This is a genomic window from Streptomyces sp. NPDC004647 (genome assembly GCF_040609575.1).
Classification (GTDB): Bacteria; Actinomycetota; Actinomycetes; order Streptomycetales; family Streptomycetaceae; genus Streptomyces.
The window spans coordinates 7,975-113,941 of sequence record NZ_JBEXKU010000015.1 but is presented as its reverse complement, the minus strand read 5'-3'; the positions used below and the strand labels follow the sequence as shown (position 1 = coordinate 113,941).

General features: G+C 70.6%; 98 protein-coding genes, 1 pseudogene and 1 riboswitch. Of the genes and pseudogenes, 55 read left to right on the top strand and 44 right to left on the bottom strand.

Annotation, left to right across the window (positions count from 1 at the left end):
• Nucleotides 1-75: 75 nt before the first annotated feature.
• A complete protein-coding gene (locus ABZW18_RS09560) occupies nucleotides 76-1,458 on the bottom strand; it encodes a hypothetical protein (RefSeq protein WP_356184467.1) in 1,383 nt (460 codons plus the stop codon).
• A gap of 146 nt (nucleotides 1,459-1,604) precedes the next feature.
• Between ABZW18_RS09560 and ABZW18_RS09555 the strand changes: the two genes are divergently transcribed.
• Nucleotides 1,605-3,113 (top strand): DUF6350 family protein, encoded by a 1,509-nt coding sequence (locus ABZW18_RS09555; protein ID WP_356184464.1) that lies wholly within the window; start codon nucleotides 1,605-1,607, stop codon nucleotides 3,111-3,113.
• 278 nt (nucleotides 3,114-3,391) lie between these two features.
• Here the strand turns inward: ABZW18_RS09555 and ABZW18_RS09550 are convergent, their stop codons facing one another.
• Entirely contained in the window at nucleotides 3,392-4,357 is a 966-nt protein-coding gene (locus tag ABZW18_RS09550) for a hypothetical protein (RefSeq protein ID WP_356184461.1), read from the bottom strand.
• Between the two features lie 284 nt (nucleotides 4,358-4,641).
• On the opposite strand from ABZW18_RS09550, the gene purN reads away from it, so the two are divergent.
• Both purN and purH read left to right on the top strand, forming a co-directional pair.
• Entirely contained in the window at nucleotides 4,642-5,286 is a 645-nt protein-coding gene (gene purN / locus ABZW18_RS09545) for a phosphoribosylglycinamide formyltransferase (RefSeq protein ID WP_356184494.1), read from the top strand.
• 10 nt (nucleotides 5,287-5,296) lie between these two features.
• Nucleotides 5,297-6,865 (top strand): bifunctional phosphoribosylaminoimidazolecarboxamide formyltransferase/IMP cyclohydrolase, encoded by a 1,569-nt coding sequence (purH, locus tag ABZW18_RS09540; RefSeq protein WP_356184458.1) that lies wholly within the window; start codon nucleotides 5,297-5,299, stop codon nucleotides 6,863-6,865.
• 213 nt (nucleotides 6,866-7,078) lie between these two features.
• Here purH and ABZW18_RS09535 read toward each other — a convergent pair whose 3' ends face one another.
• The 3 genes from ABZW18_RS09535 to ABZW18_RS09525 all read right to left on the bottom strand — a co-directional run bounded on the left by ABZW18_RS09535 (nucleotide 7,079) and on the right by ABZW18_RS09525 (nucleotide 10,383).
• Nucleotides 7,079-8,794 carry a protein kinase gene (locus ABZW18_RS09535; RefSeq protein ID WP_356184455.1) on the bottom strand — a complete coding sequence of 572 codons (1,716 nt, stop codon included), beginning with the start codon at nucleotides 8,792-8,794 and terminating at the stop codon, nucleotides 7,079-7,081.
• Nucleotides 8,791-9,531 carry an FHA domain-containing protein gene (locus tag ABZW18_RS09530; protein ID WP_356184452.1) on the bottom strand — a complete coding sequence of 247 codons (741 nt, stop codon included), beginning with the start codon at nucleotides 9,529-9,531 and terminating at the stop codon, nucleotides 8,791-8,793. Before ABZW18_RS09530 ends, ABZW18_RS09535 begins: the two co-directional genes overlap by 4 nt.
• 207 nt (nucleotides 9,532-9,738) lie before the next feature.
• Nucleotides 9,739-10,383: an RDD family protein gene (locus tag ABZW18_RS09525; protein WP_356184450.1), complete on the bottom strand. Its 645-nt coding sequence runs from the start codon at nucleotides 10,381-10,383 to the stop codon at nucleotides 9,739-9,741.
• Between the two features lie 217 nt (nucleotides 10,384-10,600).
• Between ABZW18_RS09525 and ABZW18_RS09520 the strand changes: the two genes are divergently transcribed.
• The 5 genes from ABZW18_RS09520 (at nucleotide 10,601) to ABZW18_RS09500 (ending at nucleotide 16,695) form a co-directional block, all read left to right on the top strand.
• Nucleotides 10,601-11,464, top strand: a complete 864-nt coding sequence (locus ABZW18_RS09520) for a bifunctional methylenetetrahydrofolate dehydrogenase/methenyltetrahydrofolate cyclohydrolase (protein WP_356184447.1) — start codon at nucleotides 10,601-10,603, stop codon at nucleotides 11,462-11,464.
• A 20-nt stretch (nucleotides 11,465-11,484) separates the two neighbouring features.
• Nucleotides 11,485-12,261 carry a DUF3017 domain-containing protein gene (locus tag ABZW18_RS09515; protein ID WP_356184444.1) on the top strand — a complete coding sequence of 259 codons (777 nt, stop codon included), beginning with the start codon at nucleotides 11,485-11,487 and terminating at the stop codon, nucleotides 12,259-12,261.
• A 120-nt stretch (nucleotides 12,262-12,381) separates the two neighbouring features.
• Entirely contained in the window at nucleotides 12,382-13,602 is a 1,221-nt protein-coding gene (locus ABZW18_RS09510) for an NADP-dependent isocitrate dehydrogenase (protein WP_356184442.1), read from the top strand.
• A 469-nt stretch (nucleotides 13,603-14,071) separates the two neighbouring features.
• Nucleotides 14,072-15,178, top strand: a complete 1,107-nt coding sequence (locus tag ABZW18_RS09505) for a DUF2690 domain-containing protein (RefSeq protein ID WP_356184439.1) — start codon at nucleotides 14,072-14,074, stop codon at nucleotides 15,176-15,178.
• A gap of 527 nt (nucleotides 15,179-15,705) precedes the next feature.
• Nucleotides 15,706-16,695 (top strand): malate dehydrogenase, encoded by a 990-nt coding sequence (locus tag ABZW18_RS09500; RefSeq protein ID WP_356184436.1) that lies wholly within the window; start codon nucleotides 15,706-15,708, stop codon nucleotides 16,693-16,695.
• 111 nt (nucleotides 16,696-16,806) lie between these two features.
• On the opposite strand, the gene ABZW18_RS09495 is transcribed toward ABZW18_RS09500, so the two are convergent.
• The 4 genes from ABZW18_RS09495 to ABZW18_RS09480 form a co-directional block, all read right to left on the bottom strand.
• Entirely contained in the window at nucleotides 16,807-17,094 is a 288-nt protein-coding gene (locus tag ABZW18_RS09495) for a hypothetical protein (protein WP_356184433.1), read from the bottom strand.
• Complete coding sequence (locus ABZW18_RS09490; protein ID WP_356184430.1) at nucleotides 17,091-17,381, bottom strand: hypothetical protein; 291 nt, start codon at nucleotides 17,379-17,381, stop codon at nucleotides 17,091-17,093. The genes ABZW18_RS09495 and ABZW18_RS09490 overlap by 4 nt, the downstream gene beginning before the upstream one ends.
• Before the next feature lie 76 nt (nucleotides 17,382-17,457).
• On the bottom strand, nucleotides 17,458-17,649 hold the full coding sequence (locus tag ABZW18_RS09485; protein WP_356184427.1) for a type II toxin-antitoxin system VapB family antitoxin: 192 nt from the start codon (nucleotides 17,647-17,649) through the stop codon (nucleotides 17,458-17,460).
• 66 nt (nucleotides 17,650-17,715) lie between these two features.
• On the bottom strand, nucleotides 17,716-18,081 hold the full coding sequence (locus ABZW18_RS09480) for a hypothetical protein (RefSeq protein ID WP_356184424.1): 366 nt from the start codon (nucleotides 18,079-18,081) through the stop codon (nucleotides 17,716-17,718).
• A gap of 352 nt (nucleotides 18,082-18,433) precedes the next feature.
• On the opposite strand from ABZW18_RS09480, the gene ABZW18_RS09475 reads away from it, so the two are divergent.
• Entirely contained in the window at nucleotides 18,434-18,724 is a 291-nt protein-coding gene (locus ABZW18_RS09475; protein ID WP_356184421.1) for a hypothetical protein, read from the top strand.
• 341 nt (nucleotides 18,725-19,065) lie between these two features.
• On the opposite strand, the gene ABZW18_RS09470 is transcribed toward ABZW18_RS09475, so the two are convergent.
• The gene (locus ABZW18_RS09470; RefSeq protein ID WP_356184418.1) at nucleotides 19,066-19,341 is read right to left on the bottom strand and encodes a DUF397 domain-containing protein; all 276 of its coding nucleotides are present in this window, start codon (nucleotides 19,339-19,341) and stop codon (nucleotides 19,066-19,068) included.
• A gap of 90 nt (nucleotides 19,342-19,431) precedes the next feature.
• Between ABZW18_RS09470 and ABZW18_RS09465 the strand changes: the two genes are divergently transcribed.
• From ABZW18_RS09465 to ABZW18_RS09425, 9 genes are all read left to right on the top strand, one after another.
• Nucleotides 19,432-19,605 carry a hypothetical protein gene (locus ABZW18_RS09465; RefSeq protein WP_356184416.1) on the top strand — a complete coding sequence of 58 codons (174 nt, stop codon included), beginning with the start codon at nucleotides 19,432-19,434 and terminating at the stop codon, nucleotides 19,603-19,605.
• Between the two features lie 243 nt (nucleotides 19,606-19,848).
• Nucleotides 19,849-21,507 (top strand): hypothetical protein, encoded by a 1,659-nt coding sequence (locus tag ABZW18_RS09460; RefSeq protein WP_356184413.1) that lies wholly within the window; start codon nucleotides 19,849-19,851, stop codon nucleotides 21,505-21,507.
• Nucleotides 21,494-21,859, top strand: coding sequence for a hypothetical protein (locus ABZW18_RS09455; RefSeq protein ID WP_356184410.1), 366 nt, complete (start codon nucleotides 21,494-21,496; stop codon nucleotides 21,857-21,859). Before ABZW18_RS09460 ends, ABZW18_RS09455 begins: the two co-directional genes overlap by 14 nt.
• A 1-nt stretch (nucleotide 21,860) precedes the next feature.
• Nucleotides 21,861-22,757: a hypothetical protein gene (locus ABZW18_RS09450; protein ID WP_356184408.1), complete on the top strand. Its 897-nt coding sequence runs from the start codon at nucleotides 21,861-21,863 to the stop codon at nucleotides 22,755-22,757.
• Nucleotides 22,758-22,984: 227 nt separating this feature from the next.
• Nucleotides 22,985-24,487 (top strand): aldehyde dehydrogenase family protein, encoded by a 1,503-nt coding sequence (locus tag ABZW18_RS09445; protein WP_356184405.1) that lies wholly within the window; start codon nucleotides 22,985-22,987, stop codon nucleotides 24,485-24,487.
• Between the two features lie 63 nt (nucleotides 24,488-24,550).
• Nucleotides 24,551-26,086 (top strand): GMC oxidoreductase, encoded by a 1,536-nt coding sequence (locus ABZW18_RS09440; protein ID WP_356184403.1) that lies wholly within the window; start codon nucleotides 24,551-24,553, stop codon nucleotides 26,084-26,086.
• The gene (locus ABZW18_RS09435) at nucleotides 26,083-27,192 is read left to right on the top strand and encodes a glycine betaine/L-proline ABC transporter ATP-binding protein (protein ID WP_356184400.1); all 1,110 of its coding nucleotides are present in this window, start codon (nucleotides 26,083-26,085) and stop codon (nucleotides 27,190-27,192) included. The genes ABZW18_RS09440 and ABZW18_RS09435 overlap by 4 nt, the downstream gene beginning before the upstream one ends.
• A gap of 73 nt (nucleotides 27,193-27,265) precedes the next feature.
• Entirely contained in the window at nucleotides 27,266-29,284 is a 2,019-nt protein-coding gene (locus ABZW18_RS09430) for an ABC transporter permease subunit (RefSeq protein WP_356184397.1), read from the top strand.
• Between the two features lie 54 nt (nucleotides 29,285-29,338).
• Nucleotides 29,339-30,307: an ABC transporter substrate-binding protein gene (locus ABZW18_RS09425; RefSeq protein WP_356184395.1), complete on the top strand. Its 969-nt coding sequence runs from the start codon at nucleotides 29,339-29,341 to the stop codon at nucleotides 30,305-30,307.
• A gap of 48 nt (nucleotides 30,308-30,355) precedes the next feature.
• Here the strand turns inward: ABZW18_RS09425 and ABZW18_RS09420 are convergent, their stop codons facing one another.
• Nucleotides 30,356-30,934, bottom strand: a complete 579-nt coding sequence (locus ABZW18_RS09420) for a Uma2 family endonuclease (protein ID WP_356184393.1) — start codon at nucleotides 30,932-30,934, stop codon at nucleotides 30,356-30,358.
• Nucleotides 30,935-31,217: 283 nt separating this feature from the next.
• Complete coding sequence (locus ABZW18_RS09415; protein ID WP_356184491.1) at nucleotides 31,218-31,718, bottom strand: carboxymuconolactone decarboxylase family protein; 501 nt, start codon at nucleotides 31,716-31,718, stop codon at nucleotides 31,218-31,220.
• A gap of 221 nt (nucleotides 31,719-31,939) precedes the next feature.
• Here ABZW18_RS09415 and ABZW18_RS09410 point away from each other — a divergent pair, with 221 nt between their 5' ends.
• The 6 genes from ABZW18_RS09410 to ABZW18_RS09385 all read left to right on the top strand — a co-directional run bounded on the left by ABZW18_RS09410 (nucleotide 31,940) and on the right by ABZW18_RS09385 (nucleotide 38,457).
• The gene (locus ABZW18_RS09410; protein WP_356184489.1) at nucleotides 31,940-33,463 is read left to right on the top strand and encodes a PLP-dependent aminotransferase family protein; all 1,524 of its coding nucleotides are present in this window, start codon (nucleotides 31,940-31,942) and stop codon (nucleotides 33,461-33,463) included.
• Between the two features lie 93 nt (nucleotides 33,464-33,556).
• Nucleotides 33,557-36,157 carry a DUF3376 domain-containing protein gene (locus tag ABZW18_RS09405; RefSeq protein ID WP_356184390.1) on the top strand — a complete coding sequence of 867 codons (2,601 nt, stop codon included), beginning with the start codon at nucleotides 33,557-33,559 and terminating at the stop codon, nucleotides 36,155-36,157.
• Nucleotides 36,158-36,304: 147 nt separating this feature from the next.
• Nucleotides 36,305-36,661, top strand: coding sequence for a hypothetical protein (locus tag ABZW18_RS09400; RefSeq protein WP_356184387.1), 357 nt, complete (start codon nucleotides 36,305-36,307; stop codon nucleotides 36,659-36,661).
• A 9-nt stretch (nucleotides 36,662-36,670) separates the two neighbouring features.
• On the top strand, nucleotides 36,671-37,855 hold the full coding sequence (locus ABZW18_RS09395) for a glutathionylspermidine synthase family protein (protein WP_356184385.1): 1,185 nt from the start codon (nucleotides 36,671-36,673) through the stop codon (nucleotides 37,853-37,855).
• A 61-nt stretch (nucleotides 37,856-37,916) separates the two neighbouring features.
• Nucleotides 37,917-38,105, top strand: a complete 189-nt coding sequence (locus tag ABZW18_RS09390; RefSeq protein ID WP_356184383.1) for a hypothetical protein — start codon at nucleotides 37,917-37,919, stop codon at nucleotides 38,103-38,105.
• A 13-nt stretch (nucleotides 38,106-38,118) separates the two neighbouring features.
• Nucleotides 38,119-38,457: a phytase gene (locus ABZW18_RS09385; RefSeq protein WP_356184380.1), complete on the top strand. Its 339-nt coding sequence runs from the start codon at nucleotides 38,119-38,121 to the stop codon at nucleotides 38,455-38,457.
• 167 nt (nucleotides 38,458-38,624) lie between these two features.
• Here the strand turns inward: ABZW18_RS09385 and rocD are convergent, their stop codons facing one another.
• Nucleotides 38,625-39,830 carry an ornithine--oxo-acid transaminase gene (rocD, locus tag ABZW18_RS09380; RefSeq protein ID WP_356184377.1) on the bottom strand — a complete coding sequence of 402 codons (1,206 nt, stop codon included), beginning with the start codon at nucleotides 39,828-39,830 and terminating at the stop codon, nucleotides 38,625-38,627.
• A gap of 113 nt (nucleotides 39,831-39,943) precedes the next feature.
• A riboswitch (ZMP/ZTP riboswitch) is annotated at nucleotides 39,944-40,078 on the top strand.
• A 39-nt stretch (nucleotides 40,079-40,117) separates the two neighbouring features.
• Between rocD and glyA the strand changes: the two genes are divergently transcribed.
• On the top strand, nucleotides 40,118-41,404 hold the full coding sequence (gene glyA, locus ABZW18_RS09375; protein WP_356184374.1) for a serine hydroxymethyltransferase: 1,287 nt from the start codon (nucleotides 40,118-40,120) through the stop codon (nucleotides 41,402-41,404).
• A gap of 315 nt (nucleotides 41,405-41,719) precedes the next feature.
• On the opposite strand, the gene ABZW18_RS09370 is transcribed toward glyA, so the two are convergent.
• Nucleotides 41,720-42,310 carry an RNA polymerase sigma factor gene (locus tag ABZW18_RS09370; RefSeq protein ID WP_356184371.1) on the bottom strand — a complete coding sequence of 197 codons (591 nt, stop codon included), beginning with the start codon at nucleotides 42,308-42,310 and terminating at the stop codon, nucleotides 41,720-41,722.
• 127 nt (nucleotides 42,311-42,437) lie between these two features.
• Here ABZW18_RS09370 and trpS point away from each other — a divergent pair, with 127 nt between their 5' ends.
• Nucleotides 42,438-43,451 carry a tryptophan--tRNA ligase gene (gene trpS, locus ABZW18_RS09365; protein WP_356184369.1) on the top strand — a complete coding sequence of 338 codons (1,014 nt, stop codon included), beginning with the start codon at nucleotides 42,438-42,440 and terminating at the stop codon, nucleotides 43,449-43,451.
• A 238-nt stretch (nucleotides 43,452-43,689) separates the two neighbouring features.
• The gene (locus ABZW18_RS09360; protein ID WP_356184366.1) at nucleotides 43,690-44,283 is read left to right on the top strand and encodes a 2'-5' RNA ligase family protein; all 594 of its coding nucleotides are present in this window, start codon (nucleotides 43,690-43,692) and stop codon (nucleotides 44,281-44,283) included.
• A gap of 104 nt (nucleotides 44,284-44,387) precedes the next feature.
• Here the strand turns inward: ABZW18_RS09360 and ABZW18_RS09355 are convergent, their stop codons facing one another.
• Nucleotides 44,388-45,587 carry an FAD-binding oxidoreductase gene (locus ABZW18_RS09355; RefSeq protein ID WP_356184364.1) on the bottom strand — a complete coding sequence of 400 codons (1,200 nt, stop codon included), beginning with the start codon at nucleotides 45,585-45,587 and terminating at the stop codon, nucleotides 44,388-44,390.
• A 141-nt stretch (nucleotides 45,588-45,728) separates the two neighbouring features.
• Between ABZW18_RS09355 and ABZW18_RS09350 the strand changes: the two genes are divergently transcribed.
• Nucleotides 45,729-46,718 carry a YihY/virulence factor BrkB family protein gene (locus ABZW18_RS09350; RefSeq protein ID WP_356184361.1) on the top strand — a complete coding sequence of 330 codons (990 nt, stop codon included), beginning with the start codon at nucleotides 45,729-45,731 and terminating at the stop codon, nucleotides 46,716-46,718.
• Here the strand turns inward: ABZW18_RS09350 and ABZW18_RS09345 are convergent.
• Complete coding sequence (locus tag ABZW18_RS09345; RefSeq protein WP_356184359.1) at nucleotides 46,621-48,072, bottom strand: D-alanyl-D-alanine carboxypeptidase; 1,452 nt, start codon at nucleotides 48,070-48,072, stop codon at nucleotides 46,621-46,623. The two genes, ABZW18_RS09350 and ABZW18_RS09345, sit on opposite strands and share 98 nt — an antisense overlap.
• On the opposite strand from ABZW18_RS09345, the gene ABZW18_RS09340 reads away from it, so the two are divergent.
• Both ABZW18_RS09340 and ABZW18_RS09335 read left to right on the top strand, forming a co-directional pair.
• Nucleotides 48,011-48,349 carry a hypothetical protein gene (locus tag ABZW18_RS09340; RefSeq protein ID WP_356184357.1) on the top strand — a complete coding sequence of 113 codons (339 nt, stop codon included), beginning with the start codon at nucleotides 48,011-48,013 and terminating at the stop codon, nucleotides 48,347-48,349. The genes ABZW18_RS09345 and ABZW18_RS09340 overlap by 62 nt on opposite strands.
• Nucleotides 48,350-48,356: 7 nt before the next feature.
• A complete protein-coding gene (locus ABZW18_RS09335; RefSeq protein ID WP_356184355.1) occupies nucleotides 48,357-49,829 on the top strand; it encodes a metallophosphoesterase in 1,473 nt (490 codons plus the stop codon).
• 64 nt (nucleotides 49,830-49,893) lie between these two features.
• On the opposite strand, the gene ABZW18_RS09330 is transcribed toward ABZW18_RS09335, so the two are convergent.
• From ABZW18_RS09330 to ABZW18_RS09275, 12 genes are all read right to left on the bottom strand, one after another.
• Nucleotides 49,894-50,415, bottom strand: coding sequence for an HD domain-containing protein (locus ABZW18_RS09330; protein ID WP_356184352.1), 522 nt, complete (start codon nucleotides 50,413-50,415; stop codon nucleotides 49,894-49,896).
• A gap of 168 nt (nucleotides 50,416-50,583) precedes the next feature.
• Nucleotides 50,584-51,309, bottom strand: a complete 726-nt coding sequence (locus ABZW18_RS09325) for a TetR family transcriptional regulator (RefSeq protein ID WP_356184349.1) — start codon at nucleotides 51,307-51,309, stop codon at nucleotides 50,584-50,586.
• Between the two features lie 10 nt (nucleotides 51,310-51,319).
• Nucleotides 51,320-51,913, bottom strand: coding sequence for a DCC1-like thiol-disulfide oxidoreductase family protein (locus tag ABZW18_RS09320; protein ID WP_356184347.1), 594 nt, complete (start codon nucleotides 51,911-51,913; stop codon nucleotides 51,320-51,322).
• Between the two features lie 4 nt (nucleotides 51,914-51,917).
• The gene (locus ABZW18_RS09315) at nucleotides 51,918-52,352 is read right to left on the bottom strand and encodes a hypothetical protein (RefSeq protein WP_356184345.1); all 435 of its coding nucleotides are present in this window, start codon (nucleotides 52,350-52,352) and stop codon (nucleotides 51,918-51,920) included.
• Between the two features lie 402 nt (nucleotides 52,353-52,754).
• Nucleotides 52,755-55,046: a xanthine dehydrogenase family protein molybdopterin-binding subunit gene (locus ABZW18_RS09310; protein ID WP_356184343.1), complete on the bottom strand. Its 2,292-nt coding sequence runs from the start codon at nucleotides 55,044-55,046 to the stop codon at nucleotides 52,755-52,757.
• Nucleotides 55,043-56,047 carry a xanthine dehydrogenase family protein subunit M gene (locus ABZW18_RS09305; protein ID WP_356184340.1) on the bottom strand — a complete coding sequence of 335 codons (1,005 nt, stop codon included), beginning with the start codon at nucleotides 56,045-56,047 and terminating at the stop codon, nucleotides 55,043-55,045. The genes ABZW18_RS09310 and ABZW18_RS09305 overlap by 4 nt, the downstream gene beginning before the upstream one ends.
• On the bottom strand, nucleotides 56,034-56,537 hold the full coding sequence (locus ABZW18_RS09300) for a (2Fe-2S)-binding protein (RefSeq protein WP_356184337.1): 504 nt from the start codon (nucleotides 56,535-56,537) through the stop codon (nucleotides 56,034-56,036). Before ABZW18_RS09300 ends, ABZW18_RS09305 begins: the two co-directional genes overlap by 14 nt.
• A 116-nt stretch (nucleotides 56,538-56,653) precedes the next feature.
• Nucleotides 56,654-57,427 (bottom strand): succinate dehydrogenase iron-sulfur subunit, encoded by a 774-nt coding sequence (locus tag ABZW18_RS09295; RefSeq protein ID WP_356184335.1) that lies wholly within the window; start codon nucleotides 57,425-57,427, stop codon nucleotides 56,654-56,656.
• Nucleotides 57,427-59,181 carry a succinate dehydrogenase flavoprotein subunit gene (gene sdhA, locus ABZW18_RS09290; protein ID WP_356184332.1) on the bottom strand — a complete coding sequence of 585 codons (1,755 nt, stop codon included), beginning with the start codon at nucleotides 59,179-59,181 and terminating at the stop codon, nucleotides 57,427-57,429. Before sdhA ends, ABZW18_RS09295 begins: the two co-directional genes overlap by 1 nt.
• Nucleotides 59,182-59,202: 21 nt before the next feature.
• A complete protein-coding gene (locus ABZW18_RS09285; RefSeq protein ID WP_356184331.1) occupies nucleotides 59,203-59,685 on the bottom strand; it encodes a succinate dehydrogenase hydrophobic membrane anchor subunit in 483 nt (160 codons plus the stop codon).
• Nucleotides 59,686-59,690: 5 nt separating this feature from the next.
• Nucleotides 59,691-60,071, bottom strand: a complete 381-nt coding sequence (gene sdhC, locus ABZW18_RS09280) for a succinate dehydrogenase, cytochrome b556 subunit (RefSeq protein WP_356184328.1) — start codon at nucleotides 60,069-60,071, stop codon at nucleotides 59,691-59,693.
• Between the two features lie 177 nt (nucleotides 60,072-60,248).
• Complete coding sequence (locus tag ABZW18_RS09275; RefSeq protein ID WP_356184325.1) at nucleotides 60,249-60,920, bottom strand: 2-oxo-4-hydroxy-4-carboxy-5-ureidoimidazoline decarboxylase; 672 nt, start codon at nucleotides 60,918-60,920, stop codon at nucleotides 60,249-60,251.
• 282 nt (nucleotides 60,921-61,202) lie between these two features.
• Between ABZW18_RS09275 and ABZW18_RS09270 the strand changes: the two genes are divergently transcribed.
• The 4 genes from ABZW18_RS09270 to ABZW18_RS09255 all read left to right on the top strand — a co-directional run bounded on the left by ABZW18_RS09270 (nucleotide 61,203) and on the right by ABZW18_RS09255 (nucleotide 65,811).
• A complete protein-coding gene (locus tag ABZW18_RS09270; RefSeq protein WP_356184486.1) occupies nucleotides 61,203-62,735 on the top strand; it encodes a glycoside hydrolase family 20 protein in 1,533 nt (510 codons plus the stop codon).
• A 202-nt stretch (nucleotides 62,736-62,937) separates the two neighbouring features.
• Complete coding sequence (locus ABZW18_RS09265; RefSeq protein ID WP_356184323.1) at nucleotides 62,938-63,444, top strand: hypothetical protein; 507 nt, start codon at nucleotides 62,938-62,940, stop codon at nucleotides 63,442-63,444.
• 514 nt (nucleotides 63,445-63,958) lie between these two features.
• Nucleotides 63,959-64,711 (top strand): RNA polymerase sigma factor, encoded by a 753-nt coding sequence (locus ABZW18_RS09260; protein ID WP_356184321.1) that lies wholly within the window; start codon nucleotides 63,959-63,961, stop codon nucleotides 64,709-64,711.
• Nucleotides 64,711-65,811, top strand: a complete 1,101-nt coding sequence (locus ABZW18_RS09255) for a hypothetical protein (RefSeq protein ID WP_356184318.1) — start codon at nucleotides 64,711-64,713, stop codon at nucleotides 65,809-65,811. The genes ABZW18_RS09260 and ABZW18_RS09255 overlap by 1 nt, the downstream gene beginning before the upstream one ends.
• Nucleotides 65,812-66,008: 197 nt before the next feature.
• Here ABZW18_RS09255 and ABZW18_RS09250 read toward each other — a convergent pair whose 3' ends face one another.
• Nucleotides 66,009-66,896, bottom strand: a complete 888-nt coding sequence (locus ABZW18_RS09250; protein ID WP_356184315.1) for a L,D-transpeptidase family protein — start codon at nucleotides 66,894-66,896, stop codon at nucleotides 66,009-66,011.
• A gap of 160 nt (nucleotides 66,897-67,056) precedes the next feature.
• Here ABZW18_RS09250 and ABZW18_RS09245 point away from each other — a divergent pair, with 160 nt between their 5' ends.
• Together ABZW18_RS09245 and leuE are read left to right on the top strand one after the other, a co-directional pair.
• The gene (locus ABZW18_RS09245) at nucleotides 67,057-68,637 is read left to right on the top strand and encodes a methylmalonyl-CoA mutase family protein (protein WP_356184483.1); all 1,581 of its coding nucleotides are present in this window, start codon (nucleotides 67,057-67,059) and stop codon (nucleotides 68,635-68,637) included.
• A gap of 50 nt (nucleotides 68,638-68,687) precedes the next feature.
• Nucleotides 68,688-69,356, top strand: a complete 669-nt coding sequence (gene leuE / locus ABZW18_RS09240; RefSeq protein ID WP_356184313.1) for a leucine efflux protein LeuE — start codon at nucleotides 68,688-68,690, stop codon at nucleotides 69,354-69,356.
• 298 nt (nucleotides 69,357-69,654) lie between these two features.
• On the opposite strand, the gene ABZW18_RS09235 is transcribed toward leuE, so the two are convergent.
• From ABZW18_RS09235 to ABZW18_RS09225, 3 genes are read right to left on the bottom strand one after another with little or no spacing between them, the layout of a single operon-like run.
• Nucleotides 69,655-70,821, bottom strand: coding sequence for an acyltransferase (locus tag ABZW18_RS09235; RefSeq protein WP_356184311.1), 1,167 nt, complete (start codon nucleotides 70,819-70,821; stop codon nucleotides 69,655-69,657).
• A complete protein-coding gene (locus ABZW18_RS09230; RefSeq protein ID WP_356184308.1) occupies nucleotides 70,818-72,230 on the bottom strand; it encodes an alpha-2,8-polysialyltransferase family protein in 1,413 nt (470 codons plus the stop codon). Before ABZW18_RS09230 ends, ABZW18_RS09235 begins: the two co-directional genes overlap by 4 nt.
• On the bottom strand, nucleotides 72,230-73,207 hold the full coding sequence (locus ABZW18_RS09225; RefSeq protein WP_356184305.1) for a glycosyltransferase family 2 protein: 978 nt from the start codon (nucleotides 73,205-73,207) through the stop codon (nucleotides 72,230-72,232). The genes ABZW18_RS09230 and ABZW18_RS09225 overlap by 1 nt, the downstream gene beginning before the upstream one ends.
• A gap of 187 nt (nucleotides 73,208-73,394) precedes the next feature.
• Here ABZW18_RS09225 and ABZW18_RS09220 point away from each other — a divergent pair, with 187 nt between their 5' ends.
• The 12 genes and pseudogenes from ABZW18_RS09220 (at nucleotide 73,395) to ABZW18_RS09165 (ending at nucleotide 87,362) form a co-directional block, all read left to right on the top strand.
• On the top strand, nucleotides 73,395-74,759 hold the full coding sequence (locus ABZW18_RS09220) for a DUF6716 putative glycosyltransferase (RefSeq protein ID WP_356184302.1): 1,365 nt from the start codon (nucleotides 73,395-73,397) through the stop codon (nucleotides 74,757-74,759).
• A gap of 176 nt (nucleotides 74,760-74,935) precedes the next feature.
• Nucleotides 74,936-76,138, top strand: coding sequence for an acylneuraminate cytidylyltransferase (locus tag ABZW18_RS09215; protein ID WP_356184299.1), 1,203 nt, complete (start codon nucleotides 74,936-74,938; stop codon nucleotides 76,136-76,138).
• Between the two features lie 16 nt (nucleotides 76,139-76,154).
• Nucleotides 76,155-77,081 carry an N-acetylneuraminate synthase family protein gene (locus ABZW18_RS09210; protein ID WP_356184297.1) on the top strand — a complete coding sequence of 309 codons (927 nt, stop codon included), beginning with the start codon at nucleotides 76,155-76,157 and terminating at the stop codon, nucleotides 77,079-77,081.
• A gap of 127 nt (nucleotides 77,082-77,208) precedes the next feature.
• Nucleotides 77,209-77,409 (top strand): annotated as a pseudogene (locus tag ABZW18_RS09205) (hypothetical protein); the annotation flags it as partial.
• Nucleotides 77,410-77,652: 243 nt separating this feature from the next.
• A complete protein-coding gene (locus ABZW18_RS09200) occupies nucleotides 77,653-78,843 on the top strand; it encodes a hypothetical protein (RefSeq protein WP_356184481.1) in 1,191 nt (396 codons plus the stop codon).
• Nucleotides 78,844-78,996: 153 nt separating this feature from the next.
• Nucleotides 78,997-80,250, top strand: coding sequence for an amidohydrolase (locus ABZW18_RS09195; RefSeq protein ID WP_356184480.1), 1,254 nt, complete (start codon nucleotides 78,997-78,999; stop codon nucleotides 80,248-80,250).
• 134 nt (nucleotides 80,251-80,384) lie between these two features.
• Entirely contained in the window at nucleotides 80,385-81,413 is a 1,029-nt protein-coding gene (locus ABZW18_RS09190) for a BMP family ABC transporter substrate-binding protein (protein WP_356184294.1), read from the top strand.
• Nucleotides 81,414-81,675: 262 nt separating this feature from the next.
• Entirely contained in the window at nucleotides 81,676-83,271 is a 1,596-nt protein-coding gene (locus ABZW18_RS09185) for an ABC transporter ATP-binding protein (protein WP_356184478.1), read from the top strand.
• Nucleotides 83,268-84,374 (top strand): ABC transporter permease, encoded by a 1,107-nt coding sequence (locus ABZW18_RS09180; RefSeq protein ID WP_356184292.1) that lies wholly within the window; start codon nucleotides 83,268-83,270, stop codon nucleotides 84,372-84,374. Before ABZW18_RS09185 ends, ABZW18_RS09180 begins: the two co-directional genes overlap by 4 nt.
• A complete protein-coding gene (locus tag ABZW18_RS09175) occupies nucleotides 84,371-85,654 on the top strand; it encodes an ABC transporter permease (RefSeq protein WP_356184290.1) in 1,284 nt (427 codons plus the stop codon). The genes ABZW18_RS09180 and ABZW18_RS09175 overlap by 4 nt, the downstream gene beginning before the upstream one ends.
• Nucleotides 85,651-86,085, top strand: coding sequence for a cytidine deaminase (locus ABZW18_RS09170; RefSeq protein ID WP_356184287.1), 435 nt, complete (start codon nucleotides 85,651-85,653; stop codon nucleotides 86,083-86,085). The genes ABZW18_RS09175 and ABZW18_RS09170 overlap by 4 nt, the downstream gene beginning before the upstream one ends.
• Nucleotides 86,085-87,362 (top strand): thymidine phosphorylase, encoded by a 1,278-nt coding sequence (locus tag ABZW18_RS09165; protein ID WP_356184285.1) that lies wholly within the window; start codon nucleotides 86,085-86,087, stop codon nucleotides 87,360-87,362. Before ABZW18_RS09170 ends, ABZW18_RS09165 begins: the two co-directional genes overlap by 1 nt.
• An 86-nt stretch (nucleotides 87,363-87,448) precedes the next feature.
• Here ABZW18_RS09165 and ABZW18_RS09160 read toward each other — a convergent pair whose 3' ends face one another.
• Complete coding sequence (locus tag ABZW18_RS09160) at nucleotides 87,449-88,669, bottom strand: helix-turn-helix domain-containing protein (protein WP_356184283.1); 1,221 nt, start codon at nucleotides 88,667-88,669, stop codon at nucleotides 87,449-87,451.
• 121 nt (nucleotides 88,670-88,790) lie between these two features.
• On the opposite strand from ABZW18_RS09160, the gene ABZW18_RS09155 reads away from it, so the two are divergent.
• Together ABZW18_RS09155 and ABZW18_RS09150 are read left to right on the top strand one after the other, a co-directional pair.
• Entirely contained in the window at nucleotides 88,791-88,994 is a 204-nt protein-coding gene (locus tag ABZW18_RS09155; RefSeq protein WP_356184280.1) for a hypothetical protein, read from the top strand.
• A gap of 326 nt (nucleotides 88,995-89,320) precedes the next feature.
• The gene (locus ABZW18_RS09150; protein WP_356184277.1) at nucleotides 89,321-89,530 is read left to right on the top strand and encodes a DUF397 domain-containing protein; all 210 of its coding nucleotides are present in this window, start codon (nucleotides 89,321-89,323) and stop codon (nucleotides 89,528-89,530) included.
• Between the two features lie 422 nt (nucleotides 89,531-89,952).
• On the opposite strand, the gene ABZW18_RS09145 is transcribed toward ABZW18_RS09150, so the two are convergent.
• Nucleotides 89,953-91,299, bottom strand: a complete 1,347-nt coding sequence (locus ABZW18_RS09145) for an MFS transporter (protein ID WP_356184274.1) — start codon at nucleotides 91,297-91,299, stop codon at nucleotides 89,953-89,955.
• 62 nt (nucleotides 91,300-91,361) lie between these two features.
• Between ABZW18_RS09145 and ABZW18_RS09140 the strand changes: the two genes are divergently transcribed.
• Complete coding sequence (locus tag ABZW18_RS09140; RefSeq protein WP_356184271.1) at nucleotides 91,362-92,363, top strand: LysR family transcriptional regulator; 1,002 nt, start codon at nucleotides 91,362-91,364, stop codon at nucleotides 92,361-92,363.
• Between the two features lie 49 nt (nucleotides 92,364-92,412).
• On the opposite strand, the gene ABZW18_RS09135 is transcribed toward ABZW18_RS09140, so the two are convergent.
• Nucleotides 92,413-93,177: an alpha/beta hydrolase gene (locus ABZW18_RS09135; RefSeq protein WP_356184268.1), complete on the bottom strand. Its 765-nt coding sequence runs from the start codon at nucleotides 93,175-93,177 to the stop codon at nucleotides 92,413-92,415.
• A 102-nt stretch (nucleotides 93,178-93,279) separates the two neighbouring features.
• On the opposite strand from ABZW18_RS09135, the gene ABZW18_RS09130 reads away from it, so the two are divergent.
• Nucleotides 93,280-94,446: an adenosine deaminase gene (locus tag ABZW18_RS09130; RefSeq protein ID WP_356184265.1), complete on the top strand. Its 1,167-nt coding sequence runs from the start codon at nucleotides 93,280-93,282 to the stop codon at nucleotides 94,444-94,446.
• Between the two features lie 173 nt (nucleotides 94,447-94,619).
• Complete coding sequence (locus tag ABZW18_RS09125) at nucleotides 94,620-94,961, top strand: ATP-binding protein (protein WP_356184263.1); 342 nt, start codon at nucleotides 94,620-94,622, stop codon at nucleotides 94,959-94,961.
• 91 nt (nucleotides 94,962-95,052) lie between these two features.
• On the opposite strand, the gene ABZW18_RS09120 is transcribed toward ABZW18_RS09125, so the two are convergent.
• From ABZW18_RS09120 to afsQ1, 5 genes are all read right to left on the bottom strand, one after another.
• Entirely contained in the window at nucleotides 95,053-95,253 is a 201-nt protein-coding gene (locus tag ABZW18_RS09120) for a PspC domain-containing protein (RefSeq protein ID WP_356184261.1), read from the bottom strand.
• A 110-nt stretch (nucleotides 95,254-95,363) separates the two neighbouring features.
• Nucleotides 95,364-95,912 carry a VanZ family protein gene (locus tag ABZW18_RS09115; protein WP_356184258.1) on the bottom strand — a complete coding sequence of 183 codons (549 nt, stop codon included), beginning with the start codon at nucleotides 95,910-95,912 and terminating at the stop codon, nucleotides 95,364-95,366.
• A gap of 136 nt (nucleotides 95,913-96,048) precedes the next feature.
• Nucleotides 96,049-96,654 (bottom strand): hypothetical protein, encoded by a 606-nt coding sequence (locus ABZW18_RS09110; RefSeq protein ID WP_356184255.1) that lies wholly within the window; start codon nucleotides 96,652-96,654, stop codon nucleotides 96,049-96,051.
• 101 nt (nucleotides 96,655-96,755) lie between these two features.
• Nucleotides 96,756-98,252 carry a HAMP domain-containing sensor histidine kinase gene (locus ABZW18_RS09105; protein WP_356184476.1) on the bottom strand — a complete coding sequence of 499 codons (1,497 nt, stop codon included), beginning with the start codon at nucleotides 98,250-98,252 and terminating at the stop codon, nucleotides 96,756-96,758.
• 44 nt (nucleotides 98,253-98,296) lie between these two features.
• Complete coding sequence (gene afsQ1 / locus ABZW18_RS09100) at nucleotides 98,297-98,974, bottom strand: two-component system response regulator AfsQ1 (protein ID WP_356184253.1); 678 nt, start codon at nucleotides 98,972-98,974, stop codon at nucleotides 98,297-98,299.
• A 206-nt stretch (nucleotides 98,975-99,180) separates the two neighbouring features.
• On the opposite strand from afsQ1, the gene ABZW18_RS09095 reads away from it, so the two are divergent.
• The gene (locus ABZW18_RS09095) at nucleotides 99,181-99,951 is read left to right on the top strand and encodes a SigE family RNA polymerase sigma factor (protein WP_356184250.1); all 771 of its coding nucleotides are present in this window, start codon (nucleotides 99,181-99,183) and stop codon (nucleotides 99,949-99,951) included.
• A gap of 299 nt (nucleotides 99,952-100,250) precedes the next feature.
• Here the strand turns inward: ABZW18_RS09095 and ABZW18_RS09090 are convergent, their stop codons facing one another.
• From ABZW18_RS09090 to deoC, 4 genes are all read right to left on the bottom strand, one after another.
• Nucleotides 100,251-100,895 (bottom strand): ATP-binding protein, encoded by a 645-nt coding sequence (locus tag ABZW18_RS09090; protein ID WP_356184248.1) that lies wholly within the window; start codon nucleotides 100,893-100,895, stop codon nucleotides 100,251-100,253.
• Nucleotides 100,896-101,220: 325 nt separating this feature from the next.
• Nucleotides 101,221-102,102, bottom strand: coding sequence for an aldehyde dehydrogenase family protein (locus ABZW18_RS09085; protein ID WP_356184246.1), 882 nt, complete (start codon nucleotides 102,100-102,102; stop codon nucleotides 101,221-101,223).
• Nucleotides 102,099-103,562 carry an aldehyde dehydrogenase family protein gene (locus tag ABZW18_RS09080; protein WP_356184243.1) on the bottom strand — a complete coding sequence of 488 codons (1,464 nt, stop codon included), beginning with the start codon at nucleotides 103,560-103,562 and terminating at the stop codon, nucleotides 102,099-102,101. Before ABZW18_RS09080 ends, ABZW18_RS09085 begins: the two co-directional genes overlap by 4 nt.
• 7 nt (nucleotides 103,563-103,569) lie before the next feature.
• The gene (gene deoC, locus ABZW18_RS09075) at nucleotides 103,570-104,574 is read right to left on the bottom strand and encodes a deoxyribose-phosphate aldolase (RefSeq protein WP_356184473.1); all 1,005 of its coding nucleotides are present in this window, start codon (nucleotides 104,572-104,574) and stop codon (nucleotides 103,570-103,572) included.
• A gap of 625 nt (nucleotides 104,575-105,199) precedes the next feature.
• Between deoC and ABZW18_RS09070 the strand changes: the two genes are divergently transcribed.
• Nucleotides 105,200-105,856, top strand: a complete 657-nt coding sequence (locus ABZW18_RS09070) for a PH domain-containing protein (protein WP_356184240.1) — start codon at nucleotides 105,200-105,202, stop codon at nucleotides 105,854-105,856.
• The last annotated feature ends 111 nt before the right edge of the window (nucleotides 105,857-105,967 follow it).

Below are 105,967 nucleotides of genomic sequence, written 5' to 3'. Positions count from 1 at the left end.
GGCCCGTACCGGAAGGTACGGGCCCACGCCCCTTTTCTGCTGCGCCCGCCCCTTTTCTGTTGCGCTCCCGGATCTTCAGGACCGCCGCTCGGCCGTCGGCGGGCCCTCCGCGTGCGAACCGGCCGCGGGTGACGCTGTCGCTCCGGGCTCGCCCGGCGCCTGTGGCGGATTCCGAGCGTCGGTGCCGCTGTGGACCGCGACGAACGCCGTCACCGCCGCGAGCAGCGCGGTGAGCCCCAGCACGCACCGCGTCCACAACCGCGTACGGCGCTCGCTCCCGGTCCTCACGGAAGCGGCGGGCGCGGTACGCACATGATGCGCGGCGGCCACCTCGCTGAGCATCCGGTGCAGAATCACGCCCCGCCGCGCGGGCGGGGCCGCGTCCAGCTCGGGCAGCATCTCGGCGAGGGCGGCCCGGCCGTGCGTGAGCCTGCCGGCCGTGGCCATCGTGCTCGCCTCGGACTCCGCGGCGGTCTCGGGAAGCCCGAGGCCGACACCGTCGTGGAGCAGCAGCGCACGCCGGTAGGAGTCGGGGAGCCTGAGCAGCGCGCCGACCAGCGCCCGCCCGGGCCCCGGCCCGGTGGACGACGGGCGCAGACGGACGCGGCGCAGCCGGCGCCAGGGCGAGAGCGCGTACTCGTACGCGGTCGCGCGCACCCACCCCGCCGGATCGCGGTCGACGGCCACCTCGGGCCAGTGCTGCCACGCCTGGTGGAAGGCGCGCTCGACGGCTCGCTCGGCGAGCCGTTGGTGTCCGGTGAGCAGATAGGTCTGCCGCACGAGGCCGACCGCGTATGCGGTGTAGAGGGCGTCGAAGGCTGCGGCGGGACCGCCCGCCGTGGCGACCGCTCCGCGCGAAGAGGTGCGGGGGCGGGGAGTTGCCGCCGCGGCGTCCGTGCCGACCCCGGTGCCGGGGCGATGGCCGTCCGCAGTGCGTGCAGACCTGCCTTTCGCCGGCTTCTTCCCCCTGGGCAAGCCTGCCGGGTCCAGAGTCGCGCGTACACCGTGGGGCGCGTCGGCCGGAGCGGTGCGGGTCCCGGCGCCCCTACGGTCGCGGGGTGGGAGTTGCGCCCGGGCGCGGTCCGGGTCGGCGGAGAAGACGGAGATCCCGGGAAGCCACTTTCTCGTAGTTGACGGCGCGTCACGCGGCGCTGGTGCCGCCTCGCTGCTGTCGGTACGGAGTGGGCTGCGCGTGCCGGTGCCCGTGCCGGTTCCCGGGCCACCGGTGATGTGCGAGTGCGAGTCCTGACGGCGCTGCGCGTGCTTCGGGCGGTCACGGCGCGGTGGTGTGGACCCAGCGGCCTCGGGGCCGCGCCCGGACGCGGGCTTCGGCCGGATCGGCAGAGGAGTGGAGGCCGGAGCGTTCTGAACGGCGTGACGGCGCGTCAATTCGTCCGCCCGCGACACACCCTCCGGTGCGCCTGCTGCCTCTGCATCGTTGCGCTTGCGCCACGTCATGCTGCCCACTCCACGCGCACGTCGGACGGGCGGCCGGAACTCGTGGTGCAGCGCAGAGCGAATAGGTGCATACCCATATATTGAGCGACACGACGGCCATTAGCTCGCTGCACGGACGAATGGTGTGTTGTTGGCAGCATGACCGCGTGACCCAATTGACCGATCACAGCGCGACGTTGTCCTCGCCCGGCCGGACACGTGCCCGGCGCGTCCCGGCCGCCACGCCGGTGGTGCTCGGCGGAGCGGTCGCGGCCGGGCTCGGGCTCGGTGCGGTGACCGTCGTGGTGCTGCTGCTCTGGATCAGCTCGCCGTATCCCGACAGCGGCCCCGGCGGAGCCCTGCATATCGCCGCTGACCTGTGGCTGCTCGCGCACGGCGCCGAACTCGTCCGTACGGAAACGCTGTCCGGGCACCCCGCCCCGGTCGGGCTGACGCCGCTGTTGCTGAGCGCGTTGCCGTTGTGGCTGCTGTACCGCGCGGGGCGGCACATGGTCGAAGCGAGGGAAGAGGACTGGGGGGACGGCGCGTGGCATGCGGACGAGCCGCCCTCCGCGTTTCCCACGATCGGGTGGTTGAGCGCCGGCTATCTCCTGGTCGGCGTGGCCGCGGTCGGCTACGCGTCCGGCGGACCGATCGACGTCGATCCGCTCAGCGCGCTGCTGCATGTGCCGATCGTCGTCGTGGGGGCGGCCTCGTACGGGGTCTGGACGGCGAGCGGACGGCCGCGCGAACCGCTGCCCGCGCTCGCGGAGCGGGCGCTGGACCGCGTTCCGGGGGGCGTGTGGGTGGTGCTCACGCGCCCCAGGCTCGTTACCGCACTCCGGGGCGCGGCCGCCGCTACGGCCGTACTGCTGGGCGGCGGCGCCCTGCTCGTCGCGGTGTCGCTGGCCTGGCACGGAGCCGCGGTGCAGCAGTCACTGGTGCAGCTCGCCCAGCCGTGGTCGGGGCGGTTCGCGGCCGGTCTGCTCGCGTTCGCGCTGGCGCCGAACGCCGCTGTCTGGGGCGCCGCGTACGGTCTCGGGCCCGGCTTCACGCTGGGAGCGGGCAGCGTGGTGGGGTCATGGGGTGCGTCGACGTACCCGGAGCTGCCGTACTTCCCGCTGCTCGCGGCGGTGCCGGGCCCGGGGTCCGGCGGGCCGCTGACCTGGACGGCGGTGCTGGTGCCGGTCGCGGCCGGTCTGACCGTGGGGTACGTCACGGCCCGAGCGGCCGTCGTATGGCGCGGCGCCGCGGCCTCGCTCCAGGGGTGGCGGGAGACCGCGCTGACGGCGGGCCTCGCGAGTCTCGGCTGCGCGGTGGCGATGGCGCTGCTCGCAGGTCTCGCGGGCGGTCCGCTCGGGGCGGAGGCGCTCGAGGACTTCGGCCCGGACCGGTGGCTGACGGCCGCGGCGGCACTCGGCTGGACGGCGCTGGTGGGGGTGCCTGGGGCGCTGGGGCTCCGGTGGTGGTGGACGCGCGGCACGGAGGAAGGACAGGGGGGAGCCGGGAGTACGACCGTGGTGCTGACGGCACAGCGGACCACCACGGAGACGGTTCGTGCGGTGACGGCTCCGCCCCGGCCACCTGGCGGCGCCGGCGCACCACCGGGGCTGCCCTCGTACGGACGCCTGCCCGACGCCCGGCGCGCCGCCCCGGACGAGGACCGCTCCCGCTAGGCGCTGTCTGCCACATCCCGCCTGACCGTGGCGCCCTGGCACGCACTCCCCCACCCGGCGGGACCTGCCCCCAGCTGCGCATTGTCGGAACGTCCGAGCCGCCCACTACACGGACGCTTCTTCCGCCGTGCAACTGCACGCAGCGGACACCACTGGCCCGGCCATGCGGCGGACGGCGCTATGTGTCGGACACGGCCCAGGGTGGCGCTCCCTGCACGGCGCCCGTCGTCCCGGCCGTCCCCGGCCCGGCTACCGGCCAGGGCGCCCGGCTTCCCGTATCAGTCCTGTGTGCTCAGCAGGGGGCGGAGCTGCTTGGGGAGGAGGTCCTCGCAGGACTGCTTGGAGGCCTGGGTGAGGGCGTCGTCGACGCACGTGTAGTAGTCGCGGTAGACGATCTGCAGGGAAAAGGTCGCCGCCACGATCGCCAGGGCGAGGCAGCCCGTGACCAGGCCGCTGACCGCCGCCGTCGTCTGCGGCTTGGCGTTCGCGCCGGGACCGGAGCCGGGGGCGGAACCGCTACCCGCTCCGGGGCTCGTGTCCGTGCCGGCTGTCGACCCCGTCCGGATGGCATCCGCGCCCGCGTCCGCCGAACCCGCGCTCATACGGACCGGCTTGCCGCGCAGCGAACTGATCCCCCAGTACACCGCCAGCGCACCCAGCAGCAGCGCGATCTCCGGCAGGCTGAACAGGGCGAAGAAGAAGCCCCACATGCCCGAGAGCAGCGCAAAGCGGGCCCGGCGCTGGAGGGGATCCGTCGGGTCCCAGCGCAGGCCGCCGGGACCGGGGCCGCCGCCCGGGCCGCCGTTCTTACCGTTGCCGCCGTTCTGCTGCTGCTCGGAACCGGAACCGGAACCCGAGCCGAAGCCGCCGCTCTGCCGGCCCGGCTGGCGACTGCTCCACTGGCTGCCCCAGTGCGGCTGCCGACTGCGGCCGTCGTCCCCCTGCTCGCGGTCGCCGTCCTCCCCGCTCCCGGACTCGCCGCCGCCTCCGGACTCGCCACCCTCCGGGCCACGCGGCCGCCAGGGCTGGTCCGGCTGTCCCTCCGGCGGTGGGGCGAAGGGGTTGTCCTCCCCTTCGGGGGAGGGCGAAGCCGACGGCGACCGGCGCTCGCGCAGCAGCGCCACGGGCGTCGCGAACGGCTCCGGCGGCATCAGCGCAAGCGTCCCCGGCAGCGCCGCAGGATCGCTGGACGGTGCCGTGGGCAGCATGAGGCAGAGAGCCGCGCGGCGGCGTCGGTCCGGCATCTGGAGTGAGTCTTCCCCTTGTGTCGTCGTCCTCCCCGTCGGGCCCGTGCCGCCTGGGCCGGGCACTGGGAGGGACGGTTCCGTGTCTCAGACGCTACCCCCCGCGCGTGCCCCCGTCCCGTGGGGGCCGCTCGGTGTGCCGGTATCGTTGCTGACGGTCTGCGCCTTCGTAGGGTCTTCCGGTTCCTGGGATTCCCCTCGCTCGTACGACTCTACGACCGGACCGATCACAGGGTCCGTGCGAAAAGCCCGTGAGAGAGAGCCCCGCTGTGTCCTCGTCCCGCCTGCATGCCCGTCCGCATGCCAGACCGGCGCGCCTGGTCGTGCTGGTCTCCGGCTCCGGTACGAACCTCCAGGCCCTGCTCGACGCGATCGCCGCCGACCCGGAGGGCTACGGCGCCGAGGTCGTGGCCGTCGGTGCCGACCGGGACGGCATCGCGGGTCTGGAGCGCGCCGAGCGCGCCGGAATCCCCACCTTCGTGTGCCGGGTGAAGGATCATCCGGCCCGCGAGGAGTGGGACCAGGCCCTGGCCGACGCCACAGCCGCGTACGAGCCGGACCTGGTCGTCTCGGCCGGCTTCATGAAGATCGTGGGGAAGGAATTCCTCGCCCGGTTCGGCGGCCGGTTCGTCAATACGCACCCCGCCCTGCTGCCCAGCTTCCCCGGCGCTCACGGCGTGCGCGATGCGCTCGCGTACGGCGTGAAGGTGACCGGGTGCACCGTCCACTTCGTCGACGACGGCGTCGACACCGGCCCGATCATCGCCCAGGGCGTGGTCGGCGTACGGGAAGAGGATTACGCAGACGGGGGAGCCGCTCTGCATGAGCGGATCAAGGAAGTCGAGCGCCGGCTGCTCGTCGACGTCGTCGGGCTGCTGGCCCGTAACGGCTACCGCATTGAGGGACGAAAGGTACAGATCGGTGAATGAAGAGGGGTTCGTGACCGCCGAAGGTACGAAGCGGCCCATCCGCCGCGCGTTGGTCAGCGTCTACGACAAGACGGGACTCGAGGGACTCGCCCGCGGGCTGCACGAGGCGGGCGTCGAACTGGTCTCCACCGGCTCGACCGCCGCGAGGATCGCCCAGGCCGGGGTGCCCGTCACCAGGGTCGAGGAGCTGACCGGCTTCCCCGAGTGCCTGGACGGCCGGGTCAAGACGCTCCACCCGCGCGTGCACGCGGGCATTCTGGCCGACCAGCGGCTGGAGGCCCACCGCGGGCAGCTGGAGGAACTGGGCATCGCCCCGTTCGAGTTGGTCGTGGTCAACCTCTACCCGTTCCGTGAGACGGTCGCCTCCGGCGCCTCGCCGGACGAGTGCGTCGAGCAGATCGACATCGGTGGTCCGTCGATGGTCCGCGCCGCCGCCAAGAATCACCCGTCCGTGGCCGTTGTCACCAGCCCCGAGCGGTACGCGGACGTGCTCGAGGCGGCCTGCGGGGGCGGTTTCGACCTGACCGCCCGCAAGCGGCTCGCCGCCGAGGCCTTCCAGCACACCGCGGCGTACGACGTCGCGGTGGCGTCCTGGTTCACAGGCGCCTACGCACCGGAACCTGAGTCGCCCGGTCTGCCCGAGTTCCTCGCCGGCGCCTGGGAGCGGAAGAGCGTCCTGCGCTACGGCGAGAACCCGCACCAGGCCGCCGCGCTCTACACCGACGGCACCCCCGCCGGCCTCGCCAACGCCGAGCAGCTGCACGGCAAGGAGATGTCCTTCAACAACTACATCGACACCGAGGCCGCCCGCCGCGCGGCCTTCGACCACGACGAGCCGTGTGTCGCGATCATCAAGCACGCCAACCCGTGCGGTATCGCCATCGCCGCCGATGTGGCCGAGGCGCATCGCAACGCCCACGCGTGTGACCCGCTCTCCGCCTACGGCGGTGTCATCGCCGTCAACCGCCCGGTGACGGTCGCGATGGCCGAGCAGGTCGCCGAGATCTTCACCGAGGTCATCGCCGCCCCGGCGTACGAGGACGGCGCCGTCGAGGTGCTGGCCCGCAAGAAGAACATCCGTGTGCTGCGCGTCGAGGGCACGCCCCTCCAGCCCGGCGAGCTCAAGCCGGTCTCCGGCGGCGTGCTGCTCCAGGAGACCGACGCCTTCCAGGCCGAGGGCGACGACCCGGCCAACTGGACCCTGGCGAGCGGTGAGCCGCTGGACGCGGCCGAGCTGCGCGAGCTGGCCTTCGCATGGCGCGCCTGCCGGGCCGTCAAGTCCAACGCCATCCTGCTCGCCAAGGACAGCGCCACCGTCGGCGTCGGCATGGGCCAGGTCAACCGGGTGGACTCGGCGAAGCTCGCGGTGCGGCGCGCGGGCGCCGAGCGGACCGCGGGTTCCTACGCCGCCTCCGACGCCTTCTTCCCCTTCCCCGACGGGCTCGAGGTGCTGCTCGAGGCGAGCGTCAAGGCCGTGGTCCAGCCCGGCGGTTCGGTCCGCGACGAGCAGGTGACCGAGGCCGCGCAGAAGGCGGGCGTGACGATGTACCTCACCGGCACGCGGCACTTCTTCCACTAGGCACAGCCCGGCACGTCACGGCGAAGGCCGCGCCCCGCACGCAGCGGGACGCGGCCTTCGCCGTACGCCGATGAGCCGTTCCACCGGGAAGGGACAGCGCCCCGGCCCCCACGTGCGATACGCGGGGGCCGGAGCTCCCCCGAGGTGTCCCGCCCCGTTGCCCTACATCCTCACGGCCGTCCCGCCCCGCCCGCCACCTCGCACCTCCGAGGGTCATTTCTTCCTCTCTGGCGTGTACTCCTTGAGATGGCGCGCCACCCGTTCCGCGTACGCGCGCCACTCGGCCGGTACCCCGTCCGACTCGTTGACCCGGCGGTACGAGGTCCGGTAGGCCGCCGCGATCAACACCCGGTCGTCTCCGGGCAGTTCGGAGCGCAGACGGGGCGCGATGACACACAGATAGCGGCCGACGGCCGGGATCGACACGTCCGGCGGGAACGGCGGTACCGGGTCGCCGGACTCCGGCACCTTCTCCGAAGGGAGGTAGGACTTGAGCACGCGGGGCGTCCAGCGGGCGATGCCGTACTCGTCCTTGGCGGGGTCGGAGAGGTCCGGGTCGAAGTTGCTCTCGGCCTTGAGGAGCGCGGCGACGAGCGCCGGGGTCACTTCCTCCTCGGTGCAGTTGTGAGCGGCGTCGACGATGAGCTTGCGGTACGCGACCGGCACGCCCGCGTCCGTACGCAGCTCGTCCCTGCCATAGGTGGCGGCCGTGACCTTCTCGCCCGCGCTGCCGTCGGCACCCCCCGGGGCGCCCTCGTCGCCGCCGAGCACCCCCAGGCTGTAACCGAGGGCCGCGACCGCGGCGGTGACAGCGGCCGCGGTGACGACGGCGGTCGTGACGAGGACCGGGCCGCGCGACCGCCGGGCAAGCCGCCGCGACACCCGGGACAGCCGCCGGGGCAGCCGTGGCGACCGTCCGACACCCGCCAGGCCCTCGACGCGCCGCAGCAGGGACAGGGCGCTGTGGGTCGCGCGCTCCTCGTGCGTACGGGCCAGGCAGTCGCGGACGACCTGCTGCCAGCCCTCCGGGAGGTCCGGGGAGAGCCGCAGTTCCTCGGCGCCGCGCGCGTAGCGCACGGTCGCTTCCCGCCGGGCGGCCACCGTGGCCCCGGGGATCGGAAGCGTCCCCGCCAGCACGAGATGGGCGACCACCCCGAACGCCCAGATGTCCGCGGTCGTACGGATCTGCTGGCCGCGCTCGCCGATGTCCGACCACAGCAGCTCGGGCGGGGTGTAGTCCGGGGTGGAGAAGGCGGGGGAGTACGCGTGGGTGCCCTCCAGCTCGGCCGCGAGGTTGAAATCGCCCAGCCGCACCGACCCTCCGCCGGAATCCGTCACGGTGGGGGCATCCCCGGCGGCGGCCGGTGGAGTGCCATCGGGCATCAGCAGCACATTGCCCGGTTTGAGGTCGCCGTGCACCCAGCCCGCCTGGTGGAGCTGGGCCAGCCCCTCGCAGACCTGGGCGAGCAGCGCCGGGCCGCCGGGCAGCGGACCGCCGCCGGACCGTGCCAGGAGCGCGTCCAGGGACTCCTCTGCCCGTTCGAGGACGAGCACGGTCGCCCCGTCGAGCTCCGGGCGCTGCGCGTCGTCGACGGTCAGCGCCTCGTACATCCGGATCAGCCGCGGACGGCGCAGCCTGCGGTGCAGGTCGAGCTCGCGGTGCGCCAGCTCCTCCAGGTGCCGCAGCCGGCGGGGCGTACGGGTGCCGGTGGGCAGGAACTTGAGCGCCGCGGACTCGGGCAGGTCGGGCGGGGCGTCGGGGGCCGGTCGGCCGCTGCGCCGGGCCGCGTAGACACTCCCGAAGGCGCCGGATGCCAGCGGTTCGCGTACCTCCCAGCAGCCGACGCGGTAGCCCTTGGGCACCCGTACGGCGAACGTTCCGCCGCTGTCCCCGCCTCCGGCCCCGTCGCCGGTTCTGCTCCCTCTCACCGCGGCTGTCTCTCCACCACGTGGAGTTCCTCCTCCCGTACGAGGTCGAAGCGGAGCGCGAGGGAGACCAGGGACTCCTTCTTGCCGTTCAACCGGGGCCCGGGGAGCGAGGATTCGGCGGGCGGCTTCAGGCGCAGTTTGACGGCGAGGTAGTCGATGTTCCACTGCACGGTGGTCCGGTTCACGGCCGGCCAGACCGGCTTGAGGCGCTCCACGACCTGCTCGACGGTCGGCAGCGGGGCATGCGGTTCGCCGCGCAGCCGGGGCTCGCACAGCGCGGCGAGCACCAGGAAGTAGCGCTTGGTGCGGTCCAGCGGGAAGGGCAGCGCGGTCGGTTCGCCGCCGGTGCTGCCGGTGTCCTCGAGATAGTCGTGGCGGGGTGCCCAGACCTCGAAGCCGACCAGGTCGTTCCCGGCGGGGAGCACCACCCGGGAGAACTCGAAGGGGACGGGGGCGTCGACCCGGCCCGGGCCGACCTTCATGTGCTCGCCGGCGCCCTCGGGGTTCTCCACGACGTACGTCTGGCGGCGGCTGCGGTTGGTCAGCGTCCAGAACGTGGCGCAAGCGGTGAGCTCCCCGGCCGACCGGGACACGCCCGCGTGCTCCATGACCAGATACGGGCCACTGCCGGCCGGCTGCGGGTCCGTACGTCCGAAGCGAAGAGTCTGTCCCGGCTCCAACCGGAGCTGGGTGTCCGGTCCTTGCGAGCCGTCGGGCACCACGATGACGCTGAACACGTACGTTCCTCCCCGTCGAGGATCGGCGGTGTTCAGGCTACTGAGGCCCGATTCGGGGCCGCAACGCGGCGCGATGGCGGCCACTCCACCGGGTGGCGCGGAAGCCGCCGTCGCGCCGTGCGACCGGTCCCTGCCGGAACGTGGAAAGGCCGCGCCCCCACAGGGTTCTGTGGGAACGCGGCCTTCGGCAGGTGAACGGCCTGCGCGTCACTGAGACTTGATGACCACCGAACCGATGACCTTGTCGGCAAAGGTCTGCTTCTTCGCGTCCCAGATCGGCCACAGCCAGCCCAGGTAGATCGCGATGCTGTCCAGGAAGTGGGCCAGCCGGCGGACGAAGGCCATGCCGACGCCGAGCGGTTGGCCGTCGATCTCGCGGAGCAGCCGGATGCCGAGCGCCTTCTTGCCGATGGTCTGGCCGGTGCGTCCCTCCTGGACGAGCTGCCAGATCGCCGCGCCGAGCAGCGCGGCAAAAGCGAGCAGCAGGAAAACCACGCTCCCGCCCGAGCTGTCGCTGTCGGCCATGGAGGCCCCGATGCCGCCGAGGATGGCGTACGGCACCAAGATGATGACGGCGTCGAGCAGAGTCGCGGCGACACGCGACCACCAGCCGGCGTATCCGGCCATCGGAGCGGGCGCGGGGTAGCCGCCTCCGTAGCCGGGCTGCTGCGGGTAGCCGCCGTACTGCGGCTGGGGCTGCTGCGGGTAGCCGTACTGCTGCGGGACCTGGGGCGGGGCCTGCGGCGGGGCCTGTTGCGGGTAGCCGTACTGCGGCTGGCCCGGGGCCGGCTGGCCGTACGGCTGGCCCGGGGCCGGCTGGCCGTACGGGTTGTTCGGGTCCGAATAGCTCACTCTGTGTTCCTCCGGGTCTTCGGGAAGACGTGTGGCGGACGGAGGTACGGAGCTGAGCGGCACCCCCCCCTGCTGGCCGCAACACATTCCGGCCATCGTCGTGGGATTGGCGTGCTCCTGTCCAGCCGAGACTCATAAACGTGGCGAATCGGAAACCTGGGCCCGGCCTCACGCCCTGATTGGAATCGACCTCGCCCCATCCGGGAGGATGGGGTTCATGACCGCCCAGATTCTCGATGGCAAGGCCACCGCGTCCGCGATCAAGTCCGAGCTCACCGCCCGAGTGGAGGCGCTCAAGGCCCGGGGCGTCACGCCCGGCCTCGGGACCCTGCTGGTCGGCGACGACCCGGGCAGCAGGTGGTACGTCGCGGGCAAGCACCGCGACTGCGCGCAGGTGGGGATCGCCTCCATCCAGCGTGAACTGCCCGACACCGCCACTCAGGGGGAGATCGAGGCGGTCGTACGGGAGCTCAACGAGGACCCGGCCTGCACGGGCTACATCGTCCAACTGCCGCTTCCCAAGGGCATCGACACCAACCGGGTGCTGGAGCTCATCGACCCGGACAAGGACGCCGACGGCCTGCACCCGATGAGCCTCGGCCGGCTCGTCCTCAACGAGACCGGGCCGCTGCCCTGCACCCCGAACGGCATCCTCCAGCTGCTGCGGCGCCATGGAGTGGAGATCAACGGCGCGCATGTCGTCGTCGTCGGCCGCGGCGTCACCGTGGGCCGCTCGATCGGCCTGCTGCTGACCCGTAAGTCCGAGAACGCGACCGTGACCCTGTGTCACACCGGCACCCGTGACCTGGGCGCGCAGCTGCGGCAGGCGGACATCGTCGTCGCGGCCGCCGGCTCGCCGCACATCGTGAAGCCGGAGGATGTGAAGCCCGGCGCGGCCGTGCTGGACGTGGGCGTGAGCCGGGACGAACACGGCAAGATCGTGGGCGATGTGCACCCGGGTGTGGCCGAGGTCGCATCCTGGATCTCCCCGAACCCCGGCGGCGTCGGCCCGATGACCAGGGCGCTGCTGCTGCAGAACGTCGTGGAGGCCGCCGAACGCCACGTAGGCGCGGCGGGCTGACCGGGAAGGGCGTGGCAGCCATGGAAGACACCGGTCCGGACGAGGCATTCCGACCCGCTGCACTCGCGGGCAGCAACGGGACCAACGGGGTCGACGCGGCCGCGGGGGCCAACGGCGCCGCGCGGGCCAAGGGGACCGCTGACGTGAACGGGGCCGCTGACGCGAGTGGGACCAACGGGACCGGAGCCAAGGGGCCTGGGACCGCAAACGGCGGCGGGGCCGCCGAAGAGAACGGCGCCAAGGGGTCCGCTGGGCAGACCGGGACCGCTGGGCAGAACGGGACGGCGGGGCAGAACGGAGCCGCTGGAGCCGCCGAAGCCGGCGGAGCGTCGGCGGACACGGGAGCCGACGAGACCGCCGGGGACGCGGACACCTCCGCCGCGGGTTCCGTCCACGGGACCGGGCAGCCGGGCCGCAGCCGCCGGTTCCCCCGGCTCACTCGCGACACCGCGCGGCCCGAAGGCGGGGGCCGGGCGGCATCGGGCGGCGCCCCCGCGCCGGCCCGGCAGTGGCCGCTGCTGACGGTCCTCGGCGGGACCGCGGTCGGGCTGATGGTCGTCGCCGCCGACGCAGGCCGGATCGGCGCGATCATCATCGGTCTGGCCATGATCGCCGGTGCGGTGCTGCGCCGTGTGCTGCCGTCGGTCGGCATGCTGGCCGTACGGTCCCGGTTCACGGACATGGCCACCTACGGCGGCCTGGGCTTTGTGATCTTGCTGCTCGCGCTGATGGCGCAGCCCGACCCGTGGCTGGAGATCCCCTGGCTGGAGAGCTTGGTCCGCTTCACGGTCCGCTGAGCCGGAGTCCGGAGGTGTGACGAAGCGCGAGGGTCTCGCGGGCAGCTGTCGGCGTATCCTGGGGGCCCAGTATCTTGATAGCGAGATATTCCAGTCGCGCGAGAGGGACGAAGCACTCCGATGGCCAAGATCAAGGTAGCCAACCCCGTCGTCGAGCTCGACGGCGACGAGATGACCCGCATCATCTGGCAGTTCATCAAGGACAAGCTGATCCTGCCGTACCTGGATGTGGAGCTGAAGTACTTCGACCTGGGCATCGAGCACCGTGACGCCACGAACGACCAGGTCACCGTGGACGCGGCGAACGCGATCAAGCAGCACGGCGTCGGTGTGAAGTGTGCCACCATCACGCCGGACGAGGCCCGCGTCGAGGAGTTCGGCCTCAAGGCCATGTACCGCTCGCCGAACGGCACCATCCGCAACATCCTCGGTGGCGTGATCTTCCGCGAGCCGATCATCATGGAGAACGTGCCGCGGCTCGTCCCGGGCTGGACCAAGCCGATCGTCGTCGGCCGTCACGCCTTCGGTGACCAGTACCGCGCCACCGACCTCAAGGTCCCGGGCGAGGGCACCCTCACCATGACCTTCACCCCGAAGGACGGCTCCGAGCCGGTCGAGCTCGAGGTGTACGAGTTCCCGGGTGCCGGTGTCGCGCTGTCCATGTACAACCTGGACGAGTCGATCCGCGACTTCGCGCGGGCCTCCTTCCGTTACGGCCTGGCCCGTAACTTCCCGGTCTACATGTCCACGAAGAACACGATCCTCAAGAAGTACGACGGTCGCTTCAAGGACATCTTCCAGGAGATCTTCGACGCCGAGTTCAAGGCCGACTTCGACGCCAAGGGCCTGACCTACGAGCACCGCCTCATCGACGACATGGTCGCCGCGGCGCTCAAGTGGGAGGGCGGCTACGTCTGGGCCTGCAAGAACTACGACGGCGACGTCCAGTCCGACATCGTCGCGCAGGGCTTCGGCTCGCTCGGCCTGATGACCTCCGTGCTGATGTCCCCCGACGGCAAGACCGTCGAGGCCGAGGCCGCGCACGGCACCGTCACCCGTCACTACCGCCAGCACCAGCAGGGCAAGGCGACCTCGACGAACCCGATCGCGTCGATCTTCGCCTGGACCCGTGGCCTGGCCCACCGCGGCAAGCTGGACGGCACTCCCGAGGTCACCAAGTTCGCGGAGACCCTGGAGCAGGTCTGCATCGAGACCGTCGAGGGCGGCCAGATGACCAAGGACCTCGCGCTGCTGATCTCCAAGGACCAGCCGTTCCTGACCACGGAGCAGTTCCTGGACGCGCTGGACACCAACCTGCAGAAGAAGATGGCTGCCGCGTAGTCGGCCGCGCCTGAGCTCTGCACGACGGCGGCCCGTCCTCTCCTGGCGAGAGAACGGGCCGCCGCTGCGTTGAGCTTGCCGCTTGCCGCTGTGGCACCGGTCCCGCGGTCAAGGCTGCCGGCGCTGTGGGAGCCGGCCGACCGCCCCGGCACCCGCTGCGCGGAGGTAACCATTCCGACGCTGCGTTGCGACGGCGCGACAGTGGGTGCGCGATCGCCGCACACATCACCCCGAAGGCACCCCCGAGGCACCCGGTGGCAACCGGAGGGCCGAGTACCAGTGCGACAATGTGGGGGACCAGGGGGCGCACGCGGGCGCGCAGTTGAGGCGCGTATGCACAGGTGTGCCCCCAGTATGGGAACTGACATCCTCGGTGCGGGCATCCCATTGGGTAGTTCCGGACAGGGCCTGGGGGAGGGCCCGTGGCGCCGGGGACGTTGCACGACCGGGGGGGAACAGGGGGAGGCACATGCCTCGTTGGAGGGCGCTGCCGGACGAACTCGACCCGCAAGTGCGGGAGTTCGCCAGTCAGCTCCGCAGGCTCGTCGACCGCAGCGGCCTGAGCGTCGCCGCCGTCGCGGACCGCACCGGCTACAGCAAGACGTCATGGGAGCGCTATCTCAACGGAAGGCTGCTGCCACCGCAGGGTGCCGTCGTGGCCCTCGCCGAGGTCACCGGCGCGAACGCCGGACATCTGACCACGATGTGGGAGCTGGCGGAACGAGCGTGGAGCCGGTCCGAGATGCGGCACGACCACACGATGGAGGCGATACGGGTCGCGCAGGCACGGGCGGCCCTGGGGGAGTTCGGGCCGCCGCCCGCTAAGGCCGGGAAGCGTGACAAGGCGCGCCCGGAGTCCATACCCCGGGCGGGCTCGGAGCGCGCCCCGGACCGGTCCGGTCCGGCCGGTCTCCCGCCCCGTGTCCCGCCCAACTCCGAAGCCGCCGCGCCGGCCGCCCACCTCGACGCCGGCTACCCGGCCGACGCCGCCGGGCCCATCGGCCGGGACGAGGCCGCCGGCCCTCACGCCGCCGATCACCCCGGCCGGCCCCAACGCCCGGGCCGGGGCGAGCAGTCGCAGCGCCGCCGGGTGACGATGTTCCTCACCGGAGTCGTGGGCGCGCTGCTCGTCATCGCCGCCGCCGTGCTCCTGCTCGGCCTCGGCAAGGACGACGGCGCCGAGGCCGCCAAGGCTCCGCCCACACCGGCCGCGTCCAAGGGCCCCGATCTGCCGGCCGGAGTGAAGTGCACCGGCGACGACTGCACCGGAAAGGACCCGGAGAACATGGGCTGCGGCGGCCAGTACGCCGAGACCGTGTCCGAAGCGACCGTCGGAGGCGCGTTCATCGAGGTCCGCTACAGCAAGGTGTGCGGCGCGGCCTGGGCCCGTATCACCGAAGCGGCCCCCGGTGACTCGGTCCGTATCACCGCCGCGAAGGAGACCGAGAGCGGCACGGCGGACCAGGACAACGACGGGTATACCCAGATGGTCGCCGTGAGCGCCCCGGACCGGGTGAAGGCGTGCGCGCAGACGAAGGCGGGAGAGAGCGGCTGCACGGTGCCCGGCGGGAACTAGGACATCTGTCCGACGCATGGCGCCGTCCGCCGCAAGGCGGGGGCCGTGGGCCGGGGTACCCGGTACGTGCAGCTGCTGCCGCGCAGTGGGCTGCTCGGACGGTTCGACAACGCAGGGGGCTCTCCCCCAGCTACCGCTGGGGGCGCCCCCACCCCGCCGAAGGCCGGGGGCCACGCCTGGCACCGCAGGTCGGGCGGGATTTGTCGGACAGGGCATGGCGGGGCGGTCATCCGGCCGAAAAAAACTGGCATGCGTGTGCGGATCCGGGGCAGGCGAACGGCACCCCCCACGGGTGCGGTGCACCCCCTCGGCGGCCGCTCGTTCCCCCTCATCCCGCGAGCGGCCGCCACACGCGGGCAGCCCGGCGGTGAGCCGGGACACACAGGGTCGGGGGTTGGCCGAGGGCCGCGCAGGATAGCCTGACGACCGGGTCTCTTGCAGTACCCAAGAAGGCTTGTGCCGGGCAAGAGACCCCCATAATTCGGGCAGGGACACCCACCGCCAGGTAAGCCAAGCAGGAGATCGCCATGACCCGCACTCCCGTCAATGTCACCGTCACCGGCGCCGCCGGCCAGATCGGCTACGCGCTGCTCTTCCGCATCGCCTCCGGTCACCTCCTCGGCGCGGACGTGCCGGTCAAGCTGCGGCTCCTCGAGATCCCGCAGGGCCTCAAGGCCGCCGAGGGCACGGCCATGGAGCTGGACGACTGCGCCTTCCCGCTGCTCCAGGGCATCGAGATCACCGATGACCCGAACGTGGCCTTCGACGGAGCGAACGTCGCCCTGCTCGTCGGCGCCCGCCCCCGTACGAAGGGCATGGAGCGCGGCGACCTGCTCGAGGCCAACGGCGGCATCTTCAAGCCCCAGGGCAAGGCCATCAACGACCACGCCGCGGACGACATCAAGGTCCTGGTCGTCGGCAACCCGGCCAACACCAACGCGCTGATCGCCCAGGCCGCCGCCCCGGACGTACCGGCCGACCGCTTCACCGCGATGACCCGGCTGGACCACAACCGCGCGATCTCGCAGCTCTCGAAGAAGACCGGCGTCCTGGTCTCCGAGATCCGCCGCCTCACCATCTGGGGCAACCACTCGGCCACCCAGTACCCGGACATCTTCCACGCCGAGGTCGCGGGCAAGAACGCCGCCGAGGTCGTGAACGACGAGAAGTGGCTCGCCGACACCTTCATCCCGACCGTCGCCAAGCGCGGCGCGGCGATCATCGAGGCCCGCGGCGCGTCCTCGGCCGCATCCGCCGCGAACGCCGCCATCGACCACGTCCACACCTGGGTCAACGGCACCGCGGACGGCAACTGGACCTCCATGGGCATCCCGTCGGACGGCTCCTACGGTGTGCCGGAGGGCCTGATCTCCTCCTTCCCGGTCACCACCAAGGACGGCACGTACGAGATCGTCCAGGGTCTGGACATCAACGACTTCTCCCGTACCCGCATCGACGCCTCGGTGGCGGAGCTGACGGAGGAGCGCGACGCGGTCCGTGGCCTCGGCCTGATCTGAGCCCGCACGCCTCCTGTACGTCCCCGTACGGACTGAACCGCCCCCGGCAGGCTGCCTGCCGGGGGCGGTTCTCGTTCTCGGGTTGCCGGGGACCACTCGCCTGCTGTGGCGTCAGTGGATCCACACCAGGGAGGGAACGCACAATTCGCGGATGTCCGCGATCACGGTGTACTCGATGATCACGGGCTGGCCGACGACCAGAACGCTGTAGCGAATGCCGAGGTCCTCCACTGGCCGGCCGGGCGGGGGCTTGCCCGCGTCAATCGCGTTGCCTGCTTCCAGGGCGAGGCGGGTCAGGAAGTTGATGACCGCCTTCTGGAGCGATAACGGCATCACCTGGATTTCCTCAGCCGGGTCCTCTTCGCAGAAGAGTGTCCAGCCGCGTCGGTGCTCGCTCACTCTCCGACTCCCGGGCACCGCGCAGCGAGGTCCTCCAGCGACACCAGGTTGCGCCCCGCCATGACGTTGGCGTAGCGCTCTTCGCGGCCCGGGACCTGGTCGAGCAACGCCTCCATCCACCACTTGTCGAGCACGGAGTCGATCTGCTCTCCCTGTTCCGCACGCCCCAACTCGCGGTAGAAGGCCATGCGCTGGGCGCCGCTCAGGCTTTCTCCGATGGCGTCAGGGGTGCGTGGGATCGCCTTCACCCGCCGATCGTGGTCGAGGTGTGCGGGCTGCGCACTCATGCGTCTCCTCCTGGGCTCACGGTCATGGTTACGGTACTCCGCCGAGGTGACAGTGCTTGTCGCATCGGCGGAAGAATCAGGCGGGCGTCGAGTGGATGTTCCGCTCACGCCGATCCTGGACGGTGCCTGCGACGGTTTCGATCCGCCGATGGCGGGCTGCGTACTCGCGCAGAGCGGTGTTGACGGCGTCTTTCTTGGTGGTGACCCCGGCCAGTCGCATCGTCGCAGCCAGGGCCTCGTCATCCAGATCCAATGTCGTCCGGCTCATTCTGGCTCCCTATAGGGAGTCAGCAGTTCTCACAAACGGCATACGCATTCCTTGGGTGCAGCCCTGTCAGGCGACTCGGACGTCTGGCCGAGGGCCGCCTGTGTCCGGCGTGCGGCAGCCTCGGCAGAGGCCGGGGGCCGGGGACCGGAACACACGGCCGCAGCCGTCGCAGTCCTGGAACGGATCGGGAGCCCTCGCGAGGGTGACCGGCACCGGTGGTGGCGCGGTGGGCAGTACGGGCGGCAGCCACTCGGTGAGGCGGTGCGCTACGAGCTTGGCGGGCCGCCGGATGTCTCCGGCGGGGAGGGTGCCGGAGAGCGTACGGGCCACCTGCTCGGGCGGCACTCCGCGCTCCAGCCACGCGCACACGGCCGGGACCAGCCCCCGCACGTCCCGCACGGACATCACCAGCCGGGCGTCGACGCCGCGCAATCCCGCGAGAAGGTCTGCCGCGGTCTGCCGCAGCAGGGGATCGGCGACCGGCTCGGGGGGTGGCTTCGGGTGCGGCCGGCGGGGCGGGGGGATCCGGCTCGTGCGTGGGGTGTGGATCGGCGCCGCGAGGGCGGGCGGACGGCATGCGCTGCGGGCCCCGCCCAGCCGCCGGACGCGAGGTGTCCGCCGTGCCCGCGCCCCCTGGCCTGGCCGGATCGGGCCGACGCGCGGCACGTCGGATCGGACTCACACGCCCGGCCGCCGACGGTCGGGGCTCGTCACAAGCCGCCGTCCGGGCGCCGGGGTTCTCGAAGTACCTCGTACGCGTCACGATGCGCTGCCCGGAGACGCGGTGCCTGCTGCGGTCGAGGTACCCCGCGTCCTCCAACTCCCGCAGGGCGTTGGCAATCCGGGTCTCGCCCTCGGAGAAGTGGCCGGTCAGTTCCTTGATGCCGACCCGGGAACCCTCGGGCAGCGACTGGATGTGGACGGCGAGGCCGATCGCGGTGGCCGACAGCCCGGGGTGCTGGGCGAGGTGGTTGCCGACCACGGTGAACTGGGACTCGTGGTGGTGCCGGACGTGGACCACTCCGGCCGTCGGCGGCCGGGTGCGCGCGGAGGTCCGCGCGCTAAACTGCGCTGAAGTCATCGGGAAGGTGTTTCTTCCTGGTGATCAGGCCCTCGATCGGGATTGCCGTCCCGGCCGGGGGCCGACGTATGTCGGTTGTGGCGCGACCGTACCCCGCCCGCACACACAACCGCCACCTTGTCACCCGATGGTGTGAGAAGGGGTGTTGGTGGGGTTGGGTGTGGTTCTTTCCCAGGTTCTTGGAGGGCGTCGGGCGCCGCCGGGACTCGGCCCACCGGGGCGCGGAAATCCCCGATCCGGCGCGCGGACATGGCTGTGGCCCCGGCTGCGAACGAACGACGAAGCGGCCACCCCCGCGCCGTAGCAAGGCCGCTTCGTCGCTCACAGCGGTGGTGTCAGACGGACGCGTGCCCGGCGGCGAAGGCGATGAACGACGACCACTGCTCGGGGGAGAAGTCCAGGACCGGCCCGGTCTTGTCCTTCGAGTCCCGTATGTGGACGGTGCCGGGGTGCGCGGCGACCTCGATGCACTCCCCGCCCCCTCCGCCGCTGTAGCTGGACTTGCGCCAGTCGTACGCGACCTCGACGCAGTCGCCTCCCCCTCCGCCGCTGTAGCTGGACTTGAACCACGCGAGCTCGTGCGACGGGCGGTTTGCTTCTTCGGCGCTCATGTCTCTCCTGTCGCCAACTGGTGGATGAACTTCAACGATTCCTCGGGCGTGAGGGCCTGACTTTGCAGGATTCCATACCGGCGGGCGATCTTGTCGGACGCGCACACGGGCCGGCCCGTGCTGTGCGAGGCATCCGCCGATGACGAAGGCGGGCGGGGACTCCGGCTGGTGAAGGAGCTGAGCACGGGATGGGGTGTGCGGGAACGCCCGCACGGCATCGGCAAGACGGTCTGGGCGCAGGTGCCGCTCCAACCCCGGATCTGACGCGTAGGGCCTCGCCGGGCGTTCGCGTTCCCGCGCCGCCGGGTGTCGCCACTTTGGTGTCGTGGGTCACACATTCCCCTATGCTGGGACTCTCACATGTCGGTCAACTCCCCTCATGCAGACGGGAGTTCGAGTATCGGGGGACGTGTGTCGCTCCAACACATCCCGGCACAGCCCGCTCAACCGTCACAGCCATCCCCGTCACCTTCACCGTCCCAGCCCCTCCCGGGCGCTGCCCCGGACGTGGAACCGCCCGACGCCGCCTCGAGCGAAGCCACCCGGCTGCTGTGCGCGGGCACCTACCTGGACGACGACTTCCGTGACGCGGTCGTCGACGAGTTGTACGTCCACGAGGAGCGCATCGCCGCCCCGTCCCTCGGTATCGACGCGGCGCGCGTGCTCGCCCACGCCCTGCGCGCACGCCGCCTGGAAGTGGTCTGGGCCGTGGCTCTCGTGGCTCTGTGGGTGCTCGCCTTCTTCCTCGTCGGAGGCTTCTTCCTCTCCTTCCTCGTGCCCTGCGTCCTGCTGGTGCTGGCGGCTCGGCTCAGGGGTGGCTCCTCGGGCCCGTTCCGCGCAGACTTTCCGGGGGCGGCGCGCGGCCTCCCGTGGTACCGGCGGGTCGGAGCGGCGTGGCTGCGCTACACGGGCCGGTTCGGGATGCTGAGCTACGCGGCATCGGCCCTTGTGTTCGCCGTGGGCGACGACGAGATCCGGTATGAGCTGTACAGCGCCACCTCCTACGCCCCGGAGACGCCCGCCGCCGCGTGGTTCGCGCTGATCATTCCGCTCGCGATGGCCGCCTGTATCGCCGCGCATCGTGGGCAAGTGGCCGGGGCGATCTCCGGCGATCTGCACCCGCAGGCATTCGCGGACCCCGGCCGCCCGGACATCGCCGAGGTCACGGGGGGCGGGCGCTACGCGCGCGTGCAGCGGCTGATCCGGCGCGAACAGCGCTCCCCGCTGGTCTATTACCACACCCAGCACCCCTTCATCGGGGCCGGCAGCTCGTACGACCCCTGGACGCTCGCCGTCGAGCTGCGCAAGAACCCGGAGAAGAAGCAGGTCGAGCTCGACAACAGGGAAATCCTGGCGCGCATCAAGCCGTTGGTGGAAGCGCTGCGCACTCCCGCGAACCCGGGCACGCCGCGGGCGGCCGCGGTGCGCGACCGGCTGCGCGGCCTCGAGGTCGACGAGTGTGTGTTCGTACGGGTCACGGGTGTGCCGGTACGTGCCCACGCCCCGCTGGAGGACAAGCACTTCGAGGCCGAGCGGGAACGCTCCATCGAGGAGGGTGGCGAGGGCCGCCGGCACTTCCTGCGGATCCGGGTCGGCGCCTGGGAGGAGGAGCTGGTCGTCACGGTGTTCGTGCGGGTCCACACCCAGGGCGGCATGCTGATGCTGGAGATCGCCCCGCATGTACTGCGCCCGGTCCGCCCGGCCTTCCACGCCGTCGACCGCGTCTCCGACACCTACCGCCGCGGCAACCGGCTCGGCAAGGTCTTCTGGGCGCTCGGCCAGCTGCCGACGGGCGCCATCCGGTCGGTGGCCCATGTCTTCCGCCAGATTCCCTTTCTGCTGCGGATGTGGACCGGGGGCCAGGCGGCGGGCCTCCCGGACGGGCCCTGGGCGTCCGTACGCGAACTCGGCAGCGACCAGGGCGCCTCGTTGTTCCAGGAGATGGACGCGAGCCGCTATCTGAAGAGCATCCAGGACCGGGTCGCCAACGGCGTACGGGAGGCCCTCGACGCGGCGGGCTGGCAGACGGGCGAGTTCGTCCAGCAGGTCGTCAACGTCAGCGGCGTCTACATCGGGTCGGCGGAGAACAGCGCCATCGCGGTCGGCGACCGGATCGACCTGGAGAACAAGCACGTGACAACGGGAGGCAGTCATGGGGCCGGCTGAGGACAGCAGAGGCACGCGCATCGGCAATGTGACCGACAGCGCCGTGGTGATCGGCAACGACAACCGGGTGAGCAACACCGTCGGCCGGGCACCGAAGGACGAGAAGCACGAACAGCTGCTGGAGGCCGTGCACCAGCTCAGGGACGACCTCGGACGGCTGCTCGAAACACCGGAGATCGTCGCGCTGAGGGACGAACTGGACGGAACCGAGGGCGAGATCCAGCGCACCGGGCAGGCGGACAGCGGCCGCTTCCCCCGGCTGCGGCAGCTGATGCAGGACGCCAACGTCAGTATCGGAGCACTGGCTTCCGGGGTCGCCGTCGGGCAGGCGCTGGCCGCGTTGGGCGGCTGAGATGAGCGAAGGCGAGAGCGAACCGTACTGGGACGAGCAAGCGCAGCGCTGGGTGATGGGGGCGGACTCGGTGCCTCCTTACGGACCCGGGCCGCGGCCTGCGGGGCCCCTGGCGTCGTGGCGGACGCGGGGGCCGTGGGCGTCGCAGCCCGCCCGCGCCCGCGGAGTGGTCCTGGTGGTCACCGGGGCCGTCCTGTGCGCCGGGCTCGGGTTCGGCATCCGGGCGCTGGTGGGGGACGGCGACGGGGGCGGCGGGAGCGACGACGCCCGGCCCGGCCCGAGCGTCAGTGCGCCGCTCACGGACGGGGAGGAGACGTCCGGAGGCTTTCCGGAGTCCGAACCCTCGACCACCCCCGCCACCGCGACGGCGGTCGCGGTGCCGGCCGGCTTCCGCAGGGAGCAGGACCCGGCCGGATTCACTCTGGACGTGCCCTCGGGCTGGGAACGCAGCGAGGACAAGACCGGGGTCTTCTACAAGTCGGCGGACCGGAAAGGACTCATCCAGGTCTTTCCGCTGGACGGTCCGGAGTCCACGCCGTACGAGGCCTTGGAGGAAGCTGAGAGCTACCTCACGGACAATCCGGGCTACAAGCGGCTCCGGCTGGAAAGGCTCGAGCCGGGGGAGGGCACGGCCGAGAGCACGGGCACAGGCACGGGCACGGGTGGCATCGAGGGCGACGGCGCCGACGCGGAGCTGGAGTACTCCTACAAGAGCGAGCAGGCCGGCGGTACGCGCCGGGTTCTCGACCGGGTCTTCACCGGCCCCGACGGTGTGATGTACGCCGTACTGGTCGCGGGCCCCGACGAGGACTGGCCGGAGCAGCGGGACATCCAGCGGAACGTACTGGCCGCGTTCTGCCCCACGGGCTACTGCCCTGCGACGCCCGCTCCGCAGTGACGCAGCGCACACCCCGGCGGCTCACCGCCCGCCCGGCGGTGGGCCGCCGAAGACCCCATCATTCCGCGCCAATAAGGAACTTACGGACATCGGGTGCACGGCGGCCCACGTGAGACGGGCCACTTAGCGTGAACCTTTAGGCATACGTTCTGACCTTCGGGATAGGTGTCCCTGCTGCCGGTGTCACCGGCAGCACATCGTTTCAGGTACGGAAGGCAGAACACCACGTGTCGGCAATGCAGACGATCCACGTAGACGGCGTATGGCGCGGCGCCGCATCCGGTGCATCCCGCGAGGTCCTCGACCCCGCCGACGCCAAGACCCTCGCGCTCGTCGCCGAGGGTGGCGCCGAGGACACCGATGCCGCAATCGCCGCCGCCCGGCGTGCCTTCGACTCCGGGCCCTGGCCGCAGACGCCCGTCGCCGAGCGCTCCGCGCTGCTGCGCCGGGTCGCCGATCTGCTGCAGCGCGACCGTGAGGACATCGCGCTGACCGAGAGCCGGGACACCGGGAAGACCCTCGAAGAGGGCCGCGTCGATGTCGATGACGTGACCAACGCCTTCCGCTACTTCGCCGACCTGGTCGTGAACGAGAGCGGCGGGCGCGTGGTGGACGCGGGCAGCCCCGAGGTGCACAGCGTCGTCGTGCACGAGCCGGTCGGCGTCTGCGCGCTCATCACGCCCTGGAACTACCCCCTGCTCCAGGCCAGCTGGAAGGTCGCCCCGGCCCTCGCCGCCGGCAACACCCTGGTCATCAAGCCCAGCGAAGTCACCCCGCTGTCCACCGTCCACCTGGTGAAGCTGCTGGTGGAGGCCGGGCTCCCGGACGGCGTCGCCAACCTGGTGACCGGCGCGGGCGATCCGGTCGGTGCCCGGATGTCCGACCACCCCGGCGTGGACCTCGTCTCCTTCACCGGCGGTCTCGCCAGCGGTACGAAGGTGATGCAGGCCGCCGCGCCCACCGTGAAGAAGGTCGCCCTGGAGCTGGGCGGCAAGAACCCCAATGTCGTCTTCGCCGACGCCTGCGAGACCGAGGAAGGCTTCGACACCGCCGTCGACCAGGCGCTCAACGCGGCCTTCATCCACAGTGGGCAGGTGTGCTCCGCCGGCGCCCGGCTCATCATCGAGGAGTCGGTGCGCGACCGCTTCATCGCCGAGCTGGCCAAGCGGGCCGAGAAGATCAGGCTGGGGCGCGGCACCGAGGACGGCGTCGAGTGCGGCCCGCTCGTCTCGGCGCAGCAGCTGGCCAAGACCGAGAGCTACGTCCGGTCCGCCCGTGAGGAGGGAGCTGTGGTGCGCTGCGGCGGCACCCGGCCCGAGCCGTCCGAGATCCGGCCCGCCACCGGCTTCTTCTACATGCCGACGGTTCTCGACTACTGCCACGGCGACATGCGGGTGGTGCGGGAGGAGACCTTCGGCCCGATTCTGACCGTGGAGACCTTCCACACCGAGGACGACGCCGTCGCGCTCGCCAACGACACCGAGTACGGGCTCGCGGGCGCGGTGTGGACCTCCGACGCGGGCCGCGCGCGGCGCGTCGCCGGACGGCTGCGGCACGGCACCGTGTGGATCAACGACTTCCACCCGTACCTCCCGCAGGCCGAGTGGGGCGGCTTCGGCAAGTCCGGTATCGGCCGTGAGCTGGGTCCCTCGGGCCTGGCGGAGTACCGCGAGTCCAAGCATGTGTACCAGAACCTGAACCCGCGCCCGGTGCGCTGGTTCGCGGGCTGACCAGCGACGCCCGTCTGTTCGCAGCAAGTGACACGCACGCACTTTGCAGAGGAGCAAGAGTCCATGCCCGTTTATGACTATGTCGTGGTCGGCGGCGGCACCGCGGGGTCGGTGATCGCCTCCCGGCTCACCGAGAACCCGGACGTCAGCGTCGCCCTCATCGAGGGCGGACCGTCCGACATCGACCGGCCCGAGGTGCTGACGCTGCGCCGCTGGCTCGGTCTGCTGGGCGGCGAGCTCGACTACGACTACCCGACGACCGAGCAGCCGCGCGGCAACTCCCACATCCGGCACAGCCGCGCGCGGGTGCTGGGAGGCTGCTCCTCGCACAACACCCTGATCAGCTTCAAGCCGCTGCCGTCCGACTGGGATGAATGGGATGAAGCGGGCGCCGAGGGCTGGGACGCGGCGTCCATGGCCCCGTACTTCGACCGGCTGCGCAACAACATCGTGGCTGTCGACGAGAAGGACCGGAACGCCATCGCCCGCGACTTCGTCCAGGCGGCGCAGGACTCGCTGGGCGTACCGCGCGTCGAGGGCTTCAACAAGGAGCCGTTCCACGAGGGCGCCGGATTCTTCGATCTCTCCTACCACCCGGAGGACAACAAGCGGTCCTCGGCGTCGGTCGCCTACCTCCACCCCTTCCTGGATCGCCCGAATCTCCACATCATGCTGGAAACCTGGGCGTACCGGCTGGAGCTCGACGGCAGCCGGGCCACCGGAGTCCATGTGCGTACGAAGGACGGCGAGGAGCTTCTGGTCGAGGCTCGCAACGAAGTCCTTGTCTGCGCGGGCGCGGTGGACACCCCGCGGCTGCTGATGCACTCGGGCATCGGGCCGAAGGCCGATCTCGAGGCGCTCGGCCTGCCCGTCGTGCACGATCTGCCGGGTGTCGGCGAGAACCTGCTCGACCACCCCGAGTCGGTCATCGTCTGGGAAACCGACGGGCCGATTCCGGAGAATTCCGCCATGGACTCGGACGCGGGTCTCTTCGTGCGCCGGGACCCGGAGTCCAAGGGGCCGGATCTGATGTTCCACTTCTACCAGATCCCCTTCACCGACAACCCGGAGCGGCTGGGCTACGAGAAGCCCGAGCACGGTGTGTCGATGACCCCTAACATTCCGAAGCCGCGCAGCCGCGGTCGTCTTTACCTCACCAGCGCCGATCCGTCCGTGAAGCCCGCGCTGGATTTCCGGTACTTTACGGACGAGAACGACTACGACGGACGTACTCTCGTGGACGGGATCCGGATAGCGCGCGAAATTGCCAGGACCGAACCGCTGGCAAAGTGGCTGAAGCGCGAAGTCTGTCCCGGCCCGGAAGTCACCTCGGACGAGGAGATCAGCGAATACGCGCGAAAGGTCGCGCATACCGTCTACCACCCGGCGGGCACCTGCCGAATGGGCGCTGCCACCGATGAGCTCGCCGTAGTGGACCCGGAGTTGAGGATCCGGGGCTTGGAGGGCATCCGGATCGCCGATGCGTCCGTCTTTCCGACAATGCCCGCCGTCAACCCGATGATCGGCGTCCTGATGGTCGGGGAGAAGTGCGTGGAATTGCTCGCAGCAGGCTCGAAAAATGGAGGTGATGGCCGATGACCGCAACGGGAATCGGTGCGACCGGCGGGCTTGCTCCGCATTCGGTGACAAAAACGGAAGAAACGGACGAAGCGCCCGTTTTCTCCGTTAAAAATTTGTGGAAAGTCTTCGGACCGAAAGCCGACCGCATACCCGGCAGCGCGGAGGCCGACCTCTCCCCTGCCGAGCTGCGGGAGCGAACGGGCTGTACCGCCGCCGTACGCGATGTCTCCTTCGACGTCCGCAAGGGCGAGGTCTTCGTCGTCATGGGCCTCTCCGGCTCCGGCAAGTCCACGCTCGTCCGCTGTCTGACCCGGCTCATCGAGCCGACCACCGGCAGCGTCGCCATCGACGGCGAGGACGTCCTCGCCATGGACCGTGCCAGGCTGCGTGAGCTGCGCCGGCACCGGGCCTCGATGGTCTTCCAGCACTTCGGCCTGCTGCCGCACCGCTCCGTCCTCGACAACGTCGCCTACGGCCTGGAGATCCAGGGCATGGGCAAGGCCGAGCGGCGCGCCAAGGCCGCCGAGATGGTGGAGAAGGTCGGCCTCGACGGCCTCGAGGAGCGCCGTCCCAGCCAGCTCTCCGGCGGCCAGCAGCAGCGCGTCGGCCTCGCCCGCGCCCTCGCCGTCGACCCCGAGGTCATGCTCTTCGACGAGCCGTTCAGCGCGCTGGACCCGCTGATCCGCCGCGACATGCAGGAGGAGGTCATCCGGCTGCACAGCGAAGAGGGCCGCACGATGATCTTCATCACCCACGACCTGAGCGAGGCCCTGCGGCTCGGTGACCGGATCGCGTTGATGCGCGACGGCCGGATCGTGCAACTCGGCACCCCCGAGGAGATCGTCTCCGCGCCGGCGGACGACTACGTACGCGACTTCGTCCGCGACGTACCGCGTGAGCAGGTCATCACCGTGCGCAGCGCCATGCGGCCCGCCGAGGGGGACGAGGGCGAGAACGGCCCGGCCGTCGCCCCCGGCGCCACGGTCGCCGAGGCGATCGAGGCGGTCGCCCGCGCCGGCACCCCGGCTCGCGTGGTCGAGAGCGGCCGGTGCCTCGGCGTCGTCGACTCCGAGCAGCTGCTCGCCGTCGTCGCCGGGGTGGGAGCCGAGGCGGTGGCGGCATGAGCCGGCGCACCGAGCGAACAGCCAACCGCGGCGTGCGGCACACCGGTGCCTCCTTGCCCTGCGAGGAGGTCCGATGAGCGCCACCGCCACCAAGGCGGCCCCGGAGATACGCAAAGCCGACGGCGAGCCCGTACGGCGTGGCGGGATCAAGGCGCTGCTGGCGAATCCCCTGCGCGTCAAGTTCCTGCTGCTCGCGGTCGTCGCGGCGGTGCTGGCACCCGTGGCGGCCACCGTGTGGGGCAGCGGCAGCTGGCCGACTGCCCTCAGCGTCGACCTCTCGGGGCCGCTGAACTCCTTCAACGACTGGGTCATCGACAACCGCGAGACCCACCCGCTGTTCCTGTACTTCCTGCTGCACCTCAGCAATGCGGCCACCAGCTCGGTCGACGCCGTCTACCAGGTGCTCCAGGCCATGGGCTGGATCGGGGTGACCCTGGGTGCCGTACTGGTGGCCTGGCGGGCCGGCGGCATGGGCCGTACCGGTCTGCGCGTGGCGGTCACCGCGCTCGGCGCGTTCGCGCTCTGCGGGCTGCTGGGCATGTGGGAGCCCGCCATCCTCACCCTCGCCCTGATGATCGTGGCGGTCGCCGTCTCGGCCGTCGTCGGCCTGCTCCTCGGCCTGGCCGCCGGTCTCTCCGACCGGTTCAACCGTATGCTGCGGCCGGTGCTCGACACCATGCAGGTGCTGCCGGCCTTCGCCTATCTGCTGCCGTTCGTGCTGATCTTCGGCACCGGTACACCGGCCGCGCTGTTCTCCACCGTCATCTACGCCGCCCCGCCCATGGCCCGGCTCACCGCGCTCGGGCTGCGCGGCGCCGCCCCGACGGTGCTGGAGGCCTCCGCCTCGCTCGGCGCGAGTCCGCTGCAGCGGCTGTGGACCGCCCGGCTCCCGCTGGCCCGCAAGGAAATGCTCCTCGGGCTCAACCAGACCATCATGATGGCGCTGTCGATGGTCGTCATCGCGGCGCTGGTCGGCGCGGGCGGTCTCGGCCAGGAGGTGTACGAGGCGCTGTCCACCGTGGATGTCGGCAAGGCGCTCGCCGCCGGTGTCCCGATCGTGCTGCTCGCCATCTGGCTGGACCGTACGACCGCGGCGGCGGGCGAGCAGCTCGACGCTCCCGCCCACTCCACGGGACCGGGCTTCCTGCGCGGCTTGCGCGGCTGGGTCGCTGTGCTGGCGGGCACGGTCGCGGCGGTGGTCGCGGGCAAGCTCTCCGGTGTCACGAAGATCTGGCCGGAGGCGTGGACGGTCGACATCTCCTCATCCGTCAACACCTTCAACGAGTCGGTGATCTCGAACCTGCACGACGGCCTGCCGCTCATCGGCGGTACCGAGGTGTGGGCCGGGCACTTCACGGACTGGCTGCTGAACCCGCTGCGCGAGGGGCTGCAGACCATGCCCTGGTGGCTGGTGCTCCTGCTGGTCGGGGCGTTCGCCCTGCTCGTCGGCACCTGGCGCACCGCCCTCACCGCCGTACTCGCCATGTCCGCGGTCGGGGTGATGGGGGTCTGGCCCAAGTCCCTGGACACGCTGTCCCAGGTGCTCGCCGGCCTCGTGCTGACCCTGGTGCTCGGCTTCGCGATCGGTATTCTCGCGGCCCGCGTCGGATGGGTGGAGCGGATGCTGCGCCCGTTGCTCGACGCCATGCAGACCATGCCGCAGTTCGTCTATCTGATCCCGGTGGTGGCGCTGTTCGCCGTCGGACGCTCCGCCGCCATCGTCGCGGCGGTGGTCTACGCACTGCCCGCTGTCGTCCGCATCACGACACAGGGGCTGCGGCAGGTCGACCCGGCCGCCATGGAGGCCGCCCGCTCGCTGGGCGCCGGTGGCATCCAGCAACTGCGTCAAGTGCAGCTCCCGCTGGCCCGGCCCGCTCTCCTGCTGGCCGTCAACCAGGGCGTCGTGCTGGTTCTCGCCGTCGTGATCGTCGGCGGTCTGGTCGGTGGCGGGGCGCTCGGTTACGACGTCGTGTTCGGCCTCTCGCGCGGCGACCTCGGTGTCGGTCTGGTGGCCGGAGCTGCCATCGTCTGCCTCGGTCTGATGCTGGACCGGGTCACTCAGCCCACCGCTGCCACGCGGAAAGACAGCTGAAGCATCGTTTTGTGGCAATCCAAGCCAAAACATCACAGAAAAGGAATAAGTTCCATGTCTAACAACAAGCGGGTCCTCAGAGCTTCCATAGCCACCGCCGGCGCGATCGGCATGCTCGCGCTGAGCGCGTGTGGTGCCGCGGAGACGGGCAAGTCGAACACCGCCGGAGAGTCGGAGAAGACCGTGAAACTCACGGTCCCGTCCTGGGTCGGCGCCGAGGCCAACGTCGCCGTGGCCAAGGAAATCCTGGAGAAGAAGCTCGGCTACAAGGTCAAGACCCAGCAGATGGGTGAGGTCCTCGCTTGGGACGCGCTCTCCAAGGGCGACATCGACGCCGTCCTGGAGGACTGGGGCCACCCCGAGCAGGAGAAGAAGTACATCGAGGACAAGAAGGCCGTCGTCAAGGGCGGCGACCTCGGCGTCACCGGTCACATCGGCTGGTTCGTCCCGAAGTACTTCGCGGACGCGCACCCGGACGTCAAGGACTACAAGAACCTCAACAAGTACGCGGACCAGTTCAAGACCTCCGAGAGCGGCGGCAAGGGCCAGCTGCTCGAGGGCTCGCCCGACTACGTCACCAATGACGACGCGATCATCAAGAACCTGAAGCTGGACCTCAAGACCGTGTACGCGGGCAGCGAGGCGGCGCAGATCACCGAGATCAAGAAGAACGTCAAGGCCAAGAAGCCGTTCCTGACCTACTGGTGGACGCCGCAGTGGCTGAACTCCCAGGTCGATCTGGTCGAGGTGAAGCTGCCGGAGTACAAGGAAGGCTGCGACAAGGACCCGAAGAAGATCACTTGCGCTTACCCGAACACCCCGCTGCAGAAGTTCTTCAACGCCGACTTCGCCAAGAAGGGCGGCAAGGCCGCGGAGTTCCTGAAGAACTTCAAGTGGACCACGGAGCAGCAGAACGAGGTCGCGACGATGATCGCGGGCGACAAGATGTCCGCGGATGCCGCCGCCGCGAAGTGGGTCGAGGCCAACCCGGACGTCTGGAAGGCCTGGCTGCCGAAGAAGTAACCGCGGTCGGGGGCGGGCCGGGCTCTCCGGCTCGCCCCCCATCGGGCGTCAGGTCTTGAGGAACACGGACGTGTCGAGCTCGAGGCCGAAGGGCTCGGGCAGGAGCAGCTTCTCCCCGAACAGCACCCGGTGCTGGTCACGGTACGAGCCCTTGCCGTCAGGGTTGGCGTACACGGTCGTGCTCCCCTCGCCGTCCTGCGGATCCACCAAGAGGTAGACCGGCAGCAGCGAGTGGGCGTAGCCCCAGACCTTGGCGGTCCGGTCGCGCCGTGCGGTGGACGGCGAGGTGATCTCGGCGGCGAGCAGCACATCCTCGGCGGTGATCCGCCAGTCCTCGGTGTCCCGGAGCGCTGCTGATTCGCAGACGATCAGGTCCGGGATGAAGTGCTCACCGGTCGCCGGGAGGACGACGGTGGTGGTGTTGGTGACCGACCAGCCACGTGGCCGGGCTCTCTGGCCGAGCAAGTAGTGCAGCTCGCTGTAGATCCAGTTGTGGAAATTCGCGGGCGTCGGTGAGATGACGATCTCCCCCCCGATAAGTTCTGCTCGCTGCCCCTCCGGCACCTCCAGGTGCTCGTAGGTACGCAGCAGGTCTTCCAACTCGTGGTCGGGCAGCGGCGCCGTCATCGCGAGACCTCCCATATCGGGTGCCCCCTCTCTCTGGGCGTGTACTGGTGTGCCGTACTGCCTTGCGGGGGCCTACGACCATGATGCGCCATGCACATGCGCGATCCGGTGAAATGCCCCCGTCTCGAAAACGAGTGCGGGGATAACGGGTTACGGCAGATGGGTGACAGGGCCGCCGCGCGTCACCGTCGCCGCGAGCAGAAAGCTCAGGGGCCCGGGAGCACGAGAGGGCCGTCCGGCTCCCGGCCGTGGTGCAGGGCGCGGAGCGCCTCCGCCCAGGAGGTCACCGGTGCCCGCCGGGCTGGTAGGAGCCCGGCACCGACCGGGTCGTCACGGCGATCCGGTTCCACGCGTTGATGACGAGGATCAGGCTGATGAGCTGGGCGAGTTCGGCCTGCTCGAAGTGCTCGGCCGCCCGCGCGTACACCTCGTCCGGCACGAAGCCGTCGGTCAGGACGGTGACCGCCTCGGTGAGAGCGAGCGCGGCCTGCTCCTTCTCCGTGTAGTAGCCGGTGGCCTCCTCCCAGGCGCTGAGGAGGTAGATACGGTCCTCGCGCTCGCCCGCCGCGCGGGCGTCCTTCGTGTGCATGTCCAGGCAGAAGGCGCAGTGGTTGAGCTGCGAGGCACGGATCTTCACCAGCTCGGCGAGAACCGGATCGACGCCCTTCGAGGCGGCCCTGTCGAGCGCGATCATGGCCTTGTAGACCTCGGGGGCGAGCTGGGGGAGATTCATCCGGGGGCCGTGGAGCTGGATGCTCCCGTTCGCTGCCTTCGTCGAATTCATCGCGTTCGTCGTCTCCGTCGTCTTCGTCGTCATGGGGATGACGCTACGGGGGAAATGGCGTCGGAGTATGGTCCATTTCCATGGAGGATTCATGGGCCAATTCGACGCCGGACGCCCCACGGGATGTCCCGCTGCCATCCGGTGCCGCCTCCGGAGCCGATCTGCATCTGGAGCTGCCCCACCTGCCGGCCGGCGGGACCACGGGCGTACGGGACGCGCTCATGCGCGCCCTGCGTGACGCCGTCCGCACCGGCAGGCTGGCCCCCGGCGTCCGGCTGCCTTCCTCCCGCGCCCTCGCCTCCGACCTGGGGCTGGCCCGCAACACCGTCGCCGATGCCTACGGCGAACTCGTCGCCGAGGGCTGGCTCACCGCCCGGCAGGGCTCGGGCACCCGCGTCGCCCGCCGCGCCGTCTTCCAGGAGCCCGCGCACGAGCCGCCCGGCGGCCGTCCCTCACCGGGGTCCTCGGGCGGGCCTTCCGGACAGCGCTCGGGGAGAAGCCCGGGGCAGCCTTCCCGTGCACGTATGGGCGTGTCCGTCCGCAGCTCCTCCCGCCCGGCCCACGACCTGATGCCCGGCTCACCCGATCTCGCCTCGTTCCCGCGAGCCGCATGGCTCTCGGCCGCCCGCCGTGCCCTGACAGCCGCGCCCAGCGACGCCTTCGGCTACGGGGACCCCGCCGGCCGCCCCGAGCTCCGCCACGCGCTCGCCGACTACCTTGCGCGCGCCCGCGGCGTACGCGCCGCCCCGGAGCGGATCGTCGTCTGCGCCGGGTTCGTCCAGGCGCTGATGCTGCTCAGCAGGGCGCTCTCGGCGACCGGTGTGGGTGCGGTGGCCGTCGATTCCTACGGGCTGGACTTCCACTGGGATCTCATTCACCGGGCCGGGCTGCGTACCGTCCCGCTGAGCAAGGACGAACACGGCACGCGCGTCGAGGAGTTGGATTCCGCCCGGGACGTACGCGCCGTGCTGCTCACTCCGGCACACCACTTCCCGACGGGCATGCCCCTGTCGCCGGACCGCCGCGCGGCCGTCGTGGACTGGGCGCGGCGGACCGGAGGGCTGGTGCTGGAGGACGACTACGACGGGGAGTTCCGCTACGACCGCCGGCCGGTCGGGGCGCTCCAGGGGCTCGACCCCGAGCGGGTCGTCCATCTGGGGACCACGAGCAAGAGCCTCGCGCCCGCGCTGCGGCTGGGCTGGATGGTGCTCCCGGGGCATCTGGTCGGCGAGGTGCTGGCGGCCAAGAGCGCGGCGGAGCGGCTGATCGGCGCGCTGGACCAGCTGACCCTCGCCGAGTTCATCACCTGCGGCGCGTACGACCGCCATCTGCGCGGTATGCGGCTGCGCTACCGGCGGCGGCGCGATCAGCTCGTTGCCGCGCTCGCCGAGCGCGCTCCGCACATCCGTGTCACCGGCATCGCGGCCGGTCTGCACGCCGTACTCGAACTGCCGCCCGGCACCGAGCGGTCCGTGGTGCAGGGCGCCGCGTGGCAGGGCCTGGCGCTGGAAGGCCTGAGCCGATACCGCTACGCCGCCGCGACGGAGGCCGACAGTGACGGCCCTGGCATGGGCGACGGCATGGACGTCGGCAAGGGCGACGGCTCGGGAGGCGGCGAGGGCGGCGGCATGGATGACGGCCTGGCCGGCGCCGGAGGCTCCGACGGCCTCGTGGTCGGCTACGGCACCCCACCCGACCACGCTTTCGCAGGCGCCATCGATGCCCTGTGCCGGGTCCTGCCATGACGCCGCTGACGCCGCGATTCGCTGTGTCCCGGCCTTACGCCGAACGGCCGAGCCCGCTCAGCGACACATACCGCCCCGGCCTAATTTGCGCATATGACGGATGTAGACGATGACGCCCGGAATCATGAAACCCGGCTCGCTCTCGTCCTGAACGGCGGGGTCAGCCTCGCCGTGTGGATGGGCGGCGTCACACACGAACTGGACCTGCTCCGGCGCGCGTCCAGCGGGAATGTGGAAAATGCCGTTCCGGACGAGGCGGATCTGCCGGTGTTCAAGATTTGGGCGAGACTGGCCCGAAAGGCCGGTACCCGGGTGTCGATCGACATCGTGTCCGGTACGTCCGCGGGCGGTCTGAACGGTCTGCTGCTCGCCACGGCGCTCGCCCGCGGCTCGGCCCTGCCCAACCTCCGTCAGGTATGGGAGGAATCCGCCGCCCTGGACAAGCTCATCAAACCCCTCTCGAAGACGAGTGTGCTCAGCGGCGAGTCCTTCGAGCAGAAGATCAATGATGCCCTCGGGCGTATCGATGAATGCGCCGGATGCACCCAGCAGTCGGTCACGCTCTTTGTGACGGCGACAGCTCTCGACGGGCGAAGTCGGCAATTCAGGGACGGCTTCGGGGCGGATTTCGATGTACCGGACCACCGCCGGCTGTATCAATTTCAGCACGGCGAGCGGGTGATCTTCACGAAAGGGGACTGTCGAACCTGGGGATTCGGGCTGGAGAATCACGCCGACTTCGCGATGGCCAGGAATCCGGAACTCGTCCAGGTCGCTCGAGCCACCGCCGGCTTTCCGGTCGCATTCCCGCCGGTCAACGAGCGGCCACTGGTGAAGTTCCGTCGGGATCCCGCCCCGGAGCTCGGATTCCCCGCCAGCTGTGTCATCGACGGCGGGGTGCTCAACAACGCGCCCTTCGGGCCGGTCCTCGATGCCATTACCAGACGCAAGATGGAGAGTCCCGTCCGGCGCGTTGTCGTCTATGTCGTCCCCTCCGGCGGCCGGGCCGAGCGCGAGGACACCAAGGATCTGTCCTGCGATGAGATCCAATGGTACAAATGCGGTGTCAATGCACTTCGATATCCACAGGAGTCCAATTTCCGATCCGGCGCGGAGGCCTTGGCCGATCTCTTGGGGGGCAGCATCCGGGACAAGGCGCTGGAACTCTTCGCGAGGACTACCGAAGACCGTGAGCTCGACGAGCGCATTCAGAAAGTGGCGAAGGAACTGCTCGGCGAGTACCGGCGCAATCGTGCCGTTGCCGTCCTCCATCACGCCCGAAAGCGCATCGCCGCATCCGGCGCGGTGAGCGGGCTGTCCGTCATGCCGGAGCCGGATGGCAGCTGGATCGATGACGTCCTCGGCAGGGGCCGGAGGGCCGACAGCGGACTTCCTGCCCCCAACTGGGTTCCGCGCTTGGATCCCAGGGAGATCCGCGGCCCGCGCAAGGAGGGCTGGCGCTGGGGTCTCGTCGCGGCGGAGCGCGTTCTGCAGTGTCTGCTCGGACACCTTCACCAGCCACTGCTTCCCGGTGAACCTGAGGAGCACGATCCGAAGAAACGGCGCGCTCTGATCCAGGGCGCGCAGCAGGTCAACGGTTATCTGCATCAAGTACTGGCAATGCTGGACGCTGTCGAGGCCGAGCTCGGGATGCACGCCGGTGGAGACGACATCGCGGACGAGGGGGCTGCGAGGCTGTATCAGCGGGTGTTCGACGACATGAACATCCCGGAAGAGGTGAACGCGCTCATCGAGAAGGCGAGCAAGGCCCATGTGCGCGCCATGAGGCAGGTGGACGGCCGGCGGAAATGGAACGCGGACAGAGTGGTGGCGTCCTGCCTGGCAGTTGAGGTGGTCACCCGCGTGTACGAGCCGCCCTCGAAAATCGTCGAGCCGCTGGCGCCGGACTTCCAGTTCCTACGGCTCGGCCCTGACAAGATCAGCCCGCTGTTCGACGAGGACCGATTCCACGATCTGGGCGACCGCAAGCTGTACGGTATCCGGCTCCAGCACTTCGGAGCGTTCGTCAACGCCGACTGGCGCAGGTCCGACTTCGCTTGGGGGCGTCTCGACGCCGCGCACCATCTGCTGCATCTGCTCCCCGGTATGAGTGATCAGGAGCGCAGACGTGAGGAGGCCGCACTCCACGCCGCGATCCTCGAAGCGGAGGCTCCGGGACCGAGTCCGCAGGAGCGGCCGTCGGAAGAATCCGCCCGTGGCTGGATGGAGGGAAACCTCAAGGAGCTGAAGAAGAGCGACAGCAAGCTGCTGAAGGATTTCTATGCGGGGAACTCCGCTGCCAAGGAGACATTGAAAGGTGTCACCGGCGCCGTACTGGAGCTCCTCGAAAAATCCGGCAGGCCGGCCGACCGCGATCCCATGCCTTCCTGGATGAAGGTCTGGGACCGTCTCGTCGACATCGGGCGATGCGTACTCTCGCCCTCCCTGACCACGTCGGAGCTCGCCGGCAGACAGAACAGAACACTCCGCCGGATCCGTCGAATGACGAGGTCTCTGCGGGAAGGCGTCACAGCCGCCTACAGGGTGGATCCACTGACGGTCCGCAGAGCGGCCGTCGAGGGAGCGAAGAGAGACGCTTGGACCCTCGTGAGCACCATCCTCCTGATCGGCCTGGTGGCAGGTCTGGTGATCGGCGCCGGGCTGGGCGTGGGGCTCTACGCGGCGGCGAACTGACCAGGCCGAGACACCCCGGAGGCCCGCAGGCGACCCGGAGGCCCGCAGGCGACCTCGGAGGACTGCAGACCCCGCGGCGGCGCGCAGCAGCGCTACCCCTACGCTGATCTTGCTCAGTAGGCATGAACACGACGGGGGCGAAGACAGATGGCAGAAATACGACGCCGGATGCGGTCCGGCGCGGTGATCCTCGGTGGCATGGGCGCGCTCGCCGCGGCCCTCACCGCATGCGGCTCGGACCCCGACAAGCGGTGCGTGGACCGCGACAGTTACAACTATCTGAAGGGGTACCGGGTCGTCGACAACAAGCAGTGCGCCGGCTCGACCTCCGCCAAGAGCGCCTCCCGACGCGACTCCGCCTGGTACTACGACGCGGAGGTCGGCGACGGCTGGGCCTCGGACGGCCACTTCAAGAAGAGCTCGAGCGGCTCGTCGGGCGGCTCGTCCGGCTCCTCCTCGGTGGACCGGGACGGGTTCGGCAGCTCCGGCACCGGCGGCGGCTGATCACCCCTCATGCGCCGGCACACCATCACCCCGCGCCCCGACTGGCAGTCCACGGTCGAGGAGCAGGGCCTCATCTATCCGCTGACCCGCTTTCCCGACGACTCGCTGCGCCCCTACTGGGACGAGAGCGCGTACTACGAGTTCTCGCTGCCCGAAGTCGAGGCGCTCGAGGAAGTCGTCGAGGAACTGCACCACATGTGCCTGGCGGCAGCGGCGCACATCGTCGACACCGGCCGCTTCGCCGACCTCGGAATCCAGGACCCGCGGCTCGCGGCCCTGATCGCCGAGTCCTGGCGGCGGCGGGCCGAACAGCCCAGCATCTACGGACGGTTCGACCTGCGCTACGACGGCGAGGGCCCGGCCAAGATGCTGGAGTACAACGCCGATACGCCCACCTCGCTCGTGGAGGCCGCCGGCCCGCAGTGGTTCTGGATGGAGGAGCGCTTTCCGGGCGCCGACCAGTGGAACTCCCTGCATGAGCGGCTCGTCGAGGCCTGGAAGCGACAGGCCGCGCTGCTGCCGCCCGGCGCGCCCGTGCACTTCGCGCACTCTGCCGGGGACGAGCTCGGCGAAGACCTGATGACCGTGGCGTACCTCCGGGAGACGGCAGGTCAGGCGGGTCTGGAGACCGAAGCGATCTCCATGGAGGACATCGGCTGGGACGGGCTCTCGGGCCGGTTCGTCGACACGCGGCTCCGCTTCATCCGCAGCTGCTTCAAGCTGTATCCGTGGGAGTGGCTGGCCACGGACAGGTTCGGTCCACACGTCCTGGACACTCTCGACAATGGCGGTGGCACCGGCAGCACGCTGTGGATCGAGCCCGCCTGGAAGATGCTGCTGTCCAACAAGGCGCTGATGGCCGTGGTGTGGGAGCTGTACCCGGGGCATCCCCATCTGTTGCCCGCGTATCTGGACGGGCCGCGGGAACTGGCCGAGACCTCGGGGTACGTGGCCAAGCCGCTGCTGGGGCGGGAGGGCGCGGGCGTCACCGTGCATCAGCCGCGCTCGGTGCCCGAAGTGCGTGATGAGGCCTGCTGTTACCAGGGGCTGGCGCCGCTGCCCGACTTCGACGGCAACCGGGTGGTGCTCGGCGCATGGGTGGTCGAGGACGAGGCGGCCGGGCTCGGTATCCGCGAGTCGTCGGGTCTGATCACGGACGAGTACGCGCGCTTCATCCCGCACGTCATCCTCTGAGCCGGTCGCGGGAGCGAGCCGGAGTGAGAGGAGCGAGTGCTCTACGCGGCTCAGGAGGAACGTGGGCCTGTCGCGGATCGACCTCGACGACGAGGAGTTCGACCGCCCTCGGCTCTTCGACAAGGTGCGCGAGTACGGGGTGCCGTGGACGTACGAGGATGCGGAGTGCGTGCCCGACACGGCGAACGACCCCGGCCACGGCGGCCTGGGCGCCGACGCGGAGGGCGTTCACCGTCCGCCACGCGGGTGACGGCACGGGCTACGTGCCGGCGTCCAGCCAGGGCGACCACACCTTCGCCGCCTACGCGCGCGGTGGCCGCGATCCCTACCTCGGGTCGTTCGCCGTCACGGACGGCCCGGCCACCGACGGCCCGGCCACCGACGGGGTGGAGCACTCCGACGGGTCGACGGTTCTCAACGTCCCGCTGGGGAGGGCCTTCCCGAAGGGTCTCCTGGTCGCCCATGACGGAGAGGCGACTCCGACGGATGTCGGCCGCGAGGGCACCAACTTCACATTCATCCGGTGGGACACCGTCGCGTCGGCCTTCCCGCAGAAACTGATCGTGGACACGGAGTCGTTCGACCGGCGCGAGTCCGACTGACGCCGGACGGCGGGGCCGCGCGGCCGGAAAGCTGCGCAGCCCCCTTGGTACGGGCCAGGCCCTCGCGCCCGCGGCCCGTACCGGTGCCGCCTTACTGCCAATGCGTAATGCCGTCAGGCCGTACTGCCGACCTGCCCGTCAGGCCGTACTGCCGTGCCGCTGTGTGCTCAGCTCTGGAGTACCGCCCTCAGCCGGTCGAGGCCCCAGTCCAGGTCTTCCTTGCTGATGACCAGCGGCGGTGCGATCCGGATCGTGCTGCCGTGGGTGTCCTTCACCAGTACGCCCTGGTCCATCAGCTTCTCGGAGATCTGCCGGCCCGTGCCATGGCTCGGGGCGATGTCCACCCCGGCCCAGAGTCCGCGGCCACGGACCGCCTCCACAGCGCCGCCGCCGATCAGCAGATTCAGCTCGGCGTGCAGATGGTCGCCCAACTCGGTGGCACGCTGCTGGAATTCGCCGGTACGCAGCATGGCGATCACCTCGAGGGCGACCGCGCAGGCCAGCGGGTTGCCACCGAAGGTGGAGCCGTGCTCGCCGGGGCGGTGGACGCCCAGTACCCCCGTGGACGACACGACCGCCGAGACCGGCACGACACCGCCGCCCAGGGCCTTGCCCAGGATGTACATGTCGGGGACGACACCCTCGTGTTCGCAGGCGAAGGTCCGGCCGGTCCGGCCCAGCCCGGACTGGATCTCGTCCGCGATGAAGAGCACATTCCGCTCCCGGGTCATCTCCCGGACGCCCGCCAGATAGCCGGTCGGCGGCACCAGGACCCCGGCCTCGCCCTGAATGGGCTCCAGCAGTACGGCGACGGTGTTGTCGGTGACCGCCGCGTCGAGCGCCGTCAGGTCCCCGTACGGCACGATCTCGAAGCCCGGCGTGTACGGACCGTAGTCCGCTCGGGCCTCGGCGTCGGTCGAGAAGCTGACGATGGTGGTCGTCCGGCCGTGGAAGTTGTTACGGGCAACGACGATCTTCGCCTGGCCGTCGGGGACGCCCTTGACCCGGTAGCCCCACTTGCGGGCGGTCTTGACCGCTGTTTCGACGGCCTCGGCGCCGGTGTTCATGGGCAGCACCATCTCCATGCCGCACAGCTCGGCGAGCTGACAGCAGAAGTCGGCGAACCGGTCGTGGTGGAAGGCCCGGGAGGTGAGGGTCACCCGTTCCAGCTGGGCCTTGGCGGCATCGATCAGCCGCCGGTTGCCGTGGCCGAAGTTGAGCGCGGAGTATCCGGCGAGCATGTCCAGGAAGCGTCGTCCCTCGATATCCGTCATCCAGGCGCCCTCTGCGGACGCGACGACGACCGGCAGCGGGTGGTAGTTGTGCGCGCTGTGCGCCTCGGCTGCGGCGATGCTGCTTTCCGTAGTCGTCACGGGATGCTCCGTTCGGTGTAGCTGCGGGTTGGTGCTCATTTCTATCGTCGCTCGGGTGGATTGCGAAGAAACCTTCCGGAACTGCTCCAGTACGCCACAGGCAATAGACTGTGCGGGCACATTGCGACTGGCGGCTTTGCTCCCCAGGGCTCGAGAGAGCGAGGCGGAGCGCAGCGCGTGGAAACAACCACGAGGGAGCAGTGTGTGGCCATCGCCGCCACGAGGTGCCGCCCGCCTGGGCACCCCGGGTTCGTGAACCGACATTCGGATCGACCCCGGAGGACCCCATGACCGTTTCTCTGTCGCATCCCGCCCTCTCGGCCGAGGACCCCGAACTGGCTGCGCTGGTCGCCGCTGAGGAGCAGCTCCAGGCCGACACGCTGCGGATGATCCCCAGCGAGAACTATGTTTCTCAGGCTGTGCTCGAAGCCACCGGCACCGTCCTGACCAACAAGTACAGCGAGGGCTACCCCGGCCGCCGCTACTACGAAGGCCAGCAGAACATCGACCGAGTCGAGACCCTGGCCGTCGACCGGGCGAAGGCGGTCTTCGGGGCCGAGCATGCGAACGTCCAGCCGTACTCGGGTTCGCCCGCCAACCTCGCCGTATATCTGGCGTTCGCCGAGCCGGGCGACACCGTGATGGGCATGGCGCTGCCGATGGGCGGCCACCTCACCCACGGCTGGGGCGTCTCCGCCACGGGCACCTGGTTCCGCGGTGTCCAGTACGGCGTGCGGCCGGCTACGGCATCGGAAGGGGGCGGCCTCGTCGACTTCGACGAGGTGCGGGAACTGGCCCGCAAGGAACGCCCGAAGATCATCTTTTGTGGCGGTACCGCTGTGCCCCGCACCATCGACTTCGCCGCGTTCGCGGAGATCGCCCGCGAGGTGGACGCGGTCCTCGTCGCCGACATCGCCCATATCGCCGGCCTGATCGCGGGCGGCGCGCACCCCTCGCCGTTCCCGCACGCCGACGTCGTCGCCACCACCACCCACAAGACCCTGCGGGGCCCGCGCGGCGCGATGCTGCTGTCCCGTGAGTCCCATGCCAAGCCTCTCGACAAAGCGGTCTTCCCCGGCCTGCAGGGGGGCCCGCACAACCACACCACCGCCGCCATCGCGGTCGCTCTGCACGAAGCGGCCCAGCCCTCCTTCCGTCACTACGCGCACGCCGTGGTGGCCAACGCCAAGGCCCTCGCCGGGGCACTGCTGGAGCACGGCTTCGATCTCGTCTCGGGAGGCACGGACAACCATCTGATCCTGATGGACCTCACCACCAAGGAGGTGCCGGGAAAGGTGGCCGCGAAGGCTCTGGACCGGGCCGGCATCGTGGTGAACTACAACACCGTGCCCTACGACCCGCGCAAGCCGTTCGACCCGTCCGGCATCCGCATCGGTACCCCCTCCCTGACCTCACGAGGCCTCGGCGCCGAGCACATGCCGCTCGTCGCGCATTGGATCGACCGCGGTGTGACCGCTGCCCGCGCGGGTGACGAGGACGCTCTCACCGCCATCCGCGCCGAGGTCGCCGACCTGATGAGCGCGTACCCGGCACCGGGACTCCCGACGGCCTAGAGACCTGACGGCTCAGCAACCGCCGCCACTTCCGCGCCCAGCGCCGCCGCAGCATCCGGCCCCGCAGCAGCACCCGGCCCCGCAGCCGCGCGCCTCTCCCGGGCGGCGCGCGCTCCGGTTCCGGTCGGTGTTCCGGTTCCGGTTCCGGTTCCGGCACCGGCACCGGCACCGGAGCGCCGACCAGCCCGGCGAGTACCCGCTCCACCGCCGTCTCGGTGTCCACCGGCGGTATCCGCAGCTCCCGTCCCAGTGCCCGCAGCTCGCTCCGCAGCTCGTCCGGCCGTCGGCCGTTCGTATCCCGGTCACCCATGCCCGTCACCTCCCTCCTCTTCGCGCCGAGGCCTCCACCTTGTCCGGCCCGAGCAGCCGCTCCAGATGTCGGAGCGCACGGTTCAGCCGCGACTTCACCGTGCCGCGCGGCCGGCCCAGCGCCTGCGCCGTCTCGGCCTCGTCCAGATCCAGCAGATAGCGGTAGGTGACCACCTGCCGGTGTTCATCGCTCAGCTCGTCCAGTGCCGCCAGCAGCCGGCGCCGACGCTCGTCCGCCACCGCGGCGGCTGCCGGATCGGCCGATTCCGGTATCACCGGCTCGGCCTCCACCAGCGCCGCTTCCCGCTCCACCGCCGTACGCAGCCGGTGCACCGACCGCACTGTGTTCTTCGTCTCATTGGCGACGATCCGCAGCAGCCACGGCCGGAACGACGCCTCGGCCCGGAAGCGCCCCAGCGACTGGTACGCCTTGAGAAAGGCCGTCTGCACCACGTCCTCGGCGTCCGCACCAGCTCCCAGCAGGACCGCGGTACGGTGCGCGATCTGGGTGTGCGCCCGCACCAGCTCCGCGTACGCCTCGCGCTCCCCGCCGAGCACCCGCGCGATCAACGCGGCTTCGCCCGCCCGTGTCTCCACGCCACCGTCGGCGCAGAGGCTGCCCGTAGCTCCCCCGTCTCTAACGATGCGGCCCCCCTCCCGCGTCCTCACACTCTTCTTACACCGGAGACCGGGGATCGGTTCCGCACCTGAGAGAATGGGCGGCATGGCCTTTGATCGTCCGCGTGTACTCTCCGGCATCCAGCCCACCGCAGGCTCGTTCCACCTGGGGAACTACCTGGGTGCGGTTCGGCAGTGGGTGGCGCTGCAGGAGACCCACGACGCGTTCTACATGGTGGTGGACCTGCATGCGATCACCGTGCCGCAGGACCCGGCCGAACTGCGGGCCAACACCCGCCTCGCCGCCGCCCAGCTCCTCGGTGCCGGGCTGGATCCCGAGCGCTGCACGCTCTTCGTCCAGAGCCATGTGCCCGAGCACGCACAGCTCGGCTGGGTGATGAACTGCCTCACCGGCTTCGGCGAGGCCTCCCGTATGACGCAGTTCAAGGACAAGTCGTCGAAGCAGGGCTCCGACCGGACCACCGTCGGCCTCTTCACGTACCCGATCCTGCAGATCGCCGACATCCTGCTCTACCAGGCCAACTCCGTCCCCGTCGGAGAGGACCAGCGTCAGCACATCGAGCTGACCCGCGACCTCGCCGAGCGTTTCAACGGCCGGTTCGGCCACACCTTCACCATCCCCGAGCCGTACATCGTCAGGGAGACGGCCAAGATCTTCGATCTCCAGGATCCGACGATCAAGATGAGCAAGTCGGCGTCCGCGCCGAAGGGGATCATCAACCTCCTCGACGAGCCCAAGGCGTCGGCCAAGAAGATCAAGAGCGCCGTGACCGACACAGGCACCGAAATCCGCTTCGACGAGGCCGAGAAGCCCGGCGTGAGCAATCTCCTCACGATCTACTCGACCCTCACCGGCACGGGTATCGCGGAGCTCGAACAGAAGTACGTGGGCAAGGGCTACGGTGCGCTCAAGACCGACCTGGCCGAGGTCATGGTCGAGTGGGTGACCCCGTTCCGGACCCGCACGCGGGAATATCTGGACGACCCCGAGACGCTGGACTCGATCCTGGCCAAGGGCGCGGAGAAGGCCCGTTCAGTCGCCGCCGAGACCCTCGCCCAGGCCTACGACAAGGTGGGTTTCCTCCCGGCCAAGCACTGAGACGGGCCCGCGCGCGAGCCGGTCGCGAGGCCAGGGTTCCGGCCTCCGCGCGGAGAAACCCGTGGACGCTCGCCACCGGGTGGCGCACCCGCCACACTGGCATGAGCGCACCGGCAGCACGAGAGCAGCACACGAGCAGCACGAGAGCGGTACGAACGAGAAGAGCGGTACGAACGAGAATCGACAGCACGAGGACCGGCGCCAGACGGCAGCGGTATGACGAGCAGAGGAGAACGAAGTGGGGACCGTAACGCTCGGCGTTTCGATCGCGGTCCCGGAGCCATACGGCAGCACGCTCCAGGAGCGGCGCATGGGCTTCGGGGACGCAGCCGCGCGCAGCATCCCCACGCACGTCACCCTGCTCCCGCCCACAGAGGTGGACGCTTCAGCGCTCCCCGCCTTCCGCCGCCACCTCGCGGGGGTCGCCGCTGACGGACGGTGCTTCCGGATGCGGCTGGAGGGCACCGGCACCTTCCGCCCGCTCTCCCCGGTCGTCTACGTCAGGGTCGCCGAGGGCATCCCCGAGTGCACCGCCCTCCAGGAGCAGGTCCGCTCCGGACCCGTGCAGCGCGAACTGCAGTTCCCGTACCACCCCCATGTGACCGTCGCGCACGGCATCGCCGAGGAGTCCATGGACCGCGCGTTCGAGGCGCTGGCCGACTACATGGCCTGCTGGACCGCCACCGGGTTCGCGCTGCACGAGCAGAGCGAGGACGGCAGCTGGCGCAAGCTGCACGACTACCCTTTCGGTGAGGGTCTTCCGGGACCCGGCGTGCCCGCGCAGACGACCGCCCCGGTGGACGCGCCCGCCACGCACTCCCTGCGCCCCTGACCTGACCCGCTGCCGCCCGCCCACGCCCGGCCCCGCCGCGGGAGCGGCCGGCCCGGTGCGGCGGACGCCCTCGAGGCTCGCCTCCACCCTCGCAGCCCCCGGTGCTACAGACCGAGCCGACGGGCAAGATCCGGTGCGAGGACCCCGCCCGGGTCCAGTTCGGCGCGCAGCGCACGGAACTCCGCCAGCCGCGGATACATGGCCCCCAGCAACTCGGGCCGCAGCCGGAAGTCCTCGGACACGCAGATCCGACCGCCCGCGCCCGCCACCTCCTCGCCGAGCCCGTCGAGGAACTCGTCGAGTCCGGGCAGGTTCGACGGGATGTCCAGGGTCAGGGCCCAGCCTGCCATCGGGAACGACAGCCAGCCGGGGTCGCCGGTACCGAACCGTTTCAGTACGGCCAGCACCGCCGGGCACCCACGGCGCGAAACCCGGCGGATGATCCGGCGCAACGCGTCGTCCTCGTCGTAGCCGACCACCAGCCGGTACCTCACGAAGCCCGCCCGCCCGTAGATCCGGTTCCACTGCGGGACACCGTCGAGCGGGTGGAAGAAGGACCGGATTCTGCGCAGCTCGCCGGTGCGGCTGCGCGGTGCCTTGCGGTACCAGAGCTCGTTGAAAATGCCGACTGCCGTCCGTCCGGCCGCCGTCCGGCCGAGCAGTCCGTGCGGTGCGAACCGGGGGCGGGCGGGAAGCCTGCCGGGCCGGAAGGCGAGCGGCGCGCGGCGGGAGCGGGCAGGCAGCGCGTCGAGCGGTGCGTGCGCCCCCCGGGTCAGCACAGCGCGCCCCGTCGCCGTACCGCGGGCGAGCAGGTCGATCCACGCGACGGAGTAGCGGTAGCGGTGGTCGGCCGCCGTCAGCCGTCCCATCAGGTCGTCGAGGTCTTTGGCCCGCTCGGTGTCCACGGACACCAGCGAGGTCTCCACGGGCAGCAGCCGTACGGTCGCGGACCGTACGACACCGGTCAGGCCCATGCCGCCCGACGTGGCACGGAAAAGGTCGGGGGTGCCCTCGGGGGTCAGCGTCCGGACGGCGCCGTCCGGCGTGAGCAGCTCCATGGACCGCACATGCCGGGTGAAGCTCCCGTCCATGTGGTGGTTCCTGCCGTGCAGGTCGGCCTCGATCGCCCCGCCGACCGTCATGGCGCCGCTCCCGGGGACGACCGGTACGAACCAGCCGAGCGGCAGCAGCACCTCCATCAAGTGGCGCAGGCTCACGCCTCCGCCGCAGACGGCCTCCCCCTGCTCGGCGTCGATCGAACGGATCCGGTCGTGGCCGGCGGCGGAGGAAGAGACAGCGGGCATGGCCGCGACCGTATAGCCGTGAATGACCAGAATTGTTAAATTCATCACCTTACTCACCAGAAAGGGTGATTGGAGATGAGTCAGACAGCGTTTCGCGCGGGACGGGGGCGCGCGAAGGCCGATGCAGGGTAGGCGTCCGCCATGGAGTGGCTGACCAAACTGCCCGTGATCGGGCCGCAGATCGTACGACTGATGCGCACTCACGCCTGGAGGGCGTACGAGCGGTTGGACGAGGAGCACTGGACGCGCCTCGCCGCCGCCATCACCTTCACCAGTTTCGTCGCCCTCTTCCCGCTGATCACCGTCGGCGCCGCGATCGGCGCCGCCCTGCTCAGCGACCATCAGTTGCGGCAGCTCAAGGACAAGCTCGCCGACCAGGTCCCCGGCATCTCCGACCAGCTCGACATCGACGGCCTCGTCGCCAACGCCGGCACCATCGGGGTCATCGCGGGTGTGCTGCTGATCATCACGGGTGTCAGCTGGGTCGGCTCCTTGCGCGAGTGTCTGCGTGCCGTGTGGCGGAAGGAGGAGGACCCCGGCAACCCGCTGCTGCTCAAGGTCAATGACGCCGGGGTGCTGTTCGGGCTCGGTGCGGTCGGCCTCGTCGCCATGGGCGGTTCGGTCTTCGCCGGCAGCGCCCTCGGCTGGGTCGCCGACAGGATCGGTATCGCCGAGGGCGGCCCGGGCCGGGCGCTGCTCTTCCTCGCGAGTGTGGCCCTCTCCGTCCTGGCCGACTTCCTGCTGCTCGCCTATCTGCTCACCCGGCTGCCGCACGTGCACCCCGGCCGCCGCGCGGTCGTCGTCGCCGGGCTGCTCGGCGCGGTCGGCTTCGAACTGCTGAAGTTCCTGCTCAGCGGCTATCTGCAGGGCGTCGCCGCGAGGAACATGTACGGCGCCTTCGGTGTGCCGATCGCCCTCATGCTATGGATCAACTTCATGGCCAAGCTACTGCTGTACTGCGCCGCGTGGACCGCGACGCAGCACGGCGGCTCCGAGGCCTCTCCTGAGGCCAGCGCCGGGACAGGTCCCGAGGTCAGTCCTTCGAACGGCGACGCACCAGCTCCGGCAGCGGCCAACGGCGGTGCACCAGCAGCGCCGCAGCGCCCAGCGCCGCCAAAGCCCCGCCCGTGATGCCGGCGGCGGCCCACACCCCGCCCGAGTTCCGATCGGACGCCGCGACCGAGGCCTTCGCGTGGCCGCGGCCCTTGCCCTGGCCGCCGGTGGACAGCTCGTCCCCGGCGCCCTTCGGCGGGACGAGCCTGCCGACCGGTTCGGCCTTGCCCGCGGCCTTGAAGCCCCAGTCGAACAGCGCCGCCGTCTCCTTGTAGACCTCGTTGTGCTCCCCGTCCGACGGGTTCATGACGGTCACCAGCAGGACCCGGTCGCCGCGCTGCGCGACTCCGGTGAAGGTCGAACCGGCGTGCGAGGTGTAGCCGTTCTTGACGCCCGCGATGCCCTTGTACGGGTCGAGGCCGAAGTCCCCGGTCAGCAGCCGGTTGGTGTTCTGGATCGCGAACGTCTCCTGCTTAGTCTTCCCCTTCTTGCTCTTCTTCACTTCCCCGGGGAACTTCGCGGTGGCCGTCGCGCAGTACGCGCGGAAGTCCGGCTTCTGCATCCCGGAGCGGGCGAAGAGCGTCAGATCGTACGCGCTGCTGAACTGGCCCTTGGCGTCGTAGCCGTCCGGCGAGACCACATGCGTGTCCTGCGCGTTCAGCTCGATCGCGTGCCGCTGCATGTCCCGTACCGTCTTCTCCGTGCCGCCGTTCAGCGCGGACAGCACATGCACCGCGTCGTTGCCGGAGCGCAGGAAGACACCGAGCCAGAGGTCGTGGACGGAGTAGGTCTGCTTCTCCTTGATGCCGACCAGGCTGCTGCCCTCGCCCATGCCGGCCAGGTCGGACGGCTGGACCGTGTGCTTGTGGTCCTTCGGGATCCTGGGCAGAACCGTGTCCGCGAAGAGCATCTTGAGGGTGCTGGCGGGCGGAAGCCGCCAGTGCGCGTTGTGCGCCGCCAGTACGTCGCCCGACTCGGCGTCGGCCACCACCCACGAACGCCCGGTCAGCTTCTTCGGCAGCTTCGGCGCACCGGGAGCCAGCTGCACCTGGGTCCCCGCCCGGCCCAGCCGCTCGCCTCCGACCGTGGACATCTTCGCGGGCGGCCGCGGCTGCTTCTCCTTCTCATCGGCCCGGACGGCGGCGAGCGCGGGCGCGGCGGTGAGAGCGGGCAGCAGGGCCGCGGACGCGACGGTCAACGCGACACCGCGGCGCGGCAGTAGGGACAGGACACCTGAGGCAGCGGCAAGGAATGCGGGCACCTGGCGAACGTACAGGGCGGAGGGCGGCAACACCGCACCGCAGTACGGAAGCGGCGCCGCGGAACACCCCAGCGGCGGTCGCCCGGACTCTGCGGGGATACTGGAGCGTATGAAGCTCTCCCGTCCCGTGTCCTGGTTTCTGCTCGCCTTCGGGGTGTGGAGCTGGTTCATCTGGGTCACTTTCGTCAAGAATCTCTGGAAGGACGGCAGCGGACTCGCGTTCGATGATGCGGGTGACCCGACTGCGTACTTCTGGGTTCATCTGCTGCTCGCGGTGGCGTCCTTTCTTCTGGGGACGGCGATCGGCGTGATCGGGTTGCGGGGCGTACGGGCGCTGCGCCGCGAGTCGGGCGCTGATACGGGTGCCGGCGCGGGTGCGGGCGTGAGGACGAGTGCGGGCGCCGACGCCGGGGCGGGCGCCGACGCCGGTTCCGGGTCGGCCGGGTAGCGGACGGGTGGTCGAGGCAGTGGTCTTTGTGCTCGTCGCGGTGGCGGTCCTCGGGCTGCTGGCCGGTGTGCACCGCTATCTGTGGCGGCGGCTCGTACGTGATACGACGACGGCGGGCGGGTGGGGCCGGCGCGCCGGCACGATCGCAGCCGTCGCGCTGCCCTTGACCACGCTGGGCGCGCTCGTGAGCGGCCGCGCCGGGGCACCGTTCATCGTCGAACAGATCTTCGCCTGGCCCGGCTATCTGTGGCTGGCATTGGTTCTCTATCTGACGCTGGCGCTGCTGGCAGGAGAGGCCGTGCGGCCCCTGCTCCGCCGGTGGCTCGAGGCCAGAGCCGCCGGCAGGGCAGCCGCCGGGTCCGCCGCCGCGACAAGGGCTTCCCGGCCGGCTCCGTCCGATGACGCGTCCGGTGCCGGGCCCGTACTGTCCCCGGTCGCAGCCGCCGCGGCGGAGGCGCAGCCCGGTCCCGCACCCGCCTCCGGAACCCTCGCTGCCGCCGGTACGGTGCCGACCGCCACGGGCCGGAACGCTGCCGCCGCGCCGACTCCCACTGCGCTGCCGACTCCTCCTGCGCTGCCGACCACCTCTGCGACGCCGGCCGTCGCCGGAGCCGCAGCCGGTGCCGCCGGGCAGGAGACCGAAGCGGTCCTCGGCCGGAGGCTGTTCGTGGCCCGCACCGTTGCCGTCGCCGCTTCTGCCGTCGCCGCCGGGACCGTCGGGTACGGGGCGTACGGCGTGCTGGACGGGCCGGGCCTCAAGCGCGTCACCGTGCCGCTCGCCAAGTTGCCGCGAGCCGCGGACGGCTACCGGATCGCCGTCGTCAGCGATATCCACCTCGGCGCGATCCTGGGCCGTGCCCACACCGAGCGGATCGTGCACGCGATCAACCGCACCCGGCCCGACCTGGTCGCGATCGTCGGCGACCTGGTCGACGGCAGCGTCGAAGACCTGGGTCCCGCTGCCGTGCCGCTCTCCCGGCTCCGCTCGCGGCACGGGTCGTACTTCGTCACCGGCAATCACGAGTACTACTCCGGCGCGGCGGAATGGGTCGAACAGCTACGTGAACTCGGAGTCCACCCCCTGGAGAACGCGCGCGTGGAGCTGCCCGGCTTCGATCTCGCCGGGGTCAACGACATCTCCGCCGAGAAGCAGGATCCTGCCCTCGGCCCGGACTACGAGCGGGCGCTGGGTGACCGGGACCCTGCCCGCGCCTCCGTACTCCTCGCACATCAGCCGGTGATGATCCACGACGCTGCGCGGCACGGCGTGGACCTCCAGCTCTCCGGACACAGCCACGGCGGCCAGCTCTGGCCCGGCAACCATGTCGCCGCGCTGGCCAATCCGACGGTCGCGGGCCTGGAGCGTTACGGCGACACCCAGCTCTACGTCACGCGCGGCGCCGGCGCCTGGGGCCCGCCGGTACGGGTGGGTGCGGAGTCCGACATCACTGTCGTCACTCTCGCTTCAGCCCAGTCCTGACCGGCCCGACAGGATCTGACCGGCTCGACAGGATCTGACCGGCCCGACCGGCCCCGAACCGAGTTCAGAGAGACCCGTCCAGCAGGGCCGGGTTGATCCGGTGGACCACTGTCTCCAGCAGCGTCCGGTCCACCGCGGGCCACAACACCGCGCGCGCGTCCCGGTACTTCGCGGCCAGGCGGGCACGCTGCTCCTCCGGGAGGGCGGCCTGCCGGTCCGGGTGGGAGTTGTGCGCGTTGTCGGCGATCTTGACGAGGGCGGCGTCCTCGTCGGCCGCGATGGCGCGGATCATGTCCGTGTACGGCACACCCGGTCTCTTGGTCACCGCGTCGACCAGCGCCACGACGTCCGCGGGTACACCTGCCGCCCGCAGCCCCTCGAGCGTCCACTCCGTGTCCTCGACGATGTCGTGCAGCAGCCCCGCCTGCGCCAGGCGGTCGCCGACCGGGGCCAGACCGTGGGCCACGGCGCGTACATGCTCGACGTACGGCACTCCGATCCTGTCCGTCTGCCCGGCGTGGGCCTCGGCCGCGAGGGCGTCGGTCTCTGCGAGCGTCAGTCTGCGGGGGCTCCCCGGGTCGTCCACGGCATCCTCCGTCGTCTCCCGCGCCCCGTGTCCGCCCGGCAGCGCTCACCCGAGCCTGGGGCGTGTGGCAAAGGTAACGTCCCCGCGCAGCTGAAGAACGCGATCACCGGCACTGCACGCACGGCCGCTCCTGCGCCGAACGGGCGGTCCCGCCTCCCCGATACGGCGCTATATCCGTTTACGGGCCCCCGCCACCCCGGCAGCGGCGGGGAGGAACTCGGACAGCACGTCCCGGACCTCGCGGACCAGCGGCCGCAGCACCCGGTAGCGGGAGAGCGCCACCGCGCGGGCGACCAGCGGGGCCGTACGTTCCACGAGGCGGCGGCTGCGGATGCATCCGGGGGAGCGGTCGAAGACCCAGTACAGAACCAGGCCCATGTGGTACAGCCACAGCAATTGCGGCAGCATATCCGCGAGTTCCGGATCGGCTTTGATCTCGGCCCCTGCCAGCACCCGGCGCTGGATGGCGATCGAGCCGTCGCGGGCACCGCGCGACTCGTCGGAGAACGGGCTCAGGGGGCTGTCGGGGTCCGCGGCGTTCTTGAAGAACTGTTCCGCGAACTCGTGGTACGGAGCCGCCACATCGAGCCATGCGAGGAGCACCCCGCGCACCCGCCCCGCCAGATCCCGCTCCTCTTCGAGCACGCTGCGGACCGCCGCTTCGTGTTCGGCGCCGATCCGGTCGTAGAAGCCCTGGATGAGGTGCTCCTTGGAGCTGAAGTAGTAGTAGGCGTTGCCGACCGAGACCCCGGCCTCCTTGGCGATGGCCCGCATGGTGGTCTTGTCGTAGCCGCGTTCCTGGAAGAGGCGCAGGGCGGTCTCGAGAATGAGGGTCCGGGTCTGTTCGCTCTTGGGGGTCGGCGGCTGTTTCTCGGTCGGCACTGCTTCGTCCACGGTGGGGAGCCTAATCGCAGCCCGGAGCCGACCGGGGCCCGGCCCGGCCGCTGCCGGGTCCGGGGTCGGAGCCGGAACCGGAGCTGGGGCCGGGGTTGGAGCCCGGACCCGAGCCGGGCCCGTAGCCGACCGCGAGGTCCGGAGCCGGGCCCGGGGCGGCGCAACCGTCGGCGCAGGCAGCGGCGCCGGGGCCCCGGGAACGGGCGGGGGAGCGCGCCTCTCGGTACTTCGCGGCGGCCAGGACCGCCGCCCGCGCGAAGGGCGCTCCGGCCGGAGTGCTGAGCCGGTGGGACATCGGCCGGTACTCGGCCAGCGCCCAGAGGCACACCACCCATGCCGCGGACCCGCGGTAGATCTGCCCGGCGTCGCCGATGACGGTGATTTCGCGCAGGGCCGCCGCATGGTCGAGGCCGGGGAAGCGCCGGCCGGCCTCGGCGGAGCCGACGGGCATCAGGTCGAGCGGTACGAGTTGGCGCTGCCGCGCGAGCCAGTCCCGTACGAACGCGCAGAGCGAGCAGTCGGGGTCGTAGAGGACGGTCAGCCGGCGGACCGGGGCGCGGTCCGCGCCCTGGTCCGTACGGGCCCCCGCCGCGGAAGCGGTCACCGGGTCACGCTCCGGTGGCCGGCGCGGCCCAGCCCTCGGCGCCGCCCTGGCCCGTCCACCCCTGCGGAGCGACCGGCGGCACCTGCTCGCGCTCCATCACCCCACGCCGCCGGATCTTGTTGAGGACGAAGACGTTCCCCAGGTGCATGACGCCGAGGACCAGCAGCACGACCCCGATCTTGACCGACAGGGCCTCGAACAGCCCGCGTGCGTCCGCCACCGCCTCGGCGGCCTTCAGATAGAGGGCGACGAAGCCGAGGTTGATCAGGTAGAAGCCGACCACGAGCAGATGGTTGACGGCTTCGGCGAGCTTCTGGTTCCCGTGCAGCACATCGGCCAGGAAGATCCGTCCGTTGCGGCTGAGGGTGCGCGCGACCCAGATGGTGAGCGCGACGCTGATGAGCAGGTAGATGACATAGGCGATGACAGTGAGGTCCACTTCCCCACCCCTTCTTGAACGTGTTCAAAAAAGCGGTACGCCGCGACTGTAGACGTATTTTTGAACATGTTCAAGAAGGGGTGCCGTCGCGGCTTCCGCCGGGCCCGAGATCCAGGCCGGACGACGGGAGGGGGGCGGACCGACCGGGAGGGGCCGGACCGACCGGAGGGGGCCGACCGACCGGAGGGGGCGGGGCATGGCTGCTGTTCCGTGCACGCGCGCGTGCGTACCCGCCTGCCGGACGGGACTCGTGGAGACCTCATCGACTGCCGGACGGGACTCGTGGAGACCTCATCGACTGCCGGACGGGACGTGGAGACCTCATCGACGCCGTGCACGCACGCGTGCGTACCTGCATCTCTCCGGCGCCCGTTTCCGGCAGGCGTCCGGGATCGGAGAAGCTCAGAGAAGCTTGTCGAGGGTGATCGGCAGTTCCCGGATCCGACGGCCGGTGGCGTGGTGGACGGCGTTGGCGATGGCGGCGGCGACGCCCGTCAGACCGATCTCGCCGATCCCCTTCGTCCCGATGGGCGTCATGGGGTCACGCTCGCCGACGAAGACCACATCCATGTCGGGGATGTCCGCGTTGACCGGCACCAGGTAGTCGCCGAAGGTCGCGTTGGCGATGCGACCGGTGTCCGGATCGGTGACCGTCTCCTCGAACAGGGCCTGGCCGATCCCGCCGACCGTACCGCCGATGATCTGGCTGCGGGCCGTCTTCTCGTTGAGGATGCGGCCGCCGTCGATCACCGAGACGACCCGGGCGATCCGCAACTGCGCCAGGTCCGCGTCGATATGGACCTCGACGAACTTCGCGCCGAACGCCCCCGCGGGCATCGTGGCCCGGGTGGCCTTCACCGCCAAGCTGCCGATCCGCCCGAGCCGGGAGACGGCCAGCGAGCCGACGAGCTGTCCGATGTCCCCCTTCGGCATGGGCGAACTCCCCTCGCGGGTCAGCTCCTCGAGGCCGTGCCGGGCGAGGATGCCGGAGTAGGACTCGCCCCGGGTGGGGTCGGAGATCCGTACGATCCGGCCGTCCGTGACGGCGACGTCCTCCATGCGGCAGCCGTGGAGGGGCGATTCGGCATCCTTGCGGACCAGGTCGAGGAAAGCGCTCACCAGCCGTTCGCACGCGGCGTGGACCGCGCTGCCCAGGGCCCCGGTCAGTCCGGATCCGCCTGCCTGCGGCGCCTTCGGCATGGCGCTGTCCCCGAGCCCGAACCGGACGTCGTCCATCCGCAGGCCCAGCAACTCCGCGGACAGTTGGGCCATCACGGTGTACGTGCCCGTGCCGATGTCGGTTGCGGCGCTGCGCACATACGCCCTGCCGTCCCCCGAGATGGTGGCCCGGGCCGTGCACTTGGCCTGGTAGTGGGCGAACGTGACCCCGGCCATCCCGTAGCCGATGAGCCGGCGGCCCTCGCGCATCGAGCCGGGCCGCGGGTCGCGCGCCGCCCAGCCGAACCGCTCGGCGCCCACCTCGTAGCACTCCCGCAGCGCCTTGCTCGACCAAGCGAGCCCTGTCTGCGGCTGGAACGCCGCGTAGTTGAGTAGCCGCAGCTCCACCGGGTCCAGCTCCAGCCGGTGAGCAAGCTCGTCGAGAGCGGATTCGAGGGCGAAGTTGCCCTGTGCCTCGCCGGGGGCGCGCATGGAGCCGGGGCAGGGGATGTGGAGTTTCACCTGCCGGTCCCGGGTGGAGACGTTGGGGCACGCGTACCCCCAGGCGGTGCCCAGGGTGACGGGCTCCAGATTGGAGTCCTCCATGGCCACGGTCGTCGTGCTCTCATGGTCGATCGCCGTCAGCCTGCCGTCGCGCGTGGCGCCGAGCTTGATCTCCTGGACACTGCCCGGCCGGTGCCCGATACCGGTGAACATCTGCGGGCGGGTCAGCACCAGCTTGACCGGGCGGCTCACCATGCGTGCGGCCAGCGCGGCGAGGACAACGTGCGGCCATGTGCGCAGTCCCGCGCCGAACCCGCCGCCCACGTACGGCGCCAGGACCCGCACGCCGTCCTTGGGCACCTTGAAGGCAGCCGCCAGGGAGTTGCGCACGTTGTACGGCCACTGCGTGGCGTCGTGCACGGTGAGCCGGTCCCCGTCCCACATGGCCACGGTCGCGAACGGCCCCAGCGGGTTGTTCGTGTTCTCCGCCGTCCGGTAGGCGGCTCTGAGCCTGACCCCGGCTTCCGCCAGACCGTCGGGCACGCTGCCGCGCTTCATGTCGAGCATGAAGGGGTTGTTCTTCGGCACGGCACGCGGGTCCTCCACGCCGAGGAGCGGGTCGCCCGGATCGTAGGAGAGGTGCACCAAACGGGCCGCGTACGTGGCCTGTTCGAACGTCTCGGCCACCACTACGGCCGCGTACTGCCCGTAGTGCAGGACCCGGTCGTCCTGCAGCGGCGGCGGAGGTTCGGGCCCCAGCACGGTGCGCCCGCCCGGGGCCAGTACGGGGGCGTTGAGATGCGTGATCACGGCCAGTACGCCGGGTGCGGCCTCGGCCTCGGCGCTGTCGACGACGGTGATCCGCCCGGCCGCGACGGTCGTCGTGACGAGCACGGCGTGCGCGAGGCGCGGGAAGTCGAAGTCGGAGGGGTACGGGGCCGCTCCGGTGACCTTCAGCGGGCCGTCGACCCGGTCGGCACCCGGTCCGACGATCCCTGCCGCGGAAGCCTTCCGATCCTCGACGCTCGTCATGAGTCCGGCCCCCCGGGGCCGGTCTCCGCCAGGTCCTCCAGGATCCGCACCACGGTTCGCCGGGCGAGCTCCACCTTGAACGCGGTGCCGGCCACCGGGTCGGCGCCCTCGAGCGCCGTCCGCGCCGCGGCCCGGAAGGCATCGCTGGTGGCCGGTCCGCCGCGCAGCACGTCCTCGGCCGACCGGGCTCTCCACGGCTTGGTACCGACCCCGCCGAGCGCGAGCCGGACCTCCCGGACCGTCCCGTCCTCGACCACCAGCGCGGCGGCGGCCGAGGTGAGCGCGAATTCGTAGCTCGCGCGGTCACGGACCTTGAGATAGGCCGAGCGCGCGGCGGGCGGCAGCAGGGGGATCTCCACCGCGGTGATCAGCTCGCCCCGGCCGAGGACGTTCTCGACGTCCGGGGTGTCACCCGGCTCGAGGTAGAACGCGGACAGGGGCACGGCGCGCTCCCCGTCGGCGCCCCGGATGTGCACCACGGCGTCCAGGGCGACCAGCGGCACGGCCAGGTCCGAGGCGTGCACGGCGATGCAGTGCTCGCTGACGCCGAGGATCGCGTGCATCCGGGCGGCGCCGGTGATGGCCGCGCAGCCGGAGCCGCGTCGGCGCTTGTTGCACGCGGGCACCGCTGGGTCCCGGAAGTAGCGGCAGCGGGTGCGCTGCAACAGGTTTCCGCCGATGGTGGCCATGTTCCGCAGTTGCGTGGACGCGCCGTACAGCAGGGCCTGGCGCACCAGCGGCAGCCGCTCACGGACGACGGGATCCGCGGCCAGCTGCTCCATCGTGGTCAGCGCGCCCACGTGCAGCGCCTCGTCCGAACCCGTGATGCCGCCCAGCGGGAGCCGGGTGATGTCGACCAGCAGCTCGGGGCCGAGGACCCCGTCCTTCATGAGATCGAGCTGGGTGGTTCCCCCGGCGAGGAAGGAGGCGGCGGGGTCGGTCGTCACGGCCGCGATCGCGGTGCCGGTGTCCGGGGCCCGCAGGTACTCAAACGCGCGCACGGCCGTCACCGGTCCCCGCGACCTCGCGGACCGCCGCCACGATGTTCGGATACGCGCCGCAGCGGCAGATGTTGCCGCTCATGAACTCCCGGATCTCCTCGTCGGATCCGGCCCGCCCCTCCTGGAGCAGACACACCGCCGACATGACCTGGCCCGGAGTGCAGAAGCCGCACTGGAGGGCGTCATGGCGGACGAAGGCCTCCTGCATCGCATGCAGGGTTCCGTCGTGCGCCAGGCCCTCGATGGTCGTCACCTCGCGGCCCTCGCACTGGGCGGCCAGCGTCAGACAGGACACCACCCGCCTGCCGTCGACCATGACGGTGCACGCACCGCACGCCCCCTGGTCGCACCCTTTCTTGGTGCCGGTCAGACCGAGCCGGTCACGCAGCGCGTCCAGTAGCGTCGACCGGGCGTCCAGCTCCAGTTCGTGATCGGCTCCGTTGACCCGGAGGGTCACAGCGACCTGCGTACGACGGGTGGTTCGCTCCATATGCTCACTCTGCCCTCGGGGGCTCGAGCACGCGACTCGGCGGACGCCTCCCCACAACGCTCGAACCCCGCCCCCCTGGAGGTGGGGGCGGGGTTCTCGAGCGGAACAGCCGGAGGTCAGAAGCGGCGCGTGATCAGCGCTCGCTTCACCTCCTGGATGGCCTTCGTCACCTCGATGCCGCGCGGGCAGGCGTCAGTGCAGTTGAAGGTGGTGCGGCAGCGCCAGACGCCGTCCTTGTCGTTCAGGATCTCCAGACGCTGCTCACCGCCCTCGTCGCGCGAGTCGAAGATGAAGCGGTGCGCGTTGACGATCGCCGCCGGGCCGAAGTACTGGCCGTCGTTCCAGAACACCGGGCACGAGGTCGTGCACGCGGCGCACAGGATGCACTTGGTGGTGTCGTCGAAGCGCTCGCGGTCCTCCGCGGACTGCAGCCGCTCGCGCGTCGGCTCGTTCCCCGAGGTGATGAGGAAGGGCATGACATCGCGGTACGCCTGGAAGAACGGCTCCATGTCGACCACGAGGTCCTTGAGGACCGTCAGGCCCTTTATCGCCTCGACCGTGATCGGCTTCTCCGGGCTGATGTCCTTGATCAGCGTCTTGCACGCCAGCCGGTTACGGCCGTTGATCCGCATCGCGTCGGAACCGCAGATGCCGTGCGCGCAGGAGCGCCGGAAGGTCAGCGTGCCGTCCAGGTCCCACTTGATCTTGTGGAGGGCGTCGAGCACGCGCTCCTTCGGGTCGATCTCGACCTCGAAGTCCTCCCAGACCGGCTCGGCCGAGACCTCCGGGTTGAACCGGCGGATCCGGAAGGTGACCGTGATGTACGGGGAGTCGCCCGTCCCGGTCGCGTCCGGGCCGGACGCGTGCTTCTCGAGCGTTGGGGTGCTCATCAGTACTTACGCTCCATCGGCTGGTAGCGGGTCTGGACGACCGGCTTGTAGTCGAGTCGGATGGACTCGACGCCGTCGTCACCCACCTCGCGGTACGCCATGCTGTGGCGCATGAAGTTGACGTCGTCGCGGTTCGGATAGTCCTCGCGGTAGTGACCGCCGCGGGACTCCTTCCGGGCGAGCGCGGACACGGCCAGGACCTCGGCCAGGTCGAGCAGGTTGCCCAGCTCGATGGCCTCCAGCAGATCGGTGTTGAACCGCCGGCCCTTGTCCTGGACGCTGACGTTCCGGTAGCGCTCGCGCAGGGCGGCGATGTCCGCGACGGCGGTCTTCAGGGTCTGCTCGGTACGGAACACCATGGCGTTGGCGTCCATCGTCTCCTGCAGCGCCTTGCGGATCTCGGTGACCCGCTCGGTGCCGGTGGCGTCGCGCAGGTTCTCGACCTGCTCCGTCACCCAGTGCGTCGGGTTCTCGGGCAGCTCGACGAAGTCGTGCTTCGCGGCGTACTCGGCGGCCGCGATACCGGCCCGGCGACCGAAGACGTTGATGTCCAGCAGCGAGTTGGTGCCCAGCCGGTTCGCGCCGTGCACGGACACGCAGGCGACCTCGCCGGCCGCGTACAGGCCCGGAACGACGGTGTCGTTGTCGGCCAGCACCTCGCCCTGGACGTTGGTCGGGATGCCGCCCATCGCGTAGTGCGCGGTCGGCTGGATCGGGATCGGGTCGGTGTACGGCTCGATGCCCAGGTACGTCCGCGCGAACTCGGTGATGTCCGGCAGCTTGGCGTCCAGCTGCTCCGGCGGAAGGTGGGTCAGGTCCAGGAAGACGTGGTCACCCTCGGGACCGCAGCCGCGGCCCTCGCGGATCTCCGTGTAAATGGAGCGGGAGACGACATCGCGCGAGGCGAGGTCCTTCATGACGGGCGCGTACTTCTCCATGAAGCGCTCGCCGTCCTTGTTGCGAAGAATGCCGCCCTCGCCGCGGGCGCCCTCGGTGAGGAGGATGCCCATGCGCCAGATGCCGGTCGGGTGGAACTGGAAGAACTCCATGTCCTCCAGCGGCAGACCGCGCCGGTAGGCGACCGCCTGGCCGTCACCGGTCAGGGTGTGCGCGTTGGAGGTCACCTTGTAGAACTTGCCGGTGCCGCCCGAAGCGAAGATCACGGACTTCGCCTGGAAGACGTGGATCTCGCCGGTCGCCAGCTCGTACGCGACGACGCCCGCGGTGCGCTTGATCCCGTCGATCTCCTGGAGCAGCAGGTCCAGCACGTAGAACTCGTTGAAGAACTCCACGCCCTCCTTGACGCAGTTCTGGTACAGCGTCTGGAGGATCATGTGGCCGGTGCGGTCCGAGGCGTAGCACGACCGGCGGACCGGGGCCTCGCCGTGGTTACGGCTGTGACCGCCGAAGCGGCGCTGGTCGATGGTCCCGCCCGGCGTCCGGTTGAACGGCAGGCCCATCTTCTCCAGGTCGAGGACCGAGTCGATGGCCTCCTTCGCCAGGATCTCGGCGGCGTCCTGGTCGACCAGGTAGTCGCCGCCCTTGATCGTGTCGAAGGTGTGCCACTCCCAGTTGTCCTCCTCGACGTTCGCGAGGGCGGCGGCCATGCCGCCCTGGGCGGCGCCGGTGTGGGAGCGGGTCGGGTACAGCTTGGTCAGCACGGCGGTACGGCTGCGCTTCGTCGACTCGATGGCCGCGCGCATCCCGGCGCCGCCTGCGCCGACGATCACGGTGTCGTACTTGTGAATCTTCATGTCTCGCGTCAGCCCCGGGCTCTAGCGGATGTTCGGGTCGAAGGTGAAGATCACCAGCGTGCCCAGAAGGACGGTGAACACCGTGGCGGTGTACAGCAGCATCTTCAGCCAGAAGCGCGTGTTGTCCCGCTCGGCGTAGTCGTTGATGATCGTCCGCAGGCCGTTGGCGCCATGGAGCATGGCGAGCCAGAGCATGACCAGGTCCCAGGTCTGCCAGAACGGCGAGGCCCAGCGGCCCGCCACGAAGGCGAAGCCGATCTTGCTGACGCCGCCGTCCAGCACGAGCTGGATGAGCAGGTGGCCGATGACGAGGACGACGAGCACGATGCCGGACAGTCGCATGAACAGCCAGCCGTACAGCTCGAAGTTCGTCCGGGTCGTCTTCGGCGTCCGGCCGGTACGGGCGCGCGGCGCCTCTATGACCGGGGCCGGGTTGTCCGGGCTGTAGCCGGAGCCGGAGTCCGCCAGCTCGACGGAGCCGGTCGAAGGGGTATCAGTGGCCATGGTTCTCAGCTCCCGAACACTTCGCGCGCGGCGTGGCCGAGGATGGGGTAGAGCGCCCCGGCCATCAGCACGATCCAGATGCCCATAACGGTCCACAGCAGCTGCTTCTGGTAGCGGGCGCCCTTGGACCAGAAGTCCACGGCGACGACGCGCAGGCCATTGAGAGCGTGGAAGAGGATGGCGGCGACCAGGCCGTATTCCATCAGGGCGACTACGGGCGTCTTGTACAGCGCGATGGTGTCGTCGTACGTCTCCGGGGAGACGCGGACGAGAGCGGTGTCGAGAACGTGGACGAACAGGAAGAAGAAAATGAGGACACCGGTGACTCGATGAGCCACCCATGACCACATGCCTTCCCGGCCGCGGTACAGCGTTCCAGCCGGCACGGAAAACCCTCCGAGAGCGGGGATTGGGGCCAGCCGCCAGCTTCTACAGTCCAAAAGATGCACTGTCGGTCGGGCCCGGCCGGGTTAGGTCCACCGGCCCTCGCCATCGTAGCGACGGGTTGTCGGTTCACTCCCCCGGGGGCCCTTAGGTGTGATCAAAGAGGCACGTACGGGCTATCAGGCGGTTCGGAAAGGGGCTGATTCCGGATGCCCCGCCACAAGGTGCGTCAGCCGCGCGCGGGCGATCCGGCGCAGCTCGTCCGCGCTCACGGAGCGCTCCTCGTCGACCTCGTGGCCGAGCCGGGCGCGGATCCCCGCGAGGACGTGATCGAGAACCTCGTCGGAGCGCAGCCCGTCCAGACAGATCACGAAGACATGGCCGAAACGGCTCTCGTACGCGGCGTGGGCGGCGCGCAGCGCGGTGTGGGCGGCGAGAGATCCGGGGCCGCGGGCGCCGGAGTGGGGCTGGTGGCCGGCAGACTCGTCGGCCAGCGCTTCGGCGAGGTCCGCCGGGGTCAGGTCGTAACTCGCCTCGTCCGCCGCGGCGAGCAGCGCACCGAGATCGGGATAGGGGCGGTGGCCGGACAGACGGAGCGCCCAGCGGCGGCTGCCGCAGCAGGCGAGCAGGGCGGCCTCGGCGGCTCCGGGCGACGCGGCGTTGAAGCGGTCCAGCCCGGAAGCGGCGGTGGCTGCGGACGGGTGGGTGCGGATCTGTCCGGGATCGGCTCGGTCACCCCTGGTCGCAGGGATGGTGGGCTCTCGGTGCTCTCGGTGCTCTCGGTGCTCTCGGTGCTCTCGGGGCCCCCGGGACTTCCGCGGCGGAACGGCCGGAGTGTCGCTGGACGGCATGGTCTCCTCAGGGAGTCCCCTGCGCGGCGGCCCAGAGGACGGGGAGGCGGAACGGGAGGTGTGGCGCGACCGTATCGACGCAACCAGGCCCAGGTCCGGTGGCCACATGGAATTCACCCGGACGAGATCGAATACTCGCGAGTAGTGGACGAAAAGGCGAACCAGAGGACGTACCTTCGTCCTTAATTGGGAGGTTTTGCATCGATGCTGCATTCGCGTGGACCGGCAGGGGCGCGGACCGGATTTCTCGGGCGGACGGCCGTCTGGGGCGTCGCCGTGCTCATGGCGGTGGCGCTCGGCGGATGCTCGGGCGGTGACGGCGGCGGCAGGAAGTCCGACGGCACCCGCTCGCCCTCCGAACGCTCCCCCACCTCGTACCCGCCGCCCTCCCCGCCCCGCACCATCCCCTCCGTCCGCAGTTACGAGCCCGGCAACGGCCCCGGCTGGCGGCCCGGCAACGGCAGCCGCGTCGTCGCGGACCCGGACGGCTCGCTCGCCGACGAGGCCCGCATGCTCGCCCGCGAACTCAAGGTGACGTACGCCCCCGGCCCCGCCCGCAAGGGGGATGTGGAGCTGGCGCTCCGGCCCGGGCAGAGCGGCGGCGGCGAGGCGTACCACCTCACCACCCGCGACGGACGGGTCCGGATCACCGGCGCCGGCGACGCGGGCGTCTTCTACGGCACCCGCACCGTCGTCCAGGCGCTGCGCTCGGGCGGCCAGGTTCCCGAGGGCGTCATCGAGGACCGGCCCGACCGGCCGCAGCGCGGGCTGAACCTCGACATCGCGCGCAAGCACTTCACCCCGGAGTGGATCGAGGCCCGGCTGCACCGGATGGCCGACCTCAAGCTCAACCAGCTCGGCCTGCACTTCTCCGACGACCAGGGCTTCCGTGTGGAGAGCGACTCCCACCCCGAGATCGTCTCCGAGGACCACCTCACCAAGGCCCAGCTGCAGCGCATCCTGGATCTCGCCGCCCGGCTGCACATCACCGTCATCCCCGAGATCGACTCGCCCGGACATCTGGGTGCCGTGCTGCGGGCCCACCCCGACCTGCAACTGGTGAGCGCGCGCGGAGTCCCGGCGCGCGGCGCCATCGACATCGGAAAGCCGGGGTCCGCCCGGATCGTCGACGATCTGCTGCGCGAGTTCTCCGGAGTCTTCCCGGGGCAGTACTTCCACCTCGGCGCGGACGAGTACAGCGCGCTCATCGCCGAGAACCCCGAGGCGTCCTACCCCGCACTCGCCGCGCAGGCACAGCAGAAGTACGGCTCGAACGGACGGATCCGGGACCTGGCCACGGACTGGCTGAACGACCGTGCAGCCGTGGTGCGCAAGGCGGACAAGCAGCCCAAGGCCTGGAACGACGGCTTCTTCAGCGGCGGTGTCGTGGCCCCGGACAAGGGCATCGAGGTCGAGTACTGGACGGGTAAGGAGGACGGGGCGCGGCCGCCGGCGCAGTACCTGGAGGAGGGCCGTACGGTCGTCAACCTCAACGACGAGTACCTCTACTACGTCCTCGGCGAGCCGAACCAGTTCGTCTATCCGACGGGTGAGCGGATCTACAAGGAGTGGACTCCGGCGGTGCTGCGCGGGAGCCAGGCGGTGACGTCGTCGCCGACCGGCCCCGACAAGGTGCCGGGCGCACGCTTCGCTGTCTGGTCCGACATCGCGACCGCGCAGACCGAGGCACAGGTGGCCCGCGGTATCCGGCTGCCGCTGTTCGCGATCGCCCAGAAGCTGTGGGATCCGCGCCGTCCTCCGCTGAGCTGGCCTGCCTTCGTCAAGCTCGCGGACCGGCTGGAGACGCCCCGGTAGACCGTGGATCCGGGGGCCGGCGGCCCGGCCGGCCCCCTGATCCACCGGCAGGCGGCGGGGGTTGGCGGCTGCTTCCGGTAACGGCGCATCAGCAGCAGCTGTACCGGCATCAGTATCGGTCGGCACTGCAACCATCAAGGCCTCAGACCTGTCTATACCGGTACCAATCATGTCCCCAACACCAGCAGACCGGGGGGACGACATGAATACTCGCCATCGCCTTGCGGCCGGAGCCGCAGCCGGCGCACTACTCCTCACCGGAACCGCCGCGACGGTTCCCGCCTCAGCCTCCGCCCCGTCGGGGGTCACCGCAGAGCAGCAGGGCATCAGCCTGGTGGTCAACGCCAGGACAGGGATCCACCCGTCGTTCGACCGGTTCGTCGTCGACGTGAAGGGTCCACTGCCGCCGATATCCGTCAAACGCGTCAAGGCACTCCACTACGACGGCTCCGGAGCGAAGGTCCCGCTTCCCGGAAAGTACTTCCTGGAGATCAAGCTCTCGCCCGCCGCCGCCCACAACGAAGCCGGGAAGCCCGTCTACAAGGGGCCGCGCCTGGTCGAACCGAACATGCCGAAGATCAAGGGGGTGGCCCTCACCGGTGACTTCGAAGGCGTGGTCACGTTCGGCCTCGCGTTCAAGGACAGGCCCGGCTACAGCACGATGAAGCTGCACAAACCGGAGCGCTTCGTCCTCGACATCCGGCGCTGACCCCCGCTCCGGAACAAAGGACGGCCGGGGTCGCCACCCCCCACAGGAGAGACCCCGGCCGTCGTCGGTGAGGGCCTGCGAGAGGCCCGTACTCCCCTCAGCGTCGCCGACGCGTTTTCTGTCACACGCGCGCGACGACCGCGCGTCACGCCGCCCTCGCACCGAGGGGGACGTGGACGCGGAAGCGCAACAGGCCGTAGCGTGCTGGTCGCGCCCGTGGGCGCGACTGCCGTGATCGCTTTCTCGGCCCGCGGAGGGTCGTATTCCGGGGGTGCTCGTCAGATGTATCCGTGCGTCAACTGCCAGGCTGCGACCGTGTGGCCGGTCGGGCGCTGCGCCGTCCGCGGTGCGTGCCGGCCGCGTCCCGGGGCCGCGACGGGTCCGTATCCACCGGTCGCCGGGGCGTCCACGGCCGTGGACGCACTCGGTCCGCAGAACCCTTGGGGCCCCGGCTCCTCCGGGCGCTGACACCATCGGCGGAGGGCCTGGCTGAAAAGTGGGGCAGGATGAGGGCGTGCAGGGGGACGAAGCGGAACTGACCGCCGCAGTGCACGCGGCACAGGACGGGGACGAGTACGCCTTCCGGACTGTCTACCGGGCCGTGCACCCGCGGCTGCTGGGCTATGTGCGGACGCTGGTCGGAGAGCCGGACGCGGAGGACGTGGCGTCCGAGGCGTGGCTCCAGATAGCCCGCGACCTCGAGCGGTTCAGCGGCGACGCGGACCGCTTCCGGGGCTGGGCGGCGCGAATAGCCCGTAACCGGGCGCTCGATCACATCCGGATGCGCGGGCGCAGGCCCGCGACCGGCGGCGACGAGACAGAACTGACGGACAAGCCGGGCGATGCGGACACCGCGGACGAGGCCCTGGAGGCGCTCGGCACCGGAAGCACGCTCCGGCTCATCGCGAGGCTGCCCCAGGACCAGGCCGAGGCCGTGGTGCTGCGCGTCGTGGTGGGGCTCGACGCGAAGAGCGCGGCGGGGGTGCTCGGCAAGCGGCCGGGCGCCGTAAGGACGGCCGCGCACCGCGGACTGCGGCGGCTCGCGGAGCTCTTGGGCGAGGCACCCGACGAGCATGGTCACCGTCCGGAACCGGCGGCCGACGCCCTGGCCGACGCGGCTTCCGACGCAGCCGCGGATTCCGTGAGCGGGGCCGGCCCGGAGGCGGGTGGCCTCGATGGCGTACCGCCCCAGCGGGGCCCTCACAAAGGCGCTGTGACGTCCGCCGGTGTGACGGATTCCGGCGCGCGGACGCAGAAGGACATGTGATGGCCGACGACCGGTACAGCTGGCTGGACAAGAACGCTGCGGAGCGGTTGCTGCGCGGCGAACCAGCCGATGCCGCTGTCGGAGCCGACGACGCATACGTGCGCGCACAGGCCGAGCGGCTCTCCGAGGCGCTGGCCGACGCTGCCGTCGTCGCCCTGGCGGGCTCCGGTCCCGAGGCCGGTCTTCCCGAGGGGGAGCTTCCCGGAGAGGCCGCGGCCGCGGCCGCCTTCCGAAAGGCGGTGGAAGCGCGCGCGGATTCTTCGCGCGCCATATCTACGCGCGGCGAACGCTCTGCGGACGTCGTCCCGCCCACCGTCCGCATCAGCAGAACCCTCTGGCCGTCCCGGATCGGCAGACCGCTGCGGGCGGGACTGGCGGTGGCGCTGGCGGGCTGCGCGCTCGGCGGGGTCGCGGTCGCCGCGGGCACGGGGGTGCTGCCCACACCCTTCGGCGGCGAGAGCGGTGAACCGGTGCCCGGGCAGAGCGTGTCCGCGGCCGCCACTCCCGGAGAGGACTTCCCCGCTCCCTCGGTCACGGAAGGCACCGAACTGCCCTCGCTGACGCCGGACCCGAACGGGACAGCAGGGGAGGGCGAGGGCGGCGCGACCGGCGGCGAGCGCTCACCGGGTGGCCGGCACGACTCCGCCGGGAGCGGCTCCACGACGGACGACGAGGCGACCGGGCCCGGTGGCTACGGCGACAGGAACAAGCTCAGGCTGGCGATCACGCTGTGCCGGAAGCACGAGTCGGGCGATCTGGACGAGAACACGGAGCGCCGCCTCGAGCGGTCGGCGGGCGGCGCCAAAGCTCTGGACCGCTACTGCGACAAGCTGCTCAGCGGCGAAAACCGCGGCTCCGGCGGTTCGGACGCCCAGGACGACGGCAAGGGCGACAGCAACGGCGATGGCGGCGGGAACGGCGGCCAGGGCCAGGACGACGGCAGCGGCGAAGGCGACGACGAGGGCGGCGACGGGGCCGACGGCGAACGCAGCGGCTCGAACGGAGACGTGAAGCAGCCGTCCGCGTACACGCCGCTGTCCTCCGAGCAGCTGGAGCCCACTGTCTCTCGCGCCGCTTACGCCTCGGAGTCGGCCGGCTGAAGAACTCCGGCCGCCCCCGCTTCAGCCGGCTCGGTAAACCCTTCAACCAAGGTGTGACACTTTTTGAGCCGTCGGCGCAGTAGAAAGTGAGCCGACTGGTCATCGGCTGCGTGAGAGCCGGGGTTCCCCCCGTACCTGCGGCTCTACGCATCTGGCGCGGGCGGGGCACGTTCCCCCGGCCCTGCCCGCGCCCTCTCCTACCGGTGGATGACGACCTTGTCGCCGCTCCGCACCTGCGCGAAGAGCGAGGCGATCCTCCCCTCGTCCCGGACGTTGACGCAGCCGTGCGAGGCACCCCTGTAACCACGGGCCGCGAAGTCGGCCGAATAGTGCACCGCCTGGCCGCCGCTGAAGAACATCGCGTACGGCATGGGGGTGTGGTAGATCGTCGAGACGTGGTTCCGGCTCTTGAAACCGATGGTGAACGTGCCCTCGCGGGTCGGTGTGTACTGCGAGCCGAACCGCACGTCCATCGACGAGACGACCCGGCCGTCGATCATCCAGGACAGCGTGCTGCTGGTCTTGCTGACGCACAGGACGCGGCCGGTCAGACAGCGCGGATCGGGGGCGGCCGGCGGCTTGCGCGTGGGCGGGTACATCGCGGAGTACGAGGGCCGGTGCGTCAGCGCGAGCAGTCTCGCCCACGTAACGGAGTCGACGGTTCCGGTGCGGGCCAGGCCCTGCATCGCCTGGAAGGACTGTACGGAGGCTGTGGTGACCGGGCCGTAGTAGCCGGTCGGCCCGCGGTCGAACACGGAGAGCGAGGCCAGCCGGGCCTGGAGCTCCCGGACCTGCCCGCTCGTCGTGCCCGTGGCCATCAGCGGCGCGGGCTCCCGCCGCGGAGGGGCCCCGGCCGGAGACTTCGGCCGGGGTGGCTGCTTCACGGAGGGCTTGGCATCCGAACTGCCGTGCTTCTCTGAGCCCGGGGCGCGCTCCCGGGGCGCGTTCCAGGACGCGCGCGCCGGTTCCGTCGCATCCCCCGGTGCCGCCGCCTCCCGGACCTTGCACCCGGCCGCCCCGCCCGTGGCCAGCGCCGCGACGGCGGCCGCCGCGACAGCCGCGCGAATGACGGAGTGCCTGCCCATGACCTGCCCCCGTATCTCCGCCCTCTTCAGGATCTTTCCCCCTCCATCTGTTCCCAGTGCCGCCCGGTGATGAACCACGGGTACATGCTGAGAAGGGGTACATGTTGTGAGATAGGTCCCAGCTTCACGGGAGGCACATCACATGGCGCGCGACTCGGGCATCCCCCGAACCACCGAGAGCGGACTGCCCATCGAACCGGTCTACGGGCCCGGGGCACTGGCCGACTGGGACGCCGGGGAGAAGCTGGGCGAGCCCGGCTCGTACCCCTTCACCCGCGGTGTCTACCCGACGATGTACACCGGCCGGCCCTGGACGATGCGCCAGTACGCGGGCTTCGGCACGGCCACCGAGTCCAACAGCCGCTACAAGGACCTGATCGCCCACGGTACGACGGGGCTGTCCGTCGCCTTCGACCTGCCGACCCAGATGGGCCACGACTCCGATGCGCCCATCGCACAGGGCGAGGTCGGAAAGGTCGGCGTCGCCATCGACTCGATCGAGGACATGCGGATCCTGTTCGACGGTATCCCGCTGGACAAGGTCTCGACCTCGATGACGATCAACGCCCCCGCCGCGCTGCTGCTGCTCCTCTACCAACTCGTCGCCGAGGAACAGGGTGTTCCGGCGGAGAAGCTCACCGGCACGATCCAGAACGATGTGCTCAAGGAGTACATCGCGCGCGGCACCTACATCTTTCCGCCCAAGCCCTCGCTGCGGCTGATCGCGGACATCTTCAAATACTGCAGGGCCGAGATCCCCAAGTGGAACTCCATCTCGATCTCCGGCTACCACATGGCGGAAGCCGGGGCGTCGCCCGTTCAGGAGATCGCGTTCACCCTGGCCGACGGCATCGAGTACGTGCGTACTGCCGTGGCGGCCGGGATGGGTGTCGACGACTTCGCACCCCGGCTGTCGTTCTTCTTCGTCTCGCGGACGACGCTCCTCGAGGAGGTCGCCAAGTTCCGTGCGGCGCGGCGGATCTGGGCCCGGGTGATGAGGGAGGAGTTCGGCGCCCGGGACCCCAAGTCGCTGATGCTGCGCTTCCACACCCAGACCGCGGGCGTGCAGCTCACCGCCCAGCAGCCCGAGGTCAATCTCGTCCGGGTGGCGGTCCAGGGGCTCGCGGCGGTGCTCGGCGGCACGCAGTCGCTGCACACCAACTCCTTCGACGAGGCCATCGCGCTGCCGACGGACAAGTCGGCCCGGCTCGCGCTGCGCACCCAGCAGGTGCTGGCGTACGAGACCGATGTCACCTCCACCGTCGACCCGTTCGCCGGCAGCTATGTCGTGGAGCGGATGACCGACGACGTCGAGGCGGCGGCCGTCGAGCTGATGGGGCGCATCGAGGAGCTGGGCGGCGCGGTCAGCGCCATCGAGCACGGCTTCCAGAAGAGCGAGATCGAGCGCAGCGCGTACCGCGTCGCGCTGGAGACGGACGCGGGGGAGCGGATCGTCGTCGGCGTCAACCGTTTCCGGATGGAGGAGGAGGATCCGTACGAGCCGCTGCGGGTGGACCCGGCGATCGAGGCGCAGCAGGCGGAGCGGCTGGCGAAGCTGCGGGCCGAACGGGACCAGCCGGCGGTCGACGCGGCGCTCACGGCGCTGAAGGAGGCGGCGCGGGGCACCGACAACGTTCTCTACCCGATGAAGACCGCGCTGGCGGCGCGTGCCACGGTGGGCGAGGTGTGCAACGCGCTGCGGGAGGTCTGGGGTACGTACGTGCCCTCCGACGCCTTCTGAAATATGGACGGCTGAGCGAATTGTCAGAGGCCCGTGCGAGACTCCGTCGCATGCTTGGCGTGACTGATCTTCCGACGTACCTGGCCGGACTCGTACTGATCATCCTGCTGCCCGGGCCGAACTCGCTCTATGTGATCTCGGTCGCCGCGCGGCGCGGTGTGCGTACGGGCTACCGGGCCGCCTGCGGGGTGTTCTGCGGCGACGCGGTGCTGATGGTGCTGTCCGCGGCGGGCGTCGCGTCGCTGCTCCAGGCCAACGCGATGCTCTACGGCATCGTGAAGTTCGCGGGCGCCGGCTATCTCACCTGGCTCGCGATAGGCATGATGCGGTCGGCGTGGGCCATGTGGCGTGCGCGGCACGAGGGCCCGGTGCCGGAAGAGGGTGCTCCCGCCGGGGCGGAGGGTGCTCCGGCCGCCGAACGGCCGTACCGCCGCGCCCTGGTGATCAGCCTGCTCAACCCGAAGGCGATCCTCTTCTTCGTATCCTTTTTCGTCCAGTTCGTGGACCCCGGCTACGCTCACCCGGCGCTGTCGTTCCTGCTGCTCGGCGCGCTGGCCACGACGTGCAGCTTCCTCTACCTCACCGCGCTGATATTCGGCGGCAGCACGCTCGCCGCCCAGTTCCGGCGGCGCAAGCGGCTGTCGGCGGGGGCGACTTCGGCGGCGGGGGCGCTCTTCCTGGGCTTCGCGGCGAAGCTGTCGCTCAGCAGCGCGGGCTGACGGCCAGCGCTCGAGAGCGCCTGAGCGGTTCTCGAGAGCGCCTGAGCGGGTGGGGCCTGAGCGGTTGAGGCTTGGGCGTTGAGTGCTTTTGAGCGCTTGAGCCCGGGCCCCGGTTCAGGGGAGCGTGAAATCGAGTATCAGAGCGTGCTGGCCGGGGTGGCTAGTGGTGACGGCCGTGTGGGGAGCCAACGGGAAAGCGGGCGTGGACGCAGCGCGTCCACGCCCGCTCCGCGGGACGGGGGGCCACCGCACCCGGACCACCGTTGGGACGGTGCGGCCCGAGGCAGTGGCCTTGTGTTCAGACTCTTCGCCGCGACGGCGGTGATGCCAGCGCCCGCTTGATGCGCGGCGTCAGCGGGGTTTCCACGAATCGGTACAGCAGCCACGCCAGCACCAGCATCGCCCCGATGCCCAGCGGCAGGGTCGCGTACGACGGGAGTCCGAGCGTCCGGTGCAGGACATGGACCGTCACCCACCCCAGGTGTTCGTGCACCAGGTAGAACGGGTACGTGAGCGCCCCCGCGACGGTCAGCCAGCGCCATCGGGCCCAGTGCAGATGCCCCAGGGCGATGGCGCCCACCGCGACGAAGCCGAAGGTCACGACTGCCACGATTCCGAGCGACGGACGGTCGGAGAAGAAGTCGGGATTCGGCGGGTGCCACAGCCGGTCCACCGCGTAGTGCTGGCCGATCAGCCAACCTGCAGCAACGATTCCCCAGGCGGTCACGTCCCGCCGGTCGCGGTGCACCAGATACAGGCCGATACCGCCGATGAAGAACGGCGCGTACTCCGGCATCAGCACCACATCGAGCAGCGGCTGGTTCGCGGCCTCCGCCACCACCGCAGCCAGCGTCCACACCGCGCAGAAGAGCACGACCCGCTGCCGGTTGGCGCCCGGCAGGACCACGAAGAGCGCGAAGAGGGCGTAGAAGCGCAGCTCCGCCCAGAGGGTCCAGCACACGCCGAGCACCCGGTCCACGCCCAGCGGCTGCTGGAGCATCGTCAGGTTGACCAGGGCGTCACTGGGCGACACCGCCTCGTAGGTGACCCAGGGCAGTGCGAAGACGGCGGTCACCAGAATGATCGCCGCCCAGTACGCGGGAAAGAGCCGGGCCACCCGGGACGCGAAGAAGGCGCGCAGCGGGCGGCCCCAACCGCTCATGCAGATCACAAAGCCGCTGATGACGAAGAAGATCTGCACGCCCAGGCAGCCGTAGGCGAAGACCTGTGAGGCGGTGGGGAACTGGACGTTCGGCGATGAGCCCCAGGCCTCGCCGATCTCGCCGTCGCGGCCGCCGAAGTGGTAGAAGGCGACCATCAGCGCGGCTATCAGGCGCAGGCCGTCGAGAGCGCGCAGTCGGGGGGAGGGGCGGGCGCTGCGTATGCTGCGCGCGCCCGGACTCCGACGTGCGACGGGCGCCTCCGGTGAGGTCATCGGAGGCGTCGTGTCGGGTGGTGCCGTCATCCGAACGCGGCCTTCTTCTTCACGATCCGTCGCTGAACGGCGCGGGCCCGGCGGGCGACCCGCCGCACCGTGGCATTACGCGGCAGGAACGCGAGCTGGGAAGGGATCGCACCCGGCAGGGCGAGCGAGGTGAGGCGCCGGCGCTTGAAGTAGCGCCAGGTCTGCGCGTCGAGTCTCGTCGACAGGTACTGCTCGGCCTCGGGGCGCAGGCTCGGGTAGATCTGCGCCTGCATCGCGTACCCGACGGCCGTGACCAGGCCGGTGAGCCGCTGCGCGACCTCCTTGCGCGATGCCGGGCTCCAACCGGTGACAGCGGCCTCGTCGGTGAGCTCGGGCAGCAGCGCGTCCACGATCGTGACCGGGATGCGGTTGCTGTTCTGGTACGGGCTGAGCCGTTCCAGCAGCACCTCCGTGCCCGTACGGGCGACCGGCAGCCCGTACAGCGCACTCGCCGTCAGCAGGGCGGTGGAGAAGCAGCCGACGACAAGCGCGGGCCGCATGCGCTGGTAGAGCACCTCGGCGAGCACCGGCGAGTCCAGGACGGTCAGTTCGACGCCCAGCTCCCCGGCCTCCTTCTCCAGCATCCGCGACCAGCGGGCGGGGGCGGTGGGGTGCGGCTTGAACACGACCGTACGGTGGCCGAGTTCGGCGGCGCCGCGCAGCATCGTGACGTGCAGCTGCTCCTCTTCCTCCCCGGTGAGGATGTCGAGGGCGGAGAGGTATTGGCCCAGCAGCAGGGCCGGAGCCTGGAGTTCCGGCAGGTCCTGCGCGGCGCTCGGGTCCTCCGCGAGCTCGGCCAGTACGGCGGTGAACGCCTCCGTCGGAACGAGCTGCGGCTCGACGTCGAACTCGGTGAGCAGCAGCGGCCGCAGGCCCGGGACGAGGTCCAGGTGGAGCAGCCGGCGGATGCGGGTGCCGACCAGCGGGTCGAGCTTGCTACGGGTCGGGCCGTAGCTCATCAGGCCGTCGGCGTAGACGTCGACGGGCGCGCCGGGGAAGAGCTGGGTCAGCGCCAGCGACGGGTTGACCTGGATCGACTCGACCGCGAGTTCGACCTCGTCGTCCCCGAGCCCCCAGAGCAGACGCAGATACCGCTCCCACAGCAGTACGTCGTCCTGGCGCGGGGCCCAGCCACCGGGGTGGAAGGGGCTGATCGTCTCGTTCCAGGACAGCACCTGGTCGAAGCGGCCGCGCAGCCGCTCGAATCCCGGCATCTCGTCCGGGGCGGGCGTGGTCTCCGGGGTCGTCGCGTTATTGCTGATCAGCAGGATGCGGCGGTCGGCGGGCTCGAAGCAGTCCGAGTCGAGCGCGGCGGCGAGCGTGGCCACACCGTAGAGCGTGGAGGCGCAGAAGATCTGCGTCTTCTTCCGGGCCCGCGGGGCCCCTGAGGCGTGGGTGAGAGCGGTCATCACGCCGCCACCTCCGCGCCGACGGGACGGCGGCGCAGCCGCCGGAGCCGGGAGGCGCGCTGGATGTCCATGGAGTCGAGGGCGTCCTGGAGTACGTCCTGCGGCATGCGCTTCAGGGCGGCCGCGCTCATCGACCGCAACTTACGTGCCACGGGCGGTTCAAACCTTTCGATACTGCCGAGGTGATGGGAAATGATCGCGCAATAGGTGCGCACTGCTTTCGGAAGCAGTCGATCCGCATCCGGGTCCTCGGACGTTTCGTCGATGACTTGATCGAAAGCCCGAATGAAATCGAGCTGGCGGACATCGCCGATCTGGGTCAGGGAGGAAGCGACGCCACGCCGGTAGAAGACGCCCGTCAGGCCGACGACGGCGAAGGACTCCGCCTGGCGGTGCAGCCGCCAGATCCACGGGCGGTCCTCAGCGGTGCGCAGGCCGTGCCGGAAGTGCAGCACGCCGTCGTCCACCAGCCGCCGGTGGTACATGCCCGCCCAGGCGTAGGCGTAGTCGACGGAGGTGCTGCGGTCGGCGGGCAGGATGACGTCGCGGGGACGCATCACGACACCGCGCCGGCCGTGCGGCACGCGGTGGACCGAACGGGCGCGGGCCGTGCACTGGACATGGTCGGTGCGGACGAAGTCGCAGCCCAAGTCCTCTATCGAGGCGAGGAGCTGTTCGTAGTAGCCGGGGGCGAGCCAGTCGTCGCCGTCGAGGAACGTCAGGTACTCGCCGCGCGCGGCGTCGATGCCGGTGTTCCGCGCGGTGGCGAGCCCCCCGTTCTGCTCATGCCGTACGACGACGGCTCCCGGCAGGTCGCGCGCGGCGCGGTCGAGGATCTCCGGTGTCTCATCGGTCGAACAGTCGTCGACGAGAATGAATTCGAAGTCCTGTCTGGCGTTTGCACGCAGACTCTTGAGGGTGTCGGGCGCGTATGTCTGCACGTTGAAGAACGGCACGATGACGGAGAGCTTAACCACTCGCGTGACGCTAGGCGCCGCCCCAGCATTCGTCTTGACCTGTGGGGGGCGCCCGGGTGAACGAAGCATGGCGGAATAGTTAACCAGGCGCTCCCGAGCGCAGAATCCCCATTCGTCGACTTGCTGTTAACCCTTTGTTGCGGCTGTGTTGGGCCACGACTCGGAATGCCTTCCTAGCGTCGTCGACGTGCCAGTAAGTAGCAGAAATCGTCTCCGGGTCGCCGTACTCGCCGATTCCGATACGCGATGGAAATGGGGCGCACTCACCGCGAACCGCCTCGTATCGGACAGCCAGCTCGACGGCTTCCTCCTGCGCGGCCGTGCGACGCCGACACCCCGGCAGCTCGAAGAGGTGGGCGTGCGCGCGGACTCGCTGCGCGAGGTCACCGGAGTCGAGTTCATCCGGGCCATGAGCGGCGGTGCCGGGAGTGAACCGTACGACGTGGTCGTACTGTCCTGCGTCGGCGGCGCCGTCCAGGCGATGCTGCACGGCCTGGCCCGCGCAGCCGCGACATCGGCGGCCGGATCCGCGGGGGGCCGCTCCAGGCGCCCCGTCGTGGTCACCGGCTATGTAGGGGTCGTCTACGAGAAGCTGGCCGACGGGCTGCTGCTGCGGCACGGCGCGGATGTGGTGCTCGCGAACTCCCGCCACGACGCGGACCGGTTCCGCGCCGTGTACGAGGGAGCCGGCGCCGACGCGGGCAGCGTGGTCGAGACGGCGCTGCCCTTCCTGGGGGGCGCGCGCTACGACGCGGGGGCGCGGGCAGACCGCCCGTACACCGTGGTCTTCGCGGCCCAGCCCTCCGTACCGGAGAACCGCACCGACCGTACGTACGTGCTGCGCCGCGCCGTCGAGCACGCCCGCCGGCACCCCGACCGCGAGGTGCTCATCAAGCTGCGCAGCAAGCCCGGTGAGCACACCACGCACATCGAGGAACTGCCCTACCAGAAGCTCTCGGCGAAGATCCACGGCGGACTGCCCGCCAACTGCCGCCTCGTCTACGGGCACATGGGCGAGGTCCTGGACCGCACCGACCTGCTGGTCACGATCAGCTCCACCGCCGCGCTCGAGTCGCTGCACCGCCGGATCCCGACAGCGGTCCTCACCGACCTGGGGGTCCGCGAGGCACTCGGCAACCACCACTTCCTGGGCTCCGGCTGCCTCGCGTCCTGGGACGAGCTGGACGCCGGGCACACGCCCGAGCCGGACGCCGTGTGGCTCAGCCGGCAGGGCGTGGCGGCCGACGGGCCGTACGAGACCGCCTTCGACGCGGCCCGGGAGCGGGTCGCCGAGCTGTCCGCCGCGGCGGAACTGCCGCCGATCGAGCCGTACTACACGCCCGTCACCGCGCCCGGCTATCTGCCCGGCATCCTCGCCCGGCACGCGCTCGGCCCCGACGGCGAGCCGCTGGCGGGGGCGAGCGCCGTGCCGCACGAGGAGAACGCCCTGCGCCGCGCCACCCGCGACTTCGCCCGGGACGCGGCCCGCACGGCCTATCGCCAGGGCGTGCAGCGCGTGGCACCGGCGATCCGCCGCTGGGGGCAGCTGTGAGCGACGCACGCGAGGCCGCCGGGCTGCAGCTGACGACGAATGCTCAGCCATCGCCGAGTGGGCGGGGATGGGGGCACCCCCGGACGGAGTCCGGGGGAGATCAATCAGCCGCTGTGAGCGACGACCGCCCGGCTGCCGGGACGCAGCCCGTACCGAATCTCCCCGAAGGAGCCCTGATGCCCCCCACCGTGCTGGCCGTCATCCCCGCGAGAGGCGGGTCGAAGGGTGTGCCCGCCAAGAACCTCGCCGCTGTCGGCGGCGTGCCGCTGGTCGTGCGCGCCGTGCGTGAGTGCCTGGCGAGCCGGGTCGTCACCGATGTGGTCGTCTCCACCGACGACGCCGGGATCGCCTCGGTGGCCCGCGGCGCGGGCGCCGACGTCGTACAGCGGCCGGCCGTCATCGCGGGCGACACCGCCACCAGCGAGGCCGCGGTGCTGCACGCGATGGACGCCCACGAGGCGCTGCACGGCCGCGTGGTGGACACCGTCCTGCTCGTCCAGTGCACCAGCCCCTACCTCGTCCGCGAGGATATCGACGGCGTGGCCGGAGCGGTGGTCGAGGACGGCGCGGACAGCGCGCTGACCGTCGCGGCCTTCCACGGCTTCGTCTGGCGGGACGGCGACGACGGGGCCAACGACGCGGACGCGGCGGACGGCGGCCACGGCGTCAACCACGACAAGTCCTACCGGCCCCGCCGCCAGGACCGGCCCCAGGACCTCCTGGAGACCGGCGCCGCGTACGCCATGGACGCCGAGGGCTTCCGCAAGGCCGGGCACCGCTTCTTCGGCCGCACCGCGCTGGTGCGCACCGACCCCGCGCGCGTGCTGGAGGTCGACGACCCGCACGACCTGGCGCGCGCCCGCGCGCTCGCGCCCCTGCTGGACGCGCCGCGCCCGGGCAGCCTCCCCACCCGCGACGACATCGACGCGGTGGTACTCGACTTCGACGGCACCCAGACGGACGACAGGGTGCTCGTCGACTCCGACGGACGGGAAATGGTCGCCGTGCACCGCGGCGACGGGCTCGGCATCGCGGCACTGCGCCGCTCCGGGCTCGACCTGCTGATCCTGTCCACGGAGCAGAACCCGGTCGTCGCCGCACGGGCCCGCAAGTTGCAGGTTCCCGTACTCCACGGCATCGACCGGAAGGACCTCGCACTCAAGCAGTGGTGCGAGGAGCAGGGCATCGCGCCCGAGCGTGTGCTCTACGTCGGCAACGACGTGAACGACCTGCCGTGTTTCGGCCTTGTCGGCTGGCCCGTCGCGGTCGCCGGTGCGCACGACGTCGTGCGCGGCGCCGCACGCGCGGTCACTTCCACCCACGGTGGCAACGGCGCGATCCGCGAGATCGCCTCGTGGATCCTCGGCCCCTCCCTCTAGAGAAGGAACTGTCTTCATGAGCACCACCCCGCGCCTTCGCGCCCTCGGTAACAAGATCGCCGGCCCCGGCCACCCCGTTTACGTCACCGGTGAGATCGGCATCAACCACAACGGCGACCTGGACAACGCGTTCAAGCTGATCGACGCGGCCGCCGACGCCGGCTGCGACGCGGTCAAGTTCCAGAAGCGCACCCCGGAGATCTGCACCCCGCGTGACCAGTGGGACATCGAGCGCGACACCCCCTGGGGCCGGATGACCTACATCGACTACCGCCACCGCGTGGAGTTCGGTGAGGACGAGTACCGCCAGATCGACGAGCACTGCAAGAAGCGCGGCATCGACTGGTTCGCCTCCCCGTGGGACACCGAGGCCGTCGCCTTCCTGGAGAAGTTCGACGTCCCGGCCCACAAGGTCGCCTCGGCCTCGCTCACCGACGACGAGCTGCTGCGCGCGCTGCGCGCCACCGGCCGCACGATCATCCTGTCGACCGGTATGTCCACCCCGAAGCAGATCCGCCACGCGGTCGAGGTGCTGGGCAGCGACAACATCCTGCTCTGCCACGCCACCAGCACCTACCCGGCCAAGGCCGAGGAGCTCAACCTGCGGGTGATCAACACCCTGCGGGACGAGTTCCCGAACGTGCCGATCGGCTACTCGGGCCACGAGACCGGTCTGCAGACGACCCTCGCGGCGGTCGCCCTCGGCGCCTCCTTCGTGGAGCGCCACATCACCCTCGACCGCGCCATGTGGGGCTCGGACCAGGCCGCTTCGGTCGAGCCGCAGGGCCTGCAGCGCCTCGTCCGCGACATCCGCACCATCGAGGAGTCGCTGGGCGACGGCGTCAAGAAGGTCTACGAGAGCGAGCTCGGCCCGATGAAGAAGCTGCGCCGCGTCCCGGGCGTCATCGCCGAGGGAGGAGACCGCGAGCCGGCGGCGGTCTGACACGGTCCGACGCGGTCCGGCGCGGGGTTCCGCGCAACGGCTGGGGGCGGGGGCATCCCCGTCCCCCCAGCCCGCCGCCCCGGCCCGACGGGGCGGACCGCCACGAGAAATCACGAGGTGGACCTCGGTGAGCACACCTGACGGGCCCGCGGGCCCGCCCCCGGAAGCGGCCCGAGACCGGCAACGAGCTGCGTTCGCGGGGCGCTTCCCGGGCCTGTCCGGGCGGGACGGGGCTCCGGGCACCGGAGGCCGGCCGGCCGGGGAGACTCTCGCCTTCGTGGAGAGTCCCGTCCAACTCCTGAACGTCCTGGAGTGGGTGTACGCGGAGGCCACGCGCGCGGCGAGCGGTCAGGCGGGCGCGGCGGACACGGGGGGCGCCGCGCTGCCCGGCCCGCGAGCCGTCCCGCTCGTGCCCGCTGCCGGCGCGTCCCGCACGGACGACGCTCCGGCCGCCGTCCTCGCGGAGCCCTGCCAAGCTGCTGCCTCTGCCTCTGCCGAGCCGCCGGGGGAGCCTTCGCGGCAGGGGCCGCCCGCAACGGTCGCCGCCGACGGTGCCGCCGGCGACGCCGCCGTGCTTCAGCCAGCGGGTGCCGACGACGGGCTCCGGTCCGCGGGCGCGGACGACGCGCTCCCGCCCCGTACGGCACAGCCGGTCCCCGCGACCGCGGCCGATGCCCCGGGCTCCGCTCCTCCGGTCGGCCTCGTGCCGCACGCCGAGGCCGGCTCCGGCCCGGCCGAGGCACACCCGCAGCCCGGAGCACGGCCCGTGCCGGGCGACCGGTCCGCTGCCGCCCTCGCCGGAGGCGTGACCGTCGTCGTCCTGTCGCCGAACGACCCCATGACCCGCGGGCAGCTGCGCCGGATGGCCGAGCTGGCGCGGGACGAAGGGCTGGCCGTTCGATGGGAGGACGCCCGGGGAGGCCCGGGGGCGCCGTTCCAGACCATCGGGGCGCTGACGCCCGCGCTGCGGCGGGCGCGGCGGATCGTCATCGGTGATCCGTTCTCCCGCTATGTGCAGCTGCTGCTCACGCTCACCCGGGCCCGGGAGCTCGTCGTCGTGGACGACGGCACCGCCACCATGGAGTTCGTGTCCCAGCTGGCCCAGGGCGAGCCACTGGTGCGCTGGCACCGCACCGGCCACGGCCGAGGGGCGCGCGATGCCGTCTTCGCGCCCGTGTCCGCGATCGCCCGCCGCCGGCTGATGCCGGGCGCGGGCCGCCACGTGGAGGTGTTCAGCTCGATGCCGGTCGAGCCCCCCGCCGGGGTCACGGTGACGGCCAACGACTTCTCCTGGACCCGGGCCCGGTTCGGCCCGCCCGCGATCACCCGCGGCGCGGACCTGGTCGGGACCTCGCTGGCCGAGACCGGCGTCGTCGACCTGGACCGCTACATCGACGCGGTCGGCTCCCTGGCGAAGGCCCACGGGGCCACCCGTTACTTCGCGCACCGCCGGGAGAGCACCGAGAAGCTGCACCGGCTCTCCGTGGAGACCGGGCTGGAGATCGTACGGCCGGATCTGCCGCTGGAGCTGATCGCCCGCCGCGGCCCCATAGGCCGTACGATCCTGAGCTTCCCGTCGACCGTGGTGCACACGCTGCCGCTCGCACTCGCCGGAACCGACGTGAAGGTGGCCGTCTGCGACATCGATCCGGAGTGGCTCACGGACAACGCTTCCCCGCGAGCCCAGGGCTTCTTGTCCGGGGTCACCGGAACCGCCCGTGACGTGCACCGATTGCAGTCCGTGCCGACCGTCGCGCCCTGACTGGCAGAACGACAAAGCCATCCGTAATACCCATCCGCGGGCCCGCTCATGCGGCCCGCGGACGCTTTTTCTTCGCCTATCGGGCTGAACTTTTGTTGATCGAGGGACAGTTGTCCGGCGGGTGGTCGTATTCTTCAGAAGGTGAACCAACTGATGTCCCGCGACGCCGACGCCGACCTGCCTGCGGGCCCCGAGATGCCGGGCGCGCTGCCCGAGGCGCTGCGCGCAGAGCTGATCGCCTTCCGGCGGGACCTGCACATGCACCCCGAGCTGGGGAACCAGGAGTTCCGTACGACCGCCGCGCTCAAGGCGCGCCTGGAGAAGGCAGGCCTCCAGCCGCGTGTTCTCGCCGTCGGAACCGGGCTCATGTGCGACATCGGCACGGAGGACAGCGCGCGCAGCGCGATCGGTGGCGGGCGCGCCGGAGTACGGCCCATGCTGGCGCTGCGTGCCGACATCGACGGCCTGCCGATCCCGGACACCAAGTCCGTGCCCTACCGGTCGACCGTGCCGGACCGGGCCCACGCCTGCGGCCACGATGTGCACACCACCGTCGCGCTGGGAGCCGGGCTCGTCCTCGCCGAGCTGGCGAAGTCGGGCCGCCTCCCGCGGCCCGTACGGCTGATCTTCCAGCCGGCCGAGGAAGTGCTGCCCGGCGGTGCGCTCGACACGATCGACTCCGGAGTCCTGGACGGCGTGGGCCGGCTCATCGGGCTGCACTGCGACCCCAAGGTCGAGGTCGGCCGGATCGGGCTGCGGCCGGGCCCGATCACCTCCGCCTGTGACCGGCTCGAAGTGTCTCTGGACGGCGCGGGCGGCCACACCGCCCGCCCCCACCTCACCACCGACCTGGTCGCCGCGGCCGCCAAGGTGGCCGTCGAGGTGCCCGCCCTGGTCGCCCGCCGGATCGACGCCCGCTCCGGCCTCGCCGTGACCTGGGGCCGTATCGAGTCGGGGCACGCCTGCAACGTCATTCCGCAGCACGCCGAGCTGTCGGGCACCGTCCGCTGCCTGGACCTCGCGGCCTGGCGGACGGCTCCCGATCTGGTGCACGCGGCGATCGACGAGATCGCGACCCTGCACCGGGCGAAGTCGCAGATCAACTACATCCGCGGTGTGCCGCCGGTGGTCAACGAGGTGGTCTCCACCGAGCTGCTGCGCGACGCGATGGCCGTCCGGCGGGGGCAGGCCTCCGTCGAGGACACCGAGCAGAGCCTCGGCGGCGAGGACTTCTCCTGGTACCTGGAGCGGGTGCCCGGCGCTATGGCCCGGCTCGGTGTGCGCCGGGTGGGAGACACCACGCGTAGGGACCTGCACTGCGGCGATTTCGATGTGGACGAGGGCGCCATTCAGGTGGGTGTGGAGCTCTTCACTGCCGCCGCGTTGATCGACGGACACCGTCCGTAGGTAGCGGTGTCGCCGCCGGTTCGCGTCGATCCGATAACGGCTTCGAAGCAGCCCTTTGTCAGACATCTACGCGCGTTACGATGCCGCGAAGCCAGCGCCGGTCAGGGCGCTTCGAGCAAGTGAAGGGGTGCCTCTTGCGCCGGGTTACCAAGATCGCTGCCGCGGGCATCGCCACCGCGGCTCTCGCACTCACGGCCACCGCCTGTGGTGAGTCCTCCACCGAGTCGGGTGGCAAGGACAAGGGCGTCGGCCTGGCCTTCGATGTCGGCGGCCGTGACGACCACTCGTTCAACGAGTCCGCCGCGCGCGGTGTCGACAAGGCCCAGGAGGACCTCGGCGTCGGCGCCAAGATGCTCACCGCGAAGAACAACGAGACCGAGGCCGACCGCGAGCAGCGGCTGACCTCCCTCGCGGAGGCCGGCTACAACCCGGTCATCGGCGTCGGCTTCAACTACGGCAAGTCCATCGCGAAGGTCGCCAAGGACTTCCCCAAGACCACCTTCGCCGTCGTCGACTCGGTCTCCCCGGGCAAGAACGTCGACAGCATCGTCTTCTCCGAGCACGAGGGTTCCTACCTCGCCGGTGTCGCCGCGGCCCTGAAGTCCAAGACCGGCAAGGTCGGCTTCATCGGCGGTGTGAACAACGCGCTGATCCAGAAGTTCCAGGCGGGCTTCGAGCAGGGCGCCAAGGACACCAAGAAGAACGTCCAGGTCACCTCCGAGTACCTCTACGCGAACAACGACAAGGGCTTCAACGACCCTGCCGCCGCGAAGGAGAAGGCCAAGGGGATGCTCGACCGGAACATCGACGTGATCTACTCCGCGGCCGGCCAGTCGGGTGCGGGCTCGATCGAGGCGATCGCCGGCAAGAAGGGCGCCTGGGCGATCGGTGTCGACTCCGACCAGTACCAGCAGCCGGGCCTGGCGAAGTACAAGAACTCGATCCTGACCTCCGTCGTCAAGAACGTCGACGTCGCGGTCTTCGATGTGGTCAAGAGCGTCAAGGACGGCAAGCCGCTCACCGGCGTCCACGCCTACACGCTCAAGCAGAACGGTGTCAGCCTCGCCACCTCCGGCGGGTTCATCGACGCCATCAAGGGCCAGGTCGACGCCGCGAAGAAGAAGATCGCGGACGGCGAGATCAAGGTCAAGGACACTCCCTGACCGTGGTCGGCGCCGGCGTCGGCTGATCTTCGCGCCGGACCGGCGTGCGGCGCTCTGTGGAGGGGCCGGGGACACACACCCGGCCCGCCCGGGCTCGGCGAGGAGAGTTCTCTTCGCCGAGCCCACATCGCCGTCAGAACGCTACGCGCGTAGCGCAACCTCGGCACGATAGCGTCGCCTTCGCCCGCCACCCTCAGGGTCCGTCCAGTAAACGTCCGGCCGAGCAGGCCACACCGCTCCTTTCCCCCGAGGAGAGTGCGCCATCAAAGCGTCCAGCAGCAGTCCGCAGGCAGAGAGCGCCCCTGCCGTAGAACTTCACGGGATCACCAAGCGGTTTCCCGGAGTTGTGGCCAACCACGACATCGACATCACGGTCCGGCGCGGCTCCGTGCACGCGCTCGTCGGTGAGAACGGCGCCGGCAAGTCGACCCTGATGAAGATCCTTTACGGCATGCAGAAGCCGGACGAGGGCACCATCACGGTCGGCGGCAAGCAGGTCACCTTCCACAGCCCTGCCGACGCCATCGCGCAGGGCATCGGCATGGTGCACCAGCACTTCATGCTCGCCGACAACCTCACGGTCCTCGAGAACGTCGTTCTCGGCGCCGAGAAGCTGTACGGCATCGGTGCCAAGGCCCGCGCGAAGATCGTGGATATCTCCGAGGCGTACGGCCTGAACGCCCGCCCCGACGTTCTCGTGGAGGACCTGGGCGTCGCCGACCGCCAGCGCGTGGAGATCCTCAAGGTCCTCTACCGCGGCGCCCGCACGCTCATCCTCGACGAGCCGACCGCGGTCCTCGTCCCGCAGGAAGTCGACGCGCTCTTCGACAACCTCCGCGAGCTCAAGGCCGAGGGCCTCACCGTCATCTTCATCTCGCACAAGCTGGGCGAGGTGCTGTCCGTCGCCGACGACATCACCGTCATCCGCCGCGGTACGACGGTGGCCTCCGTCCACCCGGCCGATGTGACGCCCAAGCAGCTCGCAGAACTGATGGTCGGCACCGAGCTGCCCTCGCCGGAGACCCGCGAGTCCACGGTCACCGAAGTCCCGATGCTGACCGTCGACAAGCTGCATCTGTCGGCGACCGACAGCGACGGCGTCGTACGGGCCGTACTCGACGGCATCTCCTTCACCATCCACAAGGGCGAGGTCCTCGGCATCGCCGGTGTGGAGGGCAACGGCCAGGCGGAGCTCGTCGAAGCGGTCATGGGCATGCGCGACCCCGACGGCGGCGTGATCACCCTCGGCTCCGACGACATCTCGCACGCCCCGACCCGGCGGCGCCGCGAGGACGGCATCGGCTACATCCCCGAGGACCGCCACCGGCACGGCCTGCTGCTGGAAGCCCCGCTGTGGGAGAACCGCATCCTCGGCCATGTCACCGAGAAGCCCAACAGCAAGGGTTCGCTGCTCGACCTCAAGGGCGCCCGCGCCGACACCGAGCGGATCGTCGCCGAGTACGACGTCCGTACGCCCGGGATCGAGGTCACCGCGGCGTCGCTGTCCGGCGGCAACCAGCAGAAGCTGATCGTCGGCCGCGAGATGAGCCATACGCCGAAGCTGCTGATCGCGGCCCACCCGACACGTGGTGTGGACGTCGGCGCACAGGCGCAGATCTGGGACCAGATCCGGGAAGCGCGCCGGGAGGGCCTGGCCGTACTGCTGATCTCCGCCGACCTCGACGAGCTCATCGGGCTCTCGGACACCCTGCGGGTGATGTACCGCGGCCGCCTGGTCGCGGACGCCGACCCCGCCACCATCACCCCGGAGGAGTTGGGTTCGGCCATGACCGGCGCCGCCCGCGGCCACCTCGAGCACCACGAAGACGACACGGACGGGGGAGGCGAGAACCGGTGAAGAAGTTCGACAAGGACCGGCTGATCCTCGGGATCGCCGCCCCCGTCCTCGCCATCGTCGCCGCGCTGATCCTCACCTCGCTGATCATCCTGGCGGCCGGAGACGACCCGATCAACGCCTTCGGTGTGATGGTCGACTATGGCTCGAAGAGCGACAGCCAGGTCTGGATCATCAACAAGGCGGTCCCGTACTACCTGTCCGCGCTCGCCGTCGCCATCGGCTTCCGGATGAACCTCTTCAACATCGGCGTCGACGGCCAGTACCGCATCGCGGCCTTCTTCGCCGCCGTCGTCGGCGGTGCGCTCACGCTCCCCGGCATCATTCAGATTCCGCTGACCATCATCGTCGCGATGCTGGTGGGCGCCATCTGGGCGGGCATCGCGGGCGTGCTCAAAACCACGCGTGGCGTCAGCGAGGTGATCAGCACGATCATGCTGAACGCCATCGCGGCGTCGGTCATCGGCTACTTCCTGGCGGAGGGGCGGCTGGCGGAGAAGGACGCCAACCTCATCCACACTCCGTTCATCCCGGAGTCGAGCCACTTCTTCACCATCCCGACCACGCCCGACCCGATCGAGGGCTTCATCGTCGTCGCGGCGCTCGCCGGAGCCGTCTACTGGTTCCTGCTGAGCCGCACCCGCTTCGGCTTCGACCTGCGCACCGTCGGCCGGTCGGAGTCCGCCGCCGAGGCCAGCGGGGTCAGCGTCAAGCGGATGGTGGTCGTCAGCATGGTGCTGTCCGGCGCCGCCGCGGGACTCGTCGGCATGCCGACCCTGCTGGGCGAGTCGTACAACTACGGCACCGACTTCCCGGCGGGGATCGGCTTCACCGGTATCGCCATCGCGCTCCTCGGCCGCAACCACCCGGTCGGCATGGCGCTCGGCGCGCTGCTCTGGGGCTTCCTGGAGCGCACCGGCAGCCGACTCGAATTCGAGGGCTACGCCCAGGAGATCGTCGGCGTGATCCAGGGCGTCATCGTTCTGTGCGTCGTCATCGCGTACGAACTCGTACGCCGGTACGGACTCAGGAGCCAGCAGCGGAAGGTCGGCGCGGAGCTCGCCGCCCAGGCCCGTAAGACCGACAACGCGGGGGTGTCCGCATGAGCGCGACCACGGCCACGGCGCCCGCGCGGCGGCCCGGCAAGAAGCAGGGCGGCCGCCGGAAGCTGTCCTACCCGGTGATCCTGCTGATCATCGCGGGCGCACTGATCGTGCTCTCCGCGCTGCGCGCCATCACCGGCGCCGAGGATCTCACCTCCTTCGGCCAGTACAGCGGCGCGCTCGCCGCCGCGGTGCCGATCGGACTCGCCGGCCTCGGCGGTCTGTGGTCCGAGCGCTCGGGCGTCATCAACATCGGCCTCGAGGGCATGATGATGTTCGGCACCTTCGCGGCCGGCTGGATCGGCTGGCAGTACGGGCCGTGGTGGGCGGCCCTCGCGGGCGTCGCCGGCGGTGCGGTCGGCGGTCTCATCCACGCGATCGTGACCGTCACCTTCGGGGTGGACCACATCATCTCCGGTGTGGCGATCAACATCCTGGCGCTGGGCTTCACCCAGTACCTGGCCAAGCTGTGGTTCGGCGCCGAGGGCAGCGCGGCCGCGGCCGCGGGCGGCAACGACAAGCAGTCGCCGCCGATGGACAACATGCCCACGTTCTCCATCCCCGGTCTGTCCGACTGGCTGGGCTCGATCGAGGCGCACAACTGGTTCCTCGTCTCCGACACCGCGGGGATCGTGCGCGGCCTCGTCACCGACGTCTCCTGGCTGACGCTGCTCGCGGTGGGCCTGTTCATCGGGACCGCCTTCGTGCTGTGGCACTCGCCGTTCGGGCTGCGGCTGCGGTCCTGCGGTGAGAGCCCGATCGCCGCCGAGTCGCTCGGTGTGAACGTGTACCGGTACAAGTACGCGGCCGTGATCACCTCCGGCGGACTGGCCGGACTCGGTGGCGCCTTCATCGCGATCGGCACGCACTTCTACCAGGACGGCCAGACCGGCGGCCGCGGCTACATCGGCCTCGCCACGATGATCTTCGGTAACTGGCGGCCGGCCGGAGTGGCCATGGGCGCGGGCCTGTTCGGCTTCACCGACAGCCTTCAGCTGCGCGGCGGCGGCCGGACCGTGCACGCCCTGCTGCTGCTCCTCGCCGTGCTGCTGATCGCCCTCGCGCTGTGGAAACTGCGCTCGGCACACCGCATCCAGGCGGCCGTCAGCGGAGTCATCGCCCTCCTGCTGATCCTCTGGTACGCGCTCACGGAGACCGTGCCGGTGGAGATCGTCGACGCCACCCCGTACGTCGCCACCCTGTTGGTCCTGTCGCTGTCCGCGCAGCGGCTCCGGCCGCCCAGGGCGATCGGCCGGGCTTACCGGAAGGGCATGGGCACATGAGCGACCCCTCCGACTGGGAGGCACTGCGCGCGCTGGCCCGGGCGGCCATGTCCCGGGCGTACGCCCCGTATTCCGGATTTCCGGTGGGCGCCGCCGCGTACGCCGACGACGGCCGTACGGTCTCCGGCTGCAATGTCGAGAACGCGTCCTACGGTGTGGCGCTGTGCGCCGAATGCGGGCTGGTCTCCGAGCTGTTCGCCACCGGCGGCGGCCGGCTCACCGCTTTCACCTGCTGCGGCCCCGACGGCGAGGTGCTGATGCCGTGCGGCCGCTGCCGCCAGCTGTTGTGGGAGCACGGCGGGCCCAAGCTGCTCGTCGACACCGCGGGCGGCATCCGCCCGCTCAGCGACCTCTTCCCCGACGCGTTCGGTCCTGACGACCTCCTCAGCCGGCGCCTCAAGGGCATCAACCACCTGAAGGGGGACCTCTGATGGACGCCATCAGCGTGATCCGTACGAAGCGCGACCTTGGCCGTCTGACCGACGCTCAGATCGACTGGGTCATCGACGCGTACACCCGAGGCGAGGTCGCCGACGAGCAGATGTCCGCGCTCGCCATGGCCATCCTGCTCAACGGCATGGACCGGGCCGAGATCGCCCGCTGGACCGCGGCGATGATCGCGAGCGGCGAGCGCATGGACTTCTCGGGCCTCCCGCTGCCGACATCCGACAAGCACTCCACGGGCGGCGTCGGTGACAAGATCACCCTGCCGCTGGCGCCTCTGGTCGCGGCCTGCGGCGCGGCCGTGCCGCAGCTGTCCGGCCGCGGCCTCGGCCACACCGGCGGGACGCTCGACAAGCTGGAGTCCATCCCCGGCTGGCGGGCGCTGCTCTCGGGCGAGGAGATGCTTCAGGTGCTCCGGGACGCCGGCGCGGTCATCTGCGCGGCGGGCGACGGGCTCGCCCCGGCGGACAAGAAGCTGTACGCGCTCCGCGACGTGACGGGCACGGTCGAGGCCATCCCGCTGATCGCCTCCTCGATCATGTCCAAGAAGATCGCGGAGGGTACGGGCGCGCTCGTCCTCGACGTCAAGGTCGGCTCGGGCGCGTTCATGAAGAACCTGGACGACGCGCGCGAGCTCGCCTCCACGATGGTCGGTCTCGGCAACGACCACGGTGTGAAGACCGTCGCCCTCCTCACCGACATGTCGACGCCGCTCGGCCTCACGGCGGGCAACGCGCTGGAGGTCCGCGAGTCGGTGGAGGTCCTGGCGGGCGGCGGACCGGTCGACGTCGTCGAGCTCACCCTCGCACTGGCCCGCGAGATGCTCGACGCGGCGGGCGTCACGGACGTCGACCCGGCGAAGGCCCTCGCGGACGGCTCCGCGATGGACCGCTGGCGCCGCATGATCATCGCCCAGGGTGGTGACCCGGACGCCCCGCTGCCGGTCGCGCGCGAGCAGCATGTGATCAACGCGTCGGAGACCGGCGTCCTCACCACCTTGGACGCCTACGCGGTGGGCGTCGCCGCCTGGCGCCTGGGCGCCGGCCGGGCCCGCAAGGAGGACCCGGTACAGGCGGGTGCGGGCGTGGAGATCCACGCCAAGCCGGGCGACCGGGTGACCGCGGGCCAGCCGCTGCTGACCCTGCACACCGACACCCCGGAGAAGTTCCCCTACGCCATCGAGGCGCTCGACGGCGGCGTCCTGGTGGCCCCGCCGGGCACGGCGTACGAACCGCCGCCCATCATCCACGACCGCATTGCCTGACAGCCCTGAAAGCCTCGTCTCGTGCGCCATGACCGGTCACGAGGCGGGGCTTTCTTGTGCCCCCTGAACCTACAAAAATATCCCGACTACGTACCCAACGACCTTAATCCCTGATATGCCTCGCGCAGATCTGATGCTTCCGGAAGCTGTCGGGCTTCAACTGCCTTGACCACTTCCAACGCTCGCCAGTGATTCGAGGGGACCACCCTGCCACTGAGTATGGCCTTGACGGCTGCATCACAAGCTTCGTCCAGTCTGTTCTCTGTCAGCAGCACCAACGCCAGATCAATGTTTGCTGATGCTACCCGCCTGGGCCATTTTGTGATGTCATCAGCGGGCGCCAACTGTGCGATAACTTCCTGCGCGCATGTCTCGGCTGCCGGATCTCCCAGCCATGCAAGGGTAGTTGCCGTATAGGCAAGAGACTTTGCAGGATCGTACTGGTAATGGTGTTCTGGGCGTTCCGTCCGCTCCAGCGAGGCCGACATTTTTTGCACTCGGTTGATTGCCGAGTAGGTTTCCTTGGACTGCCCGAGACGCGCACTCGCGCGTCCCTCCTGGGCAGTGGCCTGAATCGCCGCAGAACTTCCGGTCGGCGCGATTCTCTGTGCAATCCGGGAAAGCTCGAGGGCTCGCACGTAGTCGCCCTCCGTCAACACGCGCCACGCATCGGTCTCAAAGCACCACGCCTGGATTTCGGCGTGTTCGGCCTGGCGGGCGAGAGCGACCGCGGTCTGCAAACGTGCTGTAGCGGCGTGCTCCTGCTTCAAATCGATGTGGAGCGTAGCGCCGAACAAAGAAAGCCATCCGCCGACGACCAGCAAACGCCGGTGCTCTTCAAGTGTTTTGCGCGCATCCATCAGACTGGCGACGTAGGCCGCGTGTTGCCGTACCAGCTGGACGAGATCCTCTGGTGGTGTCACCGGATAGGCGGTGGCCAGCTCATCGAAGGCACGCTCAAGACGGTCAAGAGTGTCTGATCCTACATCGCTTGCCTGAACACGCCGCGCCAGCTCCCACGCCTCGAACTCGTCATCGTGGTCCGGCGCAGCGCTGCCATTCCATGGATTGGCCATCGCCGTCGGCGGAGTACAGGGACCGGAACTAGTCAGAAGGGCGTCAAGTTGTTTCGACGTGATTTCCAGTAGCTTCGCGATCCCCGGCCTCAGCCATGGTTGGGGGTCGGTCTCGCCCTTTTCCCAGCGCTGAACTGTGGTCCGGTCCACCCTGAGCGCTTCGGCGAATGCCTCTTGGCTGTATCCGCATGCCTTCCGGCGCTCGGTGAAGCGTCGCCGCTTGATCGCCATACCCGCCCCTCCGTCCGGGTGCTGTCCTCCCTGGTCAGCGTATCCGGTGCGGCCATGATGCAGCAGGACAGCGGCCTTTCTGCCGTGGCCTCAGAGATCCGCACGGTGGACGCTGCGAGGCATGGCGACGACAGCAGACAACGCACTGAAGACCGGCAGGCGGGCAGCCGACGATCTGGCCGACGCGCTCAGAGCGGCAGGCTTCACCTTCCCATCGCTGTCCGGCGATTTCCCCGTGATGGACCGGGCGCTCGTTCAGCTCGGCGGACTGTCTGCTGACGAGGCGTTCCGACTTGCGGCATGGGTCAGGGAGCGGACCGGGTGAGCGCCGCCGACGACGGCCCTTGCTCGCTGATGACGTTGCGGGTCAGCCGCGATGGTGGGCGCACTTACGGGCCGACGCGATCGGTCCGCGCGGGCGACCCCGTGATGATCCTGGACAGCCCTGTTCACTTCCCGCCCTGTGAGTGTCACCGCTGTGCCCCCGAGCGTCAGGCGGAGCGGGCTGTTGCTGCCCGCGCCTTGCGCTCCGTATGACCCCCGCCCGTATGACCCCGCCCCAGCCGTCGGCACGGAAAGGTCGGCAGCCGGGGCCGGTGCGACGACTGCGGGGGGAAAGCCTCCCCGCAGTGCAAGGGAAGGAAAAGCCAGATGACCGAGCGACCCGAGTTCGAGTTCGTTGCGGTATGCCGCCCTCGCCCGAAAGAGGTTCCCAACTGCCCGGAGGTGGCGACCAACATCCCTGGCGTCGTGGCGTTCCGGGACAGCGACCAGCCCACGACCGTCGTTACCATGACTCCCGAGTCATGGGCGATGTTCACCGACGCTGTGAAGGCCGGAGAGTTCGACATCTCCGCCTGATCTGAGAGGCCCGTCATGCATGAGTGCCCACGGTGCGGAGAGCAGATCGAGCCGGATCCGGAGAGCGGGTGGCGCTTCTGCTTCTCCTGCGGCGAGTTCTACGGCGTTCCGGAACCTTCGGCGTGCCCCGGACTGGACCAGTGGCGCAATCGGGCCACACAGTCGCCCTACATCCCCCGCAAGCACGAGTAGCGGGCAGAACAATGGGCCCCGTCCATGCGCTGCCTCGGGCACGTGGACGGGGCCTGCCTCACGGTGCTCCGTCGCCGTGGATGCACCCCTGGGTGCTGAGCCATGCGAGCGGGCCTGTCCCGGAGCTGCCCCAAACTGGGCGGGGCCTCCACCCGGACGGAACGGCCGAGGGGCCGTTTCCGCCTGCGCACAGGCGGCGGAAACGGCCCCTCGGCTTTCGCGTAAGCAGCTCAGGGGCGGACAGCGGCCGAGCCGTACGCGGGATGCGCCGCGCGGGCGCGGCGCTCCGCCAGCGCCTTGCGCGTCGCGTACAGCGTGATCCCCGCCGCGCCGACCACCGCCGCAAGGCCGAGTCCGACCGTGCCTTCCCAGCCCGCCGAGTGGAACGCGAGCGCGCCGAGCGCGCCGCCGACGCTGCTGCCCAGGTAGTACGCCGTCTGGTACAGCGCGGACGCCTGCGCGCGCCCCGTCTTCGCCGCGCGGCTCACCGACGAGGACGCCACCGCGTGGCCCGCGAAGAAGCCCGCGGTGATCAGGACGAGGCCCAGCAGTACGGCCGTCAGCGAGCTGCTGAGGCTCAGCAGCAGGCCGGCCGCGGTCGTGGCCACGGCCGCGTACAGCGCACCGCGCCGCCCGAGCCGCGCGACCAGGCCGCCCGCCGCCGCCGAGGAGACCGTGCCGACCAGGTAGACGAGGAAGATCGAGCCGACAATGCCCTGCGGCAGGCCGAACGGCTCGCCCATCAGCCGGTAGCCGATCACGGTGTACACCGCGCCGAAGACGGTCATGAAGAGCGCGCCGATCGCGTACAGCCGGCGCAGCAGCGGGTCGGCCAGATGACCGCCGACCGTACGGGCCAGCACCCGCGGGCTGATCGAACCGGCCCTGAAGTGCTGTGCCTTCGGCAGCAGCAGCCGGAACGCCACAGCGCACAGCACGGCCAGCAGACCGACCGCGGCCAGCCCGGCCCGCCAGCCCCATGCCTGGGCCACCCAGCCGGTGACGATGCGCCCGGACATGCCGCCGATGCTGTTGCCGGCCACGAACAGGCCGATCGCGCCGACCAGGGCCTTCGGCCGCACCTCTTCGGCGAGGTAGGCCATCGCGGACGCCGGGACGCCGGCCAGGGCCACGCCCTGGACGGTGCGCAGCGCGATCAGCGTGCCGAGGTCGGGGGCGAAGGGCACCACGAGGGACACGACGGCCGCGACGGTGAGCGAGGCGGTCATCATCGCGCGCCGCCCGAAGCGCTCGGAGAGGGCGCTGAGAGGGAGGACGGCCAGAGCCAGGCCGGCCGTGGCGGCGGAGACCGTCCAGCTCGCCGCGTCCGGCGTCACGCCGAATCCGGCGGAGATGGCGGGCAGCAGCGCCTGGGTGGAGTAGAGGAGCGCGAAGGTGGCGACTCCCGCCGCGAACAGGGCGGAGCTCATCCGGCGGTAGCCGGGGCCGCCGGGGCGCAGCTTGGTGGCATCGGGGTCGGTCGGGGATGAGGGTCCGCCCGGCCGGGAACCGGCGGGGTACGGCGCTGTGGAGGCGCCCACGTGGAGGGTGGACGCCCCGGTATCTGCAGGAGGCATGTATTCAACGTAGGCATGGCAGCCTCATGCGTCCAATGCATAGACTTGCCATAATCGTTCCCATGGCGCATGAACGCAGCTCACGACCCCGTATGTCACCGGTCGGCAACGAAGAAGACATCCTTGCAACAGGCGAGGGACCCGCCGCCGAACTGGACGCCGATTCCTGGCCGGCGCTGCTCGCGCCCCGGCTCGCGCAGTTCGCGGGGGTCGCCAGGCAGGAGCATGTGACGCGGGCGGCGCACCAGCTCGCCGTGCCGCAGTCGACGCTCAGCCGGGGGATGGTGCGGCTCGAACAGGACCTGGGGGTCGCCCTGTTCGCCCGCCACGGCCGGACCCTGTCGCTCACCCCCGCGGGCCGTACGTTCCTCGGATCCGTCGAACGGGCGCTGGCGGTGATCGAGCGCGCGGCGGAGTCCGTACGGGCCGACGCCGACCCCGCGGCGGGCAAGGTGGCCTTCGGCTTCCTGCACACCCTCGGCTCCGAGACGGTCCCCGGCCTGCTCCGCACCTTCCGTGCCGACCATCCGCGTATCCGCTTCCAACTGGTCCAGAACTACGGGGAGGCGATGATCGAAGGGCTGCGGGCCGGCGACCTCGATCTGTGTCTGACCTCGCCGATTCCGGACGCGCCGGACCTCGTGGCGCGCCGACTGGACGAGCAGAAGCTCAGGCTGGTCGTACCCGACGACCACCGCCTCGCCAAGCGCAGGCGCGTCCCGCTCGCCGAGGCCTCCGGCGAGCTCTTCGTCACCCTCGAACCGGGCTACGGACTGCGGCGGATCACCGACGCGCTGTGCGCGGAGGCGGGGTTCAGCCCGCGGGTCGCCTTCGAGGGGGAGGAGGCGGAAACGCTGCGCGGGCTGGTCGCGGCGGGCCTGGGGGTGGCCCTGCTGCCGCCGCCCGCGGTGCCGCGGCCGGGCGTCGTGGAACTGACGGTCACGTCGCCGCGGGCGGTACGTGAGATCGGCGTCGCCTGGCTCGAAGGCCGCCCGGACACACCGCCGGTGACGTCCTTCAAGCGCTTCCTCCTCTCGCGCCGGGGTCAGTTGCTCCCCCGCTGACCCTTCTCACGGGCGCCGCCGTGCCGATGGGAGGACGCCCGCGAGCCGGTCAGTGGCGCAGTGACGCGCCGAAGCCCGCCGCCAGCGGCATGCGCAGACCCAGCGGCGGCGGAGCCGCCAGCGCGTCCGCGACCGGCCGGGAGAAGCCGCGGGCGAAGAGGGCGCCGAGGACGAAGTCCGTGGCCAGGGCCAGGACTTCGGGGCGGTGCTGGCTCAGCGCATGGCCGTCCGTGTGGACCTCGAAGCGGCACACGTCGCGGTTGACCTTCTTCGCGCGCTCCGCCAGCCGGTAGGACAGCTCCGGATCGGTCCGCTCGTCGTTCGTGCCGTGTACGAGCAGCACCCGGCGGCCGGTGAGCTGTTTCACCGGATCGGGGCAGTCCTGTGTTTCCCGTTCGGGCAGCCAAGGGGCGAGCGCGAGCACAGAGTTGACGGCCGGGTGGTCCGCGGCGCGGAGGGCGGCGCGGGCGCCCATGTCCGTACCGGCCAGGCATACGGGAACGTCGCCGTAGCGCCGTACGGCTTCGTCCGCCGCCCATCGGGCGTCCTCGACCGGATGGGACGAGGAACCGTTCCAGCCGCGATAGCGGTAGTGCACGACATGGGCGACCAGGCCGTCGTGACGGCCCTCCCGTGCGAGCCTCCGGGCCAGTGGTCGCGCGGCCGCCGCGGTGACCGGCGACAGCCGCCGTGTACTCACCGGCTCGCCGCCGGGCAGTAACAGCACCACCCCATGGACCGTGGCACCGCCACCCGTCGCTCCCGCCGCCCGCCCCAGCCGGGCACCCCGCACCGGCACTGCTTGCTGAGCCATGCCAGAACGATGGCAGAAGAACGGGTGTACTCCACCCCGCGGTCGGGTCACCTTTCCGTATCGGTCGGAGCGCTCTACGCGCGTAGGCGTTACAGTGCGGAGATGACGAGCGAGACCACCAACACCCCCGGCCCGGACCAGATCCGCCGAGCCCCCAAGGTGCTGCTGCACGATCACCTCGACGGCGGCCTGCGCCCCGGCACCATCATCGAGCTGGCCCGCGAGATCGGCTACGAGAGTCTCCCGGAGACCGAGCCCGACAAGCTGGGCCTCTGGTTCCGCGAGGCCGCCGACTCCGGCTCGCTGGAGCGCTATCTCGAGACGTTCTCGCACACCTGCGCCGTCATGCAGACCCGCGAGGCGCTGGTCCGGGTCGCCGCCGAGTGCGCCGAGGACCTCGCCGCCGACGGTGTCGTCTACGCCGAGGTGCGCTACGCCCCCGAGCAGCACCTCGAGGCCGGGCTCAGCCTCGAAGAGGTCGTCGAGGCCGTGAACGAGGGCTTCCGCGAGGGCGAGCGCCGGGCCCGCGGGGACGGCAACCGCATCCGGGTCGGCGCCCTGCTCACCGCGATGCGGCACGCCGCCCGCGCTCTGGAGATCGCCGAACTCGCCAACAGCTACCGCGATCTGGGCGTTGTCGGCTTCGACATCGCGGGCGCCGAGGCGGGCTACCCGCCCACCCGCCACCTCGACGCCTTCGAGTATCTGAAGCGGGAGAACAACCACTTCACCATCCACGCCGGCGAGGCCTTCGGCCTGCCGTCGATCTGGCAGGCGCTCCAGTGGTGCGGCGCCGACCGGCTCGGCCACGGCGTACGGATCATCGACGACATCCAGGTCGCCGACGACGGCACCGTCGAGCTCGGCCGCCTCGCCGGCTACGTCCGCGACAAGCGCATCCCGCTGGAGCTGTGCCCGACGTCCAACCTTCAGACCGGGGCCGCCGCCTCCTACGCCGAGCATCCGATCGGGCTGCTGCGACGGCTGCACTTCCGCGCCACCGTCAATACCGACAACCGGCTGATGAGCGGCACCACCATGTCCATCGAGTTCGAACGGCTGGTGCAGACGTTCCGCTACACGCTCGATGACATGCAGTGGTTCACCGTCAATGCGATGAAATCCGCGTTCATCCCTTTCGATGAACGTCTGGCCATGATCAACGATGTCATCAAGCCCGGATATGCCGAACTGAAGTCGGAGTGGCTCTTCCACCGCCCGACCGGTACATCGGCTGTGACCAGCGGTTCCACCTCAGAACAGGGCTGACCGTACGGGTCGGTGGGAACGGCCGGGACCTCGTGACCCGGCCGTTCCCGGAGGTTTGCGGCAGGCACCTTCCCTGACTACGTTTCGGAGTCTCGCGGTCACGGTTCGTGTGTTTCTGTGTGCCCGTACCGCGGTGCCGCTCAGCACTTCCCCCCATCACGAGGACGTATTCGATGAAGCAGGGAACCGCCAAGATTCTCGGTGTCGCCGCGCTCGGCGCCGCCTTCGCCGCTGCCGCTGCCGGCTCGGCCTCCGCCGCCGCCACCACCGACGTGCTGGGCGGCTTGCCGCTGAAGCAGGCCACCAAGAGCCTGCCGGGTGCGTCGGAGAGCTTCGACGCCGGGCAGAGCGCCATGTCCAAGACCAAGAAGGGGCTGGCCGCGATGCCCTCCGAGGAGCGTGCCCCCGGCGGTCTGCTCGGCGGCCTGCCCGCCAAGAAGCCGGTCAACAGCAAGCTCCCGGTCAAGAATCTGCCGCTCAAGAGCGTCGGCGGCGGCAAGTCGGGACTGCTCTGACCACAGGGTCCGCATGGAGCGGCGGGGTGCACGTCCGGAAACGGCGTGCACCCCGCCGCGTTTTTGCCGCTCCGTCGGCCCGGCCCTGCGGTCACCAGGCCTCGCGGTGGGACTCCTCGGACGGCAGCAGCACCCACAGCACCAGGTACAGCAGGAACTGCGGGCCGGGCAGCAGACACGAGACCACGAAGATCACGCGCATCGTGTTCGCGGAGGTGCCGAAGCGTTGAGCCAGCGCCGCGCACACTCCGCCGATCATCCGTCCGTCACGGGGGCGGGCAAGGGCGGTCATGATGGACTCCTTCGCGAACCGTGAGGTCCTGTCGAGGCCGAATGTCCGGCAGGAAACGGTCTGTTCCGATACCTCGAAGCTACGCCTCGCGAAGCGGGTGCGGCGTCGGCCTACGGGGCGATCCCGACCCTGGACATCGTCGGGGTCGGCCCCTGGGGCCCCTCCTCCCGCGGGAGGTGCGACGGCCGGGCGCCGTGCTCCCTGCGGCGTATCAGGCCCCTGAGCGGCGGCGCCAGCAGCAGATACGTGATCCCCACCCCGGCCGTGTTGAGTAGTACCGAGTCCACGTCGAGGGTGCGTCCCGGCACATCCGTCTGCAGCAGCTCTATTCCGAGCGACACCATGGCGCCGGTGAACACCGTGTGCGCGAGCGACGAGAGCCAGGAGCCCGCCAGCCGGCCCGTCACCATCGGCAGCAGCACCCCGAGCGGTGCGAGCAGCAGGAGTGCGGGCACGAGGCCGTGTGCGGCCTCCCAGGGGCCTTGCGCCAGCTCCGCGCGGACGGTGGCCAGCGGCCGCAGATTCGCCGCCGGCACCCACGGCACGGACAGCGGGCGCAGGGTGAGCCAGCCGACGGTCAGCAGATGCACGACCAGGAATACGAGTCCCGTCGCGCGGAGGCGGAAGGTGGCGCTGTCGCCGGAGCCATGACGCTGCACGTCCAGGAGGACGCGCCTGCCGGTGGGCCGGTTCCGGGGGCAGCCGGTCAGTCACTGCTGTTACCCGGTAGTTACTGACCCCCCGGTCAGTGACCTGCCCGCTACGGACCGTGGTCCGGCCTGGTATCGTGCCAGGTCAGTCCAGCGGAGTGCCCGCGTTCCGCGCCGCTTCCGGCCTGGCCCGCAGGCCCGGTGTGCACACGTACCGCTGGAGCGAACCCTCCGCGGGCCCGCCGAGAACCACCGAACGGCCTCCCTTCGCGGCCGCGGCCGTGTCGGCGTACGTGCAGACGAGCTGTGCCAGCGCGTACGACGGCAGCTCGTCCGGCACCCTGCTCAGCCGCAGCGCCTCCTCCGGGTCCCCCTTGCGCGCCCCGGTGACCTCGAGGTCGTCCGGCACTTCGGTGGAGAACCCGGCCTCCTCCTCGGGGGCGGTGGGCTGGTCCTGCAACTCGTTCAGCAGGGCGCGGGCGACCCGCAGCCGGTCCGTGGCGAGCCGGTCCCCCGGCACCCGGACCGTACGGTCGACCGGCAGGAGCTGTGTGCTGCAGACCAGAAAGACCTTGACCGGTACCGCGTTCGCCGAGTCCCCGGCCGAGCCGCGGTCGCCGGGCACCGAGCAGGACGCGCGGGACGGGGCGGCTCCGGCGTCGACGGGGATGGACGTACCGCGGATCCCGCAGCCGGCCGCGCCCAGCAGGAGCGTGACCGCGGCGACGGCGCGCGCCCGGCGACCGCGCACCCCCGGGAGCCGGCCACGAACCCCGGGGAGGGAGCCATGCACCCCCAGGAGGCGGTCACGCGCCCCCGGGCCTGCCGGTCGGAAGTCGGTCGGATGATGCATCACTGCGCGTCCTGTTCGTCCTCGTCCTCGTCCGGCCCCAGCCGTGAGGCGTCCAGCGGCAGCCGCAGCGTGAACACCGCACCGCCCCGTGCCGAGTTGGCCGCGGTGATGTCACCGCCGTGGATATGCGCGTTCTCCAGCGCGATGGAGAGGCCGAGGCCGCTCCCCTCGGACCGCGGCCGGGAGGCGCTCGCCTTGTAGAAGCGGTCGAACACATGCGGCAGGACGTCCTCGGGGATGCCAGGACCGTGGTCCTTGACCTCCACGATCAGCTCCGACTCCGGCGTGCCCTCGGCAACCGTACGGACCGAGACCCGCACCGGGGAGCCGCCGTGCTTCAGCGCGTTCCCGATCAGATTCGCCAGGATCACATCCAGCCGCCGCGGGTCGAGCCGCGCCATGATCCCACGCTTGGCGTCCAGCTCCACCGCGTCCAGCCAGGCCCGGGCGTCGATACACGCCGTCACCTGGTCGGCCACGTCCACATCGTCCAGCACAAGCCGGGCCGTGCCCGCGTCGAACCGGGTGACCTCCATCAGGTTCTCCACCAGGTCGCCCAGCCGCCGGGTCTCGGTCACCACCAGATGCACGGCCGGCGCGATCATCGGGTCGAGGTTGTCGGCCTCGTCCTCCAGCACCTCGCTCACCGCCGTTATCGCGGTCAGCGGCGTACGCAGCTCATGGGACATGTCGGCGACGAAACGCCGGCTCGCCGCCTCCCGCGCCCTCAGCTCCTCGACCCGCTCCTCCAGCGACTCCGCGGTCCGGTTGAACGTCCGGGACAGATCGGCGAGTTCATCCGTACCGGACACCCTCAGCCGGGTGTCGAGCTTGCCCTCGCCCAGCTGCTTCGCGGCCTCGCCCAGCCGCTGCACGGGCCGCAGCACCGTCGTCGCGGCGGCCTGCGCCAGCAGCGCCGAGCCGATCAGCGCGAGCCCGGTCGCGATGCCGAGCGACCACGCCAGCGAGTTGAGGTCGTCGCGCTCCGAGGCGAGCGACTTGAGCATGTAACCCGTCGGCCCGTCGCCGATGACCCGCGCGCCGCCGACCAGGTACGGATCGCCGTGGATCGTTCTGCGCTGCCAGTACAGGTGGTACGGCAGTCCGTCGCCCTCGTCCACCGGGCGTTCCTTGTTGACCGCCTTGCGCAGCGCGTGCGGCACCGCACCCAGGGTGAACACCGACGAGTTGGAGGGCGCGGTACAGGCGCCGCCGCCCTGCCCCTTGTCGATCAGCACCACCTCATAGCGCTGCGTCGTGCCCGCCATCCGGTTCGCGGCGTCCTGCAGCCGGTCGCAGGAAGGGCGCAGCGGCAGCGAACCGGCGTTGTCCTCCAGAGACTTGCGGAAGTCGTTCAGGGCGGCGTTCTGCGTGCGGGTCAGCACCGCGTCACGGTTCAGCCAGTACGCGATCCCGGACGCCGACACCGCGGCGGTCAGCGCGACCAGTGCGAAGACGACCACCAGCCGCAGCCGCAGGCTGGTCAGGCGCAACATGCCCGCCGCCCAGCCGCGCACCCGGCCGGGCGGCGCATGACCCGTCACTGAGGCGTGTCCAAGCGGTAACCCACGCCCCGGACCGTACGGATCAGCGTCGGCGACGACGGCACGTCCTCGACCTTGGCCCGCAGCCGCTGCACGCACGCGTCCACCAGCCGGGAGTCGCCGAGGTAGTCGTGCTCCCAGACCAGCCGCAGCAGCTGCTGGCGGGAGAGTGCCTGGCCCGGCCGCCGGCTCAGCTCCAGCAGCAGCCGGAGCTCGGTCGGCGTCAGCTGGAGGTCCTCACCGTTCTTGGTGACGGTCATGGCCGACCGGTCGATCACCAGACTCCCGAACGCCGCCGAGTCGCTGGACTCCCGGTCGCCGCGCCGCAGGACGGCCCGGATCCGTGCGTCGAGCACCCGGGGCTGCACCGGTTTGAGCACATAGTCGTCGGCGCCGGACTCCAGACCGACCACGACGTCGATGTCGTCGCTGCGCGCGGTCAGCAGAATGATCGGCAACTGGTCCGTGCGCCTGATCCGACGGCACACCTCGAACCCGTCGATACCGGGCAGCATCACGTCCAGCACGATCAGGTCGGGCCGCTGCTCGCGCAGCAGTTTCAGGCCCTCCTCGCCCGTGGCCGCGGCCACCACGCGGTGGCCCTGGCGGGACAGGGAGAGCTCGAGGGCCGTGCGGATGGCGTCATCGTCCTCGATCAGCAACAGGAAAGGCACGTTGGTCATTCTGGCCCAAGGAGTGCCAGGAGTTCGACAGCAGGAGCCCTCCGGTATACCCGGACCCTCCCGGATGTTCCTGTGACAGGCCTGTGACAGTCGACGGACAGCCCGATGAAACTGGCCCGGCAGTCTTTTGTGCACCGGACAGGACCACCGTCCGGAGGCAAGAAGACCGAGCAGGCTCCACCGACGGGGGGCGCGAGATGAACGCACTGCACACCGGCACCACCAGCGCAGTCATTCGCACGCGCCTGCACGCCGCCGGCCGGAGCTCGGAGAAGTCCGGTGCGGTGAGCGGACGGGGGTGTGCTCGCGGCACCGGACGCCAGCGGCCGCCGTACATGGTGGCGATCGACGCGAACACGGTCGCCGACGGGGGCAGCGGGGGACACGGGGGATCGTCGTACAGGGAGGACACGGGGCAGCGGAACGGCCTGTCGGAGACGCTGAACGCCGAAGCGGAGTTCACCGCCTACGTGCAGGAGCGCCGCGCCTCCCTGTACGCCACCGCCTACCACCTGACCGGTGACCGTTACGAGGCGGAAGACCTGCTGCAGAGCGCGCTGTTCTCCACCTACCGCGCCTGGGACCGGATCAGCGACAAGGCCGCGGTCGGCGGCTACCTCCGGCGCACCATGACGAATCTGCACATCAGCGCCTGGCGCCGGCGCAAGCTGAACGAGTACCCGACCGAGGAGCTGCCGGAGACGGTGGGCGACCAGGACGCGATGCGCGGCACCGAGCTGCGCGCCGTGCTCTGGCAGGCCCTGACCCGGCTGCCCGAGCTGCAGCGCACGATGCTCGTACTGCGCTACTACGAGGGCCGGACGGACCCGGAGATCGCCGACATACTGAACATCAGTGTCGGCACCGTCAAGAGCAGCATCTGGCGCTCACTGCGCCGGCTGCGCGAGGACGAGACGCTCACCTTCGGGCGGGACGAAGAGGAGTCCTTCGGCGAGCTTGTCGCCTGAAGGCAGGGGCCCCGGGGGAACGGGGGGCCCGAGGGGGAACGCCGCCGTGTCGGGGGGAGACGGCGGAGCCTGTCCTTCGGGGGAGGGACAGGCAGCACGGGGGAGATGGGCCCGCCCATCGGGGGATCGGCGGGTTGAGGGGGACAGCGGGACCGAGCGGCCGGGGGGTCTGCTCGGCCCCGCTTCTCTGCGTTTCTTTGCTTCTCGCGTTTCTTTGCTTCTCTGCGTCCGTCGCGTGCGCTCCGCCGGTACGGCCGGCGCTCCGCCGATACGGCCGGGTGTTCGCCGCGCCGGGACCGTCAGGCGCGTACGGCCTGTCCGGGCTTCGCGGGAACCCGGCCGCTCGTGGCCAGGGCGGTGATCCGGCTGTAGGCCTGGTCCTTGCCGCAGGGGCGGGCGCCGAGCGCCGCCTGCCGCGCGACGATCCCGCGCTCCGAGCGCATCAGCCGCCAGCCCCGCCGCAGCAGTACCCGTACCGACTTGCGATTCTCCCGCAGATCCCGCAGGAGCCGTCGTCGGAAGGTGGTGGACGGCCGGCCGCGCAGACACAGCGCATCGGCCAGCAGGCCCCGTTCTCGGCACCGGTCCACGACGTCCGCGCCGAAGATGCCCTCGGCGATGAAGAGGGGCGCGTGCCCGATGCCCAGTGCGCCCTCGCCGATGCGCGCGCTGGTGGCGATGTCGTACACCGGCACCGCGGTACGGCCCGTACGGCACAGCTCCTCGATCGCCGTGACCGCCGCTTCGGCATCCCACGACAGGGGCGAGTCCCAGTCCGTGCCCGAACCGTCCGGGAGAGCGGGCAGCGTCGGGTCGTCGCCCTCCTTGTAGAAGTCGTCGAGGTTGAGCACGGGCAGTCCGGTGCGGGCGGCGAGCGAGGACTTGCCCGAGCCCGAGGGGCCGGTCAGCAACACGACGCGGGCGGAGTGATGGTGGGAAGTCACGGGACAGCATTCTCGGGCATGTGGGCGGGTTTGCGACCCGCAGGGGGAGGAGAAAGTGGCCGCACCGTCACCGGGTCGACCACTTCGCGTTCCCGAACGATCACGCGTAATCAACGCGTACAGCTTCGGCACCCGGGTCGCCGACTTCCAACCGGTCGGCGGTGAGCCCGTGTTGGATCCGGCCGCGCGTTCCGGTGCGGCTCGCTGTCCCGACTGCCGGCGGCGCGCCGGGCCGCGGACGTGCTGCCCGGCCAGGCGCTCCGCGTCCTCGGATCAGCCCCGGCCGGCCGAAGCGGCCGACCGGTGCTTCGCCGTGCGAGGGACGTCAGGCCCCGACCGGGTGCCAGACCGTCTTGGTCTCCAGGAAGGCGAACAGCCGGCCGGTGCCCGGGTCGGCGGTCCAGTCCGTACGGGAGGGGCGCAGGACCCGCTTGAGGTTGTCCGCCGCCGATGTCTCCAGATCCTTCGCCAGTGTCCCCTCGTCCGGCAGGCCGGCCGTCCCCGTGAGGTCGATCGCGTTGACGTCCTGGTGCGCGGCGAGCGGCGCGGCGAGCTCCGCGGTCCGGCCTGAGAGCACATTGACGACACCCCCCGGCAGATCGGAGGTCGCCAGCACCTCTGCCAGGGACAGGGCGGGCAGCGGCGCCTTCTCCGAGGTGACCGCGACGACCGTGTTGCCGGTGACGATCGCCGGGGCGATGACCGAGATCAGGCCCAGGAACGAGGACTCCTGCGGCGCCAGGACGGCCACGACACCGGTCGGCTCGGGGGAGGAGAGGTTGAGATACGGCCCGGCGACCGGATTGGACGAGCCCGCCACCTGGGCGACCTTGTCGGACCAGCCCGCATACCAGACCCAGCGGTCGATCGCGGCGTCGACCTGCGCCGTCGCCTTGGACTTGGACAGGCCCTCGGCGTCCGCCACCTCGGAGACGAACTGGGCCCGGCGGCCCTCCAGCATCTCGGCGACGCGGTAGAGGATCTGGCCCCGGTTGTAGGCGGTCGCGGCCGACCAGCCGCCGAAGGCCTTGCGGGCGGCGACGACCGCGTCCCGCGCGTCCTTGCGGGAGGCGAGCGGCGCGTTCGCCAGCCATGCGCCCGTGGAGTCGGTCACCTCGTACACCCGCCCGCTCTCGCTGCGGGGGAACGTGCCCCCGACGAACAGCTTGTAGGTTTTCAGGACGCTGAGCCGGTCAACTGCATTCATTCTGCGCTCCCCTTCGGCTTCGACGGGGCGAGGTAGGCCTCCAGCCCGTGGCGGCCGCCCTCGCGGCCGAAACCCGACTCCTTGTAGCCGCCGAAGGGCGAGGCCGGGTCGAACTTGTTGAACGTGTTGGACCAGATGACGCCCGCGCGCAGCTGGTTCGCCATCCACAGGATGCGCGAGCCCTTCTCCGTCCAGATGCCCGCCGACAGGCCGTACGGCGTGTTGTTGGCCTTCTCCACGGCCTCCGCCGGAGTGCGGAAGGTCAGCACCGAGAGCACCGGGCCGAAGATCTCCTCGCGGGCGATGCGGTGCGCCTGGGTGACCCCGGTGAAGAGGGTCGGTGCGAACCAGTAGCCGGTGGAGGGGAGTTCGCAGGCCGGTGCCCAGCGCTCGGCACCCTCGGCCTCGCCCGCCTCGGTCAGGGCGCGGATACGGGCCAGCTGCTCGGCCGAGTTGATCGCGCCGACGTCGGTGTTCTTGTCGAGCGGGTCGCCCACCCGGAGGGTCTGCATACGGCGCTTGAGGGCGTCCAGCAGCTCCTCGGCGACCGACTCCTGGACGAGGAGACGGGAGCCCGCGCAGCAGACGTGCCCCTGGTTGAAGAAGATGCCGTTGACGATGCCCTCGACGGCCTGGTCGATGGGGGCGTCGTCGAACACGATGTTCGCCGCCTTGCCGCCCAGCTCCAGGGTGACCTTCTTGTCGGTGCCCGCGACCGTACGGGCGATGGCCTTGCCGACCTCGGTCGAGCCGGTGAAGGCGATTTTGTCGATGCCGGGGTGAGCGACCAGCTCGGCGCCGGTGGAGCCGTCACCGGTGATGATGTTGACGACGCCCTTGGGGAGCCCGGCCTGGCGGCAGATGTCCGCGAAGAACAGGGCGGACAGCGGAGTCGTCTCCGCGGGCTTCAGTACCACGGTGTTGCCCGTCGCCAGCGCGGGGGCGATCTTCCACGCGAGCATCAGCAGCGGGAAGTTCCACGGGATGACCTGGCCGGCCACGCCCAGCGGCCTCGGGTCGGCGCCGTGGCCCGCGTACGACAGCTTGTCGGCCCACCCCGCGTAGTAGAAGAAGTGCGCGGCGACCAGCGGGAGATCGGCGTCGCGGGACTCACGGATCGGCTTGCCGTTGTCCAGCGACTCCAGCACGGCCAGCTCGCGCGAGCGCTCCTGGATGATGCGGGCGATACGGAAGAGGTACTTGGCGCGCTCGGTGCCCGGCAGTGCCGACCACTTCTCGAAGGCCTTGCGGGCGGCTTTGACCGCCCGGTCGACGTCCTCGGCGCTCGCCTGGGCGACCTCGGAGAGGACCTCCTCGGAGGACGGGGAGACCGTTTTGAAGACCTTGCCGTCGGAGGCTTCGGCGAATGCGCCGTCGATGAACAGCCCGTACGACGGTGCGATGTCGACGACCGCGCGGGACTCGGGTGCGGGTGCGTAATCGAATGCTGCGTTGGTCATGGCAGTCTCAGTCCACCGTCACGTAGTCGGGACCGGAGTAGCGCCCGGTGCTCAGCTTCTGGCGCTGCATCAGCAGGTCGTTGAGGAGGCTGGATGCGCCGAAGCGGAACCAGTCCGCCGTCAGCCAGTCGTCGCCCAGCGTCTCGTTGACCATCACCAGGTACTTGATCGCGTCCTTGGTGGTCCGGATGCCGCCTGCGGGTTTCACTCCCACTTGTACACCCACGGCGTCGCGGAAGTCGCGGACGGCCTCCAGCATGAGCAGGGTGACGGGCGGGGTGGCGTTCACCGTGACCTTGCCGGTGGAGGTCTTGATGAAATCGGCCCCGGCGAGCATGGCCAGCCAGGAGACGCGCCGCACGTTGTCGTACGTCTGGAGCTCGCCGGTCTCGAAGATGACCTTCAGATGGGCGGCGCTGCCGTCCTCGCGCCGGCAGGCCTCCTTCACGTGGCGGATCTCCTCGAAGACTCCGAGGTAGCGGCCGGAGAGGAAGGCGCCGCGGTCGATCACCATGTCGATCTCGTCGGCGCCGGCGGCGACCGCGTCACGGGTGTCGGCCAGCTTGACGGGCAGGGCGACGCGGCCCGCAGGGAAGGCGGTCGCGACGGAGGCGACATGGACGTCCGGAGCGCCACCGGCGAGCAGGGCCTCCTTGGCGGTGGCCACCATGTCGGGATAGACGCAGATCGCGGCGACCTTGGGGACGCTGCGGTCGGTGGGATCGGGATTGATGCCCTTGGCGCAGAGCGCCCGGACCTTGCCCGGGGTGTCCGCGCCTTCCAGGGTCGTCAGATCGATCATCGAGATCGCCAGGTCGATGGCGTACGCCTTCGCCGTGGTCTTGATCGAGCGGGTGCCGAGGGTCGCGGCACGGGCCTGCAGGCCGACCGCGTCGACGCCGGGCAGGCCGTGCAGGAAGCGGCGGAGCGCGCCGTCGGAGGCGGTCACGTCCGCCATCGAGGCCAGGCGTTCCGCGGCTTCGGTGCCGTATGCGGGAACAGTGGTGGGCATGGTCACCAGATGAGCATATCTACGCGCGTAGCGACTGTCACCCCCGGGTCGGGCGTTCGGAGGGAGCCTCCGGTGCCGGGCGGGCGGCGGTCAATGCGGGGCCGGCACCGCGGTCTCGTACGGCGGGGAGCGCTGTTCCGAGCACGCCTCGGACCGGCCCCACGCGCGCGTAGGAGCGGTGCCGGACGAGCGGGCGGAGGCCGAAGCAGACCTGCCTGGCAGGCCCGGCAGTTGACGAGTGGGCGTCGGAGTCGGCGCAGGGGCCCGTGCCCGCGCGGCGACGCCGTCCGGGCTCGGGCGGCAGGCGGACGGGAACGCGGTTTCTTTGGCGAAGATTTGCGCGCGGCAGCGGCGTCGGAACCGATTCGGGGCGACTCCCGCTGCGCAGGCGTGGGTGGTGCGTGGTCCTCGCGGGGGCCGGGGGATGCGGACGTCCGATCCGCATCGGGGCGACGGGACGCCGGGCGACTGCCCCCTGCGCAGGGCGTGGTGGGTGGTGCGTGCTCCGGGCCGGGCGGCTGTGGGGCGCGGCCCTCGGGTGTGGTGCGGTGCGTCTGGCGAGGGCATGGCATTCGATGCCGGAACGCGATGTCCGGCATCCGGACGATCAGGCAGAATCGGCCCCATGACGAGCCCGGACAACTCCTCCGCCCCCAAGCCTGCGCAGCCGGAGCCGTACGCCGACCGGGTCTACCGCTCGCCGTCCGCGCTGATCGCCGGGGTGGTGCTGCTCGCGCTCGCAGCCTGGCTCGGCGGCGACGCGCTGGTCCGTGGCGAGGGGCGCACGCCCTGGCTGGCACTCGCCGCGCTGCTGCTCCTCGTCCCGCTGGTCGTGGCGTACACGCTGCGGCCCGCGGTCTTCGCCGGAACCGAGCGGCTCCGGGTCCGCAACCCCTTCCGTACGATCACCGTGCCCTGGGCGTCGGTCGAGGGCGTGCGGGCGGGTTACTCCAGTGAGCTTTTCGCGGGCGATCACAAGTACCAGCTGTGGGCGCTCCCGGTCTCGCTGCGGGCGCGCAAGAGGGCGGCCCGCCAGACCACCCGGGGCGCGGCGCAGGATCCGCATGCACGCGGGCGTGCCTCTTCGGCAGCGGGCCTCTCCGACGCTGCCCCCCGCCGTGCGCCCTCCGACCAAGCGATCGAGGAACTGCGGGAGCTGGCCGAGCGGCACGCGGACAGCGAGGGTGCCCAGGGCGCGCCGAGCGTGCGCTGGGCGTACGAGATCATCGCTCCCTGCGCCGTCGGTGCGGTCCTGCTGGTGGTTCTGACCGCCACCGGGTGAGAACGTCTGCTGCCGCCTGCCGCCTGCCGCCTGCCGCCTGCCGCCTGCCGCCTGCCGCCTGCCGCCTGCCGCCTGCCGCCTGCCGCCTGCCGCCTGCCGCCTGCCGCCTGC

Coding starts and splice junctions, on each gene's coding strand:
- ABZW18_RS09560 (WP_356184467.1), bottom strand. CDS start 1,458: ATGACGTGGCGCAAGCGCAACGATGCAGAGGCAGCAGGCGCACCGGAG.
- ABZW18_RS09550 (WP_356184461.1), bottom strand. CDS start 4,357: ATGCCGGACCGACGCCGCCGCGCGGCTCTCTGCCTCATGCTGCCCACG.
- ABZW18_RS09520 (WP_356184447.1), top strand. CDS start 10,601: ATGACCGCCCAGATTCTCGATGGCAAGGCCACCGCGTCCGCGATCAAG.
- ABZW18_RS09515 (WP_356184444.1), top strand. CDS start 11,485: ATGGAAGACACCGGTCCGGACGAGGCATTCCGACCCGCTGCACTCGCG.
- ABZW18_RS09510 (WP_356184442.1), top strand. CDS start 12,382: ATGGCCAAGATCAAGGTAGCCAACCCCGTCGTCGAGCTCGACGGCGAC.
- ABZW18_RS09505 (WP_356184439.1), top strand. CDS start 14,072: ATGCCTCGTTGGAGGGCGCTGCCGGACGAACTCGACCCGCAAGTGCGG.
- ABZW18_RS09500 (WP_356184436.1), top strand. CDS start 15,706: ATGACCCGCACTCCCGTCAATGTCACCGTCACCGGCGCCGCCGGCCAG.
- ABZW18_RS09490 (WP_356184430.1), bottom strand. CDS start 17,381: ATGAGTGCGCAGCCCGCACACCTCGACCACGATCGGCGGGTGAAGGCG.
- ABZW18_RS09485 (WP_356184427.1), bottom strand. CDS start 17,649: ATGAGCCGGACGACATTGGATCTGGATGACGAGGCCCTGGCTGCGACG.
- ABZW18_RS09470 (WP_356184418.1), bottom strand. CDS start 19,341: ATGAGCGCCGAAGAAGCAAACCGCCCGTCGCACGAGCTCGCGTGGTTC.
- ABZW18_RS09455 (WP_356184410.1), top strand. CDS start 21,494: ATGGGGCCGGCTGAGGACAGCAGAGGCACGCGCATCGGCAATGTGACC.
- ABZW18_RS09450 (WP_356184408.1), top strand. CDS start 21,861: ATGAGCGAAGGCGAGAGCGAACCGTACTGGGACGAGCAAGCGCAGCGC.
- ABZW18_RS09440 (WP_356184403.1), top strand. CDS start 24,551: ATGCCCGTTTATGACTATGTCGTGGTCGGCGGCGGCACCGCGGGGTCG.
- ABZW18_RS09435 (WP_356184400.1), top strand. CDS start 26,083: ATGACCGCAACGGGAATCGGTGCGACCGGCGGGCTTGCTCCGCATTCG.
- ABZW18_RS09430 (WP_356184397.1), top strand. CDS start 27,266: ATGAGCGCCACCGCCACCAAGGCGGCCCCGGAGATACGCAAAGCCGAC.
- ABZW18_RS09425 (WP_356184395.1), top strand. CDS start 29,339: ATGTCTAACAACAAGCGGGTCCTCAGAGCTTCCATAGCCACCGCCGGC.
- ABZW18_RS09420 (WP_356184393.1), bottom strand. CDS start 30,934: ATGACGGCGCCGCTGCCCGACCACGAGTTGGAAGACCTGCTGCGTACC.
- ABZW18_RS09415 (WP_356184491.1), bottom strand. CDS start 31,718: ATGAATTCGACGAAGGCAGCGAACGGGAGCATCCAGCTCCACGGCCCC.
- ABZW18_RS09410 (WP_356184489.1), top strand. CDS start 31,940: ATGCGCGCCCTGCGTGACGCCGTCCGCACCGGCAGGCTGGCCCCCGGC.
- ABZW18_RS09405 (WP_356184390.1), top strand. CDS start 33,557: ATGACGGATGTAGACGATGACGCCCGGAATCATGAAACCCGGCTCGCT.
- ABZW18_RS09400 (WP_356184387.1), top strand. CDS start 36,305: ATGGCAGAAATACGACGCCGGATGCGGTCCGGCGCGGTGATCCTCGGT.
- ABZW18_RS09395 (WP_356184385.1), top strand. CDS start 36,671: ATGCGCCGGCACACCATCACCCCGCGCCCCGACTGGCAGTCCACGGTC.
- glyA (WP_356184374.1), top strand. CDS start 40,118: ATGACCGTTTCTCTGTCGCATCCCGCCCTCTCGGCCGAGGACCCCGAA.
- trpS (WP_356184369.1), top strand. CDS start 42,438: ATGGCCTTTGATCGTCCGCGTGTACTCTCCGGCATCCAGCCCACCGCA.
- ABZW18_RS09355 (WP_356184364.1), bottom strand. CDS start 45,587: ATGCCCGCTGTCTCTTCCTCCGCCGCCGGCCACGACCGGATCCGTTCG.
- ABZW18_RS09350 (WP_356184361.1), top strand. CDS start 45,729: ATGGAGTGGCTGACCAAACTGCCCGTGATCGGGCCGCAGATCGTACGA.
- ABZW18_RS09340 (WP_356184357.1), top strand. CDS start 48,011: ATGAAGCTCTCCCGTCCCGTGTCCTGGTTTCTGCTCGCCTTCGGGGTG.
- ABZW18_RS09345 (WP_356184359.1), bottom strand. CDS start 48,072: ATGAACCAGCTCCACACCCCGAAGGCGAGCAGAAACCAGGACACGGGA.
- ABZW18_RS09310 (WP_356184343.1), bottom strand. CDS start 55,046: ATGACGAGCGTCGAGGATCGGAAGGCTTCCGCGGCAGGGATCGTCGGA.
- ABZW18_RS09300 (WP_356184337.1), bottom strand. CDS start 56,537: ATGGAGCGAACCACCCGTCGTACGCAGGTCGCTGTGACCCTCCGGGTC.
- ABZW18_RS09295 (WP_356184335.1), bottom strand. CDS start 57,427: ATGAGCACCCCAACGCTCGAGAAGCACGCGTCCGGCCCGGACGCGACC.
- sdhA (WP_356184332.1), bottom strand. CDS start 59,181: ATGAAGATTCACAAGTACGACACCGTGATCGTCGGCGCAGGCGGCGCC.
- ABZW18_RS09285 (WP_356184331.1), bottom strand. CDS start 59,685: ATGGCCACTGATACCCCTTCGACCGGCTCCGTCGAGCTGGCGGACTCC.
- ABZW18_RS09275 (WP_356184325.1), bottom strand. CDS start 60,920: ATGCCGTCCAGCGACACTCCGGCCGTTCCGCCGCGGAAGTCCCGGGGG.
- ABZW18_RS09270 (WP_356184486.1), top strand. CDS start 61,203: ATGGCGGTGGCGCTCGGCGGATGCTCGGGCGGTGACGGCGGCGGCAGG.
- ABZW18_RS09265 (WP_356184323.1), top strand. CDS start 62,938: ATGAATACTCGCCATCGCCTTGCGGCCGGAGCCGCAGCCGGCGCACTA.
- ABZW18_RS09255 (WP_356184318.1), top strand. CDS start 64,711: ATGGCCGACGACCGGTACAGCTGGCTGGACAAGAACGCTGCGGAGCGG.
- ABZW18_RS09250 (WP_356184315.1), bottom strand. CDS start 66,896: ATGGGCAGGCACTCCGTCATTCGCGCGGCTGTCGCGGCGGCCGCCGTC.
- leuE (WP_356184313.1), top strand. CDS start 68,688: ATGCTTGGCGTGACTGATCTTCCGACGTACCTGGCCGGACTCGTACTG.
- ABZW18_RS09235 (WP_356184311.1), bottom strand. CDS start 70,821: ATGACGGCACCACCCGACACGACGCCTCCGATGACCTCACCGGAGGCG.
- ABZW18_RS09230 (WP_356184308.1), bottom strand. CDS start 72,230: ATGACCGCTCTCACCCACGCCTCAGGGGCCCCGCGGGCCCGGAAGAAG.
- ABZW18_RS09215 (WP_356184299.1), top strand. CDS start 74,936: ATGCCCCCCACCGTGCTGGCCGTCATCCCCGCGAGAGGCGGGTCGAAG.
- ABZW18_RS09210 (WP_356184297.1), top strand. CDS start 76,155: ATGAGCACCACCCCGCGCCTTCGCGCCCTCGGTAACAAGATCGCCGGC.
- ABZW18_RS09195 (WP_356184480.1), top strand. CDS start 78,997: ATGTCCCGCGACGCCGACGCCGACCTGCCTGCGGGCCCCGAGATGCCG.
- ABZW18_RS09175 (WP_356184290.1), top strand. CDS start 84,371: ATGAGCGCGACCACGGCCACGGCGCCCGCGCGGCGGCCCGGCAAGAAG.
- ABZW18_RS09170 (WP_356184287.1), top strand. CDS start 85,651: ATGAGCGACCCCTCCGACTGGGAGGCACTGCGCGCGCTGGCCCGGGCG.
- ABZW18_RS09165 (WP_356184285.1), top strand. CDS start 86,085: ATGGACGCCATCAGCGTGATCCGTACGAAGCGCGACCTTGGCCGTCTG.
- ABZW18_RS09160 (WP_356184283.1), bottom strand. CDS start 88,669: ATGGCGATCAAGCGGCGACGCTTCACCGAGCGCCGGAAGGCATGCGGA.
- ABZW18_RS09155 (WP_356184280.1), top strand. CDS start 88,791: ATGGCGACGACAGCAGACAACGCACTGAAGACCGGCAGGCGGGCAGCC.
- ABZW18_RS09150 (WP_356184277.1), top strand. CDS start 89,321: ATGACCGAGCGACCCGAGTTCGAGTTCGTTGCGGTATGCCGCCCTCGC.
- ABZW18_RS09145 (WP_356184274.1), bottom strand. CDS start 91,299: ATGCCTCCTGCAGATACCGGGGCGTCCACCCTCCACGTGGGCGCCTCC.
- ABZW18_RS09140 (WP_356184271.1), top strand. CDS start 91,362: ATGGCGCATGAACGCAGCTCACGACCCCGTATGTCACCGGTCGGCAAC.
- ABZW18_RS09135 (WP_356184268.1), bottom strand. CDS start 93,177: ATGGCTCAGCAAGCAGTGCCGGTGCGGGGTGCCCGGCTGGGGCGGGCG.
- ABZW18_RS09130 (WP_356184265.1), top strand. CDS start 93,280: ATGACGAGCGAGACCACCAACACCCCCGGCCCGGACCAGATCCGCCGA.
- ABZW18_RS09125 (WP_356184263.1), top strand. CDS start 94,620: ATGAAGCAGGGAACCGCCAAGATTCTCGGTGTCGCCGCGCTCGGCGCC.
- ABZW18_RS09120 (WP_356184261.1), bottom strand. CDS start 95,253: ATGACCGCCCTTGCCCGCCCCCGTGACGGACGGATGATCGGCGGAGTG.
- ABZW18_RS09105 (WP_356184476.1), bottom strand. CDS start 98,252: ATGTTGCGCCTGACCAGCCTGCGGCTGCGGCTGGTGGTCGTCTTCGCA.
- ABZW18_RS09095 (WP_356184250.1), top strand. CDS start 99,181: ATGAACGCACTGCACACCGGCACCACCAGCGCAGTCATTCGCACGCGC.
- ABZW18_RS09085 (WP_356184246.1), bottom strand. CDS start 102,102: ATGAATGCAGTTGACCGGCTCAGCGTCCTGAAAACCTACAAGCTGTTC.
- ABZW18_RS09080 (WP_356184243.1), bottom strand. CDS start 103,562: ATGACCAACGCAGCATTCGATTACGCACCCGCACCCGAGTCCCGCGCG.
- deoC (WP_356184473.1), bottom strand. CDS start 104,574: ATGCCCACCACTGTTCCCGCATACGGCACCGAAGCCGCGGAACGCCTG.
- ABZW18_RS09070 (WP_356184240.1), top strand. CDS start 105,200: ATGACGAGCCCGGACAACTCCTCCGCCCCCAAGCCTGCGCAGCCGGAG.